A 110791-nucleotide genomic window follows, 5' to 3' on the forward strand; every position below is an offset into this window, starting at 1 on the left:
TGCCGGTGCCGACGACGGCCACGGGGCTGCTGAGGTCGAGTGCTGTCATGTGCGCGATCCTCCCGCACGGGGTTTTCCACAGATGCGGCGGACCCCCTTGTCCCGACCGATCGTTCGGTTACTCTAACCCTGACTGCCCGTTCCTGTCCCTGTTTCCGTCCAGGTCCGGAGCTCGACGAAGAGCTCTCCAGACGAGGAGTTGGTCCCGCATGGCCGCCGAACTCACCGCTCACGATCTGATCGCCAAGCACCGGCCCACTCTGGACCAGGCCCTGGAAGCGATCCGCACCCGCGCGTACTGGTCCCCGCACCCCGAGCACCCCAAGGCCTACGGCGCGGACGGCAGCCTGGACGCGGCGGCCGGCAAGGCGGCCTTCGACGCGGTCCTGGGAACCCGCCTCGACCTCGGCCAGCCCGGCACCGACGGCTGGGTGGGCGGCGAGACCTCGCCGTACGGCATCGAACTCGGCGTCGAGTATCCGCACGCGGACATCGACGAGCTGCTGCCCGCCATGAAGGCCGGTCAGCGCGCGTGGCGGGACGCGGGCGCGGAGATCCGTGCGGTGGTCTGCCTGGAGATCCTCAAGCGCATCGGCGACCGGACCCACGAGTTCGCGCACGCGGTCATGCACACCTCCGGCCAGGCCTTCATGATGGCCTTCCAGGCGGGCGGCCCACACGCGCAGGACCGCGGCCTGGAGGCGGTGGCGTACGCGTACGTGGAGCAGGTCCGCACACCCGACACCGCGGAGTGGACCAAGCCGCAGGGAAAGCGCGACCCGCTGGCCCTCACCAAGCAGTTCACGCCGGTCCCGCGCGGGATCGCCCTGATGATCGGCTGCAACACCTTCCCGACGTGGAACGGCTATCCGGGCCTGTTCGCCTCGCTCGCCACCGGCAACGCGGTGCTGGTGAAGCCCCACCCGCGCGCGGTGCTGCCGCTCGCGCTGACCGTGGCCCTCGCGCGCGAGGTGCTCGCCGAGGCCGGCTTCGACCCGAACCTGGTCGCGCTCGCCGCCGAGCGGCCCGGCGAGGGCATCGCCAAGACCCTGGCCACCCGCCCCGAAATCAGGATCATCGACTACACCGGCTCGACCGCCTTCGGCGACTGGCTGGAGGCCAACGCCCGCCAGGCACAGGTCTACACCGAGAAGGCCGGCGTCAACACGGTGCTCGTCGAGTCCGCCGGCGACTACAAGGGCATGCTGTCCAACCTGGCGTTCTCGCTGTCCCTGTACAGCGGCCAGATGTGCACCACCCCGCAGAACCTGCTGATCCCCCGCGACGGCATCCGCACCGACGAGGGCCCCAAGACCTACGACGAGGTCGTCGCCGACCTCGCCCGCGCGGTCGACGGCCTCCTGGGTGACGACGCGCGCGCGAACGGCCTGCTGGGCGCGATCGTCAACCCGGACGTGAAGGCGCGCCTGGAGGCCGCGGCCGGTCTCGGCGAGGTGGCGCTGGCCTCCCGCGAGGTGAACAACCCCGAGTTCCCGGCCGCCGTCGTGCGCACGCCCCTCGTCGTCAAGCTCGACGGGGCCAAGCCCGACGACGAGGCGGCCTACATGAGCGAGTGCTTCGGGCCGGTCTCCTTCGCCGTCGCGGTCGACTCGGCGGCGGACGCCGTGGAGCTGCTGCGGCGCACGATCCGCGAGAAGGGCGCGATGACGGTCGGCGCGTACACGACCGACGAAGAGGTGGAGCGGGCCGTCCAGGAGGTCTGCTTCGAGGAGGCCGCCCAGCTCTCCCTGAACCTCACCGGCGGGGTGTACGTCAACCAGACGGCCGCCTTCTCCGACTTCCACGGATCGGGCGGCAACCCGGCGGCCAACGCGGCCCTCACCGACGGCGCGTTCGTCGCGAACCGCTTCCGCGTGGTCGAGGTCCGCCGCGAGGCCTGAGGCCTACACGCGCGTGGCGCCCCCGGTCGCGCTCCAGTGGTACAGCGTCATGGCCACACTGGTCGCGAGGTTGTAGCTGGAGACCTGGGGGCGCATCGGCAGGGCCAGCAGATGGTCGGCCCGCGCGCGCAGCGGCCCGGACAGCCCGCTGCGCTCCGAACCGAAGGCGAGGACGGCGTCGTCCGGGAGCTTCACGCCCCGGATGTCCTCGCCCTCCGGGTCGAGCGCGAACATCGGCCCGGCCGGCAGCTCGTCGGCGGTCAGCCGCTCCACGGCCGTCGCGAAGTGCAGCCCGGCCCCACCGCGCACCACGGTCGGGTGCCAGGGATCGAGCGTTCCGGTGGTGACCACGCCGGTCGCCCCGAAGCCGGCGGCCAGCCGGATCACGGCCCCCGCGTTGCCCAGGTTGCGCGGATCGTCGAGGACCACGACCGGCGCGGTGCGGGGCGTGCGGGCCAGCGCCCGCAGATTGGCCTCCCGGGAGGGCCGTACGGCCAGGGCGGCCACGGCGGTGGGATGCGGCCGTGGCACCAGCGAGGTGTACGTCGCCTCCGGCACCTCCGTCAGGAGCGCCTCCAGCGTCGCCCGTACGTCGGGAGCGAGATCGTCGGCGAGGGCGAGCGCCGCCCGCCGGTCCACCGCGACGGCCACCGGCACGTCGGCCCCGAAACGCACGGCGTGCTTGACGGCGTGGAAGCCGTCGAGCAGCACCGAGGCGTCGGCGAGCCGGCGCCACAGGCCGAGCGGATCGGGGTCGGTCATGCCGTGAAGCCTACGCGGCTGGGCTCGGCCTCCTCGGGCTCGCGCACCCCCCGCTGCTCCGGTACGGCGGCGCCGCGCCGCGGCAGGAACGCCTCCCACACGCGCGTGGCCCATCCGCCCAGCCACCGCAGGAACGGCGTGGGCAGGAAGACCGCGTCCGTCGCGATCATCGCCAGGGAGAAGAACGGCAGCCCGAGGAGCACCGCGATCGCCATGTGCTCGGCGATCATGGCGACGAGCAGGACGTTCTTCACCCGCCGGTTGAACAGGGTGAACGGGAAGGCGACCTGCACGATGACCGTCCCGTACGTCACGAGCATCACCATGGTGCCGCTGGCGGACAGCAGGTCGCCGAGCGCCGGCCAGGGGGAGAAGTAGTCCAGGTGCAGCGGGTAGTAGACGGCGGTGCCGTCCTGCCAGCGGGAGCCCTGGATCTTGTACCAACCGGCCGTCGCGTAGATCAGGCAGGCCTCGGCCATGATCACCAGCAGGGCGCCGTTGTGCAGGATGTCGGTGATCACGTCCAGCAGGATCCGGGGTTGCGCGGTCGCCGTGAGGCGCCCCACGGCCCACCGCACGCCCAGCGTGGCCCACACCGCCCAAAGGATCACCGGGACGGTCCAGTCGCCGTCGAGCCGGCCCCCCGCGGTCGCCGCGACCAGCACCGCGCCGAACACGCTCCACAGGGCGGGCCCCACCCGGTCGGTGACCCGCTCCCCGCGCGCGCGTGCCTCGGCCGCGCGCCGCTCGCGCCGCGCGTCCAGCGACCAGACCCGGCCGCAGCGCATGAAGACCAGGTAGATCGACATCAGGTGCAGGACGTTGTCGCCGCCGTCACCCACGAAGACGCTGCGGTTCTGCAGCGAGAGCACGCCCACCATGAACAGCACCGACATGGTGCGGGTGCGCCAGCCCAGCAGCAGCAGCAGGCTCGACAGGACCGACAGCGCGTACACGGCCTCGAACCAGATCCGGCCGTCCGACCACATCAGTGCCGTGAAGGCGCCGTTGTCGTCGATCAGCTGCCGGGCCAGCTCCCAGCTCCACGGGCCGTCGGGGCCGTACAGCTCCGCGCGGTGGGGAAGTTCACGCAGCAGGAACAGCAGCCAGGTCAGGCTGAACCCGATGCGGACCACGGCGCTCTGGTACGGCCCGAGCGCGGACCCGGTGACGCGCGCGATGACGGTGGACATCGACAGGGAGAACCGGTTCACTGCGTGCCTCCCTCGGTCTCACCGGCGGGCAGCGGCCACCAGGGCAGCACCCGGTAGACCGGCTTCGACGTGACCTCGTCGGTGCCCCACTCGGGCGCCGGCACGTTGGTGGTGCGGGAGCGGACCTGGACGCGCTCTATGACGCCACCCCGGCCGGCCGCGTCGCCGCGCTCCAGCCGCAGCACCACGATGTTGCGCAGGTAGGCCTCGGAGAGGGCGCTGCGCTGGCCCGCCGAGCGGTTGTCGGAGTCGTGCGAGCCCACGTAGAAGTCCCAGGCGCGGCGCAGTTCGTTCTGCTGCGTGTGGCTCGGCACCAGGTTGCCGTCGATGCTGCGGCCGTCCTGGGCGGACAGGTCGAACCAACCGGTGGTGCGGGCCGTGCCGTCGGCGGTGCGGACGTCGGCGCGGACCTGGACGGCGATGTTCTGCTGGAGCGGGTTGGGCGCGAAGAGCTTCCAGTTCTGCTCGAACTCGGGGTAGATGTACTCGTCGATCGCCTCGCCGTGCGTCTTGGTGACCGTGTTGGACGGTGCGACGTGCAGGAACACCATGCCGACGTGCACACAGACGGCGACCGCGACGACGGCGAGCGCCAGGGCGGCGACGACCTGGTAGCGCGGGGAGAGAGCGGCCACACCGCTGCGGGGATCGGGCACGGCCGGGGGCCCGGCCTGCGCGGCCTCGACCCGGGCGCGCGGTAGACCGCCCTCCGCCCGCGGCGCCTCCGCCGAATCCGCCGAATTCTCCACCGCCGACTCGTCCACCGGCGCCTCCGGCCCCCGTGGCGCCTCGGCCCCCCGGGGGGGCCCGGCGCCTCCGTCGTACGCGTTCATTCCGCCCCGTTCCCCGATTCCGGTCCGTCTTGCGCCTGCTCGGCCGCTCCGCGGCGACCGTTCGCACGCGCCACCGCCTCACGTCGACCCGCTCTCACGCACCCGTGCGCGAAGCACAGGGCGGGACAGCCTTCGCACGGCCGTCGCACAGTCGTCGCACGGAACGGTACTCAGCCCGGCCCGCGCCGCGCAGCCCTCCCCCCGAGCGGACCCTGCCGAGCGCGCCCCGAGGCCCCACCACCGACCGGCCGCCCGAGTTTTCCACAGGGAGGCCGAGAGGTTGTCCACAGCGGTTGACACCTTACGACGGCCGTCTCACCATGGAATCGCACGGACCGAACGATCGGTCGGGAGATGGCTCACGCAGAGCCCGAGGTCGAGGGGGACCGCATGGCGACAGCAGCCGCGCACCAGACGGCCCGCACACAGCGGTACGGCGGCCGGGAGGCCGCCGCCGGCGAGCAGGACGCCTACCAGCGCGCCTTCGACGCCGCGGTGGCCGCCGACGAACGCATCGAGCCCCGCGACTGGATGCCCGAGGCCTACCGCGCGACGCTGGTCCGCCAGATCGCCCAGCACGCCCACTCCGAGATCATCGGCATGCAGCCGGAAGCCAACTGGATCACGCGCGCGCCCTCCCTGCGCCGCAAGGCCATCCTCATGGCGAAGGTCCAGGACGAGGCGGGCCACGGCCTGTACCTCTACAGCGCGGCCGAAACGCTCGGCACGGGCCGCGAGGAACTGCTGGACAAGCTGCACACCGGCCGCCAGAAGTACTCCTCGATCTTCAACTACCCCACTCTGACCTGGGCCGACGTCGGCGCGATCGGCTGGCTGGTGGACGGCGCCGCGATCACCAACCAGGTCCCCCTGTGCCGCTGCTCCTACGGCCCGTACGCGCGCGCCATGGTCCGCGTCTGCAAGGAGGAGTCCTTCCACCAGCGCCAGGGGTACGAACTGCTGCTGGCCCTCAGCCGCGGTACCCCGGAGCAGCACGCGATGGCCCAGGACGCGGTGGACCGCTGGTGGTGGCCCTCGCTGATGATGTTCGGCCCGCCCGACGACGAGTCCGCGCACTCCGCGCAGTCGATGGCCTGGAAGATCAAGCGGCACTCCAACGACGAACTGCGCCAGCGCTTCGTCGACATCTGCGTCCCGCAGGCGGAGTCCCTCGGCCTGACCCTCCCCGACCCGGACCTGAAGTGGGACGAGGAGCGGGGCCACCACGACTTCGGCCCGATCGACTGGACGGAGTTCAAGGAGGTCCTCAAGGGCAACGGTCCGTGCAACGAGCAGCGGATCACCCAGCGCACCCGGGCGCACGAAGAGGGCGCCTGGGTCCGGGAGGCCGCCGCGGCCCACGCGGCCAAGCACAGCGGTGAGAGCCGCGAGGACCGTGAGAGCCGCGGGACAGGAGCGAAGCAGGCATGACGAACACCGACTGGCCCCTGTGGGAGGTCTTCGTGCGCTCCCGCCGCGGCCTCTCCCACACCCACGCCGGCAGCCTGCACGCGCCGGACGCGGAGTTCGCCCTGCGCAACGCCCGCGACCTGTACACCCGGCGCGGCGAGGGCGTCTCCATCTGGGTCGTGCCCTCCGCCTCGATCACCGCCTCGTCACCGGACGAGAAGGACCCGTTCTTCGATCCGTCCGCCGACAAGCCGTACCGGCATCCCACGTTCTACGAGATCCCGGAGGGGGTGAAGCACCTGTGACCACGTCCGCGCACACCGACACCGCCGCGCTCGCCCTCGGCGACGACGCCCTGGTGCTCTCCCACCGCCTGGGCGAGTGGATGGGCCACGCACCCGTCCTGGAGGAGGAGGTCGCTCTCGCCAACATCGCCCTCGACCTGCTCGGCCAGGCCCGCATCTTGCTGTCGATGGCCGGCGACGAGGACGAACTGGCCTACCTCCGCGAGGAACGCGCCTTCCGCAACCTCCAGTTGGTGGAGCAGCCCAACGGCGACTTCGCCCACACCATCGCCCGCCAGCTCTACTTCTCCACCTACCAGCACCTGCTGTACGACCGACTGGCCACCGGGGGCGGGCCGTTCGCGGGGCTCGCGGCGAAGGCAGTCAAGGAGGTCGCCTACCACCGTGACCACGCCGAGCAGTGGACCCTGCGCCTCGGCGACGGCACCGAGGTCAGCCACGAGCGGATGCGACTGGCCTGCGACGCCCTGTGGCGGTTCACCGGCGAGATGTTCCAGCCGGTGGAGGGCGTCGGCACGGACCTGGCCGGCCTGGAGACGCCCTGGCTGGAATCGGTCGGGGCCGTGCTCGGCCGGGCCGGACTGGAGACGCCCGAAGGACCGCGGACCGGGTCGTGGCGCGCGGGCGCGGGCCGCCAGGGCCTGCACACCGAGTCCTTCGGGCGGATGCTCGCCGAGATGCAGCATCTGCACCGCAGCCACCCGGGGGCGTCATGGTGACCCTCACCCCGCTGGAGGCGGAACTCCTCGCGGTCGCCGGTTCCGTGCCCGATCCCGAGCTGCCCGTGCTCACCCTCCAGGAGCTGGGCGTCCTGCGCGCGGTCCATGTGCGGGACACCGACGCCGTCGAGGTCGAGCTGACCCCGACCTACACCGGCTGCCCGGCCGTGGAGGCGATGTCCATGGACATCGAGCGGGCACTGCGCGACCACGGCGTCCGCGAGGTCACCGTGCGCACGGTGCTCAGCCCCGCCTGGTCCACGGACGACATCTCCGCCGAAGGCCGCCGCAAGCTGCGGGAGTTCGGCATAGCGCCGCCCCGCGCCCAGCGAACGGCCGGACCGGTCGGCGTCACCCTGGGACCGACCCGCACCGCCGAGCAGGCCCCGGTCAGCTGCCCCCACTGCGGCTCGGCCGACACCGAACTGCTCAGCCGTTTCTCCTCCACCGCCTGCAAGGCCCTGCGGCGCTGCCTGACCTGCCGTGAACCCTTCGACCACTTCAAGGAGTTGTGATGGCCCGCTTCCACCCGCTCCCCGTGGCCGCGGTGGACGCGCTCACCGACGACTCGGTGGCCCTCACCTTCACGGTCCCCGCCGCGCTGCGCGAGGAGTACCGGCACGCGCCGGGCCAGCACCTCGCCCTGCGGCGCAGGACCGACGGGACCGAGATCCGGCGGACGTACTCGATCTGCTCGCCCGCGCCCGAACCCGGCGGCGCAGGACCGAGCACCCTGCGGGTGGGCGTGCGACTGGTCGAGGGCGGCGCCTTCTCGACGTACGCGCTCAAGGAGATCAACATCGGGGACGAGCTGGAGGTGATGACCCCGGCGGGCCGGTTCACCCTCGACCCCGCACCCGGGCTGTACGCGGCGATCGTCGGCGGCAGCGGAATCACCCCGGTGCTGTCGATCGTCGCCACCCTGCTGGCGCGCGAGCCCGCGGCCCGGTTCTGCCTCGTCCGCAGCGACCGTACGGCCGCGTCGACGATGTTCCTCGAGGAGGTCGCCGACCTCAAGGACCGGTATCCGCAGCGGCTGCACCTGGTCACCGTGCTCTCCCGCGAGGAGCAGCAGGCCGGGCTGCCGTCCGGGCGCCTGGACCAGGAACGGCTGACCGCGCTGCTGCCGGCGCTGCTGCCCGTGGCGGACGTGGCGGGCTGGTTCCTGTGCGGGCCGTTCGGGCTGGTGCAGGGCGCGGAGCGGGCACTGCGGGACATCGGCGTCCCCCGCTCCCGCATCCACGAGGAGATCTTCCACGTGGACGTCACCGCCACCGCGCCCACCACCTCCGCCCCCGCGCACAGCACGGTGACCGCCCGGCTCGACGGCCGGGGCGGCAGCTGGCCCGTGGCGGACGGCGAGTCGGTCCTGGAGACGGTGCTGCGCAACCGGCCCGACGCGCCCTACGCCTGCAAGGGCGGGGTGTGCGGGACCTGCCGGGCCTTCCTCGTCTCCGGCGAGGTGCGCATGGACCGCAACTTCGCGCTGGAACCGGAGGAGACGGAGGCCGGCTTCGTGCTGGCGTGCCAGTCGCATCCGCTGACGGAGACGGTGGAGGTGGACTTCGACCGGTGAACCGGTGAACCGGGAACCGGCGGAACCGGCGGCAACCGCGGAACCGGCGAAGGTGGCACGGCGCCCGCCTTTCCCGTTCCCTTCTTCTGGAACCTGTTCTATCTTGACGGACCGTCAGATCAGCTGACCCGTCGGGAGGACAGGCCGTGGACTTCACCTTCACCGAGGAGCAGCAGGCCGCCGCCGAGGCCGCGCGGGGCGTCTTCACCGGCGTCGCACCGGACGGCGTACCCAGCCCCGCCTTCACCAGGGGCGCCGTCGCCGACGACTTCGACCGGGCGCTGTGGGCCAGGCTCGCCGACGCGGACCTGCTGAGCCTGCTGCTCGACGAGGACCACGGCGGGGCCGGCCTGGACGCCGTCGCCCTCTGCCTCGTGCTGCGGGAGTCGGCAAAAGTCCTGGCCCGCGTCCCGCTCCTGGAGAGCAGCGCCGCCGCGGCCGCCGTACAGGCCTACGGCGGGTCCGAGGCGAAGTCGGCGCTCCTCGCGCGGGCCGGCCGGGGCGAGACCGTCCTGACCGTCGCCGCGCACGGGCGCACCGGCCACGACTCCGCCGAACTCGCCGTGACCGCCCGGCAGGACGGCGCGGAGTGGGTGCTGGACGGGGTACAGACGGCGGTGCCCTGGGCGTACGACGCCGACCTCGTCCTCGTGCCCGCGCACACCGGGGACGACCGAAGCGTCCTCGCACTGGTCCCCCGCGGACACGAGGGAACCTCGCTCGCCGAGCAGATCTCCACCACCGGCGAGCGCCTGGGCGAACTGCGCCTCGACTCGGCGCGCGTCCCCGGCCGGGACGTCATCACCACCGACGGCGCCTGGGAGTGGCTGCGCGGCCTGCTGACCACCGGCACCTGCGCCCTGGCACTCGGTCTCGGCGAACGCGTCCTGCGGATGACCAGCGACTACGCCGGACAGCGGGAGCAGTTCGGGCACCCGATCGCCACGTTCCAGGCGGTCGCCGTGCAGGCCGCCGACCGGTACATCGACCTGCGCGCGATGGAGGCCACCCTGTGGCAGGCCGCCTGGCGGCTCGACTCCGGCGCCCAGGGCGCCCTGCCCGCCTCCGGCGACATCGCCGTGGCCAAGATCTGGGCCTCGGAAGGCGTACGGCGGGTGGTGCAGACCGCGCAGCATCTGCACGGCGGCTTCGGCGCCGACGTCGACTACCCGCTGCACCGCTACCACGCCTGGGCCAAACACCTGGAGCTGTCCCTCGGCCCCGCGGCGGCGCACGAGGAGGCCCTGGGCGACCTGCTGGCCGCCCACGCTCTCAGCTGAGCCCGTCCGTAGGGCCGCAGGGGCCTGCGTGACTACAGGACGAAGCCGGGCTGCCCGTCGTCGGTGACGACCGGGCGGCCCACGGCGGACCAGTGCTGCATGCCGCCGTCCACGTTCACCGCGTCGATGCCCTGCTGGGCCAGGTACATGGTGACCTGGGCGGAACGCCCACCGGAGCGGCAGATCACATGGACCCGCCCGTCCTGCGGCGCCGCCTCGGTCAGCTCGCCGTAGCGGGCGACGAACTCGCTGATGGGGATGTGCAGTGCCCCTTCGGCATGGCCGGCCTTCCACTCGTCGTCCTCACGGACGTCCAGCAGGAAGTCGCCGTCCTTGAGGTCTTCGACCCCGACCGTGGGCACACCAGCTCCGAAACTCATACCCCCGACGCTACCGGACACCGCACACCCCACTGCCAGACCCTGCCGGCCGACGACGGCCCAGAACCGACGGACCTGGGCCTGTCGTCACATTCCCGTCCGCCTCGCGATGCCATGCACGCGCACGCTCTCTCACTGCCTCAAGGACGTGGGAGGTGAGGTGCCCCCACTCGCCGCACCTGGTACCGACCCACGTACAACCAGTCCGAAGGCCTGAGCCCGGCGCTCCCCCAGCCTTCGGCGCGGGGGAACCCCCAGAGCAAGCGCCTGACGCCGCGAGGCCCGCCCTCCGGGCGCACGACGGGAATGTGACGACAGGCCTAGCCCACCAGCTCCGCCAGCTCGGCCTCCCGCTTCGCCACCTCGGCCAGGAGCTGGTCTGCGATCTCTTCAAGGAGCCGGTCGGGGTCGTCCGGCGCCATCCGCAGCATGGCGCCGATCGCACCCTCCTCCAGCTCCCGGGCCACCAGCGCCAGCATCTCCTTGCGCTCGGCGAGCCACTCGAGGCGGGCGTACAGCTCCTCGCTGGGGCTCGGCCGCCGCTCCGCGGGGACCGGACCGGCCGCCCACTCGTCGGCCAGCTCGCGCAGCAAGGCCTCGTCGCCCCGGGCGTAGGCGGCGTTGACCCGCGTGATGAACTCCTCGCGCCGGGCCCGCTCCGCGTCCTCCTGTGCCAGGTCGGGATGGGCCTTGCGGGCCAGCTCGCGGTAGAGCTTGCGGGCCTCGTCGCTGGGCCGCACCCGCTGCGGGGGCCGCACCGACTGGTCCGTGAGCATCGCCTCGGCCTCGGGGAACAGCCCGTTCTCGTCCATCCAGCCGTGGAACAGCTCCTCGACCCCGGGCATCGGCATCACTCGGGCCCGCGCCTCGGCCGCCTTGCGCAGGTCCTCCGGGTCGCCGGTGCGGGCGGCCGTGGCCTCGGCGATCTGCGCCTCCAGCTCGTCGAGCCGGGCGTACATCGGACCGAGTTTCTGGTGGTGGAGCCGCGAGAAGTTCTCGACCTCGACGCGGAAGGTCTCCACCGCGATCTCGAACTCGATCAACGCCTGCTCAGCGGCCCGCACGGCCTGCTCGAGCCGCTCCTCGGGCCGCGACTGCTCAGCTTCGGGGGTCGTCACCCGACCAGCGTAGGCCACCCCCGAGGCGGACCCCGCTCACCGTGGGATTCCCCGGCCCTCCGGGCAGTCCACCGCCACCCACTCCGCCTCCAGGTCCCGGCAGACCACGATGAGCGTGCCAGGGCGGCAGGCCAGCTCGTGGGCGCAGCCGGCGGGGTGGGGGAGGATCTCGTCGAGGATCACCTCGCCGAGGTCGTCGAGGGCACAGTCGTCGAGGGAGCAGACGCCGAGGGCGTCGGCCCGGAAGCGGGAGACGCCCGAGTAACGGACGACCAGGTCCTCGTCGTGCTTCCAGCAGTTGTGCCCGAAGCGGATCTCCAGGTCCTCGTCACCGGTCCGGCGGGCCTCCCGCGGCAGAAGATCCTTCACGCACCGCCTGCCGGAGAAGTCGTAGTGGTCCGGATCGGTGGCGAACGCGCGTGCCCCCGGCGGGAGTCGCCCGCCCAGCACCGGCAACCGCTCCAGGTACGGACCCGGATCGAGGATCCCGGTGAGGTCACCGGCCCGCCCGTCCAGCTCGACGTACTTCACCGCACACCCCTCATATCGCGCTCACACCCCCACCTCGGCCGCGATCCTCCCCGTCCGTACCGCCGTCACCAGCTCGGCGTGGTCAGCCTCCGTGCGGTCGGCATAGGCCACGGCGAAGGACGCCATCGCCTCGTCCAGTTCCTCGTTCTTGCCGCAGTAGCCGGCGATGAGCCGCGGGTCGGCGCTGTGCGAGTGGGCACGGGCCAGCAGTGCGCCGGTCATGCGGCCGTAGTCGTCGACCTGGTCGGCGGCGAGGGCGGCGGGGTCGACGCTGCCCTTGCGGTTGCGGAACTGGCGGACCTGGAAGGGCCGGCCCTCGACCGTCGTCCAGCCCAGCAGGATGTCGCTGACGACCTGCATGCGCTTCTGCCCGAGGACCACGCGCCGTCCCTCGTGCTCGACGGCCGGAGTCCCGAAGCCGGCGCTCGCCAGGTGCGGCACCAGCACCGAGCCCCGAGCCTCCTTCACCTGGAGCACCAGCGGCTCGCCCCGGTGGTCCAGCAACAGGACGACGTAGGACCGCGCCCCCACGCTGCCCGTGCCGACTATGCGGAAGGCCACGTCGTGCACCGCGTGCCGGGCCAGCAGGGGCAGCCGGTCCTCCGGCAGCGTGGTCACGTACTGCTCGAGTGACACGGCCACCGCCGCGGCCTCGGCGTCCGGGACCCGCCGCAGCACCGGCGCCGCGTCGACGAAGCGGCGCCCGCCCTCCGGGGTCGGCTCGGTCGACTTCGCCGCGAACCGGCCGCTCGTGTTGGCCCGCGCCTTCTCCGAGACCCGCTCCAGCGTGCCCAGCAGGTCGTGGGCGTCGGTGTGCGAGACGAGTTCCTCGTCGGCGATGGCGTTCCACGCGTCCAGCACCGGAAGTGTGGCCAGCAGGCGCATCGTCCGGCGGTAGGCGCCGACCGCGCCGTGCGCCGCCTGGCGGCAGGTGTCCTCGTCGGCGCCGGCTTCCCGGCCCGCGAGTACCAGGGACGCGGCGAGCCGCTTGAGGTCCCACTCCCAGGGGCCGTCGACCGTCTCGTCGAAGTCGTTCAGGTCGATGACCAGGCCGCCGCGGGCGTCGCCGTACAGGCCGAAGTTGGCCGCGTGCGCGTCGCCGCAGATCTGCGCCGTGATGCGGGACATCGGGGTGCGGGCCAGGTCGTACGCCATGAGCCCCGCCGAGCCCCGCAGGAACGCGAACGGGGTGGCCGCCATCCGCCCCACCCGTATCGGCCTGAGTTCGGGGATACGGCCACGGCTGGACTCCTCGACGGCCGTCACCGCGTCCGGGCGGGAGGCGTCCAGGTCGAGCCCGGCGTGCGACGCGCGCGGCACCCCGCGGCGCAGGGCCTTGCCCTCCTCCTTCGGCGACCCCGGGGCGGGCCACTCGGCGAACCCCCGCACCCGGGGAAGTCGCCGCCCCGCACCCGCGGTCACCCGCGCATCCGTATCCGCATCAGACATCCCGTCCGCGCCCGTCGTCCCGCCCACCCCAGCACCGACCTCTGTCACCACGACCGCCTCCCCCGCCCACGGACGAACATCAACTCGTGCAGACCGTACCGCCGCCGGCCGAATCCCGTCAGACCCTGTGGATAACCAGGGACCACCCCACACCGCCCGCGGCCGCCATCCCCGCTCACCACACACGAGGCACCTCCACGACCACCTCCGTCGCCCGCCCACCGGACTGCTCACCCGCAGCGCTCCGTCCAGCGCGGCCACCCGCCGCCACACCCACGACAACCCCGACCCTCCATCACCTACACCCCCACTCCCGTCCCTCCCCGCGGCCCCGCCCACCCCCTCGTCCCGCACCACCGCCCGGAGCCGCTCCAGCCGTACCGTCGCGCCCGACGCCCCACCGTGCTTCGCGACGTCCGTCAACGCCTCGGCCACCGCGGAGTACACGGCCGCCTCCACCACGGCCGGCGCCCGCGGCCCGCCGGGCCACGACCCTCCAGCCCTTGCACCTCCACCCCCACCGGCCCACAGCTCCCGGCCGGCGCCCGCACCGCCCCGACCAGCCCCCGGTCAGTGAGGATCGGCGGATGGACCCCCCGCACCACGTGCCGCAGTTCCATCAGCGCCTGCTCCGTCTGCTCCGTCTGCTCCTGCGCGTCGGACATCGACCTGCGCGCGCCCGCCGGGCAAGCCCGATCCGCACCGAGAGGGCGATCAGCCGCGTCCTGCCGTTGTTGTGGCCGCTCGGGCTGGCGTCGACGCGGTCGGGTGCGGGCTGCTGCGCCGGAGCTCCCTCGTGCTGTCGCTGATCGTGCGGTCACGGACCTGGAGGCGCGGTGGTCGTCCGCACTGCTCAGGCCCGCCCCGAAAGCCCGGCTGGCGGCACGCGTGCGTGCCCTCACCGAGACGCGGGCGGGACGCGATCGCCGCCCACAGTGCCGAGTTGCGCCGCATCGAACGGGAACTGCACGACGGGACGCAGGCGAGCGTTCCGGGATCGCGGACGGCCGTGCGCAGACGCTGGCGCAGCGGTCCGGTGAGCGGCTCGTAGGCCTCGAGGATCGCCCGCCCCGGCCGGTCCGGGCGGACGGCCTGGCGGCGCTTGGCGCCGGCGATGCGCCGCAGCGGCAGCACCGTCTGCGGCCGCAGCCACGCGCCGACGACGGCGGGGGTGCCGACGGCCGTCAGCAACAGCACGGTGGCGAACAGAAGCGAGCCGAAGGTCATCGCCGCGGCGAGCGCCAGACTGCCGATGGCCCGCCGGGCCGCCCGGCTCGCCCGGCCCGCCGGATGGTTTGTCCCATCCGTCTCACGCTGGGTCACGCAAGGGACAGCCGCAGGAGTGCAGACCTCGGCCCCACGGTGTGGCGCGCTACACCCCGCGCCACCGGCCCGGCCCGCGCTCCGTCACCGCGTCCGCACCTCGCGCCCTCTTGCCCCTCCCCGCCATCCGTGAGATACCTCACGCGCGCGAGAACGCCTCCGGACATGCGAAAGCCCCGGAGGCCGGAGCCTACGGGGCTTTCAACTGTGCGCGAGGGGGGAGTTGAACCCCCACGCCCTTTCGGGCACTGGAACCTGAATCCAGCGCGTCTGCCTATTCCGCCACCCGCGCATTGGGTGTGTCTTCGTGCTGTGGGCCTTGTGGCCTGGCGCCTTCCGACACGCAGAACATTAGCACGCGGGCCAGGGTGCGTTCACATCCCTTCTTCCGGGGCAGAGGTCACCGCGAGAGGCCCGCGGCAACCTCCGTAGGTCTCGGCGACGACCGGTTCACGTATCAACCTCGTACCTATGGCGGCCGTCTCCCCAGGAGCCGGGCCAGCTCCACAGTCAGGTGCGGGACACTGGTCCTCGGCCACCTCTACGATCCTGGGCAGAAGGACGAGTAGAAGTACGAGCGGACGTGCGAGCGGATGTGCGAGCGGACGTACGAGCGCGAGCCCGTACGGAAGCACGCGTCGGAAGCGGCATCGGAAGCATGCATCGGAGGCACATAGCTGATGCACACAGCTGATGCGCGTAACCGATGCACATATCGGAAGCACGTGGAGAGGCCCGTACAGAACCGGATGGAGAGGACGCCGTCGACACCCGTCGGCGGGGCCGACAGGGGGAACCAGCCGATTCACCGGCGCGTGGATACGATCAGTAAGCAGTACCAGGTAAGCAGCACGACACGGGACGCAAGTCACGACGGAGGAGGTGCCCCATGGGAGTCCTGAAGAAGTTCGAGCAGCGTCTCGAGGGTCTGGTCAACGGCACCTTCGCCAAGGTGTTCAAGTCCGAGGTGCAGCCCGTCGAGATCGCGGGAGCGCTCCAACGCGAGTGCGACAACAACGCGACCATCTGGAACCGCGACCGGACCGTCGTACCCAACGACTTCATCGTGGAGCTGAGCACGCCGGACTACGAGCGGCTCAGCCCCTACTCCGGCCAGCTCGGCGACGAACTGGCCGGCATGGTTCGCGACTACGCGAAGCAGCAGCGCTACACCTTCATGGGACAGATCAAGGTCAACCTGGAGAAGGCGGACGATCTCGACACCGGTCTGTACCGCGTGCGAAGCCGGACACTCGCCTCCTCCACCAGCGGCCCGCAGGCGCCCGAGCGCGCGCCCGCCGGCGGGCAGCGGCCCGGCGGTTACGGCTATCCGCCCGCGGCCGGCGGAGCGGCGGCCGCGCCCCCCATGCCTGCCGCACCCCCGCCCGGCGCGCCCGCCCGCCCCGGCGGATACGGCTACCCGCCCGCGGCCGGCGGTCAGCGCCCCGCGGCGGGCGGCGGACTGGCGGGCGCCGCGGCGCCCGGGTCCCGTACCCGCCACTGGATCGAGATCAACGGCACCCGCCACCAGATCTCCCGCGCGACGCTCGTGCTGGGCCGCAGCACCGAGGCCGACGTGCGGATCGACGACCCCGGCGTCTCGCGCCGGCACTGCGAGATCCGGACCGGAACACCCTCGACGATCCAGGACCTCGGGTCCACCAACGGCATCGTGGTGGACGGGCAGCACACCACCCGCGCTACGCTCCGCGACGGCTCGCGGATCGTCGTGGGCAACACCACCATCATTTACCGGCAAGCCGAAGGGTGAAGCGGGGGCAATGTCAGAGCTGACCCTCACGGTCATGCGGCTGGGTTTTCTGGCCGTACTGTGGCTGTTCGTGATCGTGGCCGTGCAGGTCATCCGCAGCGACCTGTTCGGTACGCGTGTCACCCAGCGCGGTGCGCGCCGGGAGGCGGCCCGACCGCAGCAGGCCCAGCGCCAGGCGCCCCCACCACAGCGCCAGCAACCCGCGGCGGGGGGCGGGCGCAGGGGGCGCAACGCACCGACGAAGCTGGTCGTGTCCGAGGGCACCCTCACCGGCACGACCGTCGCGCTCCAGGGCCAGACCATCAGCCTGGGCCGCGCGCACGACAGCACCATCGTGCTGGACGACGACTACGCATCCAGCCGCCATGCCAGGATCTATCCGGACCGCGACGGCCAGTGGATCGTCGAGGACCTGGGCTCCACCAACGGCACGTACCTCGACCGAACGCGGCTGACGACTCCCACACCGATCCCGCTGGGCGCGCCGATCCGTATCGGCAAGACCGTCATCGAGCTGCGGAAGTAGTGCTACATCATGAGTGAGCGCGAGCGGAGCGAGCACGCCAGGTCGGCCGGCACCCAGGGCCCCGGCGCGCTCCCGACCGGAGGGTGGGCAGTGTGGCTCGACACGACCGGCTGTACCCGGGGCCGACGGGCGAGGTGGGCATGAGCCTGTCACTGCGCTTCGCCGCCGGATCGCACAAGGGCATGATCCGGGAGGGCAACGAGGACTCCGGTTACGCCGGTCCGCGCCTGCTCGCCATCGCCGACGGCATGGGCGGCGCCGCCGCCGGTGAGGTCGCCTCCTCGGAGGCCATCTCCACCATCGTCGCCCTCGACGACGACGTGCCCGGCTCCGACGTCCTCACCTCGCTCGGTACGGCCGTACAGCGCGCCAACGACCAGCTGCGCTCGCTGGTCGAGGAGGACCCGCAGCTGGAAGGCATGGGCACCACGCTCACCGCGCTGCTGTGGACCGGTCAGCGGCTGGGGCTCGTGCACGTCGGCGACTCGCGCGCGTACCTGCTGCGGGACGGCGTACTGACCCAGATCACGCAGGACCACACCTGGGTGCAGCGCCTCGTCGACGAAGGCCGGATCACCGAGGAAGAGGCCACCACCCACCCGCAACGCTCGCTCCTGATGCGCGCGTTGGGCAGCGGTGAGCATGTGGAGCCCGATCTGTCGATCCGTGAGGTCCGGGCCGGCGACCGCTATCTGATCTGCTCCGACGGCCTGTCCGGCGTCGTCTCGCACCAGACGCTCGAGGACACCCTCGCCAGCTACCAGGGCCCGCAGGAGACCGTGCAGGAGCTGATCCAGCTCGCACTGCGCGGCGGTGGCCCCGACAACATCACCGTGATCGTCGCCGACGTTCTGGACCTGGACACCGGGGACACCCTCGCCGGGCAGCTGTCCGACACCCCGGTCGTGGTCGGCGCCGTAGCCGAGAACCAGCTCCAGCTGCACGACAACGGCATCATGCAGACCCCGGCCGGCCGCGCCTCCGGCCTCGGCCGTCAGGGCCGCGGGCAGGGCGGTGGCGGCGAGTTCGGCCCGCCCGGCTCCGGCGACGTCACCGGCTTCATCCCCACCGACGGCTTCGGCGACTACACCGACGACGACTTCGTCAAGCCACGCAAGGGCAACCGGTGGCTGAAGAGATCCCTGTACGGCGCCCTCGCGCTCGCCGTCATCGGCGGCGGGCTCTACGCGGGGTGGCGCTGGACGCAGACCCAGTACTACGTCGGCACCAGGGGCGAACACGTCGCGCTGTACCGGGGCATCAGCCAGGACCTGGCCTGGGTCTCGCTCTCGAAGGTGGAGAAGGATCACCCCGAGATCGAACTCAAGTACCTGCCGCAGTACCAGCAGAAGCTGGTCGAGGCGACGATCGCCGAGGGCGGCCTGTCCACCGCCCAGAAGAAAATCGACGAACTGGCCGTGCAGGCGTCCGCATGCCGCAAGCAGGCGGAGTCGACCACCGCGGCCCCCAGTTCGGCCGGTTCCACTGCCGATGAGGGCGAGGCAGGCGGCACCACGGGAACCACTCCCGTCTCCCTCACGTCCAAGGCAACGCCGACCCCGACCCCGTCGGGATCGGCACCGTCCCCGTCCACGTCTCCGTCCACGTCAGCGACCGCCACTCCCGGCCCCGGCCCCAGCCTCTCGGAGGATGAGCAGAAGGTCGTCTCGCTGTGCGGTAAGCAGTAGGCAAGCCGTGAGAGGCCCCGACACACGATGAGCAGTACAACCAATTCGCCGACGCACCACACGTCCACGATCGGCTCGATCGGCACGCCGAGCCGGCGCAACACCGAGCTGGCGCTGCTCGTGTTCGCCGTCCTCATTACGGTGTTCGCCTACGCCAACGTGGGCCTCGCCATCAACGAGGAGGTGCCGTCCGGCCTGCTCAGCTACGGTCTGGGCCTCGGCCTGCTGGCCGGCGTCGCCCACCTGGTCGTCCGCAAGTTCGCGCCGTACGCCGACCCGCTGCTGCTGCCACTGGCGACTCTGCTGAACGGCCTCGGACTCGTGGCCATCTGGCGGCTGGACCAGTCGAAGCTGCTCCAGTCGATCCAGCAGGCCGGCAACGCGGCGCCCCGCCAGCTGATGTACACGGCGATGGGCATCGCTTTCTTCGTCGTGGTGCTGATCTTCCTCAAGGACCACCGCGTCCTTCAGCGCTACACCTACATCTCCATGGTGGGCGCGCTGGTACTGCTGCTGCTGCCGCTGGTGCCCGGTCTCGGCCGGAACATCTACGGCGCCAAGATCTGGATCCAGGTCGGCAGTTTCAGCATCCAGCCCGGTGAGTTCGCCAAGATCGTGCTGGCCATCTTCTTCGCCGGCTACCTGATGGTGAAGCGGGACGCGCTCGCCCTCGCCAGCCGCCGCTTCATCGGCCTGTACCTGCCGCGTGGCCGCGACCTCGGCCCGATCCTGGTCGTCTGGTTCATCTCGATCCTGATCCTGGTCTTCGAGACGGACCTCGGTACCTCACTGCTGTTCTTCGGAATGTTCGTCATCATGCTGTACGTCGCCACCGAGCGGACCAGCTGGATCGTCTTCGGCATGCTGATGTCGGCGGTCGGCGCGGTCGGCGTGGCGAGTTTCGAGCCGCACGTCCAGCAGCGTGTCCAGGCCTGGCTCGACCCGATGAAGGAGTACACGCTCTCCCGGCAGGGCCAGGCAGGCCACTCCGAGCAGGCGATGCAGGCACTCTGGGCGTTCGGCTCCGGCGGCACCCTCGGCACCGGCTGGGGCCAGGGCCACTCCGAGCTGATCCGCTTCGCCGCCAACTCCGACTTCATCCTCGCCACCTTCGGCGAGGAGATCGGCCTGGCCGGTCTCATGGCGCTGCTGCTGCTGTACGGCCTGATCGTCGAGCGCGGTGTACGCACCGCCCTCGCCGCCCGTGACCCGTTCGGCAAGCTGCTCGCCATCGGTCTGTCCGGCGCGTTCGCCCTCCAGGTGTTCGTCGTGGCCGGCGGTGTGATGGGCCTCATCCCGCTGACCGGCATGACGATGCCGTTCCTGGCCTACGGCGGTTCCTCCGTCATCGCCAACTGGGCCCTGATCGGCATCCTGATCAGAATCAGCGACACCGCGCGCCGTCCTGCCCCGGCGCCCGTATCCAACCCCGACGCCGAGATGACCCAGGTGGTCCGCCCGTCATGAACAAGCCGCTGCGCCGGATCGCGATCTTCTGCGGACTCCTGATCCTCACCCTCCTCATCCGCGACAACTGGCTTCAATACGTCAAGGCCGACACCCTGGCCTCCGACGACGAGAACCGCCGCGTCAACATCGCCCGCTACGCCACTCCGCGCGGGGACATCATCGTCGACGGCAAGGCCATCACCGGCTCGGTCGAGAACACCAGCGGCGACTACAAGTACAAGCGCACCTGGACCAACGGCCCCATGTGGGCGCCGGTCACCGGGTACTCCTCGCAGGCCTTCGGCGCCAACCAGCTGGAGAAGCTCGAGGACGGCATCCTCACGGGCAACGACGACCGGCTCTTCTTCCGCAACACGCTCGACATGATCACGGGCAAGGCGAAGGAGGGCGGCAGCGTCGTCACCACCCTCAACGCCGCCGCGCAGAAGGCCGCGTACAAGGGTCTGGGCGACAAGAAGGGCGCCGTCGCCGCGATCGACCCGGCCACCGGCAAGATCCTCGCGCTGGTCTCGACGCCGTCGTACGACCCGTCGAAGTTCGCCGGAACGTCTGACGAGGACGCCAAGGCGTGGAACGCGGTCCAGAAGAAGAACAACCCCGACGACCCGATGCTGAACCGGGCGCTGCGCGAGGTCTACCCGCCGGGCTCCACCTTCAAGGTGGTCACCGCGGCCGCGGCGCTGGAGAACAAGCTCGTGTCCGGCATCGACGACGCCACCAAGACGCCGGACCCGTACCAGCTGCCGAAGACCACCACCGATCTCACCAACGAGCACGGTGACTGCGAGAACGCCACCCTGAAGTACGCGCTCATGGTGTCCTGCAACACCGTCTTCGCGAAGATGGCCGACAGCGTCGGCAACGAGAAGATGATCGAGCAGGCGGAGAAGTTCGGCTTCAACAACAAGGAGCTGGACACCCCCGTCCGCGCCTCCGAGAGCGTCTACCCCCAGGACAACGAGCCGCAGAACGCCATGGCCGGCATCGGCCAGGCCTCCAACCGGGCCACCCCGCTCCAGATGGCCATGGTCGCCTCGGCCATCGCCAACGACGGCAAGCTGATGAAGCCGTACATGGTCGACCAGCTCAAGGCCGCGAGCCTCGACACCATCGCGACGACCGAGCCGGAGGAGCTGTCCCAGGCGGTGTCCTCGGAGACCGCGCAGAAGCTCCAGCAGATGATGGAGACGGTCGTCAACGACCCGCAGGGCACCGGCGGCAAGGCCAAGATCTCCGGCGTCACCGTCGGCGGCAAGACCGGTACCGCCCAGCACGGCCTGAACAACAGCGAGAAGCCGTACGCCTGGTTCATCTCCTACGCGAAACTGGCCGACGGCAGCTCGCCGGTCGCCGTCGCGGTCGTCGTCGAGGACGGCGCGGCCAACCGTGGCGACATCAGCGGTGGGGGTCTCGCCGGCCCGATCGCGCGGGACGTGATGAAGGCAGTCATCGACAGCAACAAGTGACCCCCATCACGTCGCCTACACATCGGTGCACGTTGCGATACCGGTCCGGTATCGGGTGACGGGCTTGGCCAGGTCACACAGCGCCGTCCGGGTACGGTATGCCCGGACGGCAGCCGCCGACCGCACACGTGTGCCGGTCGGGACCGACGGAGAGGGCTGGTAGGTAGCTATGGAAGAGCCGCGTCGCCTCGGCGGCCGGTACGAGCTGGGCCATGTGCTCGGCCGTGGTGGCATGGCCGAGGTCTACCTCGCGCATGACATCCGCCTCGGCCGCACCGTGGCGGTGAAGACGCTGCGTGTGGACCTCGCGCGCGACCCTTCCTTCCAGGCCCGGTTCCGCCGGGAGGCCCAGTCGGCCGCTTCGCTCAACCACCCCGCGATCGTCGCTGTCTACGACACCGGCGAGGACTACATGGACGGGGTCTCGATCCCGTACATCGTCATGGAGTACGTCGACGGCTCCACGCTCCGCGAACTGCTCCACTCCGGCCGCAAGCTGCTGCCGGAGCGGACGCTGGAGATGACCATCGGCATCCTCCAGGCCCTTGAGTACTCGCACCGGGCCGGCATCGTGCACCGCGACATCAAGCCGGCGAACGTCATGCTGACGCGCAACGGCCAGGTCAAGGTCATGGACTTCGGCATCGCCCGCGCCATGGGCGACTCCGGCATGACGATGACGCAGACCTCGGCCGTCATCGGCACCGCCCAGTACCTCTCGCCGGAGCAGGCCAAGGGCGAGCAGGTCGACGCCCGCTCCGACCTGTACTCGACGGGCTGTCTGCTCTACGAGCTGCTGACCGTACGGCCGCCGTTCGTCGGCGACTCCCCGGTCGCGGTCGCCTATCAGCACGTCCGCGAGGAGCCCCAGGCGCCCAGCGTCTTCGACCCCGAGATCACGCCCGAGATGGACGCGATCGTGTTGAAGGCCCTCGTCAAGGACCCCGACTACCGCTACCAGTCCGCCGACGAGATGCGTGCCGACATCGAGGCCTGCCTCGACGGCCAGCCCGTCGCGGCCACGGCGGCCATGGGCGCGGTCGGCTACGGCGGCTACCCGGACGACCAGCCGACGACCGCGCTGCGCTCCGCGGACGGCGGCGCGACCTCGATGCTGCCCCCGATAAGCCCGGACGACGGCGGCTTCGGCTACGACGACCGTCCCGACCGGCGCCGACAGAAGAAGTCCAACACCTCGACGATCCTGCTGGTCGTCGCCGCCGTGCTGGTCCTCGTGGGCGCGATCCTGATCGGGAAGTGGGCGTTCGACGGCAAGGGCGCGGGCAATGACACGGTGTCGGTGCCCAGCCTGATCGGAAAGACCCAGGCCGAGGCCACCCAGCAGTTGACCAACGTCGACCTCAAGGTCGGGACCGTCACGCAGAAGCCCTGCGAGGACCAGGCCAAGGGCAACATCTGCGACCAGGACCCCGACCCCAAGACAGAGGTCGCAAAGGACTCCACCGTCAACCTGGTGGTGTCCACGGGGGCGCCGAAGGTGGCCGTGCCGAGCGTCCTCGGCAAGAGCCTCGACGATGCCAAGACGCTCCTCGAGGGCGACCAGTACCAGCTGGTCGTCGAGACCAAGGACGAGATCTCCACGGAGGAGCCCGGCACCGTCCTGGACCAGGACCCGAAGCTGGGTTCCGAGGTCGAGAAGGGCTCGAAGGTCACCCTCACCATCGCCAAGGCGGAGGACAAGGCGACCGTCCCCGACGTCCTCAACCAGAGCTGTGACCAGGCCAAGGCCCAGATGGAGGCCAACAACCTGGTCGGCAACTGCGTCGAGGTCGAGACCCAGGACCCGAACCTGGTCGGCAAGGTCCTCGGGACCACGCCGGAGGCCAACTCGAAGGCCACCAAGGGCTCCCAGGTCCAGATCCAGATCGGCAAGGCGCCCGCGAACCAGCAGACGCAGGTGCCGGGCAACCTCCAGGGTCAGAGCCTGAAGGACGCCAAGAAGGCGCTCCAGGACGCGGGACTGAACGTCGGCAACATCACCGGCTCCAACGACGACAACGCCACCGTCATCAACTCCGACCCGGCCCCGGGCAGCACGGTGAACAAGGGCCAGACGGTCAACCTGGTCACCCTCGGCGGCAACAACGGGAACGACAACGGGGGCAACAACGGAGGGACCGTCTTCTTCGGCGGGACATCCGGATAGCCGGCGGGCTCCAAGCAAAGAGGCCTCGGGCCCTGCCGGACCGTCCGTCCGGCAGGGCCCGAGGCCTCTGCTCATGCTCAGCAGATCCGGGCGCTCCGCGTCAGCGCAGTTCCTCCGGCGGCGTCCGGTCCGCGTCCACCTTCTCCACGCGCTCCAGCTCGCCCCACACCACGTACCGGTACCGGCTCGTGTAGACGGGCGTGCAGGTGGTCAGGGTGATGTACTTGCCGGCCTTCTTCTTGCCGGACTCCTTCGGGACCGCGCCGAGCACCTCGACGTTGTACTTCGAGGTCTCGGCGAGGACGGCGTACACCTTGTAGACGTACCAGTTGTCCTTGGTCTCGAAGACGATCGGGTCGCCCTCGTCGAGCTTGTCGATGTTGTGGAACTTGGCGCCGTGGCCGTCGCGGTGCGCGGCGAGGGAGAAGTTGCCGTCCTTGCCGCTGGTCGGGAGCGTGGCCTTGACGGGGTCGGTGTAGTAGCCGGCGACGCCGTCGTTGAGGATCTTCGACGTGGTGCCCTTCTCGACCAGGACCTCGCCGTTCTTCATGGCGGGCACGTGCAGGAAGCCGATGCCGTCCTTGGTGTCGAGCGCGCCCGGTCCGGTGTTCTCCTGCGCCCAGGTGTCGCGGACCTTGTCGCCCTGCCGGTCCGCCTTGCGGTCGGCGACCACGTTGGTCCACCACAGGGAGTAGACGACGAAGAGGCCGAGCAGCAGCCCGGCCGTGATGAGGAGTTCCCCGAAGACGCTGACCGCCAGGGCGATCCGGCCGCCGCGCCGCCGCGGGGGCGGGGAGGAGGCGGCCCGCTCGCCGCTGTGCTCTTCGTGCTCGGTGTCGCCGGTGGTCGCTGCCACGTTCACTCTGCCCCTACTCGACTGCACGCCTACTCGACGAGCGCATCCGGCTTGCCCTTGCTGCGCGGCCGTTCCTCGACCATCTTGCCCCAGACGATCATCCGGTACTTGCTGGTGAACTCCGGCGTGCACGTCGTCAGCGTGATGTACCGGCCCGGCCCGGTGAATCCGGAGTCCGGCGGCACCGGGTCGAGGACGCTCACGTTGCTCGGCGAGGTCACCGGCAGGATCGACGCCATCTTGTAGACGAAGTACTCGTCCTGCGTCTCGACGACGATCGCATCGCCGGGTTCGAGCCTGTTGATGTACCGGAAGGGCTCACCGTGCGTGTTGCGGTGGCCCGCGAGCCCGAAGTTGCCGGTCTTCGCGTCGGGCATGGCGGTCTTCAGCGCGTCCTCGCCGTAGTGCCCGACCATGCCCTTGTCGAGCACCTTCTTGTTGCTGATGCCCTCGGCGATCGGCACCACCACGTCGAGCTTGGGGATGTGCAGGATGGCGAAGCCCTGTCCCGGCGAGAAGGTGCCCGGGTTGCGCTTGCCGCTCGCCCAGTCGTCCTGGAGGCTGCTCGCCTCCCTGTCCGCCTGCGCGTGCGCCCGGACGTTCGTCCACCACAGCTGGTAGGTGACGAAGAGGAGCATCAGCACACCGGCGGTGATGAACACCTCGCCGACCGCCCGGCTGGCGACGACCGCCGCGCTCGGCTTGCGCGCCCGCGCCTGCCGGCGGGCCTCCACCCGCGAGAGCGGCCTTCCCACCGATCCGGGAGGACCCTCAGGACCGCCATGAACCCCGTGATCCCCGTGATCCCTGCCATGGCCCCCATGGCGCCCGTGGCGGCCCTTGGCGGCCTTTCTGCGGGCCGCACGGCCCCCTGCCGGGGTTCCCGTGAGAGGAGGGGCCGTTGAGGCTCCAGAAGCGGATATGGACTCGCCGCCGAACACGAACCCGGGCGGCGGCGGCACTCGCAGCGCCACCGTCTCCTCGTCGATGGGAGCCTCGTACGGCTCGCCGCCGTACAGGTCCTCGCGCTCGGGGCGAACTGCGGTCACGCCGTGGCCCTGCCCACCACCGGGGCGAGCCCCGCCGACCTCGCCACGGCACCCTGGTCGCCGCACTCCGCCAGCCAGTTGGCCAGCATCAGGTGCCCGTGCTCGGTGAGCACCGACTCCGGGTGGAACTGAACGCCCTCGACGGGCAGTTCACGGTGGCGCAGACCCATGACGATGCCGTCCTGCGTACGGGCCGTGACCTCCAGCTCGGCCGACACCGTCGCCGGCTCGGCCGCGAGCGAGTGGTAGCGGGTGGCCGTGAAGGGCGAGGGCAGCCCCGCGAAGACGCCCTGGCCGCCGTGCTCCACCAGCGAGGTCTTACCGTGCAGCAGCTCCGGCGCCCGGTCCACCACACCGCCGTACGCCACCTGCATCGACTGCATGCCCAGGCACACGCCGAAGACGGGCACGCCGGTGCTCGCGCAGTGGCGGACCATGTCGACGCAGACGCCGGCCTCCTCGGGGGTGCCGGGGCCCGGGGACAGCAGGACGCCGTCGAAGCCGTCCTGGGCGTGCGCCGTCGACACCTCGTCATTGCGCAGGACCTCGCACTCGGCGCCCAGCTGGTACAGGTACTGGACCAGGTTGAAGACGAAGCTGTCGTAGTTGTCGACGACGAGAATGCGCGCGCTCACTGGTTGTCCACCGTCACATCGTTGAAGGGAAGCAGCGGTTCGGCCCACGGAAAGACGTACTGGAAAAGGACATACACCGTGGCCAGCACCAGCACGATCGAGATCAGCGCCTTGAACAAGGCGTTTCCCGGCAGATGCCGCCAGATCCAGCCGTACATGCCGTCCCTTCCGTCGCACCACGGCACCAGACTCACGCCGTACGTCACCAGACTAACGGCGGAGAGCCTTCGGTCTGCCTGCCTCCACAGGCTGTGTGGAGTCCAGGTGCGCCCAGACGATCAGCCGGTGACTGTGCCCCCACTCGGGATCGCACGTCGTCAGCGTCAGATAGCGTCCAGGACGCGTATACCCCGACTTACGTGGCACAGGGTCGATCACCTCGACGTCCGTGGGCACTGTTTTGTACGGCCCTTGATCGATCCGATACGTGAACCAGGTCGTGCCGTCCGTCAGCACCACCGCGTCCCCGCGCCGCAGCCTCGGGAAGTCCTTGAAGGGGTCGCCGTAGGTCCGCCGGTGACCTGCGACGGAGAAGTTACCGCTCTGCCCGAGCCGCGCGGTGCCGGCGTAGTGGCCGAGCCCCTTCTTCAGAGTCCCGGCGGCGGTCCCTTCGAGCACCGGCTTGTTCCACGTGAAACCAAGCCGCGGGATGTACATGATCGCGAAGGGTTTCCCCTTCGTGTACGGCGTCGGCGGCGCCTGGCTCGCGGAGGCGCGGGGCGCGGCGGCGGGCTCCTGCGCCCACTGCTGCTGGAGGCTGGCGACCTGGTCGTCCATGACGCGGTCGGCCTGCACGCCGGTCCAGAAGAGCACGTGGACGACGAAGAGGACGATCACGGCGCCGACGGTGATGAACAGTTCGCTGAGGGTTCTGACGATCACGCGCACCGGCGGCTCCCGAGAGGCGGCTGGTCCGGCTACTCCACTGGCTTCGCGTAGTGCAGATCCACTGTGCCCGAGTAGCCGGGAAGAGTCACCGTGCCGTCCTCGGTGACTTTCCAGCCGAGCCCGTAGACGTTGACGTACACCATGTAGTTCTGGATCGCCTTGGAGTCCGCGAGCGCCTGCTGGAGCTTCTCCGGGTCCCCGACCGCCTGGATCTTGTACGGCGGGGAGTAGACGCGGCCCTGGAGGATCAGGGTGTTGCCCACGCAGCGCACGGCGCTGGTGGAGATCAGCCGCTGGTCCATGACCTTGATGCCCTCGGCGCCGCCCTGCCAGAGGGCGTTCACCACGGCCTGGAGGTCCTGCTGGTGGATGACCAGGTAGTCGGGCTGCGGCTCGGGGTAGCCGGGAAGTTTGGCGGTGGCGTTCGGCGGGGCGTCGTTGAGCGTGACGGTGACCGCGCGGCCCTTGACCTTGCGGGTGCCCGCCGCGTCCTCGAGCCGGGTGAGCTTCTCGTCCTCGGCCCGGGTACTGCCGTCGTCGGCCTCGGCCAGTGACTCGACCTGGTCGCGCAGGGCCGCGTTGGACTCGTCCACCTGGCCGTTCTTGTGACTGCGCTCCTGGATGAGGTCGGACAGCTTGAGCAGGGAGGCGTCCGTGCGGATATTGGTGCCCTTGGCGGTGTCGAAGCTGGTGAAGAAGATGAGACCGGCGAGGGCGAAGACACCGGCGGTGAGCACACGGACCGGCCGGAAACGCGAACGGCGGCGGCCAGGAGCGGACCCCGTTGAACCTGTCCCGGGGAAGTCGGCAGAATTGCTCAACGTACCCTTATCTCCTTCGGCGCCGTAGAAGCACTACGCTAACGGACGCCCGGGGGAGCAGGTCAGTGTCCCCTTGTACGCTGCCCCGAGCCCGACCCAGTACCCTGCGCGGCCACGCAGCGCATCGACAGGAGAGACCCTCGTGCCGAAGTCACGTATCCGCAAGAAGGCCGATTACACGCCGCCGCCTGCGAAGCAGGCGACCGCCATCAAGCTCAACAGCCGTTCCTGGGTCGCGCCGGTCATGCTGGCCATGTTCCTCATCGGACTCGCCTGGATCGTCGTGTTCTACGTGACCGACGGCTCGCTGCCCATCGACGCTCTGGGCAACTGGAACATCGTGGTCGGCTTCGGCTTCATCGCCGCCGGCTTCGGCGTCTCGACCCAGTGGAAATAGCTCTCGGAGCACCTCTCCCCAGGGGTATCCACTGAGTTATCCACAGCAGTTTTCCACAGTGGGGAAAAAGAACGACCATCTGTGGATAACCTCTCGGATGTTGACGCCGGTGTGAAGAACGGCCAACACTCGAAAACCTGTTCGCCCCCTGCCTGACCTGCGGAAACACGGGTCGGTGACAGGGGGCACAGTTGTTCCCGCACGGTATGCACAAGATCGGGCACTCGCTGTGGACAACCCGGTGTCCGGCGCCGCGCTCAGGTGAGCTGGGCGGTCCTCAGGAGCGTGACCACCACGACCGCGGCCAGCACCAGCGCACAGGTGCCGTACTGGACCAGGGTCCGCCGGTCGCGGGGGGCGTGGACCATGGCGAGACCGATGACGGCACCGCCGACGAGGCCGCCGATGTGGGCCTCCCAGGAGATGTTGCTCCACCCGAAGGTGATGATCAGCGTGATCACCAGCATCGCGACGACCGGCCGCATGTCGTAGCGCTGCCGGCGCATCAGGACCGCGAGGGCGCCGAAGACACCGAGGATGGCGCCCGAGGCCCCGAGCGAGGGCGCGTTGGGTTCGTTGAGCAGGTAGGCCAGCGCTCCGCCCGACAGACCGGACAGCAGGTAGAGGGCGAGATAGCGGGTGCGGCCGAGCGCCTCCTCCACGTACCGGCCGATGAACCAGAGGCTGAGCATGTTGGAGAAGATGTGGAAGTAGTCCAGGTGCATGAACATCGAGGTCAGCAGCCGGTACCACTGCCCCTCGGCGACACCCTGCACCGATCCCAGCTCGGGCACGTACGCCAGCCCCAGCAGGCTGAACCGGTCGGTGAACCGGTCCCCGACGGCCATCTGCACCACGAACACCGCGACACAGAGGCCCATGAGAACCTTAGTGACCAGGTGCGGGTCGGCCTCGACAGTGCCGCCCGCGAGGGTGCGGGGCCGATTCGCCTCCGGCGCGTGCCCCGTGCCGGAGCCGCCCCGCACACACTCCGGACACTGGAAGCCGACGGAGGCGCTCACCATGCACTCGGGGCAGATCGGACGCTCGCAGCGCGTGCAGCGCACGCCGGTCTCGCGGCCCGCGTGCCGGTAGCAGACCGGCACACCGCTCTGGGCGTCATCCGGCCGGCTGCCTGGCGCCTGATCCATGGGCTCCCCCGATCTCTTCGTGAACAAGGCCGTGCCCCGACCGTCCTTACGGACGAGCGGGGCAATTGGTTCCCGCGGCGAACCAGGCGCCGACCTGCGTGCGGCCCGATGCGCGGCCCGGCGCCCAGGGCAGAAGGCCCGGCACTCGGAAGAGGAGCTATCGCTTCTCGACGACGACCGACTCGATGACGATGTCCTTCAGCGGACGCTTGGTGCGCGGGTTGGTCTGGACGCCCGCGATCGCGTCGACGACCTTCTGGCTCGCCGGGTCGGTGACCTCGCCGAAGATGCTGTGCTTGCGGGTCAGCCAGGCCGTCGGGGAGACGGTGAGGAAGAACTGCGAGCCGTTGGTGTTCGGCCCGGCATTGGCCATCGCCAGCAGGTACGGCCGGTCGAAGCGCAGGTCCGGGTGGAACTCGTCCTCGAACTGGTAGCCGGGCCCACCGGTGCCGTTGCCCAGCGGGTCACCGCCCTGGATCATGAATCCGCTGATCACCCGGTGGAAGACCGTGCCGTCGTAGAGCTTGGCCGAGGACTTCTCGCCGGTGGCGGGGTGGGTCCACTCCCGCCCGCCGGTGGCAAGGTCGACGAAGTTCTTGACCGTCCTGGGCGCGTGGTCCGGGAAGAGCCGGACCTCGATGTCGCCCTGGCTGGTCCTCAGGGTGGCGTAGAGCTGCTCAGCCACGATCTGCCTTCCGTTGTCTTCCTGTGCTCATCGATCCTCGCACGCCCACGGCGGGCCGTCGCCCGGCCGCCGCCGCATGCACAGGAACCGCCCACTTCGCGTACGGAAAAGCGCCGGACCCGTCCGGGACGGGGGCAAGGCGGGCCGATCCGTGGCATTGTCGACGACAAGTTCCCGTTGCCCCGTATTCATCCGCTCTTGTATCCGATCAAGAAAACCCGGGACGTCCGGCACCCGTATGCCCGTCCGCGTATGCCCCGGAGGCCATCGGCAGGCATGATCCGTAAAAGGGTGGAAAGTCGAAATACCGTACGCCACCGAGGAGGAGGAACCCGTGACCCGCATCGACAGCGTGCGCGCCGCGACCGGTTCGGCGAAGGACAGCGTGCTGCACGCCGCGGAAGTGGTGGCGCCCTACGCCGACACGGCCAAGGAGAGGGCCGCGCTCTACGCGCACGAGGCCCGCGTACGGCTCGCGCCCAAGGTGTCCCAAGCCGCCGAACAGGCCCGCGTCCAGTACGACGCCCGGGTGGCGCCCCGCCTGGAGCAGGCGAGGGCGCATGTCCCACCGAAGGTCGACCAGGCCGCTCATGAAGCTGCCTGCCGTACGCGCCTGGCCGCACGGCAGGCCGCCGACTACTCCCGGCCGAAGCTCGAACAGGCGGTGGCCGCGGCCGGGCCTGTGAAGGGCGAGGCCGCCGCCCGCAGTGTCGCCGCGATGGCCGCCTTGCGCGGTCAGGTGACGCCGAAGGACATCCAGAAGCTGGTGCGCAAGCACCGCCGCCGAGCCAAGGCCGGCAAGATCGCCAAGGCACTGGCACTGGCCGGTGTCGTGGCCGGAGGTGCCTTTGCCGCCTGGAAGTGGTGGGACAAGCAGGCCAACCCGGACTGGCTGGTCGAGCCGCCCGCCGCCACCGAGGTACCCGCCGCGGGCGGACTGACGTCCGTGGACGGAAGCAGCGGCGATGCCTCGGCCCTCGACCCCGAGGTGCAGGCGAAGGAGAACGAGGAGACCTCGAACCGCGAGGACCGCGGCTGAGCTTCTCCGCCGTCTCCGCGCCTCCGCCCACGTTTCACGTGAAACAGCGCCACAGCCCGACAGCCCGACAGCGCGCGAAAGAGCCCCTCCATCCGGTGGTCGCCGGATGGAGGGGCTCTTTCGATGTGGAGCCTAGGGGAGTCGAACCCCTGACATCTGCCATGCAAAGACAGCGCTCTACCAACTGAGCTAAGGCCCCTCATGGGAAGCGTCCAGCCGGAGGAAACGATCCGGGCGGGCGCCGAGGACCAGAGTACCGGGTCACCCCCCGTATCTCGCAAAAAGATTGGGGGTCCCCGCGGATGACCACTCTCCGTAAGATGCTCCGCGTGGTTCGCTACAGCGAACCGCGGTTTCTTGGGGAAGCGATGGGGAGACGCACATGGACGCCGCACAGCAGGAAGCCACCGCGAGAGCGCGGGAACTGCAGCGGAACTGGTACGGGGAGCCGCTGGGGGCGCTCTTCCGTAAGCTCATCGACGATCTTGGTCTCAACCAGGCTCGTCTCGCGGGGGTGCTGGGGCTGTCGGCGCCCATGCTGTCCCAGCTGATGAGCGGGCAGCGGGCGAAGATCGGCAACCCGGCGGTCGTGCAGCGGGTACAGCTGTTGCAGGAACTGGCGGCCCAGGTCGCGGACGGCAGCGTCAGTGCCGCCGAGGCGACCGAGCGCATGGACGAGATCAAGCGGTCGCAAGGGGGATCGGTGCTCAGCAACACCACGCAGACGACGAGCGGTTCGGGTGCGCCCACGGTCAAGCGGGTCGTCCGTGAGATCCAGTCGCTGCTGCGCTCGGTGGCCGCCGCCGGCGACATCATCGACGCGGCCGACACCCTCGCCCCGACCCACCCGGAACTGGCAGAGTTCCTCAAGGTCTACGGCGCCGGACGCACCTCGGACGCCGTGGCGCACTACCAGTCCCACCAGAACTGAGCCGCTGGCCCGGTGACCGAAGGGGGTTCGGCGACCGGGCCGACGGCACAGTGCGGGACCGCGGAGGGCGCAGGGGTGGCGCACTTCGCCGGGGGATGACGCGAGCCGGATCGTGACGGGCCACGGGGGTCGTATCACTCATCACCGGGTAGCGAGGGGACAGCAGGGGGAATCCGAGGGGGAGGAGCGACGCACCGCCATGGGTGAGGTCTTCGCCGCACGCTACGAACTCGCCGACCCGATCGGCCGCGGAGGGGTCGGCGCCGTCTGGCGTGCCTGGGACCATCGCCGCCGCCGCTATGTGGCCGCCAAGGTGCTCCAGCAGAGCGACGCCCACGCGCTGCTCCGCTTCGTGCGCGAGCAGGCGCTGCGTATCGACCATCCCCATGTCCTCGCCCCCGCCAGCTGGGCCGCCGACGACGACAAGGTCCTCTTCACCATGGACCTGGTCGCCGGCGGCTCCCTGGTCCACCTCGTGGGCGACTACGGCCCCCTCCCTCCCCTGTTCGTCTGCACCCTCGTCGACCAACTGCTGTCCGGACTCTCCGCGGTCCACGCGGAGGGCGTCGTCCACCGTGACATCAAGCCCGCCAACATCCTGCTGGAGGCCACCGGCACGGCCAGGCCGCGGCTGCGGTTGTCCGACTTCGGCATCGCGATGCGGCTGGGCGAACCGCGTCTGACCGAGACCAACCTCGTGGTGGGAACGCCCGGTTACCTCGCGCCCGAGCAGATGATGGGCGCCGAACCCGACTTCCCCGCTGACCTGTTCGCCGTCGGTCTGGTCGCCCTGTACCTCCTGGAGGGAGCCAAGCCGGACGCCAAGGCGCTCCTCCAGTACTTCGCGGAGCATGGAACTCCGGGTCCCCCCAAGGGAGTTCCGGAGCCGCTGTGGCAGGTCGTGGCCACGCTGCTGCAACCGGACCCGCAAGCCCGCTTCCGCACGGCCACAGGTGCGCGCAAGGCACTCGCCGCGGCCGTCGAGCTGCTCCCCGAGCCCGGCTCGGACGACGAACAGATCGAGATATTCGATCAACTCGGGCCCCTGCCGGAGGGGTTCGGCCCGCAGGGCCCCTTGAAACCGCCACCGGGAACGGCCGGGACACCCTCATCCTTCGGCCGGACCTCCCCACAGCAGGACACCACCGGGTCCACTCCCGCCCGGCCGGACCGGGACCCCCTCCCGGCGTGGCCGGGCACGGGCTCCGTTACGTCCGGGACTCCGGCGGCCCCGCCGCCCGGACCACCCCCCGTGCAGGCTCCGGTGCCGCCGCCGGAATGGGCTCCCGTGCCGTCGGCCGGACCGGACCCGGGTGCAGGTGCCGTACCGCACGGCACGGGCGCCGACGAGGCCTTACCGGGGTCATCCGATCCGCAGCGCGTCACGCACTCCTCGACGAACGGTCCGCGTCAGCCCGTGGAGGCCTCGTCCGCCGGTCCCGGCCGCTCCATGTCGGACACCGGCAGCTTCCATCTGCCGCCCCCTCTGCACCCGGGCACAGCCCCGCGGCCGGCGGCCCCCGGCCCCCCGAGCGAGACCACCTTCGTGCTGCCGCCCCGTCCCGCGGCCGAGCGGCGCGTCGATGCCTCCACCGCTTCGTACACCGCTCAGGACCCGCAGGCTGCCCCTCCCGCGGCCCCTCTTCTCCCGCCCCCGGCCGAGCCGGACCGCGCCCGGCGCCGGGGTCACCGCCGGGCCCGGACGCCCCGGCGCCCCGGACCGCCCGCCAAGGTCGCGCTGCCGCTCCTGCTGATGGCCCTGGCCTGCTACGCCGTCGGGTTCTGGGCACTGGCCCGGATCTGAGCGGAGGCGCGGCGCCGGGCCGTCACCGTCCACACGCCGAGCACCAGCAGCAGCGCGCTGCCGGTACCGATGCCGCCCACGGCGACCGCCGTCATCGCACCGTCGCCCCCACCGCCGTCACCGCCGCCGGCCGTGCCGCCCGCCGAGGCGCTCGGCCCGGCCCGCGTGCCGGTGTCGAACACGCCGCTCGGCACCGAATCGCCCTCGTACGCCGGTCCGGCCTGCGCGGTCCCGCCGATCCGGACGCGCAGCTTCACCCCGTAGGGACCGTCGCCGAAGCGTTCGGCGACGTGCGCCGAGAGATACACGGCGAGGTAGTGGAAGCCCGCGAACCGCAGGCTCTGCGTGGGGTCCGTGGGGGCGTACCGGTTGACGTGACGGACCGGCGGCAGGAGGGGCAGGGAGGTCGACTTCTGGGTGCCGCCGTAGCCGATGCTCGTGTCGGCGATCTCGGCGCGCACCGGGTTGTACGCCGTCAGGTCCAGGGCCGGCACCACGAATCCGGAGTCGGTGCCCGCGCTGTCCAGGTCGACGGTGGCGTACAGCTGCTGTCCCCAGTCGACGGGCACCTTGTAGAAGAGGGTCTGGCCGGGGACGATCTCGTCCCGCCAGACGCCCTGCCGCACGGCGGTCGCGTCGGAGAAGCCACCGCCGCCCGGACGGTCCACGGGTTCCTCGACGAGAGGGGCGGGCGTCGCGGAGTTCCACACCTCGGGCACGCTCGTCGCACCGGCCCCGGCCGACGGCGGCTCGGACACGGGCGTGAGTTCCAGTTCCCAGGGCCGCCCGTCCTCGGTGCTGGTCTCGGTGCGCTCGACCACCAGGAAGTAGGTGCCGGCCCCCTGGCACAGCCCCTTGCCGGCCAGGATCTCGCGCGCCCCCCAGGCCGTGATCGGGTGCGCTTCCCTGGAGGCGCCCACGGTCACGGTGTCGTAGGAGCAGCTGCCGCTGTCGGCGTTCTGCACGGACACCCTGATGCCGTCGCCGCTGGCGAGCGTCGTGCCCTCGCGCGGGACGGCCGTGACGGAGACGTACGCGTTCGAGACGTCGTCGAGTTCCAGCCGGTAGTAGACCTTCTCGCGGCCCGCGAGGGTGCTGCGGTACGTGGTACCCGGCTCCAGGCGTACGGCATCGGTGGTGCCCTTGGCGGCGGTGATGCCGCGGGCGTTCCGGTCGAAGGCGTAGGACGGCGCGTCCGCCGCACCGGCGGCCTCGGCCACGGTCCCCGGCAGCCCGGCCGAGACCACGCAGAACGCCGCCGCCACCGCGACGACCCGCCCGACGGCCGTCCGCACCACGACCTCGCGCAGTGCGCTCACCCACCCCGTACGCCGGCCCATCACACGCCACCTCGCCCTCGCCGGCACCGGCCCTGTCCGCACCCGGCCGTGGGCCATCCTGCCCTGCCGACCCACGCGGCACCCGCGCATCCCGCACGAACGTCCGAAACGGCTGCCTCCGATCCGCGTCGACTGCCTCTAACCGCGGTCGGCGTCCTCCGCAACACAAAACCCCGACCGCGCTGAGCGGCCGGGGTCTGATCAGTTTTCGGTATCGGTACTCAAGAACCCGTGGGCACGGAGTCAGTCGCCTCCGTCCACAGATCCTGCTCGGCGCGATCCGCCTGGATCTGGCGGTACACGAGGAGCCCGCCGATGGCGGCCAGTGCGACCAGGAGAAGCTTCTTCACCGCGCGACCTCGTCTTTCCTTGGCGTAGGGGACTTCTGGCGCCCGACTATACACACCGACCGATACCGATCGGTGACCTGCGTCGGCCCCTCAACTCCCGCCCTCGACAGCCCAGTAGACGGGGCGACGGCAGAGGATCAGACCCTCGGATCGGAGGGTGATCACACCCGCACGGACGGTTACTTCGCCCGCCTTCGGGGGACTATCAGCCCACTTGCGCCCATCCGGGTGGTGTTCATCGGAACAACGCCACGCCACGAGCGTCGGTCCACCACTTCTCGGTCCTCATACACATCATGAGGAAAGTACGCAAATCGCCCAACCCGAAAGTGAGGGGCCATGACCGACAACCGGGTCATGAAGCTGTGGACCGTCCTCGTCACCGCCTTCCTCGCGCTGTGCACGGCGCTCGGACTCGTCACCACCACCGCCACGGCGGCGGTAGCGCAGAGCGAGCCGACGCGCAACAGCAGCGAGAGCGACAGCGCCGTACCCGCGAACGTGGCGGCCGCCTCACCCTGGGCCTGGGTCCTCGCCCGGTCCCTGCCCCCCACGATGAAGCAGCGCATCCACGCGGAGGCCCACGGCAAGTCCCCCAGCTGCCGCCACAGCCCGCTCCCCGAGACGGAACCGGACGACCACCTCACGGCCCCCTGCGACGACCTCGAGACCGGCCCGGCCGCCGAGCCCGCCGCACCCCTCCAGCGCTGACCCCGGGCACACCCCCCCACCACCACCAAGATCACGACGTAACGGCGAACTTGCGTACAGCCGCACGATGCAGGCCCGGCAGCTCCCCCAGGAGCAACCGGGCCTTCGCCATGCCCACCGCCGAACCGTCCCTCCCGCCCACCGGACCCACCGCCCGTCCACCGGACTCACCACCGGTCGGCAGGTCCACCACCCCGCCGGCCCGGCGCCCTCAGTCATCCCACAGCACACGGCACACCAACAGCTCGGCCGCTCCGACACCCTCAGCCCGAGCCCCGGCGGCCGCCCCACCCGGAGCACCCGACCCCGACACCGACACCGAATGCGGCTCCGCCCAACCCTTCGCACACACGCCGAAGGCCCCCCACCTGACCGGTCGGGGGCCTTCGTACTGGTGGGGCTAACAGGATTTGAGCCTGTGGCCTCATCCTTATCAGGTAGATCACAGGCATTGCTCAGCCACGAATCTTCGCCGTTGACCGCAGGCTGGACGTCCAACGAGATTCGGCAGTAACCGGGCTGGTTCGTGTCTGTTGGTGTCAGCTGCTGATGTCACGCGCCGGGGCGGTCGAGCTCATCGACCGTTCCGAAGCAGAAACCATGAGATGGGTATCAACGCAAACGGCAACACCGAGGGCTCGCGGACAAGGAGTCGACGCAGGGCACCCCACGCCCGCTAGGCATGATTCGTCGGACCGGCCACTAGCCGACCTCGTACCGACCGACCTCCAGGAAGTGGCGCAGCGCTTCTGGGGTGTTGTCATCGAGGGCAGCGCCGGCCGCTGCGCGCAGGGCGTCGCTGATGTTGGGGTTAGCGAGAAGCCGGGAAATGGCGACCCGATCGTCCTCGGCCTGGGCAAGGCGGTAACCCGTCTCCAGCCAAGCGCGCGTCTGCTGAGGATTGTCGTTGTCGAGAAGCTGGTTGACTTCCGCAATGACGCGCTTGCCGCTGTCCGGGTCGGCGAGGATCCTGGCGAGCGCGACCCGGTCGTCCTCGGCCTGGGCAAGGGGATAGCCCGTCTCCAGCCAAGCGCGCATCTCCTCCACGGTGCCGCTGTCGAGGAGCGCGTTCGCCTCCCGGATCACGCGCTTGCCGCTGTCGGGGTCGGCGAGGATGCGGGATATCGCCACCCGCAGGTCGTCCACACTCATCTCGTCGTAGGGCGAGCTGGCCGTCACGACAGTGACTGCGGGGGCGATGGAGGCGGCCATGGACGGCGTAGCGAGCAACAGCGCCGGGGCAAGAGCGCCTGCGGCCACAGCAAGGATCACGCGAGTCGATCTCATGAGGTCAACCACCTTTGTCATCTTCAAGGAGCGAGGCGCTGGAATTCTCCCAGAAGGGGATGGGCCGGCGCAGTGCCTTAATCAGGCAGCCACCGCCGATCCCGCTTGCCGGTGGCTCGCATCACTGCGGCTGACCCGCCGTCCGAAGGACCGCTGCGTCCCGTTATGTATTCGCGGCATAAACGGCCCGCTCTGCCTCGACGCACCACTCTCCCGCGCACGCCATCTACGGGCCCGCGGTCGGCGACGGCGCCCCCTCCTCCCAGGGCCCGGCCGATCCCCCGCCAGAGGCATCGTCTTTGACCGTCGCACGCTATGCGGGCTCTACCTTCGAGCCGTTGCTTCGCTGCGGCCCCATCGGCCGACCCCGGCGCCGAAGACGCAGAGGGGTCGGCCCAAGGGGGCCTGCCCGCGCCTCGCGCGGGCCTTTGAAGGTAGAGAAACCTGTAACAGCTCCATGGCTGATAGGTGGCTTGGCCTGCTCATGCCTCCATGGTGGCCTAGTGGAAGGCACACGCAGAGGGGGGCACAGTGCGGCCGTTGCACGGAGATCTGGCAGCGAATCGGCCTGGGGATGCTGTGCGCAGCAAGATCCGTGATCTCCAACCGAACGCTCTGAGGCGCATGGTCGGCCGGTCAAGGGCGTCGGCCTGGTCCTCAAGGACCTCAAGACCGAGTCGTCACAGGCGGTGCTCCCGCTGCCGGAGTTCTGCGCGCGCGTCCTGGAGGAGCGTCGGGAGCTGCAAGAGAGGTGGAACGGAAGATCGCCGGTGAGCACTGGGCACAGGAGCCCGGCCATGACCTGATCTTCTCCTCGGAGCACGGCGGCATGATCGACCCGGTTGGCTCCTCCCGGACCTTCGACCGTCTGGTGAAGCGGGCCGGCGTCCGCCGCGTCACGGTCCGCCTCGCGCGGCACACCTGCGGCACCCTGCTCGCCTTCCTGAAAGTGCATCCGAAGGTGGCTCAGGCGATCCTGCGGCACAGCCAGATCAGCATGACCATGGACGTCTACACCCACGTGGTGGGCGACGGGGAACGCGAGGCCGTGACGATGCTCGCCGAACTCCTCGAAGATCCGCTCATCGGCTGATGTCACCCGTAGATGTCAAAGACCCCCGGCCCAAGTGGACCGGGGGTCTTCTCGCTGGTGGGGCTAACAGGATTTGAACCTGTGGCCTCATCCTTATCAGGATTCAGGCCTATCTAGTGGATCTCCGCAGCTCACCTGACCTGCGGCACAACCCCGAATCTACGTCCGTCTACCCTGTGCATTCTCACTCGACCCCTGTGGGCCCTAGCGCCCTCCCGGGGTAATTCCGGGGTAGCTCACGCAGCAGCAACAGCCCGCAGCCTGCGCCCCGGCCTTCGTACGGGGACGCCCGGCTTGCCCTCCTCCAACGCGGCGAGCACCTGCCCGGGATAGTCCGCAGCCGCGTGCGTGTAAATCCACGTCACCTCGCCCGCCCGCTCGTGCCCGAGGATCTCCTGCGTAATGACCTCCGGCACCCCGCGATCGTGCAGCCTCGAGGCGAAGGCGTGCCGGGTGTCGTGGAAGTCGGGCCACCAGTCCGTGCGCTCGACCTCGACCGGCCGCGTCCGGCCGGTGGCTTCGTCCAGCTGCTGGACGGTGACGGTGCGGACCTTCTTCCGCACGACGCCGGCCTTCTCGATGGCGTCCGTCCATACCCGCCGGAACGCAGACCGCCGGAGAGGAGCGCGGTACGGCTCGCCGACACCATCGATCTTCTTCGTCCCGCGACGGACCTTGTTCCGGCCGTGGAACACCAGCTCCTCCTCGCAGAGCCCGTCCTTCGGCTCCGACACAGCCCGGCTGGCGCCCGGCTCGTCTGCCCACAGCTCGCGCAGCACCCGAGCGGCGAGACCAGTGAGCGGCACCGACCGCAGACCAGCGTCCGACTTCGGGTACTCCTTGCGCTTGATCTTCCCGCGCGGCTCCACCAGGACCTCGCGGACGTGGATCCGCCGGCCCTCGAAGTCCACGTTGCACCAGCGGAGTCCGGCCAGCTCCTGGAAGCGGAGCCCGGTCTCCTGGGCGACGATCAGCAGCGCCTCGAAGTGCGCGGGGAGCTTCTGCCGGATCAGCCACAGCTGTGCGTACGACGGCGGCCGCCGGTCCTCCGGGTGCTTCTTCTTGATCGTCGGCAAGCGCACGCCCTCAGCCGCGTTATAGGGGACACGACGGTCCCGTTTCGCTGACTCCAGCATCCGGTCCAGGACCTGGAAGCACTTCGTCACCGAGCTGGCCGCGAGCGCGCCGCCGTTCTCGTCGTGCAGCGAGTTCACCCAGGTCTGGATCTCCAGCCACGCCAGCTCGTACAGCTTGTACTTGCCGAGAGTGGGCGCGATGTGGATACGCCACATCGCTTCGTCGCGCAACTGCGACTGCGTCCAGTCCTCAATCCGCGTGCGCCCCTTGGTCTGGGTCGGCCACCACAACCGCCACCAGGCGCCGAGGGTGATCTCGCCGCGGGCTGGGTCGATCCACGTCCGCTGGCGCATCTCGGTGCGGGTCTGCTCCAGGAAAGCAACGGCTTCGTCGTAGGTCGGCTTGGTCTTGCTGCGTTCCTTTCCGGAGGGGTCGAAGTAGCGCGCTTCCCAGCTGCCGGTGTGCTCCTCGGCCGGCGGGCGGTCGCCTGGGTGCCTCTTCAGGCACGGTGGGCAGCCGCAGCGCATGGACGGGTTGGGGCGTGGATTCTTGGAGGCGGCCTGGGCTGCCGCCGCCGTCTTCTTGCGCACCATGGTGCTGGACTCCTGATCAGAGAGTGGGTGCGCCGGACAGGGCGGGGACCGGGGTGAACTCGCGCGGGAGTTGCAGGGGGTCGCCGCAGAAGCAGTGGAGGCCGGCGCCGGGAATGCTCGGTGCGCCGAGGTCGACCGTGAGGATCGCGTGCAGTTCTCTGATCAGGTCATGGGGGTGGGTGCCCCTGTTTACGAGGATGGTGACCTCGTCCGGGTCCCAGGTGGCGATCTTCGGGAGATCGTCGGCCACGGCGATGCGGATGCACACAGGTATCCCCCCAGGGCTGTACGTATGACGCGGAACTACCCGCTCCGGGAGGACAGCGGGTGACCGATCGTACCTGTGCGTGCAGATAATGCGAAGATCGTTTGGCCTATCCAGCGTGGTTTGTTTTCCGCTGAACAAAACCTGGACATACCCCCTCATGTCGGTCTGGAAATCGGCCGAAACAAGATGCCCTCAGTTAGGCAACCCTTACTGGGTGTTACGAGACACGACTAATCCGCAGCATGGCCTCGGCATCCTTCACCAGGTCACGCTGCCTCTCCTCTGGCAACTCCCGGTAGATCCGCAGCAGCCTGGCCTCGCGCTCGTCGCCGGCGCGACCAGGGACAGCCTTGCCGATCGCGCTGAACATCTCCTTGGGCGTCACCTCGAGACCCCAGCGGCGGAAGACACCGACCAACGCCCGGAGCTTGTCCGGCTCGATGCGCGACGTCCCCCTGGTGCGGTTGACCCATGCATTGAGGGTTGCGTAGGGGATGCCAGCCTCGGTGGCCAGGTCCTTCTGGGTCTTGCCGGCAGGACGCGCCTCCTCCAGGAGGCGCCCGAGTAGTGCCGCCAGGTCCTCGCCTCGGTGGGCGTGGTCCTCGGCGGGGCCTTGCTCGCCGGGGTGGTGCTGGGGGCTCGTCACGTTCAGAGGATCGGGCATGCGCATCTACATGCGCAAGTAGATCGTGGATCGATGACCTGTATTTGACGGTGCACCGGCGCATCTACACCGCCCCCGCGCGCCCCTCCGCAGCGTATCCACGCCCCTGTGCGCCACCCTTGACGCGATCTGCATCTACACGTAGATTGTAGATATCGCAGGTCAACCGGATCTGCGGGACCCCAATTCGGCCATGCGCCGGAGGTTTTACCATGCGACGACGTGACAAAGGTGCCCCGCTGCGGGCCGCCATGAAGGCGGCCGGACTGGACATCCCGCGCCTCGCCGCCCGCACGAAGGATGTAGACCCGGAGGGCGCCGGCCTTTCCCGAGCGCTGGTCGGCTTCATCGCCGGAGCCGGGAAGACCGGCCGCGACGAGTGCAGCGACCGGGCCGCAGAGCTGATCGCCTCGGCGCTCGGCAAGGAGGTCGACGACCTCTTCACCACGCCGGTTCTCATGCTCACGGAATCTACATCTACACGTAGATCGCAGACAGGCGAACGGCGGAAGTCGGACCTGCCGGAGCGGCTGATGGACCAGCAGGAGCTGGCCGGCTTTCTCCGCAAGTCCCGGAGCTGGATCGACAAGCAGATCCAGGAGGCGAAGCAGCGCGGCGAGGTCTGGCCCGGCCTGATCTACGTCGGCAGCTCTCGCCGTTTCGACCCGCACGCCGTCCTCGACGCGATGCGGCAGCGCACCGCCGCCTGACACACGTGGGACCGCCCCGGATGCGACCCGGGACGGCCCCCGCACCACCTGCAACACCCCTACGCCAAGGAGAAACAGGCCGTGTCCAAACAGGCTAACGGCAAGATCAGCCAGAGGGGTGCGGAGACCAAGTTGGTCTCCCGCGCCCAGGGCGGCGACAGCAGCGCGTTTGCCGCCCTCTACACCACGCACCGCGACCAGGTGTTCGCCTTCCTCTACAACCGCACGAGGGACCGGCACCTCGCCGAGGACCTCACGCAGGAGACGTTCGCGCGGGCCCTCCACAAGATCGGAAACTTCTCCTGGAACGTGTCCGGGGGCGGCTTCGGTGCGTGGCTGTCGGTCATCGCGCGGAACCTGCACCTGGACCACTGCAAGCTCAGCCGTACCCGGCTGGAGCTGTCGGTGGGCGAGATGTTCGACACCGAGGACGACCGCGACCGCAGCGCCGAGACGTACGCCATGCGGGAGCTGGACATCGCCGAGGCGACCGAGACGGTCGTGATGGCCATGCAGTCCCTGACCCCGTACCAGCGGAAGTGCATCGAGCTGCGATTCCTGGCCGAGCTGTCGATCCCGGAGACGGCGGCCGCGCTCGGCAAGGGCATCGGTGCCACGAAGACGCTCCAGTTCCGGGCGACACAGCTGATGCGGAAGGCCCTCACCTCCGAGGAGGCAGCGGCATGACGGAGTCGATCCACACCGGCGCCAGCCTCGGGGCCCAGTCCCGCGCACTCTCGCTGATCGCCCTCCTGGCCGAGCAGCACCCGACGCTCCCGCCCGCGTACCTCACGTCCAGCAACCACGAGCCGACCAAGATCAGCGCACTGCTGGACAACCCGGCCCAGCTCGAAGCCTGGCGTGAGGCCCTGAACGTCGCCCCCGAGGACGTCCACACGGGCACTCTCAGCGGCAAAACGACGCTCACCTTCGACACCGCCTTGAACCGCGTGGACCTGCACGTCTGGGTCGCCTTCTTCCTCGCCAAGCACAAGACCGAAGGGGCTGCCGCGTGAACCGGAACCTCCCGCAGCAGGAGCCGACCGAGCTGGAGCAGCAGGCCCTCGCCTGGGACGCCTCCTGCGAGCGGGCCCGCCTCGTCGCCGCCGCCATCGAGCAGCACATCGGCCGGCACCCCGTCCTCCAGAACATCGAAACGGACGGGGACCGCATCCTGGTCGCGCTACACATCACGGACCAGGCGCAGTGGGCCGAGTGGCGCCGCTGGTTCGGCATCACCCACGACAGGGAGCGCCCGTTGCCGTACGCGGTGGCCGGTGACGGCTACCGGGACGGTGTCCGGGTGTCGGTCGTGGCGTACGACCTGCCCCAGGTCCGGGCGCGGGCGGCGCAGGTCGCGAAGCGCCCGTTCCAGCTGGACGGGATCGTGTACGACCTGGCCCGACCGCAGCGCGACGCCGAGGGTGCCGTCTGGTTCTTCCAGGGGCAGCAGGCGCAGGACGGTATGCCGCTGCTGTCGATGGACGGTCGGCCGGAGCGGTGCACGCTGGCGAACATCGTGCAGCAGACGGGCCCGTTGACGGCCGTCAACGGCACGCCGACGCCCGTCACCGCCGCTGGTGGTGAGGTCACGTGAAGCACGAGGAATTGCTGTCGCGGGCCCGTCGGCACATGTGGGCGGCGTGGCAGTTGTCGTCCGAGGAGCTGGCGTCGCAGGCCGCCGAGACTCTGATCGGCTTGGGGATGCTCGTGCCGGAGGGCGGGGCTCAGGAACTGGAGCGCGTACGAACCGATCTGGCGCGCGAGGAGCTGGCCTACGAGCGGCTCCGAGTGGCGTTGGAGTCGGCGAAGCGCGGGCGCCGCAAGTTGCGCTCCCAGGTCGCCGTGCTGGAGGGCGCCGACGAACCGGTGGACCGGTTGACTCGGACGTTCGCACCCACGCAGGCCCTGCGCGAGGAGGCTCGCACCGAGCCGCCCTTGCTGACGACCTATCGGGCGTCGTGGGACTCGTTCGTCTTCGGCCTGTACACCACTGCCGATGCAGCGCGCCAGCATTGCGAGGCGCACGCCCGCCGTGACCTGTCGGGTGCCTCCTTCAACTGGATCGAGGACGAAGAGGAGGGCGTCTCCGAGCTGGTCGCCGCGTTCGGCGAAGACGAGCGGCCCACCGGCTACGTCGTGACCGCCCTGGAGGTCGCCTCCAGGTACGACCCGGAGGCCGACGAATGAGCGCCTACTCCCGCGCCTACCAGGCGCTCACCCGCGGCCGCGCCCTGCGGCCCGAGGAGGCCTCCGCCCTCCTCGCCCAGCTCCGCAAGGAGACCGGCGCCGAGCTGGCGGACGCCATCGAGGAGCAGCTGTCCGGCCAGTACCGGCGGACCGCAACCGACACCGACGGCTCGTTCCGCCGCAAGCGCCGGGCCTTCGGCGCCTCGATGGCCGTCGTGAACGCCTTCCGGCAGCTCGCCGCATCGCCCCTCCGCACCACCCTCCCGCCCCAGCGCACCCGGAGCACCTCATGACCACCTTCTCCTTCGCCCCCGCCACCCGCGAAACGGCCAAAGCCCGCATCGCCCTCCAAGGCCCCGGCGGCAGCGGCAAGACCAAGACGTCTCTCCGCCTGGCCGAGGGCCTCGCCCAGGGCGGCACGATCGGCGTCGTCGACTCCGAGCGCGGCTCCGCCCTCAAGTACGCCCCGGTCCCGGGACGTCCGGACATCGATTCCCACGAATTCGTCCACCTGCCCATGGCGTTCTGCTCCCCGGAGAACCTGATTGCCGCGGTGAACGCCGCCATCGAGGCCCGCATCGCCGTCCTCATCATCGACAGCTGGTCGCACTACTGGGCAGGCAAGGGCGGACTCCTCGCCAGGGTCGAAGAGGAGGGGAAGAAGACCAGCGGCGGCAAGTTCAGCGCATGGGCGCCGGTCAACGAGCTGGAGCAGGACATGCTGGACGCCCTCCTGAACTTCCCGGGCCACGTCATCGTCACCATGCGGACGAAGAACGACTACGAGATGGAAGGGAAGAAGGTCACGAAGGTCGGCGTCAAAACGGTTCAGCGTGAGGGCGCCGAGTACGAAGTCGACGTCGTCATCGACATGATCGAGGGCACCGGCACCGTGACCAAGACCAGGTACACGGGCCTGGCCGGCATCTCGGTCCACCACCCGGGCGAGGAGTTCGCCGAGGTGATCCTGGAGCAGCTCGGCCAGGGCGTCGACCCCGTCCAGGTCATCGTGGACGCGCTGGTCGCCGAGAACCTGACGTATGACCGAGCGCTGGAGCTGCACTCCCAGGCCAGGAGCCGGAACCTCCTCGGCTCCGATCTCCTCCACCCGAAGACCGGCGAGCCTGCGAAGCTCGGGGACCTGATCAAGGAGTACGGGCAGGCCGTCAAGCCCGCCGCGACGCCCGTCACGGGCACCCCGTCGGCGCCGTCCACGCCTCCCGCCGGGCAGGACCAGGGCGCCCCGTCGGCCACCTCACCGGATGCCGGGGAAGACCAGGCGGTGACGCCCGTCAGCGCTCCGCAGATGCGGATGATGCACGCCTGCTTCGCGAAGGTCGGCCTCGGCCACAAGGACTCGCGGGAGGCCCGGCTCCGGGCCACCTCTCTGATCATCGACCGCCAGATCGGCTCCGCGAACGAGCTGACCAAGGACGAGGCCCAGACCCTCCTCGACACGCTCACCAACTACGGCGAGCGCGAGAACGGGGCCGCTGACTTCGCCCTCATGGTCGACGGCCTGGAGGGCGCCGCCAAGGTCGACGGCCTGGCCACACAGCCCGCCTGATTCACCACTGACCGCGGGACCGCCCCCGCTAGACATCGGGGCGGTCCCGCACCTTCCAGAGAGGAGGTGCACCCCAGTGGTGAACCCCACCCCAGAACAAGCCGACGCCATCACCTCGTACAGCGACGGGCTGGACCTGGTCCTCCAGGCCGGCGCGGGCTGCGGAAAGAGCGCAACGCTCAAGATGATCGCGAAGTCGGACCCTCGGCGCAGGATGACGTACGTCGCCTACAACTCGGCCATTGCCGCCGACGCCCGCCGGTCCTTCCCGTCCAACGTCATGGCCAAGACCGGACATGGCCTCGCCTTCGACCCTCGGTACGGCCAGCGTCTCCAGCGACCGCGCCAGACCGCCCACCAGGCCGCGCAGGCACTCGACGTCCGCTCCGTCCTCGGCGTCATCGGCTCATCCCCGACGATCGTCACGGACCTCGGCGGGCAGAAGGCCATGACCAGCAAGGTCATCATGCGAATGGCCCTGGACACCGTCACCCGCTACTGCCACAGCGCGGACGACGAGATCACCCCGAAGCACATCCCGCACTACGACGGCCTCACGAAGAAGCGAGCCCGTGCCGAGCTGGAGGAACTGGTCCTGCCGGTGGCCGAGGCCGCGTGGGAAGACCTGCTCCGCGACGACAGCGTCCTCAACCTGTCCCACGACCACTACCTGAAGATGTGGGCCCTCTCGGCGCCGCGCATCCCGACCGACGTGGTCCTGCTCGACGAGGCCCAGGACACCAACGACGTACTGTCCGCAGTCCTCCTGGCGCAGGAGCACGCCCAGCGCATCGCCGTCGGCGACTCCGCCCAGCAGATCTACAGCTGGCGCGGCGCCAACGACGCCCTGGACAAGTTCGTCCACGAACTCAGCTGCCCCCAACTGACCTTGAGCCAGTCGTTCCGGTTCGGCCCGGCCATCGCCGCCCGCGCCAACATCTGGCTCCGCCTCATCGACGCCCCCCTCCGCCTCACCGGCTGGGAGGCCGCCGAGTCCGCCGTCGGCCCGCTCGACACCCCCGACGCGATCCTCTGCCGCACCAACGCGGGCGCCATGGGCATCGTCATGGAGGCGCTCGGCGACGGCCGGAAGGTCGCGCTCGTCGGTGGAGGCGGCGACATCAAGCGCCTCGCCTGGGCCGCCGAGGCCCTCCAGGGCGGACAGCCGACCGACCACCCCGAACTCTGCGGCTTCGCCTCCTGGGACGACGTCCGGCAGTACGCCGCCGAGGAAGACGGCTCCCTCGAGGTCTTGGTGAAGCTCATCGATGAGCACGGGCCGGGCCGGATCGTCGCAGCCGCGGACGGGCTGTGCTCCGAGCAGCAGGCCGAGCTGGTCGTGTCGACCGCGCACCGGTCGAAGGGCCGCGAGTGGCCGGCCGTCCGCATCCACGCGGACTTCCGGGCGCCGAAGCCCGACCAGACGACCGGCCTGGTGATCCTGCCGCGCGAGGAAGCCCGGCTCGCCTACGTCGCGGTGACCCGGGCGCGCGAGCAGCTCGACGACAGCGCGCTGGCGTGGGTGCGCGACGTGACGGCGGTGAGCGAATGAAGCGGCCGCCCACGAGCATCCCTGGCGTGCCGGTCGGCCGTCAGCGGGACTGGATCCCGGTCACGACCCTCGCTGTTCCGACGGTGTGGATGGCCACCGCCAGCGGGATCGTCTCGCTGGACCTGGTCGCCGTTGAGCTGGCCGTCAATGGCCGGCGCAAGGGCTGGACGCTCACGCCCTACGAAGCCGCCTACGCGGCAGACCTGCTCCTCCAGCGGGGCGTGGACTACTCCGTGATCGCTTTGCGAGTCGGGGCGAGCGGTACGACGTTGCGGAAGTGGTTTCCCACGGACGACACGCCCCTCAGCGACGCCCTGACCCGCATCCGGACCCGGTCCGAGGCGGCAGAGGCCGGGGCCGCTACGAACCCGCGCCGGGCCAAGTGCGGCACGTATCGGGGCAACCAGCGGCACCGGAAGCGCGGGGAGCCGCAGTGCGAACCGTGCCTGGAGGCCCGACGGGCCGCTGAACGCCACTACCGGCAGCACGGCACGTACGTCGGTGCCCCGGAGGTAGCCGCGTGACGCCCGTCAACGACACCCGTCACGCACCCGCTGCCAGCCTCAATTCGTTTGATCATGCCTGGCTTTCTAGCCCGAGGGAGTTGTGATGGAGACGGACCGCGAGTGGGAACTGAAGGCCCTCTGCCGGACCCACGACCCGGAGACCTGGTTCTCGCGGAGGACATGTGCCGAGGCCAAGAGGCTCTGCAAGGAGGAGTGCCCGGTTCTGGAGGAGTGCCTGGAGGCGATCCTCGCCCGTGAGGCGCTGACCCCGGACACCATGCGTTCCGGAATCGTCGCCGGGCTCACCGGGGCACAGCGGGCGAAACTCGCCTCCGCCCAGCGTGCGGAACCGAAGACCGCGAAGCCGACCAAGAAGGCCCCAGGGCCGGGACGGCCAATCGCACCGTGCGGGACGCGCTCCGCCTACCAGCGACACCTACGCAACCGCGAGCCGGTCGACGAGAAGTGCCGGGAGGCGAACGCCGTCAGTGCGGTGGCCTACCGCGCCACTGGCTCCTCGCAGGTAGCTGCCGCCCGATAGCGCTGGTGGCCCGGCGGATGACACCGGCCGCCGGGCCACTGGCCAACACCCCACCTACCGGAAGAGGAGTGCGTGAGCACCGAGGCTGTGACCTGGGCGATGGACGACGCCCCGATGCTGCGGACCGACAAAGGGCGGCCCGACAGCACGGCGCGGCATGTCCTCCAGGTCCTCGCCGAGCACGCGCGCCCCGACGGCTCCAACAGCCACCCCTCTGTCCTGCGGATCCAGTACCGGACCGGCTACGACGAGCGGACCGTCCAGCGGGCCCTGCGCCGTCTGGAGGCCGGCGGTCTGATCCGGAAGCAGGGCACGGTGAACGGCCGGACGAAGTGGAAGCTCCAGATGCAGCTGAAGCGTCCGGAGTTCGACTGGGCGGAGCTGGAGGCGGAAGCCGAGGACGCGAAGCGGCAGGCTGCGGAGCGTCAGCGGCGGGCACGGGCAAAGCGTGTCACGCAGTCAGAATCCGTGACTGTCACGCCCGGAGAGTCCGTGACAGTCACGCACTCAGACGACGTGACAGACGGAGGTGTCACGCACTCAGAGTTCGTGAGTCACGCACTCAAAGTCCGTGACGTCACGCACTCTGTGTACGGACGTCACGCACTCAGTGCCCCCCTAACCGTCATTAACCACCAGCAGAACCACCAGGAACCATTCGCGGGTCCTGCCGACGCCTCCGGTCCCACCGCCACAACACCCCCCGGTGACACAGGAGACGCACCCGACGAGGTTCTCGACGGAGAGCCGATCGACCACGCCGAGGCCACGGCCACCGACGCTCCCGTCACCGCGCAGACGATCGTCGGCGAGTGGCTGGACCGGTGCACCGAGCGCCCGCCCTCCCGCGTCATCGGCCAGCTCTCCAAGGAGATCCGGATCCTCCTCGAGGAGGACAAGATCCACCCCGACTGGATCCGCCGCGGCATCGCCACCTGGATGGCCAAGAGCCTCCACCCGTCGACACTCGCCAGCGTCGTCAACGGGGCCATGAACGCCAGCGCTGGCCCCGCAGGCGCCCAGCCCGGCCAGCAGCCCGCAGGCGGAACCCTCTTCGACCGTGCCCGCGCCCGCGCCGCCGCCCGCGCCGCCGCACGCCAGGAAGGACAACCCCAGTGACCGAAGAAGAAGCCGTTCAGATCGCCGAGTACGTCCAGGCCGCCTGCCCCGCCCAGCGATTCGGCGAGTACACCCCCGACGTCTGGGGCGAGATCCTCGCGCCGTACGCCGTCGACGAGGCCCGCACCGCCGTGATCACCGTCGCCCGCCGCCAGCCGTTCATCTCGCCCGCCGAGATCGTCACCGAGATCAAGGCCCGCCGCGAGGAGCGCATCGAGCTGGCACACGTCGTCTACGACGGCAACCCGCTGGAGACCGGCGCCGAGTCCGCCGCCGCCCGCCGCGCCCTCATCCGAGCGGCCGCAGACGGCCTCACAGGCCCCAGCAGCATCCGCGCCGCCCTCGGGACCGGTGATCACCTCGCACTGCCTCCGGGCGCCGATCATGGCCCATACGAGGGCCGTGCAGCCGCAGCCCGCGCCTCCATCGGCAAGATGCCGTCCAACCGCGAAGGCTCCAGCGACCCACGCGCCCACGGCTGCCGCCGGTGCGGAGCCGCCCCCGGCAACAGCTGCACCACCGCCGGCCGCCGCCGCCGCGACGTCCACCCGATCCGCCTGGAAGACACCCAGCGCGCCGCCGCCGGCCTCCCGCTCATCGACCTGGACGCGACCGAGGCCCGCATCAAGGCCGCGGCCGCCGCCGCCCTCGCCCGCGACGGCCAGGAGCAGGAGGCCGAGGCGTCATGACGCACCCGATTCCCCGTCAGCGCGGGCCCTACCGCTTCCCGGCGATGGCCGTGCAGTGCACCTGGTGCCACGCGCGCACCGGCGAGCTGTGCACCAACCAGCGCGGAACCTCCGCTCGCCGCCGTGACGTACACGCGACCCGCCTCGCCGACTGGATCAGGGTCATGTCAACCCGATGCCCAGAGCGAATCTGCCAAGCCCCAGCCCAGCAGCCCTGCACCCTCGCACCCAACGTCCACCAGGCGCGCGCTCTCGCTGCCTCCACTCCGACGACGACCGCGCCATGAGACGACTCACACCGTGCCGAGACTGCCGCCGCCCCGTCCTCTGGACCATCACCGAGGCCGGGAAGCGCCTCGCCGTCGACCCCGACCCCGACCCCGCCGGCAACACCGCGGTCTGGTGCGACGGAGCCACCGTGTGGCGTTCCCGCCGCCCGAGCGCGGACCTCCCGCTCTGCGGCTGGGAGCGGCTCCACAAGCCGCACGTCGCCACCTGCCCCACCCACACTCAGCAACTCGCCCTCCCCGACGGCGTGACCAGCCTCGCCGAACACCGCCGAAAGAGACGCCGATGAAGTGCCGCCACTGCCCCCGGACCCTCCGCACGAAGAAATCCAAGGCCCGCGGCTACGGCCCCATCTGTGGCCAGAAGCTCGGCCTGATCCCCAAGCCAACGCCCCGTCACGGCCGCGCGACGACACCCGTCACGCCCGTCACCCCGGCAAGCGTCCACCCCGAACAAACCGCCATCCCCATCCAGCCCGTTATCCCAGAGGAATGACCGTGCCGATCTACGACGGCCACCACACCGCCCCACGCAGCGCCGAGGAAGCCGCCCAGCGCCTCGCCGCTCTCGGCCACCACGTCCACTACGTCGCCAGCAACGAATCCCGCTGCATCAGCGGGATCTGCAAGGAGAACCGACCTTGACCGGACCCGAGCACTACCTCGAAGCCGAACGCCGACTGCTTATGGGGTGGGAGGACGACAGCTCGCCGGAGCGATCCGCGTACCTGGTCGCCGAGGCGCAGGTCCACGCAACGCTCGCCCTCGCCGCCGCTAGCGCCATGCACGCCACCGTCGATGGCACCGAACTCGGCCCCGGCGAGGACGAATTCCAAGCCTGGTACGACGCTGCCGGCGTCAGGCCCAACAACCAGAAGGAGAACTGACCTTGCTGCCCACCCTCACCGGCGTCGGCCGCCTCACCGCCGACCCCGAACTCCGCTTCACCCAGGCCGGAAAGGCCGTCGCCAACCTGGCCTTCGCCTTCAACTCCCGCCGACTGAACCAGCAGACCCAGCAGTGGGAGGACGGCGACGTCTTCTACATCCGCGGCACCGCCTGGGAACGCCTCGCCGAGAACGCCACCGAGACCCTCGCCAAGGGCATGGAGGTCATGGTCACCGGCGACATCCGGACCGAGTCCTGGGAGAAGGACGGCCAGAAGCACGAGCGGCCGGCCCTCATCATCCGCTCGATCGCCCCGAACCTCGCCTTCGCCGTCGCGCAGGTGTCGAAGGACGCCTCGAGCCAGCAGAACGGCCAGGGCGGCGGACAGCGCACCACCACCGGACGCCCTCAGCAGGGCCAGGGTCAGGCCCAGCGATCCAGCCCGACCAGCCCGCCGAAGGACGACCCGTGGGCCGTCGACAAGGCCAACGGCTACAGCGACGAACCCCCGTTCTGATGGCCCTCCTCGTCCGCCTCCCCGGCACCGACGAACTCTCCGAGATCATCGAAGCCCTCCTCACCGCAGCCGAGGCCAAGGAAGCACACGCGCCCGAACTCGCCCTCCGCTGGCGCTGGCTCGCCAACGACATCGGCGACGCCCTCGACCAGCTGCCACAACCCGCGCAGTAACCCACCACGGACAGGGGCCCCACGCAGGGACCCGCCCCGGACACACCGGAGCACCCCATGTCCATGCCATTCCGACGCCGCAAGAATCAGGACCCGGAACCGGTTCTCCCCGCAGTCACGCGCGGGAAGGACACTGACGCCGAGACCACCGAGCGCCTGGCCGCCGACCTCCAGACCGCCCTGGCCGATGCTGCGCGCTGGAAGCGTCACGCCGACTCCTACGCCCGTGAGGCAGGGGAAGCCAAGGCCGCCCTGGCCCGGGTGCGCTTGGTCAAGAGGTCCCCGAGCAGGTCGCCGTACAACGCCTTCGCGAACGCCCAGGACGACGGCTGGGACCAGGCGCTGGACGCCGTGCACGCCGCGCTCGAAGCACCGGAGAGGTGCACTCCGAGGACTGCCGGCCCCGACCACCCCGTGCACGAGCTGATCGCCTCGCTTAGGAGCAGCGAGCCGCATCCGATGCCCACGCACCTGGTCCGCCGCTACTACGCGGCCATCCACAGCGACTGCTGCCCGCGCGACCACCGGGAGCTGCGTCCGGGCTACACGGCCGCAGCCAACCGCGCTGCTCTCGGCAGCCCAGTGACGGGCGTCATGACGGAAGCCACATCGGCGTGATCGTCGTCGCCTTCGTCGTCCTGGTCGTCACCGTCGCCCACATCGCCCTCGGCCACGCCCACGAACCCCGGAGGAAGCAGTGACCCAGTTTGCCCGCGGCTTCAAGCTGCACCTGCGCGGCGGCCAGGTCCTGGACGGTGTCGAGTTCCCCTCCGGGCGCGCGCTCGTCGTCGACGACCCCGAGGGCGGCCTGGTCTCCGCCGCCATCTCGGTGGAGGAGCTGCTGAAGGGCTACCACCGCGCCCGCATCGAATGGCCGGCCGAGGAGGCCGAGGACCAGCCGCCCGCCCCGCCCACGAACGAAGGCGCCGACCTGGAGCAGACCGCCCGCCTGTTCGCCGCGCTCCACTCGTCCGCCGAGCAGGACGTCACCCGCGTCATCGCCCTCTACGAGCGATGGGTGCAGGCCGGAGCGCCGCCGCTCGGCACGTCCATGTCCCGCTGGTGGGACGCCCGGCTGGTCGAGCTGCACAACGCGATCCTCCCGCCCTCTGACCAGCCCGAGGAGCAGTGACCATGCACGAGCGCCCCGCCGAGCCCCTCCGCGTACCCGAGCTGACCGACGAGCAGCGCGAGCAGCTCCTCAACAACGTCGCCGAACTGCACGCCGCAATCACCAAGTTCGCCCAGGCGCTCATCCCGCAACTCCAGGCCGCCGCGCAGGCGTTCGTCGACTTTGGCCGCCAACTCCAGGACGCCGGGCTCATCGACGCTGATGGCAAACCCATCGCCCGCCCGGACCGGCCCGCCTGGGCCAGCCCGTACGGCCCCCCGCCTCGGCGCCGCTGAACATGCGGAAGGGGCGCGCTTCACGTCTCCCCAGACCAGCGCGCCCCAGGCAGTGATCACCGTACCGCCCCACCCAGACACAGGAGCAGCGCCGTGACCGCAGCCGACGACCTCGACACCATCACCGAACGCTGGACCACCCTCCAGGAGGCCGCCGGGCAGCGCCCCACCACCACCTGGCCCCCCGCCATGGGCATCACCCGCCTCATGTCCGACGAGGAGCGCCAGGAGCAAGCCGCCGAACGCGCCGACACCAACCCCGACGCCCCCGGCCCGCGCCCCGCACCCGTCAACGTCGACGTCCTGGACGTCATGACGACCATCGAGACGGGCGTCGTGACGGCCGCGGACTGGCTCGCCGAACGCGTCCAGCGGCCGGCCTTCCGCGCACCGACCGGCCAGGGCTGGAGCGACGACGTCCACCGGGCCGCTGTCCTCCTCGCCACGCAGGACGCAGCCGACCCGCGCCGCTGGAGATTCACCGGACAGCGCAGCGCCCCCGACGCGGCCGAGTGGCTCGCGTGCCGGGTGCGCGACATGGGCGGCCCGTTCCGGAAGCTGGACGAGGGCGAGCGCCAGGCCGTCGCCGAAGTCGCCGCGGCCGGAGCCGAGCTGATCCGGCGCACCCTCGGTGACGCCCGTCGACGCGAGGCGCTTCCGCACCCGTGCCCGATGCCGTGCGGCGGCCAGCTGGTAGTCGAAGGGGGCGACGGAGCCCCGCCGATCGTGCTGTGCGAAGACTGCGGCCGCACCTGGACCGAGACGGTCACGGGCGCAGCGTGACGCCCTTCGACGACGCCCTCGACGGCGCGGACGACGGGGCGTCGCCATGCGCCCCTCGTACGCCCCCACCCAACAACGCGAGGATTCCCCCATGACGTACATCGAGATCCCAGTCCACGGCGCCCTCAGCTACGGCCCCAGCGAGGAGAACGCACAGGCCGTGTCGTGCCCCACCTGCCACGCGACCCACGCCCACACCGTCCGCGGCGACCTGACAGACACGGACATCCCCGTAACCCTCACCTGCGTCAACGGCCACAACGTACCCATCCCCGCCGGGAGCATCGATCCGCGCGAGCTGCTGTTCACCGTCGCCATGCGCGCCGAATAGACGGCGACGGGGCATAGCCGTACGTCGGTCGTCCCAGTCGCCAGATGTTCGGGGGTCCGTGACGCCCGTCAGGCCGCCCCGTCGTTGGACCCCGTAGCACGACCCGTGCCCCGCGCGGTACCGTCTGGACCGGCAGATGCCCCCCGTAGGGCGTCACCTCCAACTGAGCGAGCCCCGGCACGGAGACTGGAACTCTCCCACCAGGGCTCTGACCACAGGAGAGTGACCTCCTATGGCTGAGCTGCACCTTAGTGCGCCCACGCCCACGTACGACACCCCCACCCCACGCTGGGTGTCCCTCCTCACCGACGTTGGCCGGCCTGTTGTGGCCGCCTGGGTCATGATCATGTGCGCCCCCGGTGAACACCACCTCGGCAAGCTCGCAGGCTGGAACGACACCCTCGCCTGGGGCATGGCCGGCGTCCTCGCCGCCTACGCAGGCATCGCGGCCGCCGTCGCCTCGAAGCGACCCAAGGGCGCGCCCGGCAAGTTCTCCGCCGTGGCCGGCGCCTGGCTGTCCCTCGCCGCCGCCATGTCCGCCCAGCCCGTCAGCCACCTGTTCGTCACCGGCCACTGGACCGCTGACCCGCGGCCGCCGGTCTGGCTCGTCGTCACGGTCTCCTGCATCCCGCCGCTGGTGCTCGGTCACCTGCTGCACCTGGCAGCCACCCCGGTGCGCGCCCGTACGACGCGCGTCACCGCTCCCGCCGAGCCCAAGACGGATCCCGCCACGCCAACACCGCCCGCAGTCGACGCCCCACCCACCATCGTGTGGGCGCAGGCCGTCCCCCAGGGCGCGCGCTTCCTGCCGATCGTGACCCGCACCGCGGCCGCCACGAAGCCGATCGAGTACAGCGACCCCCGATGCGCCGCCATCCGCCCGCTGTACGAGACCGGCCTGCGCCCAGGCACCAAGGCCATGCGGGCCGCGATCATCGCCGCCGGGCTCGACGACTGCTCAGACGGCATGATCCGCGGCCAGCTCCGTGCAGAAGTCGAACTGCACGAGCCGCACCTCGCTGCCCTGCCGCCGGCCCCCGTCGCCATCGGCGCGTAGCCACCGCTGCCATGACCGCCGTCTTCGGCGTGCTCTGTGCTGCGTGCGCGCTCATCGCGCTCGCCGGTCTCGCCCTCGTGGCTCCCCGCAGCATCCCCCCGATCACCGGGACCTGCGCCCTCATCGTCACCCTCGCGGCGCTCGCCGTCGCCATCCGCCACTGAGGAACTCTCGTGCCGTACATGGCCATCAACCTGGGCGGCGTCGCCCTGGGCGTCGCCACCGTCCTCGTCTTCCTCCTGCGCTGGTGGCTCAAGGAGAAACACCGCTGGGCCGCCCTCGTCCCGTTCGTCCTCGCCCACCTGTACGGCATGCTCGCCGCCCTCGCCGCCCTCGGCTCCGTGTCCCTCCTCGGCGCCGGCACATGGGTCACCCTGTGGGCCGCCAACGTCGCCGGATACGCCTCCCTCGTCTGGGGCGTAGGCGGAACCGCCCCCGACGTCACCCGCGCGAACCAGTTGGTGCTCACCCCCGGCGGCTACGTGATCGTGCTGCTCCTCACGGCTGTGATGATCGCTCTCTGGAAGTGGGCGCCGAGCGTCTCGAACGGCAAGCTCGCCGCAGGCTCCTTCTCCGGGGTGGCCGTGGCCCTGTCCGGGAACGTCGCTGGCGTCGCCGCCATCCCGCTTGGCACGTCCGTGAATGTGCTGGGTGCCTGGTTCACGGCGGCATTCGGATGAGCGAGTCCACAGAGGCCGCCGAGCCTGAGTCGCCCGAGACGCTGGGGGAGTCGGGCGGAATGAGCGATCGCGCAGCGCGTGCGATCCTCGCCGCCGTCGCCCTGATGGCGTCCTGGGGCCTCGTCGCCGCGTTCCCCGAGATCGCCTACGTCATCGTCGGCATTCTCGGCACCTGCCTCTGGCAGCGCGTCGTCACCTGGCTCGGCCGGCGGCGCAGCACCGAGGCTGGAGCGGACGTTGCGCCCGCGGCCGACGAGAAGCACGAGACCGTGCCGGAGGCGCTGCACCGGCTCGCCGGACCGCACGTCTTTCTCGCTGACTTCGCCACCGCGCGCGGTCTGTCGAAGGAGGCGGCCCGCGCGGTCCTGGAGGCCCTGGACATCCGTGTGCGCCGTGCTGTCCGTAACGGTGACGACACGGGTGTGGGCGTACACCGGGACGACATTCCGCCCCTCCCCCGACCCCCTTCCGCGACCCCTGCTGAGGGCGTTGACCAGGGACAACCAACCAACCAACCGGGTGTGCGGATCGAGCGCACCGAGGGCGGGCTGATCATCTACGACCTCGCCGACACCCATCGCCACCACACGGTCGGCGACCACTGACCCCGGGGCGGCCGTCCGCCTGGCAGCTAGCCGGCCGCCCCGGTTCCCATCCCACCAAGGAGACAGGAGCGCCATCATGGCACTCGGCTGGAAGAAGTCGCCCGCACCGGACGATCCCCGGTTGGCCGGCCACGAGACCACCTACCAGGCGTCGCGCGGCGGCTGGCTCAAGACCACGACGAAGCCCGTCCCGGGCGCGACGAAGAAGGACAAGAAGGCATGAGCGAGCGAGTGAACGCGACGGTACTGCTGCTGTTCGGGGACCAGGCCGAGATTACGACTCCGCACCGGGATGCCTCGGACCCGGAGCGGGTGCCGGTGGCGCGCCTGGTGAAGGAGACGGGCATCGCGCGCGAGGAGCTGGCCGGCGCTGAGCTGGTGGCGGTGATCGGTGACGACGGTGAGCTGAAGCGGTTCGAGCGCGCCTGAGTCTGGGGGGCGGTCTGTGGGCCGTCCCCTTTCACCGCCCCAGGACGTTGCAATTCTAGAAGTTAATGCTGTATTCTTAGATGCGTCAGGACGGGGGGTGAGAGCCCCGCCCGGACGCCAGTTGATAACTCCAGAGAGGACAGTCGAAATGGCTGAACACGCCGACGAGGTCATGCGGGCACTCGCCCACTCGATCTCGGTCACGTACTCGCTGCTGGTCGACGTCTGCGAGGCACTCCCCGTGCCGATCACACTGCCGACCGACCGTCACATCCCCGCAGTCAACGCGGTCCCCGCGATCCAGCGGGCGGCCGAACTGGCCAAGGATCAGCCGATGGGCGAGACGCAGGAGGCGCAGTTGTTCACCGGCTGCATTCACCTCCTGGCGGCCATCGACCTCTACGCGCTGTGCGCAACGAGGTACATGGAAACCAGGGCTGAAGGTGTCGGTGCGAACCTGCTGTACAGCGACCAGGCACTCAAGAACCTGATGGTCTGGCTCCTGGTCAACCGGACCGACTAGTCCAGCACGGGCCCCCCGGCAGCCAGCCGGGGGGCCCTCCTGCTCTCTCCAACCTGACGTTGCAATTCTAGATGTCAGTGCTGTAAGATTAGACATGTCAGGCCGGGGGGTGAGAGCCCCGAACCCGACAGCCAGTTGAAAATTCCAGAGAGGAGAACGTCGTGGCAGACCACGACAGGGACCGATTCCTGGCCCTCATGGAGGGCATCATCGGAGCCTGGGCCTACATGCAGGGACTCTTCGAAGACCTGCCCCTCCCCGTCACCCTCCCCGCCTTCGAGGCACGGGACGACGAGGACGGCCCGGCAACGGCGCTCCTGGCCCTCAACCGGGTGCGCCAGCTCATCCAGGACGAACCCATCCCGGACCGCGACAAGCGGGCCTACGAGCACATGGTGCTCGACTGGTTCGCCGCCTACGAGATGCTCGTCCTGACGAAGATGGCAGGACCGGCCCCCTGGCGACTCGACGTCGTTGAGTTCGCCGTCAACCGATTCGTCACCTGGGTCGAACTGATCGAGGAGGACGAGCCGGACGAGTCGTAAGACTCTCGCCCGCCCCCGGCAGCCAGCCTGGGGGCGGGCCCCCTCTCCTCCCGGAACCCCTGGCCCCAGCACGCAAACGGGGCCGGCGCGATCCCCCAGCAACGCCAGGGGGTGAGAGAGCGCCGGCCCCACCAGTTGAAAACTCCGCAAAGGAGAGTTCTCCACCATGGTAGAACGGCCCGGCATCATCGCCCCCGAGATCGCAGAGACGTACGGCGTGAGCCTCCACACCGTGACCAAGAGCTGGTCCCAGCGTTCCGAGTGGCCCGCCCCGGTCGGCAAGCGCGGCCGGTACAAGGAGTACGACCGCCAGGCCGTGGCCGACTTCGTGCGCGACCACATCGAGCGCCAGGCCGTCGACCTCGAGCCCCGCCGCCTGTACACCGCGCAGGAGCTGGAGGAAGCAGGTATCGGCATCAAGGCCGGGACCATCCGCGCCGACCTCGCGCGCGAGCGCTGGCCCGAGCCCGACGACACGGCGCACGGCGTGAACCGCTGGTACGGGCAGACCGTCATGACGGCCATGACGGGTCGTCGCGGCTACCGACGGCCAAGCTGATCAGTCACAGAACTGTCACAGCGCCCACACTTCCCTCACGTCACTGGGACTCTGGCTCTCCTGGCAAGCACCCAAGGGGGACGTATGCCCACGATCAAGACGCGGCGCAAAATGGGATGGATCCTGATCACCTTCCACTGGTTCATGATCCTCATGACCGTCGGCCTGTGGACCCCGGTCTACCTGTCCGCACGGCGCCGGCGCGTCACCGTTACGCAGGTCCCCGCCGGTTACGCGGGCCCGATCCCGGGCCAGCCCTACGCGCCGCAGCCGTACGGGCACCAGCCGCACGGCCAGTACCCGCCCAGGTAGCCAACCACCGGGCACACCACGGACGTGGTTGCATTCCCGGCGATCATGTCGCATCCTGAGGCCAAGTCCGGCGTGCCCGGACACAAATACTTCACCGAAGGCCCGCCACCGCGCGGGCCTTCGTCATGTCCAGGGGGTGACCGCCATGGGCAAGGCCCGACCGGTCACCGACGAGGACCGCCGGCGCGTCCGCGAACTCCACGCCGAGGGCAAAGGCCGCAACGCCATCGCCCGCGAACTGAAGCGCTCCGGCCGCACCATCAGCGCCATCGCCGAGGACCTCGGCATCAGCTTCGACCGGGCCGCCGAGGTCCGCGCCGCCACCGAGGTCCGCCAGGCCGACCTCGCCGAGCGCCGCACCGCCTTCGCCACCCGCCTCCAGGACGTCGCCGAACGCGAGCTGGCGAAGATGAGCCAGCCGCACCTGTACTGGGACTGGGGAGGCAAGGAGCATGATTTCGACACGTACGAGGCCTCCGAACCGACGCCCGCCGACAAACGGGCCCTCATGGCCACCGTCGCGACCGCCGTCGACCGGTCCCTGAGGCTCGTACCGCCGAAGGACGAGGACAACAAGGGCGAGGTCGGCTCTCTGCTGACCAACCTGTTCGACAAGCTGCGAGAACGCCATGGGGACGGCTGAGCCGACCCTCTCGGAGAAGCAAGAGATCTCAATCGCGCGCTCCACGGCGTGGCTGAACGTCTGGGAGGGGTCGGTCCGCAGCGGCAAGACCATCGCCAGCTTGCTGCGCTGGTTGATGTACGTGGAGAACGCGCCTGCGGGCGGCGAGCTGGTCATCGTCGGCAAGACCTTCGACACCGTGGCGCGCAACGTCTTCGGGCCGCTCACCGACCCGTCGCTGTTCGGCGACGCTGCGAAGCTGATCAAGTACACGCGTGGGGCGTCAGTCGCCTGGATCCTCGGCAAGCAGATCGAGATCATCACCGCCAACGACGCCAAGGCCGAAGCCCGCCTCCGAGGGCTCACCGGGGCCGGCGCATACGTCGACGAGATGACGCTGCTGCCGAAGGAGTTCTTCAAGCGGCTCATCGACCGTATGAGCGTCCCCGGCGCGCTGATCTTTGGCACGACCAACCCGGACAACCCGGGCCACTGGCTGCGCAAGGACTGGCTCAACCGGGCCGCCGAACTCGGCATCCGCTCCTGGCACTTCACCCTGGACGACAACCCGGCACTCTCGCCGGACTACGTCGCCCGCATGAAGCAGGCCTTCACCGGCCTCTGGTACCGGCGCTACATCCTCGGCCACTGGGTCATGTCCGAGGGTGCGATCTACGAGGCCTTCGACGCCACCCGACACGTCGTCGACGAGATCCCGACGATCACCCGCTGGCTGTGCGACGCGATCGACTACGGCACCGTCAACCCTTTCGCCGACCTCCTCATCGGCCTCGGCGCAGACCAACGGATCTACGTCACGTCCGAATACCGGCACGACTCCCGGACCGCCCGTCGGCAGATGACCGATGCCGAGTACTCCGCCGGCCGCCGCCAATGGCTGGCCGGGCAGGGCGTACGGCCGGACTTCACCGTCGTCGACCCGTCCGCCGCCTCGTTCATCGAGCAGCTGCACCGCGATAACACCCCGGGCGTCGTCCCGGCGGAGAACAGCGTCCTGGACGGCATCCGCACCGTCGCCTCCCTGCTCGCCGCGGACCGGCTCCGCATCCACCGCTCCTGCGTCGGCCTGATCGACGAACTGCCCGGCTACAGCTGGGACGACGAGGCGGCAGAGAAGGGCGAGGACAAGCCGATCAAGCAGGACGACCACTCCTGTGACGCGCTCCGGTACGGAGTGCGTACGACCGAGGCCCTGTGGCGGCCGCACATCCCGATGCTCCTGGAGGTGGCCGCCTAATGGCCGTGCAGCTCGCCAAGGTACGCCTGGCTCCAGCCGGTTGCGGGACCGTGGAACTTGATGGCCAGCGCATCCCCGGCGTGCGGTCAGTGACCGTACGCACCGAGCCCGGCTGCCTTCCCACCCTTGTCCTGGAGATCATCGCCCGCGAGGTCGACCTGACCCAGGGACCGCTCGCCGACGAGGAGGTGACCGATGCCGCTCCCTGACCGCGACATCGCGTGGCCGCCCACCGACCCCACCGTCCAGACCGCACTCGCCGACTGGGACGCCTGGTACTCCTCCGACCCCGACCGGCTCGGCGACCGCTACCTCAACCGCGGCATCCGCGAACTCCCCGAGAACCGCCCCGCGCAGTACCGCGGTGGCGTCGTCGGCACCGTGGCCCGCTGGTTCTGGGGCCAGCCCACCGAGCCAGGCCAGAAGCGCGAGCAGCTCCACATCCCGCTCGCCGGGGACATCGCCCGCACTAGCTCCATGCTGCTGTTCTCCGAGCCCCCGACCCTGACCGGAACCAGCGAAGCCACGAAGAAGCGGCTGGAGAAGCTGTCGCAGCAGCTCCATCCCACGCTCCTCGAGGGCGGCGAGGTATGCGCAGCCCTGGGCGGCGCATACCTACGGCTCGTCTGGGACGAGGAGATCTCCGACCGGCCGTGGCTCACGGCAGTCCCGGCGGACCAGGCCGTACCCGACTTCGCGCACGGCAGGCTGCGCGCGGCAACCTTCTGGCGCGTGGTGGAGGTCGACGGGAACACGGTGTGGAGGCACCTGGAACGCCACGAGCGGGGCCGGATCCTCCACGCCCTGTACGTCGGCACACCGGGCATGCTCGGCCGGCGCATGGCACTCCAGGACCACCCGGAGACTGAGCCGATCGCCCGTGAGATCACGTCCGAGGACTGGATCGACACGGGGGCACCCAAGCACCTGACCACCTCCTACGCGCCCAACGTCCGCCCCGCACGGGCCTGGAGGAACATCCCGGCCGCCGACTACTGGGGGCAGTCCGACTTCCAGGGCATCGAACCGCTCATGGACGCCCTGGACGAGACGTGGTCCAGCTGGATGCGGGACATCATCAACGGCAAGGGCCGCATCATCGTCCCGAACTCCATGCTGGACTCCCTCGGCCCCGGCCAGGGCGCCGCCTGGAACGAGGAGCGCCGGGTCTACTCCGGGCTGAACATGCTCCAGCGGCCCGGCGATCCGAACCCGCTGGAGGTCGTCCAGTTCGAGATTCGCGTGCAGCAGCACCTGGACACCTGCTCCGCACTCGTCGCCGAGGCCGCCCGGCAGGCCGGCTACTCCGCATCGACGTTCGGCGAGCACGGCGAGGGCCAGGCGGTGACCGCCACGGAGATCAAGGCCCGCGAACGCAGGTCGCTGATCACCCGGGCGCGTAAGGCGTTGTACTGGCAGCCCGCGATCGCCGACGCGCTCGCCGCGCAGTTGGCGGTGGAGGCCGGTCCGCGGTTCGGCGTGCGGGACCTGGACCTTGAGCCGCCGAAGGTGGAGTTCCAGGACTCCATCAGCGAGGGCCTGGGCGAGCTGGCGACCACCGCCGAGCTGCTCAGCCGTGCCGAGGCAGCGTCCCGCGAGACGCTCGTACGTCTGGTCCACCCGGACTGGGACGACAAGCAGGTCACGACCGAGGTCGACAAGATCCTGGCCGAGTCCGGCCGCATGGTCTCCGACCCGACCGAGACCGGCGCCGAGGGCGAGGGGGTGCCGAATGCCGGTTTCCCCAGCAATGGCGGAGGACCTGGCCGCTGAGGTAGCCCACCTCTACCAGGACGCCGAGGCCGCGCTCCTGGAGCACCTCGCCAAGGCCCTGGAGGCGGACATCCAGTCCCCCCGCTGGGCAGAGCTGAAGCTCGCCGCCCTGGGCAACCTCCGCACCGCCGTGGAGACCGTCGCCGATGCGCTCCAGCAAGACACCGACGGCAAGGTGCGCGAGGCCCTGATCGAGGCGTACAACCGCGGCCGCCAGGCCGCCGTCGCCGAACTCGGAGCGCTCGACATCGGCCGGGAGCTGGTGGCCCGCCGCACGCTGCCGAACGCTCCGGCCGTCGACCGGCTGGCCGCGTCGATGGCGCAGGACACGCGGCCGGTGTACGCGCGGATCACGCGCGCGGTCGTGGACGTGTACCGGCGGGTGGTCGCGGGCCCGGCTGGGAACGTCCTCCTCGGTGCGGCTACCCGCAGGCAGGCGTCCCAGAGGGCGCTCAACGCCTTCGCGCAGCGCGGGATCACGGGCTTCGTGGACCGGGCTGGCCGCTCGTGGGACATGGCGTCGTACGCCGAGATGGCCGTCCGCAGCGTGACGGCGCGCGCGGCTGTAGAGGGCCACGTCGATGCGCTCGCCGAGATCGGCATCGGGCTCGTGATGGTGTCCGACGCGCCTCTGGAGTGCCCTCTGTGCGCACGGTGGGAGGGCGAGGTCCTCACCCTGGCCGGGCCGTCCGGACCCCAGACGGTACTCGCCGAGCATGTGGCCCCGCCCGAGCAGCCGCGCCGCGGCCTGCTGCGCCGCCGCCCCGAGACGCCCCCAGTTGTCGTCCACGTGGCTGGCAGCCTGATCGAAGCGCGTGCGGCTGGGCTGTTCCACCCGAACTGTCGACACTCGCTGTCGGCGTACCTCCCGGGCGTCTCTACGCGGCCGCCGCACCACGCGACCCCGGGAACCACATACGAGGACACCCAGCGGCAGCGGGAGATCGAGCGGCACATCCGCCGCTGGAAGCGCGAGCACGCCGTCGCGATGGACGATGCCGCTCGCCGTCGTGCTGGGGCCTACGTCCGCAAGTGGCAGGCAGCTGCGCGCGAGCACGTGGCCGCTCACCCGGACTTGCGCCGGAAGCCCCAGCGCGAACAGATCCGCTCCGCCCGATGACTACCGGCGGCCCTTCAACGCCCGGTTGGACATCTCGTAGGTGTCCGCCTGGAACCAGGGGCTGTCCGGATCCGGGCTGTGCTGCTCGCTGGGCGCAGAGGTGTTGAGGATGGCGTACGCCTCGGCGAGTGCCCTGGCCTCCTCTCCTCGCCCTGCCGTGGCCGCCTTGGTGACCGCTTCGAGGAGGGCGGTCCTTGCTTCGTCTGCGAGTTGGGGCTCGCTGTTCTGAGTGCTCATGAGCAGAAGGTAAGGGCATTTGCCCGGCACGTTCCCCCTGCTCCCCTTCGCCCCAGGTCACGGGGCCTCTCACGCTTCCCGGCATCCGCCGCACGGCGACCGCCGGACATCCCGCACGGGAGAACACCATGCAGCACCCTTTCAAGCACCCGCTGGCAACCCACGCAGCGGGCACCGTCCTTGGCCAGCGCCGCAACGGCTCGCCGATCTACGCCATCGCGGGTGGCAACGGCGAGGGCGAAGGCGGATCCGGTGGAACCCCGCCGGCCGTACCGCCCGCCGGTAACCCGCCCGCTCCGGCCACCCCGCCCGCGACACCTCCGGCCACTCCTCCGGCCCCGCCTGCCCTGGGCGACGAGGGCACGGACTGGAAGGCCGAGGCCCGCAAGTGGGAGGACCGGGCCAAGGCCAACAAGCAGGCGCAGGACGAACTCGCCACGCTCAAGGCCTCGCAGATGACCGAGCAGGAGAAGGCCGTAGCCGAGGCGGAGAAGAAGGGCCGCACGGCCGCCGCCGCCGATTACGGACTCAAGCTCGCGGGTGCGGAGTTCCGCGCCGCGGTCGCTGCGGCCGGCATCGACCTGGGGGACGCGGCCGAGTACATCGACATCTCCCGGTTCGTCGCCGAGGACGGCGAGGTGAACGTCGCGGCCATCAAGAGCGCGGTCACTAAGTTCTCCAAGCTCGCCCCCGCCAAGGGCCCCGGCCGCTCCGGCGGCGACCTCGGAGGCGGCTCCGGCCACCAGGCGCCCACGCTCGATCAGCAGATCGCGCAGGCCAAGGCCGACGGCAACTGGCGCCTCGCCATGCAGCTGGAGAACTCCAAGCTGCCCGGCCTCGCACAGCAGTAGACCCGGGCCGGCCATCGCCGCGCCCCGAACACACGTGAAGGAGAGTGGCCCATGGCCGGCATCACCGGACTCGGCACCACCTACAACCTGCCGAACTACACCGGCATCCTGTACCAACTCACCCCGTCGGACACCCCGTTCTTCTCCGCCATCGGCGGCCTGACGGGCGGCGGCCAGACGAACTCGATCGAGTTCGAGTGGGAGACCTACGACCTGCGCGCGGCTGGCCAGAACACGGCGCTGGAGGGCGCCGACGCCCCGAGCCCGCAGAACCGCGTGCGGGCGAGCGTCGACAACATCGTGCAGATCCACCACGAGACCGTCGCCGTGTCCTACACCAAGCTGGCCGCGGTACAGGCGAAGTCGGGCATCAACAACGCCCAGACCAACCCGGTCACCAATGAGGCGGACTGGCAGATCGAGCAGATGCTCAAGCAGATGGTCCGCGACATCGAGTACAGCTTCCTGCGCGGTACCTACAACAAGCCCGCGGACAACACGGTGGCGAGGAAGACCCGCGGCCTCCTGGAGGCCATCACGACCAACGTGGTAGCCGCGGCCGCGGCGCCGCTGACGGAGGACATGGTCCTGGACCTCCTCCAGTCGGTGTGGGACAACGGCGGCATTCACGAGTCCGAGACCGCCACCTTGATCTGCGGCAGCACCCAGAAGCGCGCCGTGACCAAGATCTTCATCACGGACAAGGGCTACGAGGAGTCCTCCCGCACGGTCGGCGGCGTCCACGTCCAGACGATCGAGAGCGACTTCGGCCGGCTGAACATCATGCTGGACCGGCACATGCCGAACGACGCGATCGCCGTGTCGTCGCTGGAGCAGTGCATGCCCGTCTACCAGGAGATCCCCGGCAAGGGCCACTTCTTCGCCGAGCCGCTCGCACGTACGGGCGCGACGGACCGCACTCAGCTGTACGGCGAGGTCGGCCTCATGTACGGCAACGAGCGCACCCACGGCAAGATCACCGGCCTCGCGGTCTGAGGGGACAACTGATGGCGCACGAATTCCGCACCACCAGGTACCCGCAGCTCCAGGTCCACAGCCCGGCGGGCAAGGCCCGCTTCGTCGACGGAGCGTTCAGCACGGACGACGAGGACCTGGCCGTGGCCCTGCGGGCGCTGCCGGACTCGTACGGCGTGACGGCCGTCGACGCCCCCGACGAGGGGGACCAGGAACCGGTCAAGCCTCCGGTCCGTTCCGCGTCCAAGGCCGACTGGAAGGCCTACGCGGTCACCCAGGGCATGGACGAGGACGAGGCGGACAAGGCCACCCGCGACGAGCTGGCCGCGAAGTACGCGGACGGAAGTGGTGACTGATGGCCCTCACACGAACGCGGCTGGAGGTCCGCCTCAACGCCACCCAGACCAAGCCCGACGACCTGTCCATCCCCCAGGACACGATCGAGTACCTCAAGGCGCTCACCTTCGCCGACGGGGCCGGCGCGGGCGCGGCCAACCTGATCTTCCACGATCAGCGCGTCCTCGCCGCGTCCGGGACGGAGAACCTGGACCTGGCCGGAGTCCTCTCCGACAAGTTCGGCCAGGCCCTCACCTTCGCCCGCGTGAAGGCCGTGATCGTCGTCGCTGCGGCGGCGAACACGAACAACGTCCAGGTGGCCCAGCCCGCCGCCAACGGCGTGCCGGGGATCTTCCTGGCGGCGGGCGACGGGATCTCCGTGCAGCCGGGCGGAGCGTTCGTGTGGGTGGCTCCGAGCGCTGCGGGCGCCGTGGTCACCCCGGCCACGGGCGACCTCCTCACAGTGACCAACAGCGCGGCCGGCACGTCGGTGACGTACGACGTGCTGATCCTCGGCGCAGCGACGTAAGGGGTGCCCGGTGGCCAGGATCTACGCCACGTCCGCGCAGTACCAGGCGTACACCGGGCAGACCCCGCCCCAGGACATCGACGTGCAGCTGGCGAAGGCGTCGCGGATGCTGGAGGCGGCCGTCTTCCGCCTGTGCTGGTACGAGGTGGACGGCGACGGCTACCCCTCGAACAGCATCGTGCGGCAGGCCTTCGCCGACGCCGTGTGTGCGCAGGCCGCCTGGTGGGATGAGCTGGGCGACTCCACCGGCGCGTCCACGGCTGGGTGGGGCAGCGTCAAGCTCGGGTCGGCGTCCATGTCACGGCCGGAGGGCAGCACTTCGGGGGCGGCTTCGGCGGCCCGCGAGGTCGCCCCTGAGGTTGGCGACGTCTTCGGCTCCGCCGACCTGACACCGGAGATTTTCCGGCTGGGGGCGGTGGTGACCTGGTGAAGCTGCCCGGCGTGTGGCTGCGCCACACCGTGAGCGTGGAGGAGTACGAGGGGGAGAGCGCCGCCGGACCGGTGTACGCCAACCCCGTCACGGTGCGGTGCTTCCTCGAGGAGAAGACACGGCTCGTGCGCGCGTCGGACGGCCGCGAGGTCACCTCCGCCGCAACGTTCTACTGCCGCCTGGACGCGCTCGCCGCCCCGCCGGAGTCCCGCGTCACTCTGCCCGGGGGCCGACAGACCACCGTCATCGCCCAGCTGCGGCGCGACGGCGGCGGCCTGCCGCTCCCGGACCATCTGGAGGTGCAGCTCCTATGACGCAGTACACGCGGTTCAGCTTCGACGGCCGCCGCCAGTGGACCTCGCGCGGCCGGCGCCTCGCGAGCGAAGGGCTGCGCCGCGGCCTGGAGCACGTCCTGGCGGAGTCCCGGAAGATCGTGCCGCTGGACGAGGGCACCCTGGAGCGATCCGGACGGGTCGACGTCGACGGCCTGGAGGGCGCGGTCTCCTACGACACGATCTATGCCCGGATCCAGCATGAGCGGCTGGACTTCAAGCACCTGCCGGGCCGCATGGCGAAGTACCTGGAAATCCCGATGAACCGGGAGCGCCAGGTCGTGCTGCGGATGATGGCGGTGCCGCTGCGGAGGTGGCTGCGTGGCTGACCTCTTGGACGGCCTCGCTCGCCACCTCCAGGACAAGGGCCTGGTGACCTACCGGCCGGCCTCGCCGGACGGTGACCTGTTCCTGGAGACCATGCCGCCCGCCCCGGACGAGGCCGTGGCCCTGACCATCTACGACGACGGCCGCGAGCCGGACTCCAAGCTCGGCTACGACGAGCCGTATGTCCAGGTCCGCGTGCGCGGCACGAAGGACCCGCGGATCTCCCGGCAGCGTTGCAAGGCGATCCGCGACGAGCTGCACGGCCTGGGCGAGACCACGCTGCCGGACGGGACCGATCTGATCCTGTCCGTGGCCCTCCAGAACGCGCCGGCAGCACTCGGTATCGACGAGCTGGGTCGGCACGAGCACGTGGCCAACTTCCGCATGGAGATCCGCTCCATCACGACGCACCGCGTCTGACCACCACTTCCCCAGGCCCGTAGCCCGGTTGGCTACGGGCCTTCGTCATGCCCGGAGGAGCAATGGCACAGCAGAAGTACAACGCCCGCGACGTCGACTTCCAGATCGAGGACTTTCTGTCGCCCGGCACATGGATCACGATCGAGGAGATCAACACCTTCTCCAAGAGCCACGAGGAGGAGACCGCCGACACCACGGTGTTCACCTCCCAGGGCCAGGCCGAGTCGCAGAAGATGCAGATCGCCAAGTCGATGACGATCGAGGGCTTCCGCAAGCGCGACAACGTCACCGGCGCCATCGCCCCGGGCCAGGCCAAGGTGGAGGCCCTGAGCGAGCGTCTCGGGGAGGAATCCCTCGGCCGGTTCCGGTTCTCCCACAAGAACGACACCACGTGGAGCGTGTGGACGGCGCACGTCAACCTGGGTGACCAGGGCGGCGGTAACAACGACAAGGTCGGCTGGGCGGCGACATTCACCCGCTCCGGCGCCGAGACCACGGTGGCGAAGCCGTGACCGCCCGCAAGGCCGCCGCCGCGACGCAGTCCTGGGACGAGTTCTGGGCGCAGGCCTCCGGCGGCCGCAGAGAGGTCATCCGAGGTGTCGAGGTCACCGTGCCCACCGATATCCCGCTGGCCATGGAAGCGCGCATCAACGACCTCCAGGAGTCCGAGTCGGAGGAGGACTTCGCCGAGCTGATCACGCTCCTCTTCGGCATCGACGCCCTCAAGAGCTGGCGTGAGAACGGCATGGGCCTGCTGGAGCTCCAGACCGTCCTGGCCTGGGGCATCGCGCAGGCCAACGGTAAGGAACTCACCTTCGCCGAGGCCTTCGAACTGGTGAAGCAGCAGGACGACGCGGGAAAAGCGCCGAACCGCGCCGCGAGGAGAGCCGCCTCGAAGTCGCCGTCAAAGAGCACTGGTGGGCGATCGAAGCCGACTTCCAGCGCGAGTACCGCCTCGGCCCGCACGAGATCGCGCGGCTGACCCGGCGCCGCTTCTACGTCCTGCTCATCGGCCTGAGCCCGGAGTCGATGTTCCGCCGCGTGGCGGGCGACGAGATCTCCATCATCGACGACCCCGAGCAGGTCCGTTCCGCCCTGCACTCCTGATCCACCACAACTCAACAGCGGACGGGGGCGAGTCACGTGGCCCTGTCCATCGGCGAGCTGGTCGGCTTCATCCACGCCGACGACTCCGGCATGCACCAGGGCCTCTCGGACGCCGAGCTGGCCATGCGCGGCTTCCAGCGCGATGTCGAAGGCCGCCTGCGCACCCTGGACGGACGCTTCGCCACGACCAGCCAGCTCATGGCGGCCGGCCTCGTCCAGGGCACCAACGAGAGCCGCCGGTTCGGCCTCTCGCTGAGCGGAATCGGGGGCGCGGCCGGGGGCCTCCCAGGCGTCATCGGCTCCCTCGGTGGCATCGTCGCCAAGCTGGGCGCCGCGGTGCCTCTCGCCGCGGCCCTGGCCACGACCGTGGCGAACATCGCCCCGGCGGCCGGCCTCGCGGCCACGGGCATCGTCGCGATCCAACTGGCCACGTACGCCCTGAAGATCGGCATGAGTGGAGTCGGCGACGCCGTCTCCGCCGCGCTGGATCCCGAGAAGGCCGAAGAGTTCGAGAAGGCCCTCGCCAAGCTGTCCCCCAACGCGCGCGCCTTCGCCCTTCAGGTGAAGTCGATGTCGAAGGAGTTCAACGCCCTCAAGAAGGACGTCCAGGACAGGCTTTTCCAGGGCCTGGACGGGGTCCTTCGAGGGATGGGTCAGCACACCCTTCCTGTGCTGCGAAACGGCCTGACCAACTCTGCCGGCGCCATGAACCTGATGGCGAAGAACGTCGGCAACGCAGCCATCGGCCTGTCGAAGTCCGGCACCCTCGGCAAGGCCATCAGCGGGGCCAACAGCGGCCTGTACAACCTCTCCCGCGTCCCCGGGCAGATCGTCGTCGCGCTGACCCAGGTCGCAGCGGCCGCCGCCCCGAGCTTCAGCCGGCTCACAGCGGCCGCGGGCGGTGCGCTGGACGGCCTCTCGCAGAAGATCTCGGACGCCTTCCACTCGGGGGCGATGGAAAAGGCGATCGAGGCCGCGATCGCCCTGATCGGCGACCTGGTGGAGATCGCCGGGAACGTCGGCTCGATCATCGGCTCGATCTTCTCGGCGGCTCAGACCTCCGGCGGGGGCTTCATCGGCACCCTGAAGGAGATCACCGGGGCACTCGCGACCGCGTTCGCCTCCCCGGCCGTACAGAGCGGGCTGAAGGCCCTCTTCTCCACCATGGCGCTGCTGGCGCAGACCGTGGCGCCGCTGCTCGGCCAGGCCCTCGCCGTGATCGGACCGGTGCTCACGGCCCTGGGGCCGCCGGTCCAGATTCTGATCGAGGCGCTGGGCGAAGCGCTGGGGCCGGTCATCGAGGCACTGGGGCCCGTTCTGGTGGAGGCCGCGAAAGCGGTCGGTGCCCTGATCACCGCGCTGGCGCCGCTCCTGCCGGTGATCGGTGAGCTGATCGCTGGCCTGCTGCCGCCTCTCATGCCGATCCTGACCAGCCTGACCGACATTTTCATCGCGCTCTCCCCGGTGATCAGCCAGATCGCGAGCGGGCTCGGCAGCACGCTCAAGCCGATCCTGGCCGGCCTCGGCACGGTCCTGAAGCAGCTGGTGACCCAGGGCGCAAAGATGTTCATGCTGGCGCTCCAGCAGCTGCTGCCCGTCCTGCCGCAGCTGATCCAGCTCGGCGTGCAGCTCGGCAAGTCGCTCGGGGAGATCCTGACGGCGATCGCCCCGCTGCTGCCGCAGATCATGATGCTGGGCACGCAGCTGCTGATCAGTCTGCTGCCCGCGATCGTGCCGCTGCTGCCCCCGCTGATCAAACTCACCGAGCTGCTGCTGCGGCTGGCCACGGGCGTGATCACGGCCGTGGTCGTGCCCGTGCTAAGCGGGCTGATTTCGTTCCTGGCGGGTCTCCAGAAGGGCTTCCAGCCTGCGATCCAGGCAGTGACCTGGCTGGTCAACAAGATCGTCGGCCTGTTCACGTGGCTCTACGACGTGCTCGTCGGCCACTCGATCGTGCCCGACATGATCAATGCAATCGTCCGGTGGTTCGTCGGTTTGCCCGGCCGGGCGGTATCGGCCCTGTCCAGCCTGGGCAGCCGGATCGCCTCCGTAGCAACCGGCGCCCTGAAATCGATGGGCAACGCGATCAGCAAGGGCCTGGCCTCCGCCGTGTCCACGATCAAGGCCCTTCCCGGGCGCGCCCGGTCAGCGCTCGGCAACCTCAGCGGCTACCTGTGGAACGCGGGATCGTCCCTGATCAGCGGCTTCATCAACGGCATCAAGTCGAAGATCGGGAGCGTGCGCGACGCGGCCTCCTCGGTCGTGAGCGCGGCCCGCGACTTCTTCCCATTCTCACCGGCGAAGAAGGGCCCGTTCTCCGGCAGCGGATACACGACGTACTCCGGCCGGGCCCTGATCGCCGACTTCCGGGGCGGCATCCTCGACGGCATCCCGAGCCTGCGCAGCACGCTGAACGGTCTGCCCGGGGTGGGGCAACCCGACCTGGCGGCAAACGGCCTGCCGTCCTTCGCCGCCGGCGGCGTGGGCAGCCTCCCGGCCGGCGGGATGACTGCGCTCCCGGAGCAGCGGGTCAAGGTCGAACTCCAGGTCGCCGGGCCCGAGGAGATGACCCGTCTGATCCGCGGCATCGTCGACCAAAAGGGCGGCGGCGATGTCCAGCTCGCGTTCGGCAAAGGCAGGAGGAGCCCGTGAACATCGACCTTCGAGGCGAGTTCCTGATCGACGGCACGTGGGTGGACGCCACCGGCAACATGCTCACCCGCCAGTCGTTGACCCACACGCGCGGGCGCCCGGACCTGGGCGCCCGCGTGGACCCGTCGATCTGCCGCCCCCTCATCAACAACACCGACGGCCGGTTCAGCCCGGACAACCCGATGGGCGAGTACTACGAGCGGTTCGGGCTCAACACCCCGTTCCGAGTCTCGGTGGCGGGCAGCACCACCCACATGGCCACCACGGGCACCACCGACCGTGCAGAGACGCCGGACGACGCGTCGCTGGACATCAGCGGCGACATCGACATCCGCCTGGACGCCTACCTCACCGACTGGCACGCGTCCGACGAGACGGAACTCGCCGGCAAGTTCACCGGCGCTCCCGGTGGCAGAAGCTGGATCCTGTTCCTCTTCCAGAGCAAGCTCTGGTTCTACTGGAGCCCCGACGGCGACAACAACGTCACGAGCAGCTCGGCGCCCCTGTCCATCCCGCCCAGCGGCCGCATGACCATCCGGGTCACCCTTGATGCCGACAACGGGGCCGGTGGCAACACCGTCACCTTCTACACCGCGTCGTCGACCGCAGGGCCGTGGACACAGCTCGGCAGTCCTGTCGTGCATTCGGGCACCACGTCAATCTTCAACACGACACAGCCCCTCCAGCTGGGCGCGGTCGGCGCGGTGACCTTCGCCAACCCTGTGGGCCGCTTCTACCGGTTCGAGCTGCGCAATGGCATCAACGGCCCACTGGCGGCCGCGCCGGACTTCACCGCCCAGGCACCGGGAGCGACGTCTTTCGTCGACAGCGCCGGACGCACCTGGAGCATGAGCGGGAACGCCCACCTGACCAACCGGCGAAGCCGCCTCACTCACGAGCTGGCCGCCTACCCCACCGAATGGCATCCCTCCGGCGCGCACGCATGGGTGGACGCCACAACTGCGGGCGTCCTTCGCCGAATGCGGCGCGGCAACAAGGCCCTGTCCTCCACCCTCCGCCGGCGCATCCCGACCGCCGGACCGCTCGCCTACTGGCCGCTCGAGGACGGCCCAGGCGCCACCCAGTTCTACAGCCCCATCGCGGGCGTACGACCGATGGCGACCTCGGGCATGGACCTGGCCGCCGACGACTCACTGGCCGGCTCCAGCGCGCTCCCCGCCGTGCGCGGCGGATCCACCATCTCCGGGAGCGTCCCGGTACCGCCCAGCGCCTCAACTGCCTGGCACACCGAGTTCATCTTCAACCTCCCCAACAGCGGCCCGACAATCCCCCGCACGGTCATGCAGTGGACATCCTCCGGAACCGTCAGAACCTGGCGGCTGATGCTGAAGACGAACGCAGCCGAGATCTACGGGTATGACGCGGACGGCGACGAGGTCGTCTCCGAGATCCTCAGCCTGGTCAACTTCGGCGTCTTCAACACGTGGACCCGCTGGCAGCTCTGGGCCTCCCAGGACGGCCCGAACGTCGACTGGGCCGTCAAGTGGGTGCCCATCGGCGGTGTCGGCGGCGTGTGGAGCGACACCTACGCCGGCAGCGTGGGCCGCATCACCGGAGTGCTGGGAGTCAACGGCGGATACTCCGCCGACCTCGAAGGCATGCGCCTAGGCCACATCGCTGTCTTCCCCACGGCGAACGTCGGGATCTACAACTTCGCCGACCTCGGATTCTCCGGCGACACGGCCGGCGAACGGATGCTGCGCCTGGCCGACGAGGAGGGCCTGCCCCTCACCGTGTGCGGGACGGTGTCCGAGCAGACCCTCCTCGGATCGCAGCGTCCGATGGGCGTGCTGGATCTACTGGAGGAGGCCGCGGACGCGGACGGCGGAATCCTGTACGAGGACCGCGACCAGGCCGCCCTGCGGTACCGAGGGCGGGCCACCATGTACAACCAGGTCCCCGCGCTCACCCTCGACTACAACGGGCCGGGACTGGCCCCGCCACTGAAGCCGACGGGCGACGACGAGGCCACCCAGAACGACGTCACGGTGAACCGCATCGGCGGCTCCAGCGCACGAGCGGTCCTCGAAGAAGGGCCGCTGTCGGTCCAGGCCCCGCCCAACGGGGTCGGTATCGGCTACGACACCGCGGACGACCTCAGCCTCTACCGCGACGAGCAGACGGAGCCCATCGCCTGGTGGCGCCTGCACCTGGGCACCTACAAGGGGCGCCGCTACCCGCAGGTCCGGGTCATGGTCCACAAGGCGTCCACGCTGATGGAGCAGATCCTCAACGTGGACGTCGGCGACAAGATCGTCATCAAAAATCCGCCGATCTGGGTGGCCCCGGGCGACATCGAGCTGATCGTCCAGGGCTACGAGGAGACGTTCTCCAGCAACTTCGAGTGGGACATCGTCTTCAACTGCTCGCCGGGCCAGCCGTGGAACGTGGCCGGCGTCCCCTACTACGAGGACTTCGAGGACAGCACCTACGTGGTGCCGCTCAGCTTCGGCGGCAACCTTCCCTGGTCCCGGTCGCAGCTGCACTTCAACACGGGCACCTGGTCGCTGCGCAGCGGGGCGATCACCCACAACCAGACCAGCGACGCCATCATGCAGATCCCGCCGGGCCAGACCGAGATGCGGTTCTGGTATTGGACGTCTACCGAGGCCTCAGGACCTGGCTTCGAAGGCGACAGGCTCGTGGTCCTGGTGGACGGCGTGCAGGTCCTGCGCGCGCAGGGCACCACGCCGTGGACCCAGGCCATCGTCGACGTCACCGGCAAGACGCAGGTGATCTTCCGGTACGTGAAGGACAACAGCGCGTCAGCGGGCGAGGACGCCGTCTACATCGACGACGTCTCCTTCACCGGGCGGGCGCCCGCCCGGGTGGACACCGACGGCTCGGTCCTCCTGGCCGCCGCGACGGCCACGGACACCCAACTGCTGGTGGCCACGCCCGGCGCGCAGCCGTGGACAACATCCCCCGTGTGGTTGCCGCTCGACCTGAAGGTCGGCGGGGAAGAGGTGCGCGCCACGGCGATCGCCAGCTGGGCCCTGGACGCCTTCGGCCGCACGGTCTCGGGCGGCTGGGGCACCGCCGACACGGGCCAGGTGTGGGGCGTGATCGGCGGCACGCTGGCCACCGACTATGCGGTGGGATCTGGGTACGGCTCGCACGTCCTCACCACGGTGAACGCCTCCCGGCGGAGCTTCATCGACTTCACCTGGCCGGACGTCGACGTAGCCGTGAACCTGACGACGTCGGCGGCCGCCACGGGTGGATCGCTGTACGGCGGGCCGGTCGCACGGTATGTCGACGCCGACAACCTCTACATGGCGCGAGTGGAGATCACGACCGGCAACGCGGTCCTTCTGGACGTCAGGAAGCGGTCCGCCGCGGTGGAGACATCGCTGCGCACCTACGTGTCGCCTATCACCCATGTGCCCGGCACTTTCCTCCGCTGCCGCCTCCAGGTGGCGGGCAGCACCATCCGCGCGAAGGTGTGGCCGGCGGCCGCGCCGGAACCACGGGCCTGGCACGTCGTCGTAACGGACACGTCGGTCACGACCAGCGCCTTCGTAGGCTGCCGGTCCATCAGTGCGCCAGGGAACACCAACGTGAACCCCGCCGTCAGGTACGACCAGTTCGAGGTCCTCAGCCCGCAGCGTCACACCGTGATCCGCTCGCGCAACGGCGTCACCAAGCCGCTGGCCGCGGGCACGGCCATCTCCCTCGCCCGACCCGCGGCCGTGCCGCTGTAGAAAGGAGGCGGCCCTGTGACCGTTCCCGCCACGCTCTGGCAGCCGGGCATGCTCCTGACCCCGGACCGGCTGCTCGCGACGGACGAGCAGAGGGGCATTGTGCTGGTGTCCTTCACCAGCTTGACCTCGTTCACGCAGACGGTGACCTTTCCCGAGGCGTTCCCGGCCGTGCCTACCGGTGTGGATACGGAGATCCAGTCCGGTGCCGGTCCGACTGCCCGGTGGGACACCCGCGCGATCACCGTGACGTCGACCGGGTTCACGCTGTTCTGTTACGTCACCGATGCCGCCAGCGCGGCCGCCACCTGGGCGTCGGTCCCCGTCTTCTGGCGGGCCACGTACTGACTGCCAGCACCTCGCACAACAACCGCCCCGAGCCGATCCGGCCGGGGCTTTCTCACGTCCTGGAGGCACTCATGGCCGCAGAGATCCATCCCGCCACCGCCGCGATGCTGCGCAACTTCCGCTACGACCACCTGCCCGCCGGGCTCCAGGCGGTCAGCAAGCCGTTCCACGACCTGGCGCACCGGCTCGCGGAGACCCTCGCTGGGCCGGAGGTGGCCAAGGCCCTGGACGACCTCTGGTCCGCGAAGAACTGGGCGGTCGTCGCCGCCTCCAACGCAGAGCGGGAGGGCGTGTGATGAAGCTCGTCACCCGCAAGACACTCGGCTGGCCCACCTCGGCCGCAGCGCTCCAGCCCACCGCCAAGGGCGTCAAGGTCCACTGGCTCGGGCAGGCCGTCTCCGCGAAGCTCGCCAAGGACCACAGCCTGTGCATTGCTTTGTGGAAGGGCATCCGGGAGTCCCACCTCGCGAACGTGAAGGAGGGCTACTCGGACGTCGCCTACAACCGGGCCGCGTGCGTGCACGGCTACGTCCTGGAGGGCCGCGGACCGGGCCGTCGTACGGGCGCGAACGGCAACCAGGTCCTCAACCGCGCGCACTACGCGATCGTGGCTCTGATCGGCGACGAGGGCCTCACGGAGCCGACCGACGAACTGCTGCACGCGCTGCGCGACGGCATCGAGGACCTCCAGGAGCACGGCGCGGGCAAGGAGATCCTCGGCCACCAGGATGGCTACCCCACCGAGTGCCCAGGACCGGCGCTGTACGCCTGGGTCCAGAAGGGCGCGCCCCGCCCCGGAAAGCCGGGCTCCTCGTCCGGCTCGGGCAGTCAGCGGCCCGTCGTCGACCTGTCCCGGCTGATCGCCGCGGCGAAGACGGACCCGCCCAAGAAGGGCACGCCGGTCTCCTACGCCGGCACCAAGACCGTGGAGGCGGCTCTCGTCGCCGAGGGCCTGCTCGCCAAGTCCCTCGCGGACGGCCACTTCGGCACCGCGACCAAGGCCGCCTACGGCCTCTGGCAGATGCGCTGTGGCTGGTCCGGCAAGGACGCCGACGGCATCCCCGGCCTCGCATCGCTCACCAAGCTCGGCAAGCGCCGCGGCTTCGACGTCAAGGAGTAACGCATGCTCACCAAGGCCTTCTGGAAGGCGACCGCCGAGCGCTCCGTGCGCACCTTCGCCCAGGTCCTCGTCGGCTCCCTCGGACTGGACACCCTGGGCATCATCCACGCCAACTGGAGCGAGGGCCTGGCGCTCGGCGGCGGTGCCGCGGTCCTCACCGTGCTGACGGCCGTCGCGACGTCCGGCGGTACGGAGGGACCGGGCGTCACCGAGACCGTGCGGAGCCGCGAGTGACCGGGGGAGCCACCGGGGTCACCCCCGTGGACATGCTCGTCATCTGGTCGCTGGCAGCAGTGTCCATCGCTGCGCTCCTCGGTCTGCTGTGGCGCATGAGCCGCGGCGTGCGACGCATCGTGGTGAGAGTCGACGAGTTCGTCGACGACTGGAACGGCGTCCCACCGCGCCCTGGTGTGTCGGGCAGACCCGGCGTCATGGCCCGGCTGGACGGCATCGAGGAGCGCCTCGGCCGCGTCGAACATGAGCTACAACCCAACTCTGGCGCGTCGCTGCGGGACGCAGTCGACCGCGTGGACGCCCGCACGCAGCAACTCGCCCCGGATACCGACCCCTGACGACACGGCCCCCTCTCGCCTCCGGGCGGGAGGGGGCCCTTCGTCATGTCTCAGGCGTCAGCCTGGCGTCGCACGCTGGCCAGCGCCCGCTTCCACGGGAACGCCTTCGGGTCCCCCTGCTTAGGCGGATGCGACTCGTACCCGTCCGGCCCGTCAAGCACGACGACGCCCTGATCCCGTAGCACAGCGATCGACCGGGCGACCGCAGGCTGCGCGCCCTGCGCCTGGTTGAAGTACGGCATGACCGCAACCGGGACGCCCATGTGTACGGCCTCCGACGGGATACCGATGGCCACGGTGTCGGCGATGCCGGCACCCCACTTGTTGAGGGTGGTGCAGGACATCGGCGCGACCAGCATGGCGGCCGCCTTCGGCAACGCGTCCGCCTCCCACGGCAATTTGTACCGCGACCGCACCGGGTGCCCGGTCAGCTCGACCAGCTCCTGCATGCGCGGCTCCCACCATGCGGCTGCGGCCGGCGTGAGAATCAGGCACACGTCCCAGCCATCAGCCTGGGCGGCGCGCACGCCGTCGTCGATGTACTGGGTGGGACCTGCGGCGCAGGCGATCAGGTACAGAACTGGCGTTGTCATACAGGCAGTCCACAGCGTTCGGCCAGCGCACGCAACGGAGCTTCCGGCCTGGCCGTTGCCCCGACGACGTCCTTGACCAGGTTCACGGTGTTCGGCGTGCCCCGTACTTCCTCTGGAGCCAGTCTCTCGGCCTCCAGGAGCGCCTTCGCCGCATCGTCCTTGCGCCGCGTGAGTAGCGACGCGCGTGCTACCGCGACCTGGTGGCCGGCCTGCCGTTCCCGGGTCATCTCGGCGAGTGCTGCGGGCTCCGCCTTCTTCGCCGCCTCCAGCGCCGACCACCCGTCCTCGAAGCGAAGCAGCATGTCCATCCGGTGCAGCACCACATTGGTCGGGCCGAACTGGGTGTAGTCCTCGTCCAGATCCGCACCCTGTCTCGCGGCTACCTCGCCGGCCTCGTCCACGTAGCCGCTGGCCGCCGCCACCCGGTCGGTGGTCCTCTCCTGAGAGGACTCGGCGAGCGCCGCGGACAGGTACAGCATCCCGAGCGTGGAAAGTCCGAGCGACCCCCGGTCGGCCAGCCCCTCGGACAGGCGCCGCGCGGCGGCCGTCGCGAACTCGACAGCGGCCTGCGGGCGCTGCTGGTGGACAAGACTTTTCGCCACCCGACGTGCAGCCGCACCCATCTGCACCGGGTCTCCGGATCGCTCAGCTGCGGCCAGCGCCCGGTCCGCGGCGAGCGCGGCCGGGATGGCGGCCGCCGCCCCGTACTTGTGCAGGTACGACGTAACGAGCTGGTAGAGACGGGAGAGCAGTGCCTGCGCCTCACTCTGCTCGCCTACAGGTGCGACGTGAGCCGACCTTGCCGCATCGCCGATCAGGGCGGGCAGGTCCCGGGCGAGCGCCGCGTAGTGGCAGGCCTGGAACGCGGTGCAGCAGTAATCGAGCCTGCGCTGGAGGACGTCACGCGGGGGCGGGTCTTCGTCGCTACCAGGGTCGTAGAGGGCGTCGATGACGCGGAGGGCACTGGCGGGCGGGGCGCCGCTTGCGGGCGGCTCAGGGGCGGCGTCGGACACGAGTTGCTCCAGGGGGATGCGCAGGACGTCAGCCGCGCGCACCAGTACCGACAGTCGCGGGTCCTGCTGGCGCTTTCCGCCTTCGATGTCCTGCACCCAGCGCCGCGTCTGGCCCATGAGCTGGCCGAAGTCGGTTTGGGTGAAGCCGCGTAGGTCCCGCCAGTAGGCGATGCGGCGGCCGATGCCTGAAGTGTCCATTACGTGCCCCCGAGCCAAGGCACGCACTTTGCGTGCCCCGCTCTGTTGTACCGCGTCCTACGGTCCTGTGTGTGAGACGGAGCACAGTGACTGTGGAGGCCTGAACATGCGAGCCGATCCCCCGAGCGCCGCCGCCACCGTGGACGCTCTTGCCATCATCTCCCTGCCCCCGCTCGACGGCCTCGCCGAGGAACAGCTCCGGGGCGCCGCATGCGTCTGGTGCGGCGCCGGGCTGACGACGGACTCGGCTGTCGACCTCGGCGAGCGTCGCCACAAGCGCCTGGACGGCCACTACTCCACGTTCCCCCGCGGCTGCCCGGTCGACGTCACCCGTGCCGCCGTGCAGGCCCTGCACGACCACGCCGGGAGCTGCGAGCAGTGCGCCGACGCCGCCGAACACTGCACCGTCAGCCTGGCCCTGTACCGCATCGTCCGGCAGGAGTGGCGATGAGCAAGCCGTCCGACGACATGAGTCTCCTGGCACGCAGCCTGCGTGCCGCGCAGTCCGGTGGTCGTGCGGCCGGCTACTGCTGGCTCGAGCACCCCGACGGGACGGGACGGTGCACCCGGAAACCGCACACCGACTCCGAGCACGTCGACTACTACAACGGCCGGTCCTCGCCCACGGCTGCCAAGGGCGTGGAGTGGTCTGAATGAGCCCCCGCTCCCGGCAGCGACGCCGTCCGCGCCGGTAGCGGGAAGGCCGGCCGCCCCTCACCCCCCGTTGAGGGGCGGCCGCTCATCCAGCAGCTCAGCGAGCTGGACACCGATGGCCTTGGAGATGTCCAGGAGGGTGTCCAGGGTCGGGTTCGCCGCGCCGGCCTCGATCTCCTGGTAGTAGCTGCGGTTCATCGGGATCGCCAGGAAGACAGCCTCTTGGGTGAGATTGCGGTGTATGCGGGCGGCCTTGATGGACCTGCCGATGCGCTGCCGCTCCTGGAGCCATCCGTCGTCAGGTGGGTCGCTGGACACTCGACAAACCGTGTGACCAGCGTGATCATAAGTCAGCCTGGTCACACCAGGCTTTATTCGATCTTGTTCTACCTGCGTGCAAATCCGCGCTTTGTCTGATCAATGGCCCCGGACGCGGGGCAGTGTGATGTGCGTCCACTGTTCCCGCCAGGCGCTCGCCCGAGCGGCTGAGCGCCGCCGCCCCGCCCCCGTACAGGGGCGGGGCGGTTTACTGTGTCGAGACGCCCCCTGCCGAGCTATGCGGCAGGGGGCGCCCTTTCCGACTGGGCGCCTCCCGAGCAGCCCAGTCGGGCTTTGTTCTGGGGCTGTGCGTCAGGCGGCCGGAATGGTCACGTCCGCCTCCCCGACTTGACCTTACCCACTGCGGCGGCCGATCCACAGACCGCAGAGGTGAGTTCCACGAGACCTGCGCAGCAGTTTCGACCGTTGATACTCCGGTATATGACGGTTCATCACCGGTGAGATCCGGACAACAAAGAGACCGTTCGACCCGTTTCCCGGCGTGGGCGGTCGACGCGAGCGGTAGGAGCATGGCAGGCTACGACCGGCAGACTGAATTCGGATGTGCGTTCGATTAAGCTGTCGAGCAGACTCCGGTCAGGATCGGGAGGCCCCGGCCGGAACGCAGACACCCCCCTGCCGCGTGAATCGGCAGGGGGGTGCGCTGCAAGCCTAGAGGGCGGCACCGACATCGGCCCCCGAGCCCAGCACCCAGCGAAGGGCAAGTTACGGGGTAGTAGCGGGGTAACAAGATCCACAAATGTAGACGGCCGGTAGATCCTGGGGATCTACCGGCCGTCTGACCTGGCACTAGGCCTCGGTGGGGCTAACAGGATTTGAACCTGTGGCCTCATCCTTATCAGGGATGCGCTCTAACCAACTGAGCTATAGCCCCGCCGCGCTCTGCGGTGTATGTCCCGCGCGCTGACCCCTGAAGATTAGCGCACGACATGGGCAGTCCCAAAATCGGTTGTCGCCGGAGGTTCGGCGGAGGTTTGGAACAGCGCCGGCGGCCAAGTCACTCGTCTTCGGCGAGGGTCAGCTCGACGCCCCCCACGAAGCCCGCGGAGAGGTTGTAGATGAACGCGCCGAGCGTCGCGAGGGCCGTCGCGAGGACGACGTCGATGACCGCGATGATCGACGTGAACAGCAGGACGTTGGGCAGGGAGAGGAAGGACTGGAGGTCGAAGCCGTTCGACTCGTTGGAGCCGGTCGCCTCCGAGATCGTGCCGCCGACCGTCGAGAAGACTCCCATCGCGTCCATGACCATCCACAGGACGGCCGCCGCGATGATCGTGCAGATGCCCAGCGCGATGGAGAGCAGGAAGCTGACCTTCATCACCGACCACGGGTCGGCCTTCGCCACCCGCAGCCGCGCCTTGCGCACCCGGGGCGTGGTCCGGGCGCCGGTGCGCGGTCGACGGACCGCGCCGGCCGGGGCGGGAGTCGCGTAGGCCTGCGGCGGGTGGTAGGGCCCGGCGGGCTGCTGTCCCTGGCGTTCGCCGGGCAGCGGGGAGGCCTCCTGGGCCTCGGCACCGGCCTTGCCCGCTCCAGCCGCGTACTGCTGGGTCTGCGGACCTCGGGTGTCCGTCACAGTTCCCCCCTGGGATCCATGCGTGTCGGGCGAGTGCGAGTCTTTCGCGGGTGACTTGATCGCCTGGAGGTTGGTCGTGTGCGGATCCGTCGCGCGCGCGTCGGCCGTCCGGGCGTCGGTTCCCCGCCCCTCGGTGGGCCGCGCGTCGGTCGTACGCGCGTCCTTGTTCACCGCGGCGGAGCCACGGCCGCCGTCCGTTTCCGTACCGGTGGGGGTACCGGTCGAAGGGCCGGCAGAGGTGCCGGCCGATGTTCCGACCGAACCGGCGCCCGTGGCTCCGCTCACGATGACTCACTCCTCGTGCTACTCGGTCGAGGGCGCCGCACCCTCGTCCGTACCGCTGGTCGCGGCGTCCTCGACGGTCTCGTCCACGGCAACGTCGCCGTCGATCTCCTCCGCCTCACGCCCCGCCTCGGCGTTACGTGCGATGCCGACCACGGCATCGCGCTTGCCCAGGTTGATCAGTTGGACGCCCATGGTGTCACGGCCCGTCTCCCTGACCTCGTTGACTCGCGTACGAATCACACCGCCGGACAGCGAGATGGCGAGGATCTCGTCCGTCTCCTCGACGACCAGCGCGCCGACGAGGGAGCCGCGGTCCTCCACGATCTTGGCGGCCTTGATGCCGAGGCCGCCGCGACCCTGGACGCGGTACTCGTCGACGTTGGTGCGCTTCGCGTACCCACCGTCTGTGGCAGTGAACACGAACGTACCGGGTCGAACAACATTCATCGAGAGCAGCTCGTCGCTCGCACGGAAACTCATGCCCTTGACGCCCGAGGTGGCACGGCCCATCGGGCGCAGAGTGTCGTCCGATGCGGTGAACCTGATCGATTGGGCCTTCTTGCTGATCAGCAGCAGATCATCGTCGGCCGAGACGAGTTCGGCTCCGATCAGTTCGTCGTCGGAACCGTCCTCCCGCTCCCGCAGGTTGATCGCGATGACACCGCCGGAACGCGGCGAATCGTAATCCTTCAGAGGCGTCTTCTTGACCAGACCGCCCTTGGTGGCCAGGACCAGATACGGCACCGCCTCGTAGTCGCGGATCGCGAGGATCTCGGCGATCGCCTCGTCCGGCTGGAAGGCCAGCAGGTTCGCCACGTGCTGTCCACGCGCGTCGCGCCCGGCGTCGGGCAGCTCGTACGCCTTCGCACGGTAGACGCGGCCCTTGTTGGTGAAGAACAGCAGCCAGTGGTGCGTGGTGGAGACGAAGAAGTGGTCGACGATGTCGTCTTCCTTCAGCTTCGCGCCCCGTACGCCCTTGCCGCCGCGCTTCTGCGCCCGGTAGTCGTCGGCCTTGGTCCGCTTGATGTAGCCACCGCGCGTGACGGTGACGACGATGTCCTCCTCGGCGATGAGGTCCTCGATGGACATGTCACCGTCGTAGGGGATCAGCTGGGTCTTGCGGTCGTCGCCGTACTTCTCGACGATCGCGGCCAGCTCGGCGCTGACGATGCCGCGCTGGCGGACCGGCGAGGCGAGGATCGCGTTGTACTCGGTGATCTTCGCCTGGAGTTCGTCGTGCTCCTGGACGATCTTCTGACGCTCCAGGGCGGCCAGCCGGCGGAGCTGCATCTCGAGGATGGCGTTCGCCTGGATCTCGTCGATCTCCAGGAGCTCCATCAGGCCCGTGCGCGCGATGTCGACGGTGTCGCTGCGCCGGATCAGCGCGATGACGTCGTCGATGGCGTCCAGGGCCTTCAGCAGGCCGCGCAGGATGTGCGCCCGCTCCTCGGCCTTGCGCAGCCGGAACTTCGTACGGCGGACGATGACCTCGATCTGGTGCGTCACCCAGTGGCGGATGAACGCGTCCAGGGACAGCGTGCGCGGCACGCCGTCGACGAGCGCCAGCATGTTGGCGCCGAAGTTCGTCTGGAGGTCGGTGTGCTTGTACAGGTTGTTCAGGACGACCTTGGCGACCGCGTCCCGCTTGAGGACGATCACCAGACGCTGGCCCGTGCGCGACGAGGTCTCGTCACGGACGTCCGCGATGCCGCCGATCTTGCCGTCCTTCACCAGGTCGGCGATCTTCTGCGCGAGGTTGTCCGGGTTGACCTGGTAGGGCAGCTCCGTGACCACCAGGCACTGGCGGTTCTGGATCTCCTCGACCTCGACGACCGCGCGCATGGTGATGGAGCCACGGCCCGTGCGGTACGCCTCCTCGATGCCCTTGCGGCCGACGACCAGGGCGCCGGTCGGGAAGTCGGGGCCCTTGATGCGCTCGATCAGCGCGTCCAGGAGCTCCTCGTGCGAGGCCTCCGGGTTCTCCAGGTACCACTGGGCACCGGACGCGACCTCGCGCAGGTTGTGCGCGGGGATGTTGGTCGCCATGCCGACCGCGATACCGGCCGAACCGTTGATCAGCAGGTTCGGGAAGCGGGCCGGCAGGACGGTCGGCTCCTGGGAGCGGCCGTCGTAGTTGTCCGTGAAGTCGACGGTCTCCTCGTCGATGTCGCGGACCATCTCCATCGACAGCGGCGCCATCTTGCACTCGGTGTACCGCATGGCCGCCGCCGGGTCGTTGCCCGGCGAGCCGAAGTTGCCGTTGGAGTCCACGAGTGGCATGCGCATCGACCACGACTGCGCGAGGCGGACCAGCGCGTCGTAGATCGAGGAGTCGCCGTGCGGGTGGTAGTTGCCCATGACGTCGCCGACGACGCGGGCGCACTTGTAGAAGCCGCGCTCGGGGCGGTAGCCGCCGTCGTACATGGCGTACAGGACGCGGCGGTGGACGGGCTTGAGGCCGTCGCGGACGTCCGGCAGCGCACGCGAGACGATGACGGACATCGCGTAGTCGAGGTACGAACGCTGCATCTCCGTCTCGAGCCCGACGGGCTCGATGCGCATGGCGATTTCGCCGCCCTCTTCAGGGCTGACGGGAGTGTTCTCGTCGGTCATTGCTGGTGTTGATCCTTCCTGGTCCGGTCAGCTGAGACCGACTCAGATGTCGAGGAAGCGGACGTCCTTGGCATTGCGCTGGATGAAGGCACGGCGCGCCTCGACGTCCTCGCCCATGAGGACCGAGAACAGGTCGTCGGCCTGGGCGGCGTCGTCGAGGGTGACCTGGCCGAGGACGCGGTGCTCCTGGTCCATCGTGGTGATGCGCAGCTCCTCGGCGTTCATCTCGCCGAGGCCCTTGAAGCGCTGGATGGAGTCCTCGCGGACCCGCTTGCCGCGCTGGCGGCCCATCTCGAGCAGCGCGTCGCGCTCGCGGTCGGAATACGCGTACTCGATGTCGTCGCGGCCCCACTTGATCTTGTAGAGCGGGGGACGGGAGAGGTACACGTGCCCGGCCTCGACCAGCGGCCGCATGAAGCGGAACAGGAAGGTCAGCAGCAGGGTGCTGATGTGCTGGCCGTCGACGTCGGCGTCCGCCATCAGGATGATCTTGTGATAGCGGAGCTTCTCGATGTCGAAGTCCTCGTGCACGCCCGTGCCGAAGGCGGAGATCAGGGCCTGGATCTCCTGGTTCTGCAGGATCTTGTCGATCCTGGCCTTCTCGACGTTGAGGATCTTGCCGCGGATCGGGAGGATCGCCTGGTACTGCGGGTTTCGGCCGGACTTGGCCGAGCCGCCGGCGGAGTCACCCTCGACGATGAAGATCTCGCACTTGGTGGGGTCGTTCGACTGGCAGTCGGAGAGCTTGCCCGGCAGGGACGCCGACTCCAGCAGACCCTTGCGGCGCGTGAGGTCGCGGGCCTTGCGGGCCGCCACGCGCGCGGTGGCCGCCTGGATGCCCTTGCGGACGATGTCCGCCGCCTCGACCGGGTTGCGGTCCAGCCAGTCGTTGAGGTGCTCGTAGACCGCCTTCTGGACGAAGGTCTTGGCCTCCGTGTTGCCCAGCTTGGTCTTGGTCTGACCCTCGAACTGGGGTTCGCTCAGCTTCACCGAGATGATCGCGGTCAGACCCTCGCGGATGTCGTCACCCGTGAGGTTGTCGTCCTTCTCGCGCAGCAGCCGCTTGTCGCGCGCGTACTTGTTGACCAGGTTGGTCAGCGCCGCGCGGAAGCCCTCTTCGTGCGTACCGCCCTCGTGCGTGTGGATGATGTTGGCGAACGAGTAGACACCCTCGCTGTAGCCGCTGTTCCACTGCATCGCGACCTCGAGGGACAGGCTCTTGTCCTTGTCCTCCGCCTCGAGGTCGATCACCGTCGGGTGCACCGCTTCGCCCTTGCGGGAGTTGAGGTACTTCACGAAGTCGACGATGCCGCCCTCGTAGTGGTAGGTGACGGTCTTGACCTCGTCCTTGTCGTCCGCACCCGCCTCGTCCGCACCGGCGGTGGCCTTCGCCGACTCGCGCTCGTCAGTGAGTTTGATCGTCAAACCCCTGTTGAGGAACGCCATCTCCTGGAATCGCCGTGACAGCGTCTCGAAGGAGTAGTCGAGGGTCTCGAAGATGTCGCCGTCGGCCCAGAAGGTGACCGACGTGCCGGTCTCCTCGATCGCCTCGTGCTTGGAGAGCGGCGCGGTGGGGACGCCCATCTTGTACTCCTGGGTCCACCGATAGCCCTCGGTCCTGACCTCGACGGAGACCTTGCTCGACAGGGCGTTCACGACGGAGACGCCCACGCCGTGCAGACCGCCGGAGACCGCGTAGCCGCCGCCGCCGAACTTGCCACCCGCGTGCAGCACGGTCAGGACGACCTCCAGGGCCGGCTTGCCCTCCGAGGGAACGATGCCGACCGGGATGCCACGGCCGTTGTCGATCACTCGGACGCCGCCGTCGGCCAGGATCGTGACGTCGATCGTGTCCGCGTGGCCGGCCAGCGCCTCGTCGACGGAGTTGTCGACGACCTCGTACACGAGGTGGTGCAGGCCGCGCTCGCCGGTCGAACCGATGTACATACCGGGTCGCTTGCGGACCGCGTCCAGGCCCTCGAGGACGGTGATGGCGCTGGCGTCGTAGGAGGCCGTGACCTCGCTGCTGGAGGTCACGGCCTCGCGGACGACGCCGGCGTCGGTGGACGGGATGTTCTCGTTGGGGTTGCCGGAATCGGCCACGAAGCGCCCTTTCTGGCACAGCACGAGCCGGGCTCGTCGGCGGGTTGCCGGAGCGGCTGCGGCATGTTGCGTTGGTAAGCCTTGATCAGCGTTGCTCAGCGTTTCCCGGGCGGTCCCCACGTTTGGGGCGGGATTCCCTTCCAGTCTACCCGTAGCGCCGACAGTGATGGGGGTTTGCCGGTACCTGAGTCCGCATGTGCCGCCCTCAACCGGTCTCCACCGGGTCCCCATATACGGAGCGGGCCTCCAAGAGGCTCACGGAGGCACTCAGCGCTTCGGGGTGTCAACCCTTGGCTACCGGCGAGTCAACTCCGCATTCGCCACCCCTTCCGGACCCGCGCGGACCCTTCCGAACAGGCTCCGGACGCGCGCGGGCGGCACAGACCCGCGGCGGGCCGCACGGTCCGAAAAGACGACGGCCGGGACGGTACGACAGCACCGTCCCGGCCGGATTACGTGACACATATCACCCGTAGGTGTCGCCGGGTCCCTTGCTGCCCGGGGCCCGCAGAGGGCCGTAGCGGCGGACCGGGCCCGCGGGGCCCTGCACCCTGATCTGCTGCACCCTGCCGTGGCCGAGGTCCTCGTTGAGACGGGCGACCAGCGTCGGGGCGAGCAGCCGCAGGTTCGTCGCCCAGGCCGTGGAGTCGCAGCGCACGAACAGCACCCGCTCGTCCTCGTCGTACCGCTCCGGTTCGCAGTGCTTGGCGATGTCCTCGCCGACGATCTGCGGCCAGCGCCCCATCACCCCGCCCACCGCGGCCGGCGCCTCCCAGCCGCGCTCGGTGAGGAGCCGGTTGATCGCCGAGCCGAGCGCCATGGGGTCGCGGCCGTCCGCGCGCGCGCCGGAACGCAGGCCGCCCCCGCGCCGCGCCTGCTTCTTCTGCTGCGCCGCGTCCCCCCGCGCGCGTGCCTGCTCGCGCGCCGCCCTCAGCGCCACGCGCGCGAGGTCGACACCGGAGGGCTCGGGCGTTCTCTTCGACTCCGGCGCCATCTTCGGATCGGACGCCTTCTTCGGCTCCTGCGCCGTCATACGCGCTCCACCGCCCCCTCCGCCACGGCGTACCGCGCGCCCGCGAGCACATGCGGTACGTCGTCGTCGACGGCGGCCGTGACCAGCACCTGCTCACCGGGTGCGACCAGCTCCGCCAGCCGCTCCCGCCGCCGGGTGTCCAGCTCGGCGAAGACGTCGTCGAGAACCAGGACCGGCTCGTTGCCCTCGGCCCGCAGCAGGTCGTACGAGGCCAGCCGCAGGGCGAGCGCGTAGGACCAGGACTCGCCGTGGGAGGCGTATCCCTTGGCGGGCAGCTGACCGAGCTTGAGCAGCACGTCGTCCCGGTGCGGGCCCGCGAGGGTGACGCCCCGCTCGATCTCCTGCTTACGGACGTCCGCGAGCGCGCCCATCAGCTGTCCGTAGAGGTCCTCGCGCGTGTGCGCCTCGCCCGGCGCCGACGCCTTGTACTCCAGCGCGACCGGGCCGCCGCCGGGCGCCAGCTGTTCGTACGCCTTGTCGGCGAGCGGCTGGATCGCGGCGATCAGGTCGAGACGCTGGGCGAGCAACTCGGCGCCCACGCGCGCGAGGTGCTGGTCCCACACGTCGAGCGTGGACAGGTCCATGGTCCGGCCACCGTGCCGACGGGCCAGCGCGGCGGACTTCAGCAGGGTGTTGCGCTGCCTGAGCACCCGCTCGTAGTCGGAGCGCACACCCGCCATCCGCGGGGAGCGCGCGGTGATCATCTCGTCCAGGAAGCGTCGCCGCTCCCCGGGATCGCCCTTCACCAGGGCGAGATCCTCGGGCGCGAACAGCACGGTCCGTACGATCCCCAGCACATCGCGCGGCCTGACCTGCGAGGACCGGTTGATGCGGGCGCGATTGGCCTTGCCGGGGTTCAGCTCCAGCTCGACCAGCTGCTGCCGGTCGCCCTGCCGGACCTGCGCCCGGATGACCGCGCGGTCGGCGCCCATGCGGACCAGGGGCGCGTCGGAGGCGACCCGGTGACTGCCGAGGGTGGCGAGATAGCCGACGGCCTCGACAAGGTTCGTCTTGCCCTGCCCGTTGGGGCCGACGAACGCGGTGACGCCCGGGTCGAGCGGGACTTCGACCCGGGCGTACGAGCGGAAGTCGGCCAGCGACAGATGCGTGACGTGCATGGTCGTTTCGCCGACCTCCCCCGGCGTTGTGGACCGCCGAAAAAACGATCCCGTGATGGGCCGCCGAAACGGCCCGGTGGACTACTTCTTCTCGACCGCGTGGCCGCCGAACTGGTTGCGCAGCGCCGCGATCATCTTCATCTGCGGCGAGTCCTCCTGCCGGGAGGCGAACCGCGCGAAGAGGGACGCGGTGATCGCCGGGAGCGGCACCGCGTTGTCGATGGCCGCCTCGACGGTCCAGCGGCCTTCACCGGAGTCCTGTGCGTAGCCGCGCAGCTTGTCGAGGTGCTCGTCGTCGTCGAGGGCGTTGACCGCCAGGTCGAGGAGCCAGGACCGGATGACGGTGCCCTCCTGCCAGGAGCGGAAGACCTCGCGGACGTCGGTGACCGAGTCGACCTTCTCCAGCAGCTCCCAGCCCTCGGCGTAGGCCTGCATCATGGCGTACTCGATGCCGTTGTGGACCATCTTCGCGAAGTGGCCGGCGCCGACCTTGCCGGCGTGCACCGCGCCGAAGTCGCCCTCGGGCTTGAGCGCGTCGAAGACCGGCTGCACCTTGGCGACGTTCTCCGCGTCGCCGCCGTACATCAGCGCGTAGCCGTTCTCCAGGCCCCAGACGCCGCCGGAGACGCCGCAGTCGACGAAGCCGATGCCCTTGGCCGCCAGCTCCTCGGCGTGCTTCTCGTCGTCCGTCCAGCGGGAGTTGCCGCCGTCCACGACGACGTCGCCCGGCTCCAGCAGCTCGCCCAGCTCGTCGACGGTCGACTGGGTGGCGGCACCGGCCGGGACCATCACCCACACGACGCGCGGGCCTTTGAGCTTGCCCACAAGCTCGGAGAGGCTGTGCACATCGGCGAGGTCCGGGTTGCGGTCGTATCCGACGACGGTGTGGCCTGCGCGGCGGATCCGCTCACGCATGTTGCCGCCCATCTTGCCGAGGCCGACGAGACCGAGCTCCATCAGTTGTTCCTTAGGTCGCTGTGTGGCGTGCGGGCACCTTCGTACCCATGTCCGAGCCTAAACCCGGACCCTCACGCACACCTGTGGGCATACGCGCTCAGACGTACGGCCCCATTCGCGCGCTCACCTGCGGCTTCTGCGGCTTCAGCCACAGGCCGGGAGGCGTTCCTCCACGGCCTGTGGACAAGTCCGGGCGGCTCAGCCGCTGAGGCGGACCGGCATGATCAGGTACTTGTAGGCCTCGTCCGCCTCGGCGTCCAGCGCCGGCCTGCCGCTGAGCAGCGCGGGCTTGGTGGACGTCGTGAAGGACAGCTGGGCCACCGGGGAATCGATGGCGCTGAGGCCGTCCAGCAGGAAGGTCGGGTTGAAGGCGATCGAGACGTCGTCGCCCTCCAACTGGGCGTCGACCCTCTCCACAGCCTGTGCGTCGTCGCTGGAGCCGGCCTCCAGGATCAGCACACCCTGCTCGAAGCTGAGCCGCACCGGGGTGTTGCGCTCGGCGACCAGGGCCACGCGCTTGACGGCCTCCACGAAGGGGGCGGTCTCGATCACCGCGATGGAGTTGAACTCCGTCGGGAACAGCGAGCGGTACTTCGGGAGGTCGCCCTCCAGGAGGCGCGTCGTCGTACGGCGGCCGGCGCCCTCGAAGCCGATCAGGCCCTCGCCCGCGCCCGAGCCGGACAGCGCGATGGTGACGCTGTCGCCGCTCGTGAGCGCCTTGGCGGTGTCCAGGAGCGTCTTGGCGGGCACCAGGGCGACCGCGGAGGCCTCCGGGTTCTCCGGCTTCCACAGGAACTCCCGGACCGCGAAGCGGTAGCGGTCGGTGGAGGCCAGCGTCACGGTGTCGCCCTCGATCTCGATGCGCACACCGGTGAGGACGGGCAGGGTGTCGTCACGGCCGGCCGCGATGGCGACCTGGGCGGCGGCGGCGGCGAAGACCTCGCCGGGGACCGTGCCCGTCGCGTTCGGCATCTGGGGCAGCGACGGGTACTCCTCCACAGGCAGTGTGTGCAGGGTGAACCGCGAGGAGCCGCAGACCACCGTCGCCCGTACACCGTCTGTGGAAATCTCCACCGGCCGGTTCGGCAGTGCGCGGCAGATGTCCGCGAGCAGCCGGCCGGAGACGAGGACCGTGCCCTCCTCCTCGACCTCGGTCTCCACCGACACGCGTGCGGAGACCTCGTAGTCGAAGCTGGAGAGGCTGAGGGCTCCGTTCTCGGCCTTCAGCAGGAGGCCGGCGAGGACAGGCGCCGGCGGACGGGCCGGGAGGCTGCGCGCCGCCCAGGCCACTGCCTCCGCGAGTACGTCGCGTTCCACCCGGATCTTCACTCTTGCCGCCTCCTGCTGTTGCCGGCGCTTCTCGCCCTGCCTGGCTTTCGTCGTCTGTCTCGGTGTCGTCAGCCCCTGTGAGGGGAAGGACCACCGGGGTCCAGTCTGACGCACCGCACTGACAGTAGGTGCCCCTCGGGTCAAGTCGTGACGAGGAGCAGCCGGGACCCGGACAGCGAGTTGTGCACAGCCCCTCCTTCGAACCGGACTTCTCGCTCTCTCTAGTTGGGAGTAGTAGTAGGGGCTGTGGATACCGTGGATAACCCTGTTTCCCCAGGTGAGAGCCGATATTTTATCCACTGGCCCTGGGGACGGAGACGGTGGACAACTGGGGCCTTCTGTGGAGAACAGAAAGTTCTGCACACCCCATGCACAGGGAGAGGCGACTTCTCCCCAGGACCGTCCCCAGGTTTCGCCGGCTTTCCCACAGCCCGCTCCGGCACCTTCGTGTGACGCCTTTCACTCGACCCGGTGAGGAGGCCCGTCAGGTTGCCGAACAGTGGACAGCCATGTGGAGAAACCGGTGTTGGCTGGGGACAACCGGCCACAGCCTGTGGGTTGCCGGTGGACAACTTCGTGCACAGGCTGTGGACGATCTCAGTATCCACAGCCTGTGGAAAACTTTTGTCCACGAATCCACAGCCAGGTGACCTGCCCCGATTCTCTTTCACCCGAGGCGCCTGTGGACACGATCTGGACAACTTGGCAGTCCCCAGGTTGTGGACGGAAGAAAGTCACCGAATCTGTGGAGAGCGGCCGTAACCCGGCGAGTATTCGAACAGCGGATGGCCGGGCGCCGACCCGTGGCACGACGAAGGGCGTCCCGGGATCAGCTCCCGGAACGCCCTCGACGGGTCCGTGCGGCTCTGTCAGCCCGCCTTGATGCGGTTCGTCAGCTCGGTCACCTGGTTGTAGATCGAGCGTCGCTCGGCCATCAGATTGCGGATCTTGCGGTCCGCGTGCATCACCGTCGTGTGGTCACGGCCGCCGAACAGGGCGCCGATCTTCGGCAGCGAGAGGTCTGTCAGCTCGCGGCACAGGTACATGGCGATCTGCCGGGCCGTCACCAGCGCGCGGCCGCGGGAGGTGCCGCACAGGTCCTCGACGGTGAGCCCGAAGTAGTCGGCGGTCGCGCCCATGATGGCCGTCGAGGTGATCTCGGGCGCCGAGTCGTCGCCGCCGGGCATCAGGTCCTTCAGGACGATCTCGGTCAGGCCCAGGTCCACCGGCTGCCGGTTGAGCGACGCGAACGCCGTCACCCGGATCAGCGCGCCCTCCAGCTCGCGGATGTTGCGCGAGATGCGGGACGCGATGAACTCCAGTACCTCCGGCGGGGCGTTGAGCTGCTCCTGCACCGCCTTCTTGCGCAGGATCGCGATCCGCGTCTCCAGCTCGGGCGGCTGGACGTCCGTGATCAGGCCCCACTCGAAACGGTTCCGCAGCCGGTCCTCCAGCGTCACCAGCTGCTTGGGCGGCCGGTCGCTGGACAGCACGATCTGCTTGTTGGCGTTGTGGAGCGTGTTGAAGGTGTGGAAGAACTCCTCCTGCGTCGACTCCTTGTCCGCCAGGAACTGGATGTCGTCGACGAGCAGGATGTCCATCTCGCGGTACCGCTTGCGGAAGCTGTCGCCCTTGCCGTCGCGGATGGAGTTGATGAACTCGTTGGTGAACTCCTCCGAGCTGACGTACCGCACCCGCGTGCCCGGATAGAGGCTGCGCGCGTAGTGCCCGATGGCGTGCAGCAGGTGGGTCTTGCCGAGACCCGACTCCCCGTAGATGAACAGCGGGTTGTACGCCTTCGCGGGCGCCTCGGCCACGGCGACCGCGGCCGCGTGCGCGAAGCGGTTCGAGGCGCCGATGACGAACGTGTCGAAGAGGTACTTCGGGTTGAGCCTGGCGGTCGGCTCGCCGGGGCCGCTCGCCGGCGCGGGCTTCGCGCCCAGCGGACCGGGCGCGCCGGACTGACCGTGACCGGCCGGGCCCCGGTGCGGATGACCGCCGCCGGCCGAGGACTCGGGCATCTCGCGCCGGGTGGGGTCGCGCTGGTCGTACTCGGGGCGCGACTGCTGGTAGTCCGAGCGCTTCTGCTCGTAGGGCGAGCGGTCGTAGGACGACCGATCCATGGCCTGCGGCCGGTAGTCCTGCGAGGGCGGGCCGTAGGAGTCCTGGTCCTGGGACCCGTACGCGTCCTGGGACGGCGGGCCGTAGGAGTCCTGCCCGGAGCCGCCGTACGAATCCTGCGACGGCGACGCGTACGGGTCGCGCTCGGGGAAACCGAGGCGCTGCTGCTGCCAGCCGTAGTCGTCCTGCCCCGGCCGGGGCCAGGCGCCGGGTTCGGGCCGCTGGTACTCCGACGGGTAGGCCGGCCGCGCGGTGGGCAGCTGGTCCTGGCGGGAACCCTGGTCGCCGCCCCCCTGGGGCTGATCGGCGCGGTGGCGGCCGTAGCCCTGGTACGGGTTGTCGCGCGGACCGTCGTACTGGCCGGACGGACGTGCGGGGTCGTCGTAGCGCGACGGTCCCGATGAGGCGGGCGGTTCGCCCACGGAGTCGTCGACGGTGATCGCGATGCGGATCGGCCGGCCGCACTCACGGCTCAGCGTCTCGCTGACGATCGGGGCGAGGCGGCCTTCCAGCACGCCCTTCGCGAATTCGTTGGGCACGGCGAGCAGGGCGGTGTCGGCGACCAGGGCGAGCGGCTGGCAGCGCCTGATCCAGTGCTCGTCCTTCACCTCGACACCCTGGCCGCGGCCCTCACCGAGGAGCTGCTCCAGTACTCGTGGCCACACTGCGGCAAGATCGGCAGGTACGTCAGCCACAGGGCACGCTCTCTCGTGGGTCCCACGTTCGTGTGACGGTGGGACGGTGGGGATTCGCATCGGGTGCGGGCAGGGACAAAGGAACGAATCGGAGTTCAGCCACGGTAGTCAGGCCGACGGGTACGGTTCAAGTTGTTGTCCCCAGCCTGTGGACAGTGTCTCCCACGGCCGCCGGTTTGACCGGATGGCGTAGCCGCGCGTACCGTGACCAGGTCGAGTTGTCGATGGCTGCTGCCGCCTGCCTCCGATGGGCACAGATCGCGTCAGGTGATCGGGAAGCGGTGCACTCGGGCGTTGACCGCGAGCTACCTCGTGGGCGCACGGTGACAGCCAGGACGGCACCCCGCCACCACCGATTGATTTCTGGAGCCCCCGAGTGAGCAAGCGCACCTTCCAGCCGAACAACCGTCGTCGTGCCAAGACCCACGGCTTCCGCCTGCGGATGCGCACCCGTGCCGGTCGCGCGATTCTCGCGAACCGCCGCAGCAAGGGTCGCGCCAACCTGTCCGCCTGAGCCTGATCAGGTCATGACGTCGTGCTGCCTACCGAGCATCGGCTGAGGCGGCGCGAAGACTTCGCGACCGCGGTACGACGGGGCCGTCGGGCCGGCCGTCCGACTCTCGTCGTCCATCTTCGAAGCGGTGCCACGGACCCGCACGCGCCTGGGGAGAGCGCTCCCCCGACGCGTGCGGGTTTCGTCGTGAGCAAGGCCGTGGGCGGAGCGGTCGTGCGCAACGCAGTGAAGCGCAGACTGCGTCATCTGATGCGTGACCGAGTCGCCCTCCTTCCCCCCGGTAGCCTGGTAGTCGTACGGGCGCTGCCCGGTGCGGGCGACGCAGACCACGCACAGCTGGCCCAAGACCTCGATGCCGCCCTTCAACGGCTACTAGGAGGGGGCGCGCGATGAAGTACCCGCTGCTGGCCTTGATCAAGCTCTACCAGTGGACGATCAGTCCGCTGCTCGGGCCGGTGTGCAAGTACTACCCGTCGTGTTCCCACTACGGCTTCACCGCCATCGACCGGCACGGTGCGGTCAAGGGAACGGCCCTCACCGCCTGGCGCATCCTGCGATGCAATCCCTGGTCGCTCGGCGGCGTGGACCATGTCCCGCCGCGCAAGCGTCCGCGGTGGCACGAGATGCTGCGCAACACATGGCGCGCACGCAAGGGCGGGCCCTCCGCCGCCGAAACGGCCACCGAAGAGAACCCTTCTTCAAGCCCGGCCGCAGAGACACCGTCCCATGCCCAAGGAGCATGATTAGTGGACACGATTGCCAGCCTCTTCAGTTTCATCACCACACCCGTCTCCTGGGTCATCGTCCAGTTCCACAAGGTGTACGGCGCCCTCTTCGGTGCTGACACCGGGTGGGCCTGGGGCTTGTCCATCGTGTCCCTGGTGATCCTGATCCGGATCTGCCTGATCCCGCTCTTCGTGAAGCAGATCAAGGCGACACGGGCGATGCAGACACTGCAGCCCGAGATGAAGAAGATCCAGGAGCGCTACAAGAACGACAAGCAGCGCCAGTCCGAAGAGATGATGAAGCTGTACAAGGAGACGGGTACCAACCCGCTCTCCTCGTGCCTTCCCATCCTGGCGCAGTCCCCGTTCTTCTTCGCTCTGTACCACGTGCTCAACAGCATCGCCAACGGTGACACCATCGGTGTGATCAACGAGAGCCTGCTGCAGAGCGCGCAGAAGGCGCACATCTTCGGCGCCCCGCTGGCCGCGAAGTTCACCGACAGCGCCTCGGACGTCTCCGCGCTCGACGCCTCGCTGTCCAGCGTCCGCGTCGTCACCGCGATCATGATCGTCCTGATGTCGGCCTCGCAGTTCTTCACGCAGCGCCAGCTGATGACGAAGAACGTCGACACCACCGTGAAGACGCCGTTCATGCAGCAGCAGAAGATGCTGCTGTACGTCTTCCCGATCATGTTCGCCGTCTTCGGCATCAACTTCCCCGTCGGTGTCCTCGTCTACTGGCTGACCACCAACGTGTGGACCATGGGCCAGCAGATGTACGTCATCCGCAACAACCCGACCCCGGGTTCCAAGGCTCAGGCCGCTTACCTGGACCGCCTGTACAAGCACGTCACGAACCACGGCAAGATCCGCGGCCGTGGCCAGAAGGCCATCGTCAAGGCGATCGTGGCCAAGGGCCGCGACCGCAACGACTACGAGCGCAAGTTCATCAACGGTCTGAGCAAGGCGGGCCTGGCGGCCCAGCCCGACGGCACCGTGGCGAAGGGCGAGGCCCAGACCGCCACACTGACCGAGGACGGCGACGGCACGACGGCCACGGCCCGGCGGCAGCAGCCCAAGCGCCAGAGCAAGTCCCAGCGCCAGTCCGGAACCACCAAGGCGGCCGGTGAGCCCACCTCGCTGACCAAGTCCGACGAGCCGCAGGACGCCAAGCCCGCCGACGCCGCCAAGCCGAGGACCGGCTCCAGCGGGGGCCGTAGCAAGGCCCAGTCCGGGCAGCGCAAGGGCGGCCCGCAGCGCCCCAAGTCCCCGTCCAAGAAGTAAGAAGGAGCCCATCCCGTGACGGAAGGCACCACCTCCGCCGCCGCCGAGGGTGCAGACACCCTGACCCGCCTGGAGCAGGAGGGCGAGATCGCGGCGGACTATCTCGAGGGTCTGCTGGACATCGCCGACCTCGACGGCGACATCGACATGGACGTCGAGGCCGACCGTGCTTCGGTGTCGATCATCAGTGACGTGGCAGGTCGCGACCTGTACAAGCTCGTCGGCCGGGACGGCGAGGTCCTGGAGGCGTTGCAGGAGCTGACGCGTCTTGCCGTGCACCGGGAGACCGGTGATCGCAGCCGACTGATGCTGGACATCGCGGGCTACCGGGCCAAGAAGCGCACTGAGCTCTCGGAGCTGGGTGCGAAGGCCGCGGCCGACGCGAGGAACAGCGGCGAGCCGGTCAAGCTGGATCCGATGACGCCCTTCGAGCGCAAGGTCGTCCACGACGCGGTCAAAGCGGCCGGTCTGCGCAGCGAGTCCGAGGGCGAGGAACCGCAGCGCTTCGTCGTCGTGCTGCCCAACTGATTCAGCACGTACGTCTTCCCGGCCCCGTCTGTCGCGCAGGCGGGGCCGGTCTTGTCAGACCTGGTAGTTCTGGTGGTCGGCGCGGAACGCGCCGATGCGGTACGGAAGGACGGTCCCCGTGACGGAGGCAGCGGAGCTCCCCCCTGCGCCCGAGCAAGCACGCGAGGTATTCGGTGATCGCTTCGCGGATGCGGTCCGGTACGCCGAGCTCCTGGCCGAGGCAGGTGTGCAGCGTGGGCTCATCGGCCCACGGGAAGTGCCCCGGCTGTGGGAGAGGCACATCCTGAACTGCGCGGTGCTCTCCGAAGCCGTGCCCGAGGACGTCACGGTGTGCGACGTCGGTTCCGGCGCCGGCCTGCCGGGCATTCCCCTGGCCCTGGTGCGGGAGGATCTGAAGATCACCTTGCTGGAGCCCCTTCTGCGGCGCACGAATTTCCTGACCGAGGTCGTCGAGCTTCTCGGCCTCGACCATGTCACCGTCGTACGCGGGCGGGCCGAGGAGGTCATGGGCAAGCTTCCCCCGGTCCATGTCGTGACCGCACGGGCGGTCGCTCCGCTGGACCGCCTGGCCGCCTGGGGCATTCCGCTGCTCCGCCCCTACGGTGAGATGCTCGCGCTGAAGGGCGACACCGCCGAGGAGGAGCTGAAGAGTGCGGCCACCGCACTGAGCAAGCTCGGCGCAGTGAGCACGTCGATCCTCCACGTCGGCGAGGGACTGGTGGATCCGCTCTCCACGGTCGTGCGGGTCGAGGTCGGGGAGAGTCCGGGCGGTGTGAGGTTCGCCGCGAAGCGTGCCAAGGCAGCCAGGACAGGGCGCACACGCCGGCGCCGCTGATCCGGCCTGAAGGACAGTCGTACTCCACACAAGCTGCCCAACCTACGCATGACGGAGTGTCGCGGCAGTTCGGCCGCGGGCGCTGTGCATCGTGTTTCACGTGAAACGTCGCTCATTGCTGCACGGCATCATCAGCCGCGGTCGCGCTGCGGCCGAACCCCGTGACCGGAAGCCGCTCGGCTCACTTGTCAAGGGGACGGAGTTGTCCACAGAGGTGGATTTCTCCACAGAAGACCAGGCCTCACTGGTTCGCGACCCCGAAGGCATGGGAGGCTCTGTTCATTGCGAGCCTGAAGTCGAGGAGAGTGAATCCTTGCGGTCCGACGCCAACATCGCGGGACCGATGACCGATCCGGTCCCCGGTCCCCGTACCGAGTCGATGGGGGAGGATGTTTCACGTGAAACACCGCCTCCGATGGACGACACTCCGATCGGTCGTGCTGCCCAACTGGCGGTTGAGGCTCTTGGCCGCGCCGGCGAGGGCCTGCCACGGCCCGAGCAGACGCGCATCATGGTGGTCGCCAACCAGAAGGGCGGCGTCGGCAAGACGACGACGACCGTCAACCTTGCCGCCTCGCTGGCCCTGCACGGTGCCCGCGTCCTGGTGATCGACCTCGACCCGCAGGGCAATGCGTCCACCGCCCTCGGGATCGACCATCACGCCGAGGTTCCGTCCATCTACGACGTGTTGGTCGAGAGCCGCCCGCTGGCGGAAGTGGTCCAACCCGTCCCCGATGTCGAAGGCCTCTTCTGCGCTCCCGCCACGATCGATCTCGCCGGTGCGGAGATCGAGCTGGTGTCGCTGGTGGCGCGCGAGAGCCGACTCGAGCGAGCCATCCAGGCGTACGAGCAGCCGCTGGACTACGTCCTGATCGACTGCCCGCCCTCGCTCGGTCTGCTGACGGTGAACGCGATGGTTGCGGGCCAGGAGGTCCTCATCCCGATCCAGTGCGAGTACTACGCGCTGGAGGGACTGGGCCAGCTACTGCGCAACGTCGAGCTGGTGCGGGGACACCTCAACCCCGCCCTCCACGTCTCGACCATCCTGCTCACCATGTACGACGGCCGGACGCGCCTCGCGTCGCAGGTCGCCGATGAGGTGCGCACCCACTTCGGCGACGAGGTGCTGCGGACGAGCATTCCCCGCTCTGTCCGCATCTCCGAAGCGCCGAGCTACGGACAGACGGTACTGACCTACGATCCTGGATCGAGCGGTGCACTGTCCTACCTTGAAGCAGCCCGCGAGATTGCGCTGAGGGGCGTCGGCGTCAGCTACGACGGCACCCACGCCCATATCGGCGCCCAGAACAACCCGACCATGGAGGGGATCCAGTGAGTGATCGACGGAGGGGGCTGGGCCGTGGTCTTGGCGCACTGATCCCTGCTGCCCCGACCGAGAGGACACCGGCGCAGACTGCCGTGGGAGGCGTGACCTCCACGTCCTCCGCCAGTGTTCCGGTCCTGACGACCGACCGCGGGGTGGCCGCGGCGAAAGTAGCCACGCTGCCGCCTGTTTCACGTGAAACAGAGGAGCCCTCGGCGAACGGTGGCGCGGACGTTCCCGCACCGCCCATGGGCGTCCACTTCGCGGAACTCCCGCTCGACTCCATCACGCCGAACCCGCGCCAGCCGCGTGAGGTCTTCGACGAGGACGCCCTCCAGGAGCTGATCACCTCTATCAAGGAGGTCGGCCTCCTCCAGCCGGTCGTCGTACGGCAGACCGGTCCCGCGCGCTATGAGCTGATCATGGGCGAGCGGCGCTGGCGGGCCTGCCGTGAGGCGGGTCTGGAGGCGATCCCGGCGATTGTCCGGGCCACGGACGACGAGAAGCTCCTGCTGGACGCGCTGCTGGAGAACCTGCACCGGGCTCAGCTGAACCCGCTGGAGGAGGCTGCCGCCTACGACCAGTTGCTGAAGGACTTCAACTGCACCCACGACCAGTTGGCGGACCGGATCGGACGTTCGCGTCCGCAGGTCTCCAACACACTGCGGCTGCTGAGGCTCTCCCCGGCGGTTCAGCGCCGGGTGGCAGCCGGTGTCCTCTCGGCGGGTCATGCCCGGGCGCTGCTTTCCGTCGACGACTCGGAGGAGCAGGACCGACTCGCGCATCGCATCGTGGCGGAGGGGCTGTCCGTACGCGCGGTCGAGGAGATCGTGACCCTGATGGGGTCGCGCCCGCAGACCCCTCAGCGTGCCAAGGGGCCCCGCGCCGGAGGCCGGGTGTCGCCGGCCCTGTCCGACCTCGCCAGCCGGCTCTCGGACCGTTTCGAGACACGGGTGAAGGTCGACCTGGGGCAGAAGAAGGGCAAGATCACCGTCGAGTTCGCCTCCATGGAAGATCTTGAGCGGATCCTCGACAGCTTGGCACCTGGTGAAGGGCCCGTTCTCCAGAAGGGCCTGGTGGAGGGCGAGTCCGAGGAAACGGACGACTGATCGCCCGATGAGCGGGGCCTGCGCCCTCCGACTGCCAAGAGCGAGCCGTTTCCGGTGTCCGGAACACGGCTCGCTCTTTGCTATCGGGCGGTATCGAGGGAATCGCGTCCTGGATACGATGCGATGAGCTATGGCGCAACCACCTGATGACACCTTTGAGTGGGAGGCGGGGGCCATGCGAACGATGAGCCGGACCGGACTGCTGGGCGCGGCCTTGGGGATCGGCGCGGTCGGCGGGTTCGTCGGCAGTCTGCTCAGGGAACGGAACGCTCTGATTGCCGCTCGCGATGCTGCGGGCGAAGGAAGCGAGGATCAGCCTTCATGGGGCGTCGGCTCGTACCGCTCACGCTGGACAACCTTCAGGACCTTCCCCAACGCTGCCGCTCGTGTGTCTTCTGGGAGCTGGACCCCGTCAGCGGTGAGGCAGCGGTAAGGACGGGTACGGCGGCGGTGGAGAAAGAGGCCTGGATCTCCGCGGTCCTGCTCGACTGGGGGTCCTGCGGCCGGGTCGTCTATGTCGATGACGTCCCGGTGGGCTACGTGCTCTACGCCCCGCCCGCGTACGTTCCCCGCTCGACGGCGTTCCCCACGAGCCCTGTCTCCCCCGACGCGGTGCAGCTGATGACCGCGTTCATCATGCCGGGCTACCAGGGCCAAGGACTCGGCCGGGTGATGGTCCAAACGGTTGCCAAGGACCTGCTGCGCCGGGACTTCAAAGCGATCGAGGCGTTCGGTGACGCACGCTGGAAGGACCCCGCGTGTCTTCTGCCGGCCGAACATCTGTTGGCGGTGGGGTTCAAGACAGTTCGACCGCACCCTTCTCATCCGCGGCTGAGGCTGGAGCTGCGCACTACCCTCTCCTGGAAGGAAGACGTGGAGATGGCGCTCGACCGACTGTTGGGAGCCGTGCAGAAGGAGCCTGCGCTGCGGCCCCTGTGATCGGCTTCGTGAAACAGGAATGGGCCGACCCCTCCGGGTCGGCCCATTCCTGTTTCACGTGAAACATGCGCCGCTTGAGCGGCGTTCAGAACGTCACTCGGCGATGAAGTCCTCGAGGTCACGGACGAGCGCGGCCTTGGGCTTGGCGCCGACGATGGTCTTGGCGACCTCGCCGTTCTGGTAGACGTTCAGGGTCGGGATGGACATCACGCCGTACTTGGCGGCCGTACCCGGGTTCTCGTCGATGTTGAGCTTGACGACCTCGATCTTGTCGCCGTACTCGGCCGCGATCGCCTCGAGGGACGGGGCGATCTGGCGGCACGGGCCGCACCAGGCAGCCCAGAAGTCCACCAGGACGGGCTTGTCGCTCTTGAGGACGTCCTGCTCGAAGGAGTCGTCGGTTACATGCTTGAGGTCGGCCACGGCGGGCTCCTTTAACTGATGTGTGCGGTGGGGCGGGAGGGGGTCAGACGGCGGTCTTCTCGGGCTCGGCCTGCTCCTCGTCCGCGAGGGCGGCTAGGTAGCGCTCGGCGTCGAGGGCGGCGGAGCAGCCGGTGCCGGCTGCGGTGATCGCCTGACGGTAGGTGTGGTCGACGACGTCGCCGGCGGCGAAGACACCGGTCACGTTCGTCCGGGTGGACGGGGCGACGACCTTCAGGTAGCCCTCCTCGTCCAGGTCGAGCTGGCCCTTGAAGAGTTCGGTGCGCGGGTCGTGGCCGATCGCGATGAACAGGCCCGTCACCGCCAGGTCGGAGAGCTCACCGGTCTTGAGGTTGCGCAGCTTCAGCCCGGCCAGCTTCGGGTCACCCTGGATCTCGGCGACCTCGCTGTCCCAGACGAACGAGATCTTCGGGTCGGCGAAGGCACGCTCCTGCATCGCCTTGGAGGCGCGCAGGGTGTCGCGGCGGTGGACGATCGTCACGGACTTGGCGAAGCGCGACAGGAAGGTGGCCTCCTCCATCGCGGTGTCACCGCCACCGATCACGGCGATGTCCTGGTCCTTGAAGAAGAAGCCGTCGCACGTGGCACACCACGAGACGCCGCGGCCGGAGAGGGCGTCCTCGTTGGGCAGGCCGAGCTTGCGGTGCTGCGAGCCGGTGGTGACGATGACGGCCTTGGCCCGGTGGACCGTGCCCGCCGTGTCGGTCACCGTCTTGATCTCACCGGTGAGGTCGACGGAGACGACGTCGTCGGGGATCAGTTCGGCGCCGAAGCGCTCGGCCTGGGCGCGCATGTTGTCCATGAGCTCGGGACCCATGATGCCGTCCTGGAAGCCGGGGAAGTTCTCGACCTCGGTGGTGTTCATCAGGGCGCCGCCCGCGGTGACGGCTCCCTCGAACACCAGCGGCTTCAGCGATGCGCGCGCGGTGTAGAGCGCCGCCGTGTAGCCGGCGGGCCCGGAGCCGATGATGATCACGTTTCGGACGTCGCTCACGGCTTCATTCCTCGTCTCTGGTCTATGTCGATCGACCGGGGGAGCCTCTGGGAACTCTCACCCCACCCAACGGATCCTAAGGGGCGCGCATTCCCGCTGTGTCCGGGCACACCAAGGGGTCGAGGCCGTACGGGATACGAAGCACGACGGGGACGCAGCCCGAAGCGTCAGGGGCGCGTGTAGGAGTCCTTGAGAAGGACCTTCACGGTGCCGGACGACGGCTGGCTGACGCAGGTCGCATCCATCAGGTACGCGGTGACCCGAGTGCTGTCGGAGCTGTCGGGGAGGACGACGAGGAGAGCGTCCCTCCCCTGGTACGTGCCCTTCTCGACGGCGAGGGCCGCGTCCTTCCGGTCCATGCCCTTCTGGACGCAGTCGGGCACCGTGGGCTGCTGGAAGACCCTGGGAGTCTTCGTCTCGGGCTCGCCCTGCATTCCCAGAGTGGGCGGACTGGAGTTGGGGGAGGCAGCCAGGAGATCAGCGACCTGCTGTTCCAGACCGCTCTCGGAGAAGCTGTCCGCGACGGTGGACCGCTGACCGGGCGCCGAGGTGCCCGGTCCCTCGTCGCCGGTCAGCGACGACACCAGGACCGACCCGAGACCCAGCGCCGCGACGGCGAAGACGGTACCCAGTACAGCGATCCTGCGTCGCCCGCCCCGCCGGAGACCCTTGCGGCCCGGTCCGGTGGTGGTGGTTCGGGCCCGTCCCGCGGGCCGCGGCGGCGACGTCGATGTTTCACGTGAAACATGAAGGGTGCTGTCCGACGACTCGAGTGCGGAGAACTCCGGAGCCGCGGCGCTGATCAAGGCTTCCGCGGCCAGTGCGGCATCGATGCGGTGGGCGACATCGTCCGGCATCCGCGTCGGCCCGGGCAGCGCCCCCAGGAGGCCACGCATCTCCTCCAGCGACGCGTGGACGTCCGCGCAGAGCACGCAGTCGTCCAGATGCCGACGCACTTCCGCACTGCGGTCCGGAGGGAGTAGACCCTCGGTGAGGTCGGAGATCTCTGTGACGTCCGGGTGCCCGGTCGTGTCCGTCGTCGATGTCACGTTCGCCCACCTCCGCCCTTCACAGCAGCTGAATCGCCGGTCCCGGCGCCGTCCGGGCCTTCGTCCCGAGGACCCGCTGCCGGTGGGACGGATGTCCCCTCCGCCCGGTTCCGTCCTCGCCCGGATTCCCTCACCTCGCCGGAGTTGGCCGGCCGCAGATGAGTGAGCAGCGGCAGGAGTCTCGCTCTGCCCCGGGCACAGCGACTCTTCACCGTCCCCGTCGGAACGTCGAGTACGCGGGCGGCCTCCGCGACGGGATAGCCCTGCATGTCGACCAGGATGAGCGCCGCACGCTGGTCGGGCGGCAGAGTGCCAAGGGCTTCGAGGAGCTGGCGGTGCAGGTCGTTGCGCTCGGCAGGTCCCGAGGCCGACTCGTGCGGCTCCAGCAATTGCTCCAGGCGCTCGGTGTCGTCGATCGGGGAGGTCTTGCGGGAGGCCGCCTTGCGGGCCCGGTCCAGACAGGCGTTCACCGTGATCCGATGCAGCCAGGTGGTGACGGCCGACTGGCCGCGGAAGGTGTGGGCGGCCCGGTAGGCGGACACCAGAGCGTCCTGAACCGCGTCAGCGGCCTCCTCGCGGTCCCCCAGGGTTCTGAGGGCCACCGCCCACAGCCGGTCACGGTGACGCCGTACGAGCTCACCGAAGGCGTCTGGGTCACCCTCCACATGGCGGGCGAGGAGGTCATGATCGCTGATCCCGTCGTATCCGGCGCCTGCTGCCATCGGACCCCCTCCCCCTCAGGTGAGATATCAGCCCGTGAACTTCACGTCGGTGATGGCCTGCTTGTAGCCGGCGCCACTGTAGCCATCCGTGGGCGCGTTCGGTACGGCGGTGATCCAGAGCAGTACGTACTGGGTCTTCACCGTCTTCGACGCCTTCACGGTGAGCGAGGTACCGCTGGTGTCGGCGGTTCCGATCTCCTTCATTCCGCTGATGCCCGTGGACGGGGCGAGCGAGTCCGTGGCATAGAGCTTCACGGTCGTGTGGTCGCCGGCGTACCGGAGTCCTATCGACGCCGCGGAGATGTCCTGCGCCGACCCCAGGTCGTAGACGATGCCCACTCCGGGCTTGTACGGAGCAAGGGTCGGCCCCTCGTCGTACTTCTTGGTCCGCCAGTAGGTGGAGCTGTCACCGTCATAGGTGTTGGCGACGTCCTCCGGCGCCTGTGCGGAACCGCTGGCGACGTACTCCTGCGAGCCCTGGATCTTGAGCTGCTGGACCGGCTTGGGCGCGGCGCTGTTGTTGTCGTCGCTGTCCGTCGTCTGCGTCTGGTTCGTGTCCTCGGAGTTGCCCTGGTCCATCAGGGCGTCCGCGAGCTGCCAGCTGCCGAGGCCGAGGGCCGCGATGAGCAGTGCGGAGACCGCCCACTTCAGCGCCCTGCCGGTGCGGCTCTGCAACGGGGGAGGCGGGGTCCGCACCGGCTGGGTGGCGCCCGGGTGCGTCGCGGGCCGTCCGTAGCTGCCCTGTTGGTATGTCGTGCGCTGGTACTCGGGAGGCGCGGTGAACGCGGGCTCCGGCGGGCGGATGCGGGGCATCTCACCGATGGCCTTGACCAGTTCCTCCGGTGTGGCGCACGCGGACTCGTGCCGGGAGGCGGTCGCCCCGTCGTTGACGAGAGCGCGCATGGCAAGTTCCGACAGGCCCCGGTGGATGCCGGCACGCACCTGGTCGGGGGCGATCAGTCCGACGGCCTTGGGCAGTCCGGAAAGACCGTAGGCGTCGTTCTCGTACGGCCAGCGCTGGGTGAGTGCCGCGTACAGCAGGGCGCCGATCGCCTCGGTGTCGGTGCGCTGGGGGGTGTCGGAGCTGATGCCGCGCAGCGCCGCGTTGACGGCGAGGCCGCGGATACGCCACTGGCCGGTGGAGGTGCGCAGCACGGCGTTGGGGTTCAGTCGCAGGTGCGCGAGCCCCTCGCGGTGGGCGGCCGCCATGGCGGAGGCGATCTGACTCACCATCTGGTACGCGTCGTGCGGCTCCAGCGGCCCGGAAGCGAGGAGCGTGGTCAGTTCGGTGGCGTCGGGCAACCACTCGTGGACGACGTAGACGAGGTCGTTCTCCTCGACCGCGTCCAGGACTTGGACGAAACGAGGGTCGCCGAGCAGGGCGGAGGACCGGGCCGCCGCCAGGACGGAACGGGCCCGCGTGTGATCCGCGGGCAGAACATGGACGCCGACGGCACGGCGGAGTTTCTCGTCCACCGCCCGCCAACTGCTGAAACCGTCCAGACGGGTGACGCAGTCCTCGAGTCGGTAGCGTCTGGCGAGTTTGTGGCCGCTGTGCAGTTCTGGCGCCGAGGCCTTCCCGGGACTCTCGGCCCCGCCACTCCCCTGTGCCTCGTCGCTGTCCGTGTCCCGCTCCCGGTTCTTGGCCACACCGTCGGCCGTGGACTGGTCCGCCTGTGCGGTCAGCGGCTGATCGCCGCTGTTGTCTGCCACGTCGACGGCAGCCGTACTCCGTTCCGCCACCGTCGTTCCTGCCTCCCCATCCATGCGCGCCGTCCGACCTCGTGCGCGCCGTCCGACGCCGAAACCAATTGTGCCCACAGTCCGCCGCTATGCACGACACGCGGCGGCGGACGATGGTTGTGCGCCTACCCCTGCCTCAGCGACCCAGGCGTCCGCGTACCATGCCGACGAGCGAGTTGAGCTCCTCGATACGCATACGGCGGGCAGCGACGAAGAAGACGCCGACCAGCACGATTCCACCGGCCAGCAGCGCGGCGAAGGACCCGAGGACGCCCTGGCCGAGAGTCTGGGCGATGCCGTAGCAGGCGGCGCCGCTGAGCAGGGCGGCCGGCACGGCGGCGATGCACAGCCGCGCGTACGTCCGCATTACGCGGGCGCCGTCCAGGTCCCCGCCGAGCCGCTTGCGCAGCCGGTTCCAGGCGACGCCGACACCGATGACGTAGGCCAGGCCGTAGGAGGCGGCCATGCCGACCACGGCCCAGCGGGCCGGAAGTACGAAGTAGCAGGTGGCGGAAGCGGCGGCGTTGACGGCCGCCACGATCACCGTGTTGTAGAAGGGCGTTCGCGTGTCCTCGTAGGCGTAGAAGGCGCGCAGCACGACGTACTGCACCGAGTACGGGATCAGGCCGAGGCCGAAGGCCATCAGCATGAAGCCCATGTTGGTGGCCTCACTGATGCCCGAGGAGCCGAAGATGAGGGTGCACATCGGGATGCCGAGAGCGATGAAGCCGAAAGCGATGGGGACGATCGCGACGGCCGTCGTGCGCAGGCCCTGGGAGATGTCGTCGCGGACGGCACCCGCGTCCTGTTCGGCCGCCGAGCGAGAGATCCGGGGCAGCAGCGCGGCCATGAGGGACACGGTGATGATGGCCTGGGGCAGGCCCCAGATCAGCTGGGCGTTGGCGTAGGCGGCGAAACCGGTGCCCTTGACGCCCGAGTCGATGCCGGCCGCGGTGGACAGCTGGGTGACCACCAGCGCGCCCGCCTGGTTGGCCAGGACGAACAGGATCGTCCACTTGGCGAGCATGGCGGCCTTGCCGAGGCCGTGGCCCTTCCAGTCGAAGCGCAGCCGCATCCGGAAGCCGGTCTCGCGCAGGTACGGGATCATCGCGAGGGCCTGGACGACCAGGCCCAGCAGGATGCCGATGCCGAGCAGCCGCTGGCCCTCCGGCGGGATGTTCGTGACGCTCATGTCGGAGTCCGCCGCGGTGCCGTACACCCACAGGAACATGCCGAGCGTCACGATGATGACGACGTTGTTCAGGACCGGAGTCCACATCATCGCGCCGAACTTCCCGCGCGCGTTGAGGATCTGCCCCATCACCACGTGGACGCCCATGAAGAAGATCGAGGGCAGGAAGTAGCGCGTGAAGGTGACGGCGACCTCGTTGGCCGCGGGGTTGCTGGCGACCGGGTTCGCCAGCATGCGGACCAGGAGCGGGGCGGCGAACATCGCGAGGCCGGTGAGCGCGGCCAGGGCCACCATCACGAGCGTCAGCAGGCGGTTGGCGTATGCCTCGCCGCCGTCGTCGTCGTCCTTCATGGCACGGACGAGCTGCGGCACGAACACGGAGTTGAGGCCACCGCCGACGGTCAGGATGTAGATCATCGTCGGCAGCTGGTAGGCGACCTGGAAGGAGTCGCCGAGGAAGCCGAGGCCCAGGGCGGAGACGATCATCGCCGACCGGATGAACCCGGTCAGACGCGAGACCATCGTGCCCGCCGCCATCACCGCGCTCGACTTCAGCAGTCCCGTTGCCCGTCCGCTCTTCTTCACGGGCGGTGCCGGGGCCGCCGGCGTGGCGGTGAGGTTCATGGTCTGGTCGGCCCCGGAGGACGGATCCACGAGCCCCGACGCATGGGCGGCCGCGGGTGCCTGGTACTGCGCCACCGGAACCTGCCCACCCGGAACGTGACCGCCCGGAGCGTGCGCCGGGCCCGGTACCGCGGACGACCCCATCGGCGGGTGGGTGCCGCCCTGCTGCTGGTCGCGGAAGAGGTGGGCGAAGGCGTCGGGCTCGTGGCGCTCCTCGCCGGAGTGCGTGACGAGGTCGTCCACGCCCACGAACTGGGTGGTGCGCGGGTCGTCGCCGTACGGCAGGTACTGCGTAGGGCCCTCCGGCTCGGGCGCCGGTGTCTGGGCCCACACGTGTGGGTCGGGCGCGTAGGGGGACTGCTGCGGCGGGCCGTAGAGCGGCTGCTGGGGAGGGTGGGCTCCGGGCGGCGGCGGGGGATGCGCTGCACGGTCGTAGAGCGCCTCGGCGACCGGATCCTGAGCGGTGAGGTCCTGGGACCTGTACGGGTCCTGGTCGTAGGCGTCCTGGAGGTACATGTCCGCGGGGTGCTGCGGCGGCACCTGGCCGTGCTCGGGCGGCGGGCCCTCGGGGTAGCCCGAGCTGCCCGCGGCCTGGCCGCGGTCACCGTCGTACGGCGCGTTCATGGTTACCCCACCTCATCGTTCCGGGCCGACCGGCCACGACATCCTCAACGGTCCACTCTCTCACCCGTCCCGGACGGGTCAGTGCTTTCCGCTGCGGTGTCCGGTGTCCCGTCACTCGGCTGCACCGGGTCGTCTGCCCCGGACCGGGCGTCCGACTCGCCGGCGCGCCCGTTCCCGGAATCCTGCGTGCTCTCGGCCATGTCGGCGGCCGGGTCCGTCTCGTCGGTGCCGTTCTCCTGGGCCTCCCGGGCCGCCGCGCGCTTGCGCTGCGTGTACATCCGGAAGCCGGCCAGCACGAGCAGCAGGAAACCGCCGCCGATGACGAGCATCACGGTGGCCGTGATCTCGGTGACCTTCACGCCGAAGGTGACCGGTGCGCCGTACGCCCTGCCGTCCTCGGTGTACAGCTGGGCGACGACCGCCGCCTGGCCGTTGGCGTTGGCCGAGGTGGGGAACTTCACCGTCGTGCTGTGCCCGCCGGAGACCTCGATGGGCCGCTCGGCGTAGGCCTTGCCGTCGATCTCGAGACGGGTCGGATTGGTCGAGGTCAGCCGCAGCACCAAGCGGTCGACACCCTGCACGAGGTTGTTCTGCACGGTCACCGGAATCGTGGCGCTGCGTCCGGAGAGCTTGAGCTCCGACTTCTGGATCAGTTTGACCTGTTCGGCCAGCTTGGTGAGGTAGGCCTGGACGCCCTGGCGGAAGCTGCTGGCCGCGGTGGTCCGGCCCCGCCAGGACGTGGACATCTCGCGGTTGATGGCCCGCCCGAAGGGGGTCACCACCCGGGACTCGTCGGTCAGGATCACCTTGAAGTTGTCCAGCCGGTCCTGCGTGGTGGCGATGTCCACGAAGGCTGACCGCGGCAGCTCCCGCTTGCTGAGCGAGGAGGGGTACGCCGACTGGGACGGTACCTTCGTCGTGGCACCGGGGTCGGGCTTGGCCGTGGCGGTCGCCGTGAGCTGCTGCGCCTGCGACCAGGTCCCGCCCTGCAGAGCGGTGACCGCCTCCGCCATGGCCTGGGCCTGGCCCGCGGTCGGCATGCGCTGGGGGGCGACGACGATGCTGCGTTGCTTGTCCGTCTGGAGGTTCAGCGCCAGGCTCTGCGCGAGGAACTCCTGCACGGCGAGCGTGGAAGCGGAGGCCTTCGTGAGGTCGCCCTGGAACGCCTCCGACAGGCGGGAGTCCGCGACCACCGCCGTGGTGCCGCCGCCGATGGGGCGGGCCGCGGAGGGCGTGTACGACAGATCGCCGTTCTCCGCGAGGCTGTCGCTTCGCGCGATCACCTTGTCGG

126 protein-coding genes and 4 tRNA genes (2 of these 130 only partly in view) are annotated in these 110791 nt (G+C 69.7%); 84 read left to right on the top strand and 46 right to left on the bottom strand.

The features are described 5' to 3' along the window. Positions 1–49: the beginning of a 3-hydroxyacyl-CoA dehydrogenase gene (locus tag ACFWJX_RS10890; protein ID WP_383240031.1), read on the bottom strand. 1466 nt of this gene lie to the left of the window's left edge; the window shows 49 of its 1515 coding nt (coding positions 1–49); its start codon is at positions 47–49; its stop codon lies beyond the left edge, outside the window. 160 nt (positions 50–209) lie between these two features. Between ACFWJX_RS10890 and paaN the strand changes: the two genes are divergently transcribed. Continuing rightward, the gene (gene paaN / locus ACFWJX_RS10895; RefSeq protein WP_383240032.1) at positions 210–1901 is read left to right on the top strand and encodes a phenylacetic acid degradation protein PaaN; all 1692 of its coding nucleotides are present in this window, start codon (positions 210–212) and stop codon (positions 1899–1901) included. A gap of 3 nt (positions 1902–1904) precedes the next feature. On the opposite strand, the gene ACFWJX_RS10900 is transcribed toward paaN, so the two are convergent. The 3 genes from ACFWJX_RS10900 to ACFWJX_RS10910 are packed head-to-tail and all read right to left on the bottom strand — an operon-like array spanning position 1905 to position 4710. Continuing rightward, positions 1905–2663: a TrmH family RNA methyltransferase gene (locus ACFWJX_RS10900; RefSeq protein WP_383240035.1), complete on the bottom strand. Its 759-nt coding sequence runs from the start codon at positions 2661–2663 to the stop codon at positions 1905–1907. Then, positions 2660–3877 carry an HTTM domain-containing protein gene (locus tag ACFWJX_RS10905; RefSeq protein WP_383240038.1) on the bottom strand — a complete coding sequence of 406 codons (1218 nt, stop codon included), beginning with the start codon at positions 3875–3877 and terminating at the stop codon, positions 2660–2662. The genes ACFWJX_RS10900 and ACFWJX_RS10905 overlap by 4 nt, the downstream gene beginning before the upstream one ends. Further along, on the bottom strand, positions 3874–4710 hold the full coding sequence (locus ACFWJX_RS10910; protein ID WP_383240040.1) for a DUF5819 family protein: 837 nt from the start codon (positions 4708–4710) through the stop codon (positions 3874–3876). The genes ACFWJX_RS10905 and ACFWJX_RS10910 overlap by 4 nt, the downstream gene beginning before the upstream one ends. 390 nt (positions 4711–5100) lie before the next feature. On the opposite strand from ACFWJX_RS10910, the gene paaA reads away from it, so the two are divergent. The 6 genes from paaA to ACFWJX_RS10940 all read left to right on the top strand — a co-directional run bounded on the left by paaA (position 5101) and on the right by ACFWJX_RS10940 (position 10000). Next, positions 5101–6141: a 1,2-phenylacetyl-CoA epoxidase subunit PaaA gene (gene paaA, locus ACFWJX_RS10915; RefSeq protein WP_383240803.1), complete on the top strand. Its 1041-nt coding sequence runs from the start codon at positions 5101–5103 to the stop codon at positions 6139–6141. Then, positions 6138–6425, top strand: coding sequence for a 1,2-phenylacetyl-CoA epoxidase subunit PaaB (gene paaB / locus ACFWJX_RS10920; RefSeq protein WP_383240043.1), 288 nt, complete (start codon positions 6138–6140; stop codon positions 6423–6425). The genes paaA and paaB overlap by 4 nt, the downstream gene beginning before the upstream one ends. Then, positions 6422–7144, top strand: a complete 723-nt coding sequence (gene paaC, locus ACFWJX_RS10925) for a 1,2-phenylacetyl-CoA epoxidase subunit PaaC (protein ID WP_383240046.1) — start codon at positions 6422–6424, stop codon at positions 7142–7144. Before paaB ends, paaC begins: the two co-directional genes overlap by 4 nt. Next, on the top strand, positions 7138–7659 hold the full coding sequence (paaD, locus tag ACFWJX_RS10930) for a 1,2-phenylacetyl-CoA epoxidase subunit PaaD (protein ID WP_383240049.1): 522 nt from the start codon (positions 7138–7140) through the stop codon (positions 7657–7659). The genes paaC and paaD overlap by 7 nt, the downstream gene beginning before the upstream one ends. Continuing rightward, complete coding sequence (locus ACFWJX_RS10935; protein WP_383240051.1) at positions 7659–8720, top strand: 2Fe-2S iron-sulfur cluster-binding protein; 1062 nt, start codon at positions 7659–7661, stop codon at positions 8718–8720. Before paaD ends, ACFWJX_RS10935 begins: the two co-directional genes overlap by 1 nt. Before the next feature lie 146 nt (positions 8721–8866). Then, positions 8867–10000 carry an acyl-CoA dehydrogenase family protein gene (locus ACFWJX_RS10940; protein ID WP_383240054.1) on the top strand — a complete coding sequence of 378 codons (1134 nt, stop codon included), beginning with the start codon at positions 8867–8869 and terminating at the stop codon, positions 9998–10000. 32 nt (positions 10001–10032) lie between these two features. Here the strand turns inward: ACFWJX_RS10940 and ACFWJX_RS10945 are convergent, their stop codons facing one another. From ACFWJX_RS10945 to ACFWJX_RS10970, 6 genes are all read right to left on the bottom strand, one after another. Next, positions 10033–10362 (bottom strand): rhodanese-like domain-containing protein, encoded by a 330-nt coding sequence (locus ACFWJX_RS10945; RefSeq protein ID WP_383240805.1) that lies wholly within the window; start codon positions 10360–10362, stop codon positions 10033–10035. Positions 10363–10700: 338 nt separating this feature from the next. Next, positions 10701–11498 (bottom strand): J domain-containing protein, encoded by a 798-nt coding sequence (locus tag ACFWJX_RS10950; protein WP_383240057.1) that lies wholly within the window; start codon positions 11496–11498, stop codon positions 10701–10703. Positions 11499–11534: 36 nt separating this feature from the next. Then, positions 11535–12029, bottom strand: coding sequence for a hypothetical protein (locus tag ACFWJX_RS10955; RefSeq protein ID WP_383240060.1), 495 nt, complete (start codon positions 12027–12029; stop codon positions 11535–11537). A 21-nt stretch (positions 12030–12050) separates the two neighbouring features. Continuing rightward, positions 12051–13478: a DUF2252 domain-containing protein gene (locus tag ACFWJX_RS10960; protein WP_383240063.1), complete on the bottom strand. Its 1428-nt coding sequence runs from the start codon at positions 13476–13478 to the stop codon at positions 12051–12053. 714 nt (positions 13479–14192) lie between these two features. Beyond that, positions 14193–14801 carry a hypothetical protein gene (locus tag ACFWJX_RS10965; protein WP_383240066.1) on the bottom strand — a complete coding sequence of 203 codons (609 nt, stop codon included), beginning with the start codon at positions 14799–14801 and terminating at the stop codon, positions 14193–14195. Between the two features lie 208 nt (positions 14802–15009). Further along, positions 15010–15093: transfer RNA gene (locus ACFWJX_RS10970), tRNA-Leu, on the bottom strand. A 597-nt stretch (positions 15094–15690) separates the two neighbouring features. Here ACFWJX_RS10970 and ACFWJX_RS10975 point away from each other — a divergent pair. The 6 genes from ACFWJX_RS10975 to pknB all read left to right on the top strand — a co-directional run bounded on the left by ACFWJX_RS10975 (position 15691) and on the right by pknB (position 23889). Continuing rightward, positions 15691–16572 (top strand): FhaA domain-containing protein, encoded by an 882-nt coding sequence (locus ACFWJX_RS10975; RefSeq protein WP_383240068.1) that lies wholly within the window; start codon positions 15691–15693, stop codon positions 16570–16572. Positions 16573–16582: 10 nt separating this feature from the next. Next, complete coding sequence (locus tag ACFWJX_RS10980; RefSeq protein WP_383240071.1) at positions 16583–17098, top strand: FHA domain-containing protein; 516 nt, start codon at positions 16583–16585, stop codon at positions 17096–17098. 92 nt (positions 17099–17190) lie between these two features. Then, positions 17191–18786 (top strand): Stp1/IreP family PP2C-type Ser/Thr phosphatase, encoded by a 1596-nt coding sequence (locus ACFWJX_RS10985; RefSeq protein ID WP_383240073.1) that lies wholly within the window; start codon positions 17191–17193, stop codon positions 18784–18786. A 27-nt stretch (positions 18787–18813) separates the two neighbouring features. After that, entirely contained in the window at positions 18814–20253 is a 1440-nt protein-coding gene (locus ACFWJX_RS10990; RefSeq protein ID WP_383240075.1) for an FtsW/RodA/SpoVE family cell cycle protein, read from the top strand. Next, positions 20250–21722, top strand: coding sequence for a peptidoglycan D,D-transpeptidase FtsI family protein (locus ACFWJX_RS10995; protein WP_383240078.1), 1473 nt, complete (start codon positions 20250–20252; stop codon positions 21720–21722). The genes ACFWJX_RS10990 and ACFWJX_RS10995 overlap by 4 nt, the downstream gene beginning before the upstream one ends. Positions 21723–21891: 169 nt before the next feature. After that, positions 21892–23889, top strand: coding sequence for a Stk1 family PASTA domain-containing Ser/Thr kinase (gene pknB, locus ACFWJX_RS11000; protein WP_383240080.1), 1998 nt, complete (start codon positions 21892–21894; stop codon positions 23887–23889). Positions 23890–23989: 100 nt separating this feature from the next. Here the strand turns inward: pknB and ACFWJX_RS11005 are convergent, their stop codons facing one another. Genes ACFWJX_RS11005 through ACFWJX_RS11030 form a run of 6 tightly spaced genes read right to left on the bottom strand, consistent with a single transcriptional unit; the run spans position 23990 to position 28138 of the window. Further along, a complete protein-coding gene (locus tag ACFWJX_RS11005) occupies positions 23990–24745 on the bottom strand; it encodes a class E sortase (protein WP_383240083.1) in 756 nt (251 codons plus the stop codon). A gap of 29 nt (positions 24746–24774) precedes the next feature. Beyond that, positions 24775–25872, bottom strand: a complete 1098-nt coding sequence (locus tag ACFWJX_RS11010; protein ID WP_383240808.1) for a class E sortase — start codon at positions 25870–25872, stop codon at positions 24775–24777. Continuing rightward, entirely contained in the window at positions 25791–26429 is a 639-nt protein-coding gene (locus tag ACFWJX_RS11015; RefSeq protein ID WP_383240086.1) for an aminodeoxychorismate/anthranilate synthase component II, read from the bottom strand. The genes ACFWJX_RS11010 and ACFWJX_RS11015 overlap by 82 nt, the downstream gene beginning before the upstream one ends. Continuing rightward, complete coding sequence (locus ACFWJX_RS11020; RefSeq protein ID WP_383240089.1) at positions 26426–26587, bottom strand: hypothetical protein; 162 nt, start codon at positions 26585–26587, stop codon at positions 26426–26428. Before ACFWJX_RS11020 ends, ACFWJX_RS11015 begins: the two co-directional genes overlap by 4 nt. Before the next feature lie 52 nt (positions 26588–26639). After that, complete coding sequence (locus tag ACFWJX_RS11025; protein WP_383240091.1) at positions 26640–27317, bottom strand: class E sortase; 678 nt, start codon at positions 27315–27317, stop codon at positions 26640–26642. A 29-nt stretch (positions 27318–27346) separates the two neighbouring features. Then, a complete protein-coding gene (locus ACFWJX_RS11030) occupies positions 27347–28138 on the bottom strand; it encodes a DUF881 domain-containing protein (protein ID WP_383240094.1) in 792 nt (263 codons plus the stop codon). Between the two features lie 142 nt (positions 28139–28280). On the opposite strand from ACFWJX_RS11030, the gene crgA reads away from it, so the two are divergent. Beyond that, positions 28281–28535 carry a cell division protein CrgA gene (crgA, locus tag ACFWJX_RS11035; RefSeq protein ID WP_383240097.1) on the top strand — a complete coding sequence of 85 codons (255 nt, stop codon included), beginning with the start codon at positions 28281–28283 and terminating at the stop codon, positions 28533–28535. Positions 28536–28792: 257 nt separating this feature from the next. On the opposite strand, the gene ACFWJX_RS11040 is transcribed toward crgA, so the two are convergent. Continuing rightward, a complete protein-coding gene (locus ACFWJX_RS11040; RefSeq protein WP_383240100.1) occupies positions 28793–29686 on the bottom strand; it encodes a rhomboid family intramembrane serine protease in 894 nt (297 codons plus the stop codon). Positions 29687–29843: 157 nt separating this feature from the next. Next, positions 29844–30371, bottom strand: a complete 528-nt coding sequence (locus tag ACFWJX_RS11045) for a peptidylprolyl isomerase (protein ID WP_383240103.1) — start codon at positions 30369–30371, stop codon at positions 29844–29846. Positions 30372–30705: 334 nt separating this feature from the next. On the opposite strand from ACFWJX_RS11045, the gene ACFWJX_RS11050 reads away from it, so the two are divergent. Then, on the top strand, positions 30706–31410 hold the full coding sequence (locus ACFWJX_RS11050) for a DUF5324 family protein (RefSeq protein ID WP_383240105.1): 705 nt from the start codon (positions 30706–30708) through the stop codon (positions 31408–31410). Positions 31411–31536: 126 nt separating this feature from the next. Here ACFWJX_RS11050 and ACFWJX_RS11055 read toward each other — a convergent pair. Next, positions 31537–31609 (bottom strand) — tRNA-Ala (locus tag ACFWJX_RS11055). A gap of 183 nt (positions 31610–31792) precedes the next feature. Here ACFWJX_RS11055 and ACFWJX_RS11060 point away from each other — a divergent pair. Both ACFWJX_RS11060 and ACFWJX_RS11065 read left to right on the top strand, forming a co-directional pair. Beyond that, a complete protein-coding gene (locus ACFWJX_RS11060) occupies positions 31793–32341 on the top strand; it encodes a DNA-binding protein (RefSeq protein WP_363087691.1) in 549 nt (182 codons plus the stop codon). Positions 32342–32540: 199 nt separating this feature from the next. After that, positions 32541–34145 carry a serine/threonine-protein kinase gene (locus ACFWJX_RS11065; protein ID WP_383240109.1) on the top strand — a complete coding sequence of 535 codons (1605 nt, stop codon included), beginning with the start codon at positions 32541–32543 and terminating at the stop codon, positions 34143–34145. On the opposite strand, the gene ACFWJX_RS11070 is transcribed toward ACFWJX_RS11065, so the two are convergent. Both ACFWJX_RS11070 and ACFWJX_RS11075 read right to left on the bottom strand, forming a co-directional pair. Then, positions 34109–35485, bottom strand: coding sequence for a hypothetical protein (locus ACFWJX_RS11070; RefSeq protein ID WP_383240112.1), 1377 nt, complete (start codon positions 35483–35485; stop codon positions 34109–34111). The two genes, ACFWJX_RS11065 and ACFWJX_RS11070, sit on opposite strands and share 37 nt — an antisense overlap. A 221-nt stretch (positions 35486–35706) precedes the next feature. Next, on the bottom strand, positions 35707–35835 hold the full coding sequence (locus ACFWJX_RS11075) for a DLW-39 family protein (protein ID WP_003999697.1): 129 nt from the start codon (positions 35833–35835) through the stop codon (positions 35707–35709). A gap of 339 nt (positions 35836–36174) precedes the next feature. Between ACFWJX_RS11075 and ACFWJX_RS11080 the strand changes: the two genes are divergently transcribed. Then, complete coding sequence (locus tag ACFWJX_RS11080) at positions 36175–36546, top strand: DUF6344 domain-containing protein (protein WP_383240115.1); 372 nt, start codon at positions 36175–36177, stop codon at positions 36544–36546. 702 nt (positions 36547–37248) lie between these two features. On the opposite strand, the gene ACFWJX_RS11085 is transcribed toward ACFWJX_RS11080, so the two are convergent. Next, entirely contained in the window at positions 37249–37833 is a 585-nt protein-coding gene (locus tag ACFWJX_RS11085; RefSeq protein WP_383240118.1) for an ALF repeat-containing protein, read from the bottom strand. A 751-nt stretch (positions 37834–38584) separates the two neighbouring features. Here ACFWJX_RS11085 and ACFWJX_RS11090 point away from each other — a divergent pair. Beyond that, entirely contained in the window at positions 38585–38926 is a 342-nt protein-coding gene (locus ACFWJX_RS11090; protein WP_383240120.1) for a tyrosine-type recombinase/integrase, read from the top strand. A 55-nt stretch (positions 38927–38981) separates the two neighbouring features. Here the strand turns inward: ACFWJX_RS11090 and ACFWJX_RS11095 are convergent. The 4 genes from ACFWJX_RS11095 to ACFWJX_RS11110 all read right to left on the bottom strand — a co-directional run bounded on the left by ACFWJX_RS11095 (position 38982) and on the right by ACFWJX_RS11110 (position 41528). Beyond that, a tRNA-OTHER gene (locus ACFWJX_RS11095) sits at positions 38982–39081 on the bottom strand. A gap of 81 nt (positions 39082–39162) precedes the next feature. Then, entirely contained in the window at positions 39163–40596 is a 1434-nt protein-coding gene (locus ACFWJX_RS11100) for a tyrosine-type recombinase/integrase (protein ID WP_383240123.1), read from the bottom strand. A gap of 16 nt (positions 40597–40612) precedes the next feature. Next, on the bottom strand, positions 40613–40846 hold the full coding sequence (locus ACFWJX_RS11105) for a hypothetical protein (protein WP_383240126.1): 234 nt from the start codon (positions 40844–40846) through the stop codon (positions 40613–40615). 235 nt (positions 40847–41081) lie between these two features. Then, positions 41082–41528: a helix-turn-helix domain-containing protein gene (locus ACFWJX_RS11110; protein WP_383240128.1), complete on the bottom strand. Its 447-nt coding sequence runs from the start codon at positions 41526–41528 to the stop codon at positions 41082–41084. A gap of 212 nt (positions 41529–41740) precedes the next feature. On the opposite strand from ACFWJX_RS11110, the gene ACFWJX_RS11115 reads away from it, so the two are divergent. The 37 genes from ACFWJX_RS11115 to ACFWJX_RS11295 all read left to right on the top strand — a co-directional run bounded on the left by ACFWJX_RS11115 (position 41741) and on the right by ACFWJX_RS11295 (position 64271). Then, positions 41741–42238, top strand: a complete 498-nt coding sequence (locus tag ACFWJX_RS11115) for a hypothetical protein (protein ID WP_383240131.1) — start codon at positions 41741–41743, stop codon at positions 42236–42238. Between the two features lie 81 nt (positions 42239–42319). After that, entirely contained in the window at positions 42320–42925 is a 606-nt protein-coding gene (locus ACFWJX_RS11120) for an RNA polymerase sigma factor (protein WP_383240133.1), read from the top strand. Continuing rightward, positions 42922–43254 carry a hypothetical protein gene (locus tag ACFWJX_RS11125; protein ID WP_383240135.1) on the top strand — a complete coding sequence of 111 codons (333 nt, stop codon included), beginning with the start codon at positions 42922–42924 and terminating at the stop codon, positions 43252–43254. The genes ACFWJX_RS11120 and ACFWJX_RS11125 overlap by 4 nt, the downstream gene beginning before the upstream one ends. Further along, entirely contained in the window at positions 43251–43835 is a 585-nt protein-coding gene (locus ACFWJX_RS11130; protein WP_383240138.1) for a BN159_2729 family protein, read from the top strand. Before ACFWJX_RS11125 ends, ACFWJX_RS11130 begins: the two co-directional genes overlap by 4 nt. Next, positions 43832–44428: a hypothetical protein gene (locus ACFWJX_RS11135; RefSeq protein ID WP_383240141.1), complete on the top strand. Its 597-nt coding sequence runs from the start codon at positions 43832–43834 to the stop codon at positions 44426–44428. Before ACFWJX_RS11130 ends, ACFWJX_RS11135 begins: the two co-directional genes overlap by 4 nt. Further along, positions 44425–44721, top strand: coding sequence for a hypothetical protein (locus tag ACFWJX_RS11140; protein ID WP_383240144.1), 297 nt, complete (start codon positions 44425–44427; stop codon positions 44719–44721). The genes ACFWJX_RS11135 and ACFWJX_RS11140 overlap by 4 nt, the downstream gene beginning before the upstream one ends. Beyond that, entirely contained in the window at positions 44718–45995 is a 1278-nt protein-coding gene (locus ACFWJX_RS11145) for an AAA family ATPase (protein WP_383240146.1), read from the top strand. The genes ACFWJX_RS11140 and ACFWJX_RS11145 overlap by 4 nt, the downstream gene beginning before the upstream one ends. Before the next feature lie 79 nt (positions 45996–46074). After that, positions 46075–47547, top strand: coding sequence for a UvrD-helicase domain-containing protein (locus ACFWJX_RS11150; protein WP_383240149.1), 1473 nt, complete (start codon positions 46075–46077; stop codon positions 47545–47547). Positions 47548–47573: 26 nt separating this feature from the next. Continuing rightward, complete coding sequence (locus ACFWJX_RS11155; protein ID WP_383240152.1) at positions 47574–48071, top strand: hypothetical protein; 498 nt, start codon at positions 47574–47576, stop codon at positions 48069–48071. Positions 48072–48156: 85 nt separating this feature from the next. Beyond that, positions 48157–48594 (top strand): WhiB family transcriptional regulator, encoded by a 438-nt coding sequence (locus tag ACFWJX_RS11160; RefSeq protein WP_383240154.1) that lies wholly within the window; start codon positions 48157–48159, stop codon positions 48592–48594. A 72-nt stretch (positions 48595–48666) separates the two neighbouring features. Continuing rightward, positions 48667–49713 carry a helix-turn-helix domain-containing protein gene (locus tag ACFWJX_RS11165; RefSeq protein ID WP_383240156.1) on the top strand — a complete coding sequence of 349 codons (1047 nt, stop codon included), beginning with the start codon at positions 48667–48669 and terminating at the stop codon, positions 49711–49713. Beyond that, complete coding sequence (locus tag ACFWJX_RS11170; RefSeq protein ID WP_383240158.1) at positions 49710–50402, top strand: hypothetical protein; 693 nt, start codon at positions 49710–49712, stop codon at positions 50400–50402. Before ACFWJX_RS11165 ends, ACFWJX_RS11170 begins: the two co-directional genes overlap by 4 nt. A 283-nt stretch (positions 50403–50685) precedes the next feature. Further along, positions 50686–50979 (top strand): hypothetical protein, encoded by a 294-nt coding sequence (locus tag ACFWJX_RS11175; RefSeq protein WP_383240161.1) that lies wholly within the window; start codon positions 50686–50688, stop codon positions 50977–50979. Continuing rightward, positions 50976–51185: a DUF6011 domain-containing protein gene (locus ACFWJX_RS11180; RefSeq protein ID WP_383240163.1), complete on the top strand. Its 210-nt coding sequence runs from the start codon at positions 50976–50978 to the stop codon at positions 51183–51185. Before ACFWJX_RS11175 ends, ACFWJX_RS11180 begins: the two co-directional genes overlap by 4 nt. Continuing rightward, positions 51182–51334: a hypothetical protein gene (locus ACFWJX_RS11185; RefSeq protein WP_383240166.1), complete on the top strand. Its 153-nt coding sequence runs from the start codon at positions 51182–51184 to the stop codon at positions 51332–51334. Before ACFWJX_RS11180 ends, ACFWJX_RS11185 begins: the two co-directional genes overlap by 4 nt. Further along, positions 51331–51576, top strand: coding sequence for a hypothetical protein (locus ACFWJX_RS11190; RefSeq protein WP_383240168.1), 246 nt, complete (start codon positions 51331–51333; stop codon positions 51574–51576). Before ACFWJX_RS11185 ends, ACFWJX_RS11190 begins: the two co-directional genes overlap by 4 nt. A 2-nt stretch (positions 51577–51578) precedes the next feature. Beyond that, on the top strand, positions 51579–52094 hold the full coding sequence (gene ssb, locus ACFWJX_RS11195) for a single-stranded DNA-binding protein (protein ID WP_383240170.1): 516 nt from the start codon (positions 51579–51581) through the stop codon (positions 52092–52094). After that, positions 52094–52267, top strand: coding sequence for a hypothetical protein (locus ACFWJX_RS11200; RefSeq protein WP_383240173.1), 174 nt, complete (start codon positions 52094–52096; stop codon positions 52265–52267). The genes ssb and ACFWJX_RS11200 overlap by 1 nt, the downstream gene beginning before the upstream one ends. Positions 52268–52324: 57 nt before the next feature. Beyond that, positions 52325–52885, top strand: a complete 561-nt coding sequence (locus tag ACFWJX_RS11205) for a hypothetical protein (protein ID WP_383240175.1) — start codon at positions 52325–52327, stop codon at positions 52883–52885. 79 nt (positions 52886–52964) lie between these two features. Continuing rightward, positions 52965–53399: a hypothetical protein gene (locus tag ACFWJX_RS11210; protein ID WP_383240177.1), complete on the top strand. Its 435-nt coding sequence runs from the start codon at positions 52965–52967 to the stop codon at positions 53397–53399. A 2-nt stretch (positions 53400–53401) separates the two neighbouring features. Beyond that, positions 53402–53674, top strand: a complete 273-nt coding sequence (locus ACFWJX_RS11215) for a hypothetical protein (RefSeq protein ID WP_383240179.1) — start codon at positions 53402–53404, stop codon at positions 53672–53674. A gap of 93 nt (positions 53675–53767) precedes the next feature. Continuing rightward, the gene (locus ACFWJX_RS11220; protein ID WP_383240181.1) at positions 53768–54457 is read left to right on the top strand and encodes a hypothetical protein; all 690 of its coding nucleotides are present in this window, start codon (positions 53768–53770) and stop codon (positions 54455–54457) included. A gap of 91 nt (positions 54458–54548) precedes the next feature. After that, entirely contained in the window at positions 54549–54788 is a 240-nt protein-coding gene (locus ACFWJX_RS11225) for a hypothetical protein (protein WP_383240184.1), read from the top strand. Positions 54789–55020: 232 nt separating this feature from the next. Next, a complete protein-coding gene (locus tag ACFWJX_RS11230) occupies positions 55021–55845 on the top strand; it encodes a hypothetical protein (protein ID WP_383240187.1) in 825 nt (274 codons plus the stop codon). 11 nt (positions 55846–55856) lie between these two features. Then, positions 55857–56009, top strand: coding sequence for a hypothetical protein (locus tag ACFWJX_RS11235; RefSeq protein WP_383240190.1), 153 nt, complete (start codon positions 55857–55859; stop codon positions 56007–56009). A 9-nt stretch (positions 56010–56018) separates the two neighbouring features. Continuing rightward, positions 56019–56525 (top strand): hypothetical protein, encoded by a 507-nt coding sequence (locus ACFWJX_RS11240; RefSeq protein ID WP_383240193.1) that lies wholly within the window; start codon positions 56019–56021, stop codon positions 56523–56525. A gap of 59 nt (positions 56526–56584) precedes the next feature. After that, positions 56585–57130, top strand: a complete 546-nt coding sequence (locus ACFWJX_RS11245) for a hypothetical protein (RefSeq protein WP_383240196.1) — start codon at positions 56585–56587, stop codon at positions 57128–57130. Positions 57131–57206: 76 nt separating this feature from the next. Next, a complete protein-coding gene (locus tag ACFWJX_RS11250; protein WP_383240198.1) occupies positions 57207–57353 on the top strand; it encodes a hypothetical protein in 147 nt (48 codons plus the stop codon). Then, positions 57350–57559, top strand: coding sequence for a hypothetical protein (locus ACFWJX_RS11255; protein WP_383240201.1), 210 nt, complete (start codon positions 57350–57352; stop codon positions 57557–57559). The genes ACFWJX_RS11250 and ACFWJX_RS11255 overlap by 4 nt, the downstream gene beginning before the upstream one ends. 148 nt (positions 57560–57707) lie before the next feature. Further along, positions 57708–58082: a hypothetical protein gene (locus tag ACFWJX_RS11260; protein WP_383240204.1), complete on the top strand. Its 375-nt coding sequence runs from the start codon at positions 57708–57710 to the stop codon at positions 58080–58082. 161 nt (positions 58083–58243) lie between these two features. Further along, the gene (locus tag ACFWJX_RS11265; RefSeq protein ID WP_383240207.1) at positions 58244–58627 is read left to right on the top strand and encodes a hypothetical protein; all 384 of its coding nucleotides are present in this window, start codon (positions 58244–58246) and stop codon (positions 58625–58627) included. Positions 58628–58793: 166 nt separating this feature from the next. Further along, a complete protein-coding gene (locus ACFWJX_RS11270; RefSeq protein ID WP_383240209.1) occupies positions 58794–59186 on the top strand; it encodes a hypothetical protein in 393 nt (130 codons plus the stop codon). Between the two features lie 84 nt (positions 59187–59270). Further along, the gene (locus tag ACFWJX_RS11275) at positions 59271–59498 is read left to right on the top strand and encodes a hypothetical protein (RefSeq protein WP_383240211.1); all 228 of its coding nucleotides are present in this window, start codon (positions 59271–59273) and stop codon (positions 59496–59498) included. A 145-nt stretch (positions 59499–59643) separates the two neighbouring features. Continuing rightward, positions 59644–60141: a helix-turn-helix domain-containing protein gene (locus ACFWJX_RS11280; protein WP_383240214.1), complete on the top strand. Its 498-nt coding sequence runs from the start codon at positions 59644–59646 to the stop codon at positions 60139–60141. After that, positions 60128–61378 carry a PBSX family phage terminase large subunit gene (locus tag ACFWJX_RS11285; protein WP_383240217.1) on the top strand — a complete coding sequence of 417 codons (1251 nt, stop codon included), beginning with the start codon at positions 60128–60130 and terminating at the stop codon, positions 61376–61378. Before ACFWJX_RS11280 ends, ACFWJX_RS11285 begins: the two co-directional genes overlap by 14 nt. A gap of 195 nt (positions 61379–61573) precedes the next feature. Next, a complete protein-coding gene (locus tag ACFWJX_RS11290) occupies positions 61574–63151 on the top strand; it encodes a phage portal protein (protein ID WP_383240220.1) in 1578 nt (525 codons plus the stop codon). Then, a complete protein-coding gene (locus ACFWJX_RS11295; protein WP_383240223.1) occupies positions 63111–64271 on the top strand; it encodes a phage minor capsid protein in 1161 nt (386 codons plus the stop codon). Before ACFWJX_RS11290 ends, ACFWJX_RS11295 begins: the two co-directional genes overlap by 41 nt. Here the strand turns inward: ACFWJX_RS11295 and ACFWJX_RS11300 are convergent, their stop codons facing one another. After that, on the bottom strand, positions 64272–64508 hold the full coding sequence (locus tag ACFWJX_RS11300; RefSeq protein WP_383240226.1) for a hypothetical protein: 237 nt from the start codon (positions 64506–64508) through the stop codon (positions 64272–64274). A gap of 128 nt (positions 64509–64636) precedes the next feature. Here ACFWJX_RS11300 and ACFWJX_RS11305 point away from each other — a divergent pair, with 128 nt between their 5' ends. The 17 genes from ACFWJX_RS11305 to ACFWJX_RS11385 all read left to right on the top strand — a co-directional run bounded on the left by ACFWJX_RS11305 (position 64637) and on the right by ACFWJX_RS11385 (position 78229). Then, positions 64637–65359 carry a hypothetical protein gene (locus tag ACFWJX_RS11305; RefSeq protein ID WP_383240229.1) on the top strand — a complete coding sequence of 241 codons (723 nt, stop codon included), beginning with the start codon at positions 64637–64639 and terminating at the stop codon, positions 65357–65359. Between the two features lie 51 nt (positions 65360–65410). Further along, the gene (locus ACFWJX_RS11310) at positions 65411–66355 is read left to right on the top strand and encodes a DUF5309 family protein (protein WP_383240231.1); all 945 of its coding nucleotides are present in this window, start codon (positions 65411–65413) and stop codon (positions 66353–66355) included. 11 nt (positions 66356–66366) lie between these two features. Beyond that, on the top strand, positions 66367–66690 hold the full coding sequence (locus ACFWJX_RS11315) for a hypothetical protein (protein WP_383240233.1): 324 nt from the start codon (positions 66367–66369) through the stop codon (positions 66688–66690). Then, entirely contained in the window at positions 66690–67199 is a 510-nt protein-coding gene (locus ACFWJX_RS11320) for a hypothetical protein (RefSeq protein WP_383240236.1), read from the top strand. Before ACFWJX_RS11315 ends, ACFWJX_RS11320 begins: the two co-directional genes overlap by 1 nt. A gap of 10 nt (positions 67200–67209) precedes the next feature. Continuing rightward, the gene (locus ACFWJX_RS11325) at positions 67210–67629 is read left to right on the top strand and encodes a hypothetical protein (protein ID WP_383240239.1); all 420 of its coding nucleotides are present in this window, start codon (positions 67210–67212) and stop codon (positions 67627–67629) included. Beyond that, positions 67626–67943, top strand: coding sequence for a hypothetical protein (locus ACFWJX_RS11330; protein ID WP_383240242.1), 318 nt, complete (start codon positions 67626–67628; stop codon positions 67941–67943). Before ACFWJX_RS11325 ends, ACFWJX_RS11330 begins: the two co-directional genes overlap by 4 nt. Next, positions 67940–68290, top strand: a complete 351-nt coding sequence (locus ACFWJX_RS11335) for a minor capsid protein (RefSeq protein WP_383240245.1) — start codon at positions 67940–67942, stop codon at positions 68288–68290. Before ACFWJX_RS11330 ends, ACFWJX_RS11335 begins: the two co-directional genes overlap by 4 nt. Next, positions 68283–68708, top strand: coding sequence for a minor capsid protein (locus ACFWJX_RS11340; protein WP_383240248.1), 426 nt, complete (start codon positions 68283–68285; stop codon positions 68706–68708). The genes ACFWJX_RS11335 and ACFWJX_RS11340 overlap by 8 nt, the downstream gene beginning before the upstream one ends. Positions 68709–68770: 62 nt before the next feature. After that, a complete protein-coding gene (locus ACFWJX_RS11345) occupies positions 68771–69220 on the top strand; it encodes a phage tail tube protein (RefSeq protein ID WP_383240251.1) in 450 nt (149 codons plus the stop codon). Continuing rightward, positions 69217–69690 (top strand): hypothetical protein, encoded by a 474-nt coding sequence (locus ACFWJX_RS11350; RefSeq protein ID WP_383240254.1) that lies wholly within the window; start codon positions 69217–69219, stop codon positions 69688–69690. Before ACFWJX_RS11345 ends, ACFWJX_RS11350 begins: the two co-directional genes overlap by 4 nt. Positions 69691–69851: 161 nt before the next feature. Continuing rightward, complete coding sequence (locus ACFWJX_RS11355; protein WP_383240256.1) at positions 69852–72467, top strand: hypothetical protein; 2616 nt, start codon at positions 69852–69854, stop codon at positions 72465–72467. After that, a complete protein-coding gene (locus ACFWJX_RS11360; protein WP_383240258.1) occupies positions 72464–76192 on the top strand; it encodes a hypothetical protein in 3729 nt (1242 codons plus the stop codon). The genes ACFWJX_RS11355 and ACFWJX_RS11360 overlap by 4 nt, the downstream gene beginning before the upstream one ends. A 15-nt stretch (positions 76193–76207) precedes the next feature. After that, a complete protein-coding gene (locus ACFWJX_RS11365; protein ID WP_383240261.1) occupies positions 76208–76537 on the top strand; it encodes a hypothetical protein in 330 nt (109 codons plus the stop codon). A 71-nt stretch (positions 76538–76608) separates the two neighbouring features. Next, positions 76609–76833: a hypothetical protein gene (locus tag ACFWJX_RS11370; RefSeq protein ID WP_383240263.1), complete on the top strand. Its 225-nt coding sequence runs from the start codon at positions 76609–76611 to the stop codon at positions 76831–76833. Beyond that, the gene (locus ACFWJX_RS11375) at positions 76833–77657 is read left to right on the top strand and encodes an N-acetylmuramoyl-L-alanine amidase (protein ID WP_383240265.1); all 825 of its coding nucleotides are present in this window, start codon (positions 76833–76835) and stop codon (positions 77655–77657) included. Before ACFWJX_RS11370 ends, ACFWJX_RS11375 begins: the two co-directional genes overlap by 1 nt. Before the next feature lie 3 nt (positions 77658–77660). Continuing rightward, positions 77661–77891 carry a holin gene (locus tag ACFWJX_RS11380; RefSeq protein ID WP_383240268.1) on the top strand — a complete coding sequence of 77 codons (231 nt, stop codon included), beginning with the start codon at positions 77661–77663 and terminating at the stop codon, positions 77889–77891. A gap of 32 nt (positions 77892–77923) precedes the next feature. After that, positions 77924–78229, top strand: a complete 306-nt coding sequence (locus tag ACFWJX_RS11385; RefSeq protein ID WP_383240811.1) for a hypothetical protein — start codon at positions 77924–77926, stop codon at positions 78227–78229. 50 nt (positions 78230–78279) lie between these two features. Here ACFWJX_RS11385 and ACFWJX_RS11390 read toward each other — a convergent pair whose 3' ends face one another. Together ACFWJX_RS11390 and ACFWJX_RS11395 are read right to left on the bottom strand one after the other, a co-directional pair. Further along, the gene (locus tag ACFWJX_RS11390) at positions 78280–78822 is read right to left on the bottom strand and encodes a flavoprotein (protein ID WP_383240271.1); all 543 of its coding nucleotides are present in this window, start codon (positions 78820–78822) and stop codon (positions 78280–78282) included. Beyond that, entirely contained in the window at positions 78819–80033 is a 1215-nt protein-coding gene (locus tag ACFWJX_RS11395) for a helix-turn-helix domain-containing protein (RefSeq protein WP_383240273.1), read from the bottom strand. The genes ACFWJX_RS11390 and ACFWJX_RS11395 overlap by 4 nt, the downstream gene beginning before the upstream one ends. 106 nt (positions 80034–80139) lie before the next feature. Between ACFWJX_RS11395 and ACFWJX_RS11400 the strand changes: the two genes are divergently transcribed. Beyond that, the gene (locus ACFWJX_RS11400; RefSeq protein ID WP_383240276.1) at positions 80140–80484 is read left to right on the top strand and encodes a hypothetical protein; all 345 of its coding nucleotides are present in this window, start codon (positions 80140–80142) and stop codon (positions 80482–80484) included. Continuing rightward, positions 80481–80690, top strand: a complete 210-nt coding sequence (locus ACFWJX_RS11405) for a hypothetical protein (RefSeq protein WP_383240278.1) — start codon at positions 80481–80483, stop codon at positions 80688–80690. The genes ACFWJX_RS11400 and ACFWJX_RS11405 overlap by 4 nt, the downstream gene beginning before the upstream one ends. 57 nt (positions 80691–80747) lie before the next feature. Here ACFWJX_RS11405 and ACFWJX_RS11410 read toward each other — a convergent pair whose 3' ends face one another. The 10 genes from ACFWJX_RS11410 to dnaA all read right to left on the bottom strand — a co-directional run bounded on the left by ACFWJX_RS11410 (position 80748) and on the right by dnaA (position 94853). Beyond that, on the bottom strand, positions 80748–81005 hold the full coding sequence (locus tag ACFWJX_RS11410) for a helix-turn-helix domain-containing protein (RefSeq protein ID WP_383240280.1): 258 nt from the start codon (positions 81003–81005) through the stop codon (positions 80748–80750). Positions 81006–81826: 821 nt separating this feature from the next. After that, positions 81827–81900 (bottom strand) — tRNA-Ile (locus ACFWJX_RS11415). 123 nt (positions 81901–82023) lie between these two features. After that, positions 82024–82884: a DUF3566 domain-containing protein gene (locus ACFWJX_RS11420; protein WP_383240283.1), complete on the bottom strand. Its 861-nt coding sequence runs from the start codon at positions 82882–82884 to the stop codon at positions 82024–82026. An 18-nt stretch (positions 82885–82902) separates the two neighbouring features. Beyond that, positions 82903–85497 carry a DNA gyrase subunit A gene (gyrA, locus tag ACFWJX_RS11425; RefSeq protein ID WP_383240286.1) on the bottom strand — a complete coding sequence of 865 codons (2595 nt, stop codon included), beginning with the start codon at positions 85495–85497 and terminating at the stop codon, positions 82903–82905. 42 nt (positions 85498–85539) lie between these two features. Continuing rightward, a complete protein-coding gene (gyrB, locus tag ACFWJX_RS11430) occupies positions 85540–87600 on the bottom strand; it encodes a DNA topoisomerase (ATP-hydrolyzing) subunit B (RefSeq protein WP_383240288.1) in 2061 nt (686 codons plus the stop codon). 466 nt (positions 87601–88066) lie between these two features. Continuing rightward, entirely contained in the window at positions 88067–88633 is a 567-nt protein-coding gene (locus ACFWJX_RS11435; protein WP_383240291.1) for a DUF721 domain-containing protein, read from the bottom strand. Beyond that, entirely contained in the window at positions 88630–89751 is a 1122-nt protein-coding gene (gene recF, locus ACFWJX_RS11440) for a DNA replication/repair protein RecF (protein ID WP_383240294.1), read from the bottom strand. Before recF ends, ACFWJX_RS11435 begins: the two co-directional genes overlap by 4 nt. An 81-nt stretch (positions 89752–89832) precedes the next feature. Then, on the bottom strand, positions 89833–90708 hold the full coding sequence (gene gnd, locus ACFWJX_RS11445; RefSeq protein ID WP_383240297.1) for a phosphogluconate dehydrogenase (NAD(+)-dependent, decarboxylating): 876 nt from the start codon (positions 90706–90708) through the stop codon (positions 89833–89835). 198 nt (positions 90709–90906) lie between these two features. Further along, entirely contained in the window at positions 90907–92037 is a 1131-nt protein-coding gene (dnaN, locus tag ACFWJX_RS11450) for a DNA polymerase III subunit beta (protein WP_086767068.1), read from the bottom strand. Positions 92038–92906: 869 nt separating this feature from the next. Continuing rightward, positions 92907–94853: a chromosomal replication initiator protein DnaA gene (dnaA, locus tag ACFWJX_RS11455; RefSeq protein WP_383240301.1), complete on the bottom strand. Its 1947-nt coding sequence runs from the start codon at positions 94851–94853 to the stop codon at positions 92907–92909. Positions 94854–95229: 376 nt separating this feature from the next. Between dnaA and rpmH the strand changes: the two genes are divergently transcribed. The 9 genes from rpmH (at position 95230) to ACFWJX_RS11500 (ending at position 102111) form a co-directional block, all read left to right on the top strand. Continuing rightward, positions 95230–95367, top strand: a complete 138-nt coding sequence (gene rpmH / locus ACFWJX_RS11460) for a 50S ribosomal protein L34 (RefSeq protein ID WP_018846094.1) — start codon at positions 95230–95232, stop codon at positions 95365–95367. 21 nt (positions 95368–95388) lie between these two features. Further along, positions 95389–95760, top strand: coding sequence for a ribonuclease P protein component (gene rnpA, locus ACFWJX_RS11465; RefSeq protein ID WP_383240303.1), 372 nt, complete (start codon positions 95389–95391; stop codon positions 95758–95760). After that, the gene (yidD, locus tag ACFWJX_RS11470; RefSeq protein ID WP_073491209.1) at positions 95757–96110 is read left to right on the top strand and encodes a membrane protein insertion efficiency factor YidD; all 354 of its coding nucleotides are present in this window, start codon (positions 95757–95759) and stop codon (positions 96108–96110) included. Before rnpA ends, yidD begins: the two co-directional genes overlap by 4 nt. A gap of 3 nt (positions 96111–96113) precedes the next feature. Continuing rightward, positions 96114–97376: a membrane protein insertase YidC gene (gene yidC / locus ACFWJX_RS11475; protein WP_383240306.1), complete on the top strand. Its 1263-nt coding sequence runs from the start codon at positions 96114–96116 to the stop codon at positions 97374–97376. Positions 97377–97391: 15 nt separating this feature from the next. Next, positions 97392–97904: a R3H domain-containing nucleic acid-binding protein gene (locus tag ACFWJX_RS11480; RefSeq protein WP_086767055.1), complete on the top strand. Its 513-nt coding sequence runs from the start codon at positions 97392–97394 to the stop codon at positions 97902–97904. 118 nt (positions 97905–98022) lie between these two features. Next, entirely contained in the window at positions 98023–98739 is a 717-nt protein-coding gene (gene rsmG / locus ACFWJX_RS11485; protein WP_073491260.1) for a 16S rRNA (guanine(527)-N(7))-methyltransferase RsmG, read from the top strand. 265 nt (positions 98740–99004) lie between these two features. Next, positions 99005–100075, top strand: a complete 1071-nt coding sequence (locus ACFWJX_RS11490) for a ParA family protein (RefSeq protein WP_383240814.1) — start codon at positions 99005–99007, stop codon at positions 100073–100075. Continuing rightward, positions 100072–101172 (top strand): ParB/RepB/Spo0J family partition protein, encoded by a 1101-nt coding sequence (locus ACFWJX_RS11495; protein WP_383240310.1) that lies wholly within the window; start codon positions 100072–100074, stop codon positions 101170–101172. Before ACFWJX_RS11490 ends, ACFWJX_RS11495 begins: the two co-directional genes overlap by 4 nt. A gap of 321 nt (positions 101173–101493) precedes the next feature. Continuing rightward, entirely contained in the window at positions 101494–102111 is a 618-nt protein-coding gene (locus ACFWJX_RS11500; protein ID WP_383240313.1) for a GNAT family N-acetyltransferase, read from the top strand. Positions 102112–102204: 93 nt separating this feature from the next. On the opposite strand, the gene trxA is transcribed toward ACFWJX_RS11500, so the two are convergent. The 7 genes from trxA to ACFWJX_RS11535 all read right to left on the bottom strand — a co-directional run. Continuing rightward, positions 102205–102534: a thioredoxin gene (gene trxA, locus ACFWJX_RS11505; protein ID WP_363092304.1), complete on the bottom strand. Its 330-nt coding sequence runs from the start codon at positions 102532–102534 to the stop codon at positions 102205–102207. A 43-nt stretch (positions 102535–102577) separates the two neighbouring features. Further along, complete coding sequence (gene trxB, locus ACFWJX_RS11510) at positions 102578–103546, bottom strand: thioredoxin-disulfide reductase (protein WP_073491214.1); 969 nt, start codon at positions 103544–103546, stop codon at positions 102578–102580. A 167-nt stretch (positions 103547–103713) separates the two neighbouring features. After that, on the bottom strand, positions 103714–104595 hold the full coding sequence (locus tag ACFWJX_RS11515) for an anti-sigma factor family protein (RefSeq protein WP_383240318.1): 882 nt from the start codon (positions 104593–104595) through the stop codon (positions 103714–103716). Then, positions 104592–105317 (bottom strand): RNA polymerase sigma factor SigM, encoded by a 726-nt coding sequence (sigM, locus tag ACFWJX_RS11520; protein WP_383240321.1) that lies wholly within the window; start codon positions 105315–105317, stop codon positions 104592–104594. The genes ACFWJX_RS11515 and sigM overlap by 4 nt, the downstream gene beginning before the upstream one ends. 27 nt (positions 105318–105344) lie before the next feature. Continuing rightward, positions 105345–107060, bottom strand: coding sequence for a serine/threonine protein kinase (locus tag ACFWJX_RS11525; protein ID WP_383240324.1), 1716 nt, complete (start codon positions 107058–107060; stop codon positions 105345–105347). A gap of 136 nt (positions 107061–107196) precedes the next feature. Next, positions 107197–109500, bottom strand: coding sequence for a murein biosynthesis integral membrane protein MurJ (gene murJ, locus ACFWJX_RS11530; RefSeq protein WP_383240325.1), 2304 nt, complete (start codon positions 109498–109500; stop codon positions 107197–107199). 44 nt (positions 109501–109544) lie between these two features. Continuing rightward, positions 109545–110791 carry the 3' portion of a DUF6049 family protein gene (locus ACFWJX_RS11535; RefSeq protein ID WP_383240328.1) on the bottom strand. It continues 1138 nt past the right edge of the window, so the window shows 1247 of its 2385 coding nt (coding positions 1139–2385); its start codon lies beyond the right edge, outside the window; it ends in the stop codon at positions 109545–109547.

The sequence above is a fragment of the Streptomyces sp. NPDC058335 genome (genome assembly GCF_042723915.1).
Classification (GTDB): Bacteria; Actinomycetota; Actinomycetes; order Streptomycetales; family Streptomycetaceae; genus Streptomyces.

Coding starts and splice junctions, on each gene's coding strand:
- ACFWJX_RS10960 (WP_383240063.1), bottom strand. CDS start 13,478: ATGTCTGATGCGGATACGGATGCGCGGGTGACCGCGGGTGCGGGGCGG.
- ACFWJX_RS10900 (WP_383240035.1), bottom strand. CDS start 2,663: ATGACCGACCCCGATCCGCTCGGCCTGTGGCGCCGGCTCGCCGACGCC.
- pknB (WP_383240080.1), top strand. CDS start 21,892: ATGGAAGAGCCGCGTCGCCTCGGCGGCCGGTACGAGCTGGGCCATGTG.
- ACFWJX_RS11310 (WP_383240231.1), top strand. CDS start 65,411: ATGGCCGGCATCACCGGACTCGGCACCACCTACAACCTGCCGAACTAC.
- ACFWJX_RS11380 (WP_383240268.1), top strand. CDS start 77,661: ATGCTCACCAAGGCCTTCTGGAAGGCGACCGCCGAGCGCTCCGTGCGC.
- ACFWJX_RS11115 (WP_383240131.1), top strand. CDS start 41,741: ATGCGACGACGTGACAAAGGTGCCCCGCTGCGGGCCGCCATGAAGGCG.
- ACFWJX_RS11260 (WP_383240204.1), top strand. CDS start 57,708: ATGGCTGAACACGCCGACGAGGTCATGCGGGCACTCGCCCACTCGATC.
- ACFWJX_RS11390 (WP_383240271.1), bottom strand. CDS start 78,822: ATGACAACGCCAGTTCTGTACCTGATCGCCTGCGCCGCAGGTCCCACC.
- ACFWJX_RS11295 (WP_383240223.1), top strand. CDS start 63,111: ATGCCGGTTTCCCCAGCAATGGCGGAGGACCTGGCCGCTGAGGTAGCC.
- ACFWJX_RS11225 (WP_383240184.1), top strand. CDS start 54,549: ATGACGTACATCGAGATCCCAGTCCACGGCGCCCTCAGCTACGGCCCC.
- ACFWJX_RS11145 (WP_383240146.1), top strand. CDS start 44,718: ATGACCACCTTCTCCTTCGCCCCCGCCACCCGCGAAACGGCCAAAGCC.
- ACFWJX_RS11370 (WP_383240263.1), top strand. CDS start 76,609: ATGGCCGCAGAGATCCATCCCGCCACCGCCGCGATGCTGCGCAACTTC.
- ACFWJX_RS11160 (WP_383240154.1), top strand. CDS start 48,157: ATGGAGACGGACCGCGAGTGGGAACTGAAGGCCCTCTGCCGGACCCAC.
- ACFWJX_RS10935 (WP_383240051.1), top strand. CDS start 7,659: ATGGCCCGCTTCCACCCGCTCCCCGTGGCCGCGGTGGACGCGCTCACC.
- gnd (WP_383240297.1), bottom strand. CDS start 90,708: ATGGAGCTCGGTCTCGTCGGCCTCGGCAAGATGGGCGGCAACATGCGT.
- gyrA (WP_383240286.1), bottom strand. CDS start 85,497: ATGACCGACGAGAACACTCCCGTCAGCCCTGAAGAGGGCGGCGAAATC.
- ACFWJX_RS11060 (WP_363087691.1), top strand. CDS start 31,793: ATGGACGCCGCACAGCAGGAAGCCACCGCGAGAGCGCGGGAACTGCAG.
- paaN (WP_383240032.1), top strand. CDS start 210: ATGGCCGCCGAACTCACCGCTCACGATCTGATCGCCAAGCACCGGCCC.
- ACFWJX_RS11175 (WP_383240161.1), top strand. CDS start 50,686: ATGAGACGACTCACACCGTGCCGAGACTGCCGCCGCCCCGTCCTCTGG.
- ACFWJX_RS11230 (WP_383240187.1), top strand. CDS start 55,021: ATGGCTGAGCTGCACCTTAGTGCGCCCACGCCCACGTACGACACCCCC.
- ACFWJX_RS11200 (WP_383240173.1), top strand. CDS start 52,094: ATGGCCCTCCTCGTCCGCCTCCCCGGCACCGACGAACTCTCCGAGATC.
- sigM (WP_383240321.1), bottom strand. CDS start 105,317: ATGGCAGCAGGCGCCGGATACGACGGGATCAGCGATCATGACCTCCTC.
- ACFWJX_RS11275 (WP_383240211.1), top strand. CDS start 59,271: ATGCCCACGATCAAGACGCGGCGCAAAATGGGATGGATCCTGATCACC.
- ACFWJX_RS11245 (WP_383240196.1), top strand. CDS start 56,585: ATGAGCGATCGCGCAGCGCGTGCGATCCTCGCCGCCGTCGCCCTGATG.
- yidD (WP_073491209.1), top strand. CDS start 95,757: ATGAAGTACCCGCTGCTGGCCTTGATCAAGCTCTACCAGTGGACGATC.
- ACFWJX_RS11270 (WP_383240209.1), top strand. CDS start 58,794: ATGGTAGAACGGCCCGGCATCATCGCCCCCGAGATCGCAGAGACGTAC.
- paaD (WP_383240049.1), top strand. CDS start 7,138: ATGGTGACCCTCACCCCGCTGGAGGCGGAACTCCTCGCGGTCGCCGGT.
- ACFWJX_RS11280 (WP_383240214.1), top strand. CDS start 59,644: ATGGGCAAGGCCCGACCGGTCACCGACGAGGACCGCCGGCGCGTCCGC.
- paaB (WP_383240043.1), top strand. CDS start 6,138: ATGACGAACACCGACTGGCCCCTGTGGGAGGTCTTCGTGCGCTCCCGC.
- ACFWJX_RS11285 (WP_383240217.1), top strand. CDS start 60,128: ATGGGGACGGCTGAGCCGACCCTCTCGGAGAAGCAAGAGATCTCAATC.
- ACFWJX_RS11255 (WP_383240201.1), top strand. CDS start 57,350: ATGAGCGAGCGAGTGAACGCGACGGTACTGCTGCTGTTCGGGGACCAG.
- ACFWJX_RS11100 (WP_383240123.1), bottom strand. CDS start 40,596: ATGGTGCGCAAGAAGACGGCGGCGGCAGCCCAGGCCGCCTCCAAGAAT.
- ACFWJX_RS11400 (WP_383240276.1), top strand. CDS start 80,140: ATGCGAGCCGATCCCCCGAGCGCCGCCGCCACCGTGGACGCTCTTGCC.
- paaA (WP_383240803.1), top strand. CDS start 5,101: ATGGCGACAGCAGCCGCGCACCAGACGGCCCGCACACAGCGGTACGGC.
- ACFWJX_RS11290 (WP_383240220.1), top strand. CDS start 61,574: ATGCCGCTCCCTGACCGCGACATCGCGTGGCCGCCCACCGACCCCACC.
- ACFWJX_RS10975 (WP_383240068.1), top strand. CDS start 15,691: ATGGGAGTCCTGAAGAAGTTCGAGCAGCGTCTCGAGGGTCTGGTCAAC.
- ACFWJX_RS11405 (WP_383240278.1), top strand. CDS start 80,481: ATGAGCAAGCCGTCCGACGACATGAGTCTCCTGGCACGCAGCCTGCGT.
- ACFWJX_RS10990 (WP_383240075.1), top strand. CDS start 18,814: ATGAGCAGTACAACCAATTCGCCGACGCACCACACGTCCACGATCGGC.
- ACFWJX_RS11110 (WP_383240128.1), bottom strand. CDS start 41,528: ATGCCCGATCCTCTGAACGTGACGAGCCCCCAGCACCACCCCGGCGAG.
- ACFWJX_RS11490 (WP_383240814.1), top strand. CDS start 99,005: ATGGGAGGCTCTGTTCATTGCGAGCCTGAAGTCGAGGAGAGTGAATCC.
- ACFWJX_RS10995 (WP_383240078.1), top strand. CDS start 20,250: ATGAACAAGCCGCTGCGCCGGATCGCGATCTTCTGCGGACTCCTGATC.
- ACFWJX_RS11085 (WP_383240118.1), bottom strand. CDS start 37,833: ATGAGATCGACTCGCGTGATCCTTGCTGTGGCCGCAGGCGCTCTTGCC.
- ACFWJX_RS11125 (WP_383240135.1), top strand. CDS start 42,922: ATGACGGAGTCGATCCACACCGGCGCCAGCCTCGGGGCCCAGTCCCGC.
- ACFWJX_RS11215 (WP_383240179.1), top strand. CDS start 53,402: ATGCACGAGCGCCCCGCCGAGCCCCTCCGCGTACCCGAGCTGACCGAC.
- murJ (WP_383240325.1), bottom strand. CDS start 109,500: ATGAACGCGCCGTACGACGGTGACCGCGGCCAGGCCGCGGGCAGCTCG.
- ACFWJX_RS11345 (WP_383240251.1), top strand. CDS start 68,771: ATGGCACAGCAGAAGTACAACGCCCGCGACGTCGACTTCCAGATCGAG.
- ACFWJX_RS11250 (WP_383240198.1), top strand. CDS start 57,207: ATGGCACTCGGCTGGAAGAAGTCGCCCGCACCGGACGATCCCCGGTTG.
- ACFWJX_RS11300 (WP_383240226.1), bottom strand. CDS start 64,508: ATGAGCACTCAGAACAGCGAGCCCCAACTCGCAGACGAAGCAAGGACC.
- ACFWJX_RS11375 (WP_383240265.1), top strand. CDS start 76,833: ATGAAGCTCGTCACCCGCAAGACACTCGGCTGGCCCACCTCGGCCGCA.
- ACFWJX_RS11335 (WP_383240245.1), top strand. CDS start 67,940: ATGACGCAGTACACGCGGTTCAGCTTCGACGGCCGCCGCCAGTGGACC.
- ACFWJX_RS11235 (WP_383240190.1), top strand. CDS start 55,857: ATGACCGCCGTCTTCGGCGTGCTCTGTGCTGCGTGCGCGCTCATCGCG.
- ACFWJX_RS11320 (WP_383240236.1), top strand. CDS start 66,690: ATGGCCCTCACACGAACGCGGCTGGAGGTCCGCCTCAACGCCACCCAG.
- ACFWJX_RS11020 (WP_383240089.1), bottom strand. CDS start 26,587: ATGTACGGCTGGATCTGGCGGCATCTGCCGGGAAACGCCTTGTTCAAG.
- ACFWJX_RS11140 (WP_383240144.1), top strand. CDS start 44,425: ATGAGCGCCTACTCCCGCGCCTACCAGGCGCTCACCCGCGGCCGCGCC.
- ACFWJX_RS10980 (WP_383240071.1), top strand. CDS start 16,583: ATGTCAGAGCTGACCCTCACGGTCATGCGGCTGGGTTTTCTGGCCGTA.
- ACFWJX_RS11205 (WP_383240175.1), top strand. CDS start 52,325: ATGTCCATGCCATTCCGACGCCGCAAGAATCAGGACCCGGAACCGGTT.
- ACFWJX_RS11180 (WP_383240163.1), top strand. CDS start 50,976: ATGAAGTGCCGCCACTGCCCCCGGACCCTCCGCACGAAGAAATCCAAG.
- ACFWJX_RS11065 (WP_383240109.1), top strand. CDS start 32,541: ATGGGTGAGGTCTTCGCCGCACGCTACGAACTCGCCGACCCGATCGGC.
- ACFWJX_RS11435 (WP_383240291.1), bottom strand. CDS start 88,633: ATGACGGCGCAGGAGCCGAAGAAGGCGTCCGATCCGAAGATGGCGCCG.
- ACFWJX_RS11080 (WP_383240115.1), top strand. CDS start 36,175: ATGACCGACAACCGGGTCATGAAGCTGTGGACCGTCCTCGTCACCGCC.
- ACFWJX_RS10910 (WP_383240040.1), bottom strand. CDS start 4,710: ATGAACGCGTACGACGGAGGCGCCGGGCCCCCCCGGGGGGCCGAGGCG.
- recF (WP_383240294.1), bottom strand. CDS start 89,751: ATGCACGTCACGCATCTGTCGCTGGCCGACTTCCGCTCGTACGCCCGG.
- ACFWJX_RS11395 (WP_383240273.1), bottom strand. CDS start 80,033: ATGGACACTTCAGGCATCGGCCGCCGCATCGCCTACTGGCGGGACCTA.
- ACFWJX_RS11185 (WP_383240166.1), top strand. CDS start 51,182: ATGACCGTGCCGATCTACGACGGCCACCACACCGCCCCACGCAGCGCC.
- ACFWJX_RS11500 (WP_383240313.1), top strand. CDS start 101,494: ATGGGGCGTCGGCTCGTACCGCTCACGCTGGACAACCTTCAGGACCTT.
- ACFWJX_RS11070 (WP_383240112.1), bottom strand. CDS start 35,485: ATGGGCCGGCGTACGGGGTGGGTGAGCGCACTGCGCGAGGTCGTGGTG.
- ACFWJX_RS11040 (WP_383240100.1), bottom strand. CDS start 29,686: ATGGATCAGGCGCCAGGCAGCCGGCCGGATGACGCCCAGAGCGGTGTG.
- ACFWJX_RS11315 (WP_383240233.1), top strand. CDS start 66,367: ATGGCGCACGAATTCCGCACCACCAGGTACCCGCAGCTCCAGGTCCAC.
- ACFWJX_RS11305 (WP_383240229.1), top strand. CDS start 64,637: ATGCAGCACCCTTTCAAGCACCCGCTGGCAACCCACGCAGCGGGCACC.
- ACFWJX_RS11385 (WP_383240811.1), top strand. CDS start 77,924: ATGCTCGTCATCTGGTCGCTGGCAGCAGTGTCCATCGCTGCGCTCCTC.